Source organism: Variovorax flavidus, from assembly GCF_030317145.1.
GTDB classification, from domain to species: domain Bacteria; phylum Pseudomonadota; class Gammaproteobacteria; order Burkholderiales; family Burkholderiaceae_C; genus Variovorax; species Variovorax flavidus.
The window spans coordinates 1-113,017 of the sequence record NZ_JASZYE010000005.1 but is presented as its reverse complement, the minus strand read 5'-3'; the positions used below and the strand labels follow the sequence as shown (position 1 = coordinate 113,017).

Below are 113,017 nucleotides of genomic sequence, written 5' to 3'. Positions count from 1 at the left end.
TGGGCAGCATCCGCACGTCGAACACATAGTCGGCATCCAGCGGCACGCCGCGCTTGAACGCGAAGGATTCGAAGACCAGCGTGAGGGCGCTCTCCGGCGCCGAGATCAGCGCCTTGACGTAGCTCTGCAACTGCGCCGGCCGGATGATGCTGGTGTCGATGACATCGGCGCCATCGCGCAGGTCCGCGAGCAATTCGCGTTCGAGTTCGATGGCGTGCACCAGCACGCGCTGCTGTTCGGGCGCGTCGGTGCGGCCTTCCTGCCGCGACAGGGGGTGGCGGCGCCGCGTTTCCGAGTAGCGGCGAACGAGCGCATCCGTGGTCGAGTCGAGGAACAGCGATCGCAACGAAACGCCTTCGCGCCGCAGCCCTTCGAGCTGCTGGGGAACGAGGGGCAGGGAGACGCCGCTTCGCACGTCCATTGCGATCGCCACGCGCCTGGCTTGCTGCTGCTGTTGCAGCGCGACGAAGGGCGCCAGCAGTTCCGGGGGCAGGTTGTCCACGCAGTAGTAGCCAGCGTCTTCCAGCGCGTGGAGGGCCACGGATTTTCCGGAGCCCGACATGCCGGTGATCAGCACCAACTCCAGATTCATGACGAGGTCTCCGGCGTCTTGGTGCCCAGCATTTCGCGGGCATGCGCCAGCGAGGTGGCGGACACGCGTTCGCCGCCCAGCATGCGTGCAATCTCCTGTGCCCGGCCTTCGCCTTCCAGTACCGATACTCCGCTTTCCGTGCGAGGCCCGTCCTGGCCCTTGACGCTGGTCTGCCGCTTGGCGACCACGAGGTGGTGATCCGCGCAGGCGGCCACTTGCGGCAGGTGGGTGACGGCCAGAACCTGCCGGTCGCGCCCGAGTTGCTTCATGAGGCGCCCCACGGTCTCGGCCACTGCGCCGCCGACGCCTGCATCGACTTCGTCGAAGATCAGCGTCTGCGCCGCACCGAGTTCGCTGGTGGTGACGGCGATGGCAAGCGCGATGCGCGACAACTCGCCACCCGACGCCACCTTGCCGATCGAACGCGGCGTGCTCCCTGCATGTCCGGCGACCAAGAAGGCGATGTCTTCGAGACCGGAGCGGCTCGGCTGTGCCAGCGGCTGGAGTTCGACTTCGAAACGGCCGCCCTTCATGCCGAGTTCCTGCATGGCTTGCGTCACGGCCAGGGCGAGCCGCGGCGCGGCCTGCTTGCGCGCCTTGCCGAGTGCCTTGGCTTCCTTCAGGTAGGCCTGCTGTGTCGATTGTTCCGTGCGCTCCAGTGCGTCGAGATCGCTCTGGGCATCCAGCGCCTGCAACTCGGTCTGCCAGCCGGACAGCAGCGCCGGCAGTTCCGCGGGCGGGCGCCGGTAGCGGCGAGCCAGGGACATCCAGAGGCCCATGCGCTCGTCGAGTTCGGCGAGCTTTTCGGGGTCGGTGTCGGCCTGGCGGAGGTAGCTGTGCAATGAATGCGCGGCATCGGAGGCCTGGGCCACGCTGGAGGCCAGCACTTCGCCGAGCGCCTTGAACTCCGGCTCGATGTGCTCGCAGTTCTGCAGCAGCGTGACGGCGCGACTCAGCGCCGCCAGCGCGCCGCTGTCGTCATCTTCGAGCGCACTGCTGGCGCCCTCGGCCGCGTCGATGAGCGCCTGGGCGTTGGAGATGCGCGTATGGCTGGACGACAGTTCGTCCCACTCGTCGTCTCCGGGCGCCAGCTTGATGACCTCGGCCACTTGCCACTGCAGGCGTTCGCGCTCCCGTTGCAGCGAGTCCTGCGCGGAGCGGGCCGTTTCCAACGTCGAGATCGCTTGTCGCCAGGCCTGCCAGGTGCTGTCGAGCGCGGTGGTGCTGACGCCGGCGTAGGCGTCGAGCAGGCCGCGCACGGCTTCGGGCCGTGTCAGGCTCTGCCACGCATGCTGGCCATGGATGTCGAGCAGTCGGTCGCCGAGCTCGCGCAATTGCGTCGCCGTGGCGGGGCTGCCGTTGATCCAGCCGCGGCTGCGGCCCTGGAGGTCGACAGTGCGGCGCAGCAGCAGGACATCGCCCGCTTCGAAGCCGCCGTCGTCCAGCCACCCGGCCAACGCCGGATCGGCGTCGAATTCGGCACTGACGTCGAGCCGCTCCGCACCTTCGCGGACCGAGCCGGCGTCGGCGCGGTTGCCCAGCGCCAACTGGAGCGCGTCAATCAGGATGGATTTGCCCGCCCCGGTTTCGCCGGTGAGGACTGTGAAGCCCGTTGAGAGATCCAGCTCGAGTGAGCGCACGATCACGAAATCGCGCAAGGCGATGCGGCGCAATGCCATGTCAGGAACCTCCTTCGTTCCAGTGCAGTTTCTTGCGCAAGGTATCGAAATAGCTCCAGCCCTTGGGGTGCAGGAAGCGGACCCGGTACTCCGAGCGGCGCACCACGACCCGGTCGCCGATCGCCAGCGAGGCCAGGGACTGCATGTCGAAATTTGCGCTGGCGTCGCGCCCACCCACCAGCTCGATCGAGACTTCGTCTTCGTCGGGCAGCAGGATGGGGCGGTTGGAAAGCGTGTGCGGTGCGATTGGCACCAGCACCCAGCCCGGCACCGCGGGATGCAACAGCGGGCCGCCTGCCGACAGCGCGTACGCCGTCGAGCCGGTGGCTGACGCGATGATCATCCCGTCGGCGCGCTGGTTGGCCACGAAATGGCGGCCGACCGTGACTCGCAGCTCGACCATCCCCGAGGTGGCACCGCGGTTGACGACCACGTCGTTCATCGCGAGCGCGTCGAAGACCGACACGCCGTCGCGAATCACCTGTGCATGCATCAGGCTGCGGTGGTCTTCCTCGTACTCGCCGGCCAGCATCGGGATCAGCGTCGCCTGGTAGGTGTCCAGCGCAATATCGGTGATGAAGCCGAGCCGGCCGCGGTTGATGCCGATCAGCGGAACACCGTACGGCGCGAGCTGTCGCCCGATGCCGAGCATGGTGCCGTCGCCGCCGACCACGAGGCCGAGATCGCACTCCTCGCCGATTTCCTCGACCGTCAGGGACTTGTAGGGGCCCGCCTCGACGTCGGCGCCTTGCGATTGCTCGACAAACACCGTGCAGCCTTGCGCCTCCAGGAAGGCGCCGATGCCTTCCATGACGTTGTCCTGCGCACCACATTGCGCCCGCGCACCGGAAGCCTGGTATTTACCTATGAGGGCGACGTGCCGAAAGCGCAGGGTCATCTACAAATTACAACATTAAAATCGCTCGATGCTGGACGACCGCGCCAAGTTGCTGCTAAAGACCCTCGTCGAGCGCTATATCGCCGAAGGGCAACCTGTCGGCTCGCGAACCTTGTCTCGCGCATCGGGGTTGGATCTCTCCCCGGCAACCATCCGCAACGTGATGTCCGACCTCGAGGGGCTCGGTCTCATCGCGAGCCCGCACACGTCTGCCGGGCGCATTCCGACGGCGCGCGGCTACCGGCTTTTCGTCGACACCATGCTGACCGCGCAGCGCGAACAGTTCTCCACGGCGAGCCTCGCGCCCGATCAGCCGCAGAAGGTGATCGCGAATGCCGCGAACCTGCTGTCGAACCTGTCGCAGTTCGTCGGTGTCGTGATGGCGCCACGTCGCGCATCGGTGTTCCGGCAGATCGAATTCCTGCGACTGTCCGACCGCCGCCTGCTCGTGATCATCGTGTCGCCCGACGGCGATGTGCAGAACCGGGTGATCTTTCCCGAAGCCGACTACTCGCAGTCGCAGCTGGTCGAGGCTTCGAACTACATCAACACCCACTATGCCGGCCTCTCGATCGAGCAGGTGCGGGACCGCCTGCAGTCGGAGGTCGAGCAATTGCGCGGCGAGATCGCGGCGCTGATGCAGGCCGCGGTGCAGGTGAGTTCCGAAGTGCTCACCGAGGCGCAGGACGAAGTGGTGATCGCCGGCGAGCGCAACCTGCTGGCCGTGACCGATTTTTCCAGCGACATGAGCCATCTGCGACGCGCGTTCGAACTGTTCGAGCAGAAGGCGCAACTGATGCGCCTGCTGGACGTGTCGAGCCAGGCGGAAGGCGTGCGTATCTTCATCGGCGGCGAAAGCCAGGTGGTGCCCTTCGATGACTTGTCGATCGTGAGCGCAAACTACGAGGTCGACGGGCAGGTGGTCGGAACCCTCGGCGTCATCGGCCCCACGCGCATGCCGTACGAGCGGATGATCCAGATCGTCGACATCACGTCGAAGCTGGTCACCAACGCGTTGAGCCACCGCAAATAGGGCTCGCCGCCACTGGTCTTGCGCGCTATAGAATGCGTCCGCAGTGGGCCGTTAGCTCAGTTGGTTAGAGCAGAGGACTCATCGATATGGTGACCCCGTCGTGAAAGCGACGGTGGAAAAACCGGGTGAATTCAGGGAAACCGTCAGTCAGTTGTTGACCCGGCAATCCTGAGCCAAGCTCACTGAAGGCAGATCGCGAGATCGGTAGGTGAGAAGGTGCAGAGACTAGAGTGCGAGGAGCCAGTCCGATAAGCATTCCTCGAGCGCCCGGCACCCGAACGCACGGAGAAATCCGTGGCGAGGGTGGTGAGATAGTCCAGGGAATAGGGAAACCTATGCAAACCTGAATCCTTTGGTCGTTGGTTCAAGTCCAACACGGCCTACCACAGCGCTTTCGTCGTGAATCCGCGACGACGCCCTTGTTCTGAAGTCAGGATAGGGCGCGCAGCCCCTTGCGCCCCTCGACAGTATGCGCAACTTGAGCGAGGATGTAAGGAGAACTTCTTACTAACAAGCCCCTGCATGCACCATGCCGCTTCAATGCCGCCAATGCCAGCGCACTAATCGCGATGACGCGAGCTTCTGCGACTGCTGCGGACGCCGGCTTCGAGGCGGCGCCGCGGATGCGGCTTCAGAGTCCACGGTCGAGTTGCGCTACGGGACTTTCGTCTTCTGCGACCTGGTCCACTCGACCGCACTCGCCAACCGCATCGACCTCGAAGACCTGCGGCGCGTGTTCCGCTGGTTTCGCGAGCAGGTCGACCTGGTCACGCGCCAACACGACGGCCACCTGATCCGCTTTGTCGGCGACGGCGCCTTCCTGTCCTTCGGGCTGCCCGAGGCGAGCGAAGACGCCACCGAGTCGGCGGTGCGCGCGGGCCTCGCGCTGGTCAGCGCGATCAGTACCGGCGAGGCGCTGCCCGGCATCTCGCTCGCGTTGCGCGTGGGCATCGCATCGGGCACGGTGGTCTTCGGCGACCTGATCGACGAGGCGGTGGTCAAGGAACAGTCGGTGGTCGGCTCGGTGCCGCACCTGGCCGCGCGCCTCGCGGCGACGGCGCCGCAGAACGGCGTGGTCATCGCCGACAGCACGCGCCGCGCGGTCGGCCGCTTCTTCGAGTGCCGGGACCTCGGCCGGCTCGACCTCAAGGGCTTCGACGGTGGCGAGCGCGCGTGGCTCGCCGTGGCCGAGACGCAGATCGCATCCACCTTCGAGGCACGCCGCGGCGCGGGGTCCTCGCATGAACTGGTGGGACGCGAAGCGCCGCTGGCCCTGTTGACCGACGCGTGGAACCGTGCCCGCGAGCGCCAAGGCAGTGCCGTCGTCATCAGCGGCAACGCCGGCATCGGCAAGTCGCGGCTGGCCCGCACCGTGCGCCGCCTCGCTCAACGGGACAGCGCCACGCTGGTCGAGATCGACTGCACGCCGCGCACGCAGAACACGCCGCTCTATCCGGTCAGCGTGCTGATGCGCCGGCTCGCCGGCATCAGGCCGCAGGACGCCGACGCCGAACGGCTGCGCCGTGCCAGCGAACTGCTGCAACGCAAGGGGCTCGACGACAAGGGCATCCCGAACGCGTTGCGCTACCTGGGTCCGATCTTCGGGCTCGCCGCGGTCGACGAGGATGCCTCCGAGGAAAGCGCCGAACGCGTGCGCGAACGCACGATCACGCTGCTGGTCGAACTGCTGGCGTCGATGGCCCACGACGCCCCATTGTTCATGCTGTGCGAAGACGTCCACTGGGCCGACGCGTCCACGCTGCTGGTCGTCCAGCGCCTGTGCGAGCGCCTCGTCGAACTGCCGGCGCTGCTGGTCGCGACCTTGCGCGGCGCCATCGCGGTCGAACTGCCGAACTCGAACAGCGTCGCGCTCGGCGCGCTCGACGACGAAACCGCTGCCGCCATGATCCGCTCGCTGACGCGCATCGACGCGCTGCCCGCGCCGATGATCGAACGCATCATCGCGCGCGCGGAGGGCGTTCCGCTCTATCTCGAGGAGTTGTGCCAGGGCGAGTTCGACGCAGCCACGCGAACGGAGCGCGCGAGCGCCGGCGCGAACCGAGAACACACCGTGCCGCCGATCATCCAGGCGAGCATCGAGGCCCGCCTCGACCGCTGGAGCGACATCAAGTCGATCATCCAGGCTGCGTCCGTGATCGGGCGCGACTTCGCGCTGCCGTTGCTCATGGAACTGGTGCCCGAGCGCCGTGGCGAGCTGCCCGACGCGATCGCGCGGCTGGTCGATGCGGGCCTGCTGGTGCAGAACTTCGACGTGCGCAGCGGCCCGATGCGCTTCAGCCATGCGCTGATCCACGACGCGGTGTACCAGACGCTGCTGCGCACCGAACGCCAGCGGCTGCACGCGCACGTGGCGCAACTGCTGGTGCAGCATTTCGACGGCCTGCCCGAGTCGGCGCCCGACGTCGTTGCGCAGCATCTTTCCGCGGCGCTGCGTTTCGAGGAAGCGATCGGCTGCCTGATCACCGCCGGCGTGCAGGCATCGGAGCGTGCGGCCTACCTCGAATCCGCCAGCCACAGCCGCAGCGCGCTCGGGCTGCTCGACAAGCTCACCGACCCGCGCGTGCGCACGCAGTACGAACTCCAGCTGCGGGTGCAACTCGGCGTGGCGATCGCCGCGACGCAGGGCTACGCGTCGCCCGAGGTCGAGGCCACCTACCGCGCGGCGCGCGAGCTGTGCCGCGACGACACCGATCCCGCCATCACCTTTCCGGTCGTTCGCGGGTTGGCGACCTTCTACTTCGTGCGCAACGAGCAGAACATCGCGGACGAGATGTCCTCGCTTTGCGTCGAGACGGCCGACCGTTCGGCGCGCCCCGAATTCATGATCGAGGCGCTCACCGTGCGCGGCTACACCGACATGTACCGCGGCCAGCTCGAAGTGGCGCAGCAGGCGCTGGAGCAGTGCGCCTCGCTCTATCGCCTGCACGAGGGCGAACGCTTCCGCTACCCGTCGGTGCAGGACGCAGGCACCGCGGCGCTGTCGATCCTCGGCATGGTGTGCTGGCTGCGCGGCGACGGCGTTGGCGCCGACCGCAGCGTGGCGCTGGCGATTGAGCACGTCGAGCGCCTCGGCCGCCCCTTCGACAAGGCCTATGCGAACTGCTTCATCGCACAGCAGCTGAACGTGCAACGGCGCCACGCCGAGGCGATGCAGCACGCTGCCGTGAGCGTCGAGCTCGGGACGCGGCACGGCTTCGGCACCTGGCTGGTCTGCGGCCTGATGCAGCAGTCGATCGCCGCGGCGGCGCTCGGGCCGTCGCCCGAAGCCGTGGGCGGCCTGCGCCAGGCCATGGGCGCCTACCTCGCGGCTGGTGCCAAGGCGGCCGTGCCCTTCTTCCTGTGGGGCCTTGCGCTAGGGCTGCGCCAGATCGGTGACGCCGACGGCGCGAAGGCCGCGCTCACCGAAGGCCTGCGAAGCGTGCACACGACGGGCGAGGTCTACCTCGAAGCCGAGTTGCTGATACTGGCCGCCGAACTCGAAGGCTCGGACGAGCGCGCAGAACTGCTGCTCACCGAGGCCCGCCGCGTGGCCGAACGGCAAGGCGCGGCGACGCTCGCGCTGCGCGCGGTGCTCACGCTGCTGCGCCGCCGTGGCGTGAGTTCCGATGACCCGCACCGCGACCTCGCCGCATGGGATGTGCTCGAAGCGCGAGCGCCTTGCCCGACCGACGAAGGCTGGGCCAGCGCGGCGCTGCTCGGCGCGAGCCGCTGCCTCGATGCGATCGAATCGACGACTACCGCCCTCGAGCGCTGACGCTTCACCAGTCCAGGCCGTTCTCGATGCTCAGGTCCATGGAGCATTTGAGGCGGTACCAGTCGCCGGTCGGCAGGCTGATCTCGAGCATGTCCTCGCCTTCCAGGATCTGGCACAACCGGGACCAGCCGTCGTCCTCGTCCTTGCTGAGCTCGGTGAGCTTGAGGACTGCGACGCCGATGGGGAACTGCGCCTGGACGTCCTTCAGCGTGAAGCCGCCGTTGATCCATGTCTTGGGCAGGTTGCGGCTGTCGACCGGCGTGACCTGCACGCTGCGGTAGCGATGAAAGCCATCTTTCATGGCCTGGCGCGCGAACGATCGGCGGAAGTCGGTGTCATTGAAGTCGATTTGCCGCCAGCGTGAACTGGTGAATACCGAACTGTTGAGGATGGCATCGATGTCGACGCGGTCGAAGCGGTCGTCGTCGATTCCGCCCAGGGGGTATTGGATGTCGAGCAGCGGCGAGGCCGGCGCGTTGCCGACTTGTCCGAAACGCGGCGGCAGGCGCACCTGGACGATGCTCGTAAGCGCTTCGATCCTCTTTTCGCCGGGCAGTCTGCCGTCCCTGCCGACAGGCTGAATGGCAAGCTGGGAGTCGGGCCCCGACAGCCCCTCGATGCAGAACTCCGCGATCTCTTTCTTGAAGCCTTGCATCTCGCGGCCGACGAACTTCGACCACGGGTTGTCGACGAAGAGCGCAGGCACATACTGCGCCGCGTCGCGAGCCTGCGAGCCGTCGTCGTCGACCTTGCCGACCAGCAGCCGCACGATGAGCTCATGCTGCGACATGGAGTCCTCGCTCTGCAGCGGCGCCAGGGGTTCGAGCGACCGCATCTTGCCGTAGCGAAGCAGCTCGATCACGACGGTCGGTGTGGACACGCGATAGCTGAAGTCGGCGCAGCTGCCGCCGAGGTCGCGATGGAAGTTCAGTCCATTGGCCAACTCCTGCAGCGCAGGCAGGGTCCGCTCGGGCAGCTCCACGCGAAAGCCGACGATCTCGACATCCTCGAAGCGAAACCGTGGCCGGCCGAACACGCTGTCGGATGTCCGGCGCTGAGGGGCGGGTAACGGTGGGGGCGGCGGCGACGGCGGCCCGGGCATGCGGGATCTGCCGTCGACAAGAATGGACTGGGCCGAGTCGACCAGCCTGCCTGCCGTCAGTCCCGACAGCGCGGGCGCCGCGCCCTGCGCCTCAATGATCGCGGCGAGATCGGGATACGCGGCAGCCTGGACCTTGATGCCTGAGTCTCTCTTGGCCATCGACCGGAGGTCGTTGCGCTGCAGCTTCCAGGTCGTCGGCCGCGTCAGCACGTCGCGCGTCTGCTGCGCAACGTCGGGCGAGCTCAACAACTGCTCGTACCACGGCTGCAGCGAACTCTCCAGGTCGGATTCGCCACCGGGACCCGGATCGACACCATGAATCTCGATGACCGGTTGATCGGACAGGACCAAGGGGGCGAGGCCGAGGCGCGTCGGGTAGACGGCTGCATGCACTTTGAGGTAGTCGTCGATCAACTCGATCCTGGCCTCCAGCATCGGAATGCCGAAGGTGCAGAAGCGGTTGCACCAGCCCGGGTCGTTCGAGTAGGCGAGCCAGCAGGTGAACTGGGTCGGCGAGTCGATGTGGTCGGCGACGGACAGCAGGAGCGCCAGCCGCTCTGGCGCTTGATCGTCCCGGATGATCTCGACCGCCAGCGCGCCGGCCCTGCCGGCGTCGATGGCCTCGCGCAATGCGAAGTCCGCCGAGCGTGCATGGTCATGCAGCCTCGCGGAGTCCAATGGCATCGTGGCAATCCAGAACGAATGTGGCATGACGCGCTCGCGTGGCTAGGTTTGGGCGGCGCGCACCAGCGGGCGCACCGGTCGGCAGCCGATCAAGGGACTGTCCAGCCCCTGATTGAAGAGCGGGTGCCACAGGCCGAGCACGTCGGCGGGTGTCCGCCATCCGCCGGCCGATGCGGCCTCCGCGACCTTGCGCGCGACGGCGAGGACGAGCCGCGCCGTCAACTCGTAGGGGTCGCCGGTGACGATGCACCAGTCGACGACGAGTTCGCGGTAGCGGTCCTCGATCTGCAGCACGACACGGTGCGAATTGTCCGCGCGCTCGTTCGCATCGGGGCCTTCGGGCAGCATGTCGATCTGCCAGCGGCTGAGCTCTCGCAGGATCGGCAGCTGAAAGCCGACGGCCCCGATAGACGCCGCTTGGTAGGCGACGCGCATCGAGGTCGGCATCTCGATGTACGACTCGATGCGGCGGAGCCCGGCCTCGCGGCGTTCGGCCGTGTGGCGCGCCGCGAGCGTGTCGATGAGGTTCGCGGCCGAGGCGATGCGGATCCCGCTGCCGTGCTTCGGCTCGCCGCCGCCAAAGTCGAAGCTGCGCTCGAGCTTGCCGACAGGCACGTGCGACAGCACGAGCCCCTTCGTCTCGCTGTCGGGGTCGGTGCGCGCGACGGTGACCTGCTCGCGCACCATGCGCATCATGGTGCGGGCACTGCCGCGCGAGAGGTACTTCATGCGCGCCACCGCGATGCGCGCAATGCCGCCCGCAAGCTCATCCTTCGGGATATCGTGGAGCGCCGTGTCGAGCATCAGGTCCGACAAGGTCGCGGTATGGCCCGCGCCACACACCAGCGCCAGCCCGCGGTTCTGCGCGAAATAGTGCAGGTCGTCGAGGCGCTTGTACACGTCCACCTCGCCGTTGATGTCGACGTAGTGGCATCCGGCGTCGAGCGCCGACTTGGCGAGGCGCTCGGCCGTCTGGTCGAAGGGGCCGGCCGCGTTGATGAGCACGTCGAAGCCATGGAGCGCGCGCACCACCGGCTCGCGATAGTCGAGGCTGAAGGCGCGGTAGTCGAGCTTGAGGTCTTCGGCCAGTTCCGCCAGCGCGCGCCGGTCGCGGCTGGCAAGCACCAGCTCGCAGGAACGACCGGGGTTCGTGCGGTTGCCCCAGCGGCGTGCCGCCTCGGCCGCGATCAGTCGGCCCGAATAGCCGGTGGCCCCATAGAGCAGGAATCGTTTGGCCATCGGCTGTCCCTCCAAGACATCGTCGTCAATGCAGGCGCCGCAGCACCCACGTGATGAGCGCGCGAATGAACTGCAGGTCGCGGCCTTCCGGCCTGCCATGGAACGCGCCTTCGAACTCGTGCAGCGCGGCGCCCGCGAGGCCCCGCGCCATCTGCCGTGCATGCTCCATCGCGCCGGTCTTGTCGAAGAGCGCGCGCACCCACGCGACCTCCGCCGGCGTGCGTCGGGCACGCGGCCGCGCCAGGAAGCGCTGGAGCCGCGCGCGCTCCGGGGCCGTCGCCTTGCGCATCGCGTGGATCAGCATCAGCGTGCGCTTGCCTTCGAGCAGGTCGCCCGCCAGCTCCTTGCCGTAGTCGGCGCCCGGCTCGAGGTTGAGCAGGTCGTCCTGGATCTGGAACGCGGCGCCAAAGAAGAAGCCGAGGCGGATCAGCGGGTCGAGCGGTGCGCGCCCGCGCGTGCCGATCAGGCAGCCGATGCGCAGCGGGTGGATCGTCGTCAGCCAACAGGTCTTTTTGAGCACCATCGTGAGATAGCCCTCGTCGTCGACGTCGCTGCGGTTGTCGCGTCGCCAGCCGAGCTCCAGCGCCTGGCCCTCGGTGGTTTCCCACGCCATGCGCTCGGTTTCCTCGAAGATGCGCATCGAAAGCGTAAGGCCGAGGCGGCGCACGTTGTCCTTCAGCGGCCGCAGGCTCAGCAGGCCCAGCGCATCGCCCGCGTTGAGCGCCAGCGGCAGGCCGTGCAGGGCATGCAGCGTCGGCGTGCCGCGGCGCTCGTCGCTGTCGTCCTCGATGTCGTCGTGGATCAGCAGCGCGTTGTGCAGCAGCTCGATGGCGACCGCCGAAGCGACCGCGTCGTCGGCCGATGCGCCGAAGGCACAGGCCGATGCGATGCACAGGCTCGGACGCATCATCTTGCCGCCGCGCTGCGGATAGTCGGCGATCAGCTCGTGCAGGTAGGTGCCGGGCTCGGTCTCGGGCAGGTAGGCACGCAGGTGCTTGCGCGTGAGCTCGCCGTACTGGGCGAACATCTCGTTGACGAGGCGGTCGTCGGCCTCGGCGTCGGCAAACTTGCGCGTGTCGTTGAAGCCCATCGTCGTGTCCTCAGAGCTCGATTTCGACCACGCCGACCTGCTCGTCGTCGGGCTGACGGCAAACCGCGGCGCGCCATCGGCCGGGCGGATGCTCCTTGTCGGTGGCGATCCGCAGCCGCAGCTTGCCCGGGGCGACAGCGGAGAGCCGGCCCGTGAGCACCTTCGTCGATGCGTCCTTGAGGTGATAGAAGGCCAGTTCGGCGTCGCCGGCCAGTGCACCGTCGGCAAGGCTGATGCTGCACACGGTCACTGCACGCTTTGCGCTGCCGGGCTCGTGCAGCACCGATACCGCGTAGGGCACGGCAGCCGGCGGCTGGATGTCCTCCTTGGGCGGACGTGGGGCGTCCTTGCCGGCCCTGCCGCGCCTGCGCTCGCCGTCGTTCGCCTTCTCGTCGTCCTTGTTCAGGCCGAAGATGGAGCCGACCATGCGGTACTCGGCCGACAGCAGCCGCTTGACCGGGCTGCCCGGCTCGGCGGCCGAGTCCTCCAGCCATTGAAGGCCTGCGAGCAGCGCCTTGCTCGCCAGCCGCTCGGCCGAGTCGAGCATCTGGCCCGGATCGCCGCTGCCCTGGCGCTCGGCCGCGCCCCGCAGGCGACGCGCGACGCGCATGCCGCGGTCGATCTGCGAATCGACGACGCGATAGCCCATCTGCACAGCAGCGACGACGGCGTCCTCGGTGGTCTGCAATGGCACGCCGCGCAGGAGCTTGCCGCGGACCTGCCGGTCGGCGCTGCGGTAGTAGCCGCCGAATGCGCGGTTGGGCCCGAGTGCAGCAGGCTCTTCACGGACCCAGCGACCGTTGGCATCTTGCTTCATGGATGGTCGTACCCCACGATGTCCTCGAGAGCGGGAAAGCCGCAAATGGCGTGCGAGGCGAGCATTCCCGACATCACGGCCGCCTCGATGCAGCCTTCGTTGAAGCCGCACTCCGTCCAGTCGCCGGCGATGGTCATGTTGACCACCGAGGCGTCGAGCGGCGAGATGCGGTGTTCGAGCGACCCGGGCAGCGCCAGCGTGTAGCGGTCGGAGCCGCGGAAGTTGCCCTGCACGTGCTGCGCGGTGATGGCGTCGGCTCCGACGCCTTTGCCTTTCGCGTCGACGAGACGGTCGAGCGGCGTCTTGAGATTGCCCTTGTCATCCCTCTTGAAGGCGTCCGGCCACAGCGGCTCGACCCGCTTGGCGAGCAACTCCTGAAGGTCTTTGCGCACCTTCTCCTCGATCTTCGTGGCGTCTTCGCCCTGTGCCTTGATGTCGGCATCGCTCAGCAGGCCGACGAAATAGGAGACCGAGCGGGTGGCGTCGTCCTGGAGGTTCTTGGCGTTCGGCTTCTCGCCCATCTGCTCGCGCCACGCGCGCTCCGCGGCAAAGGTATGCGTCATGTCGGCCCACGACTCGAAGGGATGGTCGAGCGCGGACACCAGCGCCGAGCCGCGGCGCCAGCCGAGGTCTTCGACGCTCGTGTCGAGCCAGACCTGCGCCGCCTGTGTGCCCACGGTCTTGACGTGCTTCTGCATTTCGTTCCAGCGCGGCAGTTTCTTGAACAGGCCGTTCGGGTCTTGCTCGCAGATCGTGCGGAAGTCATCGATGCCCATGGCGAACACGACGACGTCGAACTCCTTGCCGTAGTTCAGCGTGACCGGTGACGGATTCGTCTTGGCGAACTTCGGCGGTCGCTCGTGGGACCAGCATCCGGCGGCGTCGAGGGGCGCGTAGCCATTGAGGTCCTTCGTGCTGCCGCGGGTTTCGAAACTCATGCTGGCAATGTGCACGGGCTCGTCCTTGTCGGGGTCGCCGACGAAGTCGATGTTCTTGAGTTCGTGCATGAACCTGAAATCCACCTTCCGGTCCTTGAGGACCTGGTACAGCGGCGCGAACACGGTGTCGCCCATGCCCGAACGCATGCGCCAGAACAGCGCGCCCCGGTACGTGAAGAACATGCGCAACGCGCCGCGCAGCGCCTGTCCCGCCGCGAGCGCCGGCTTGTTGCGGTCGCCGTCGCGGTAGCAGAACGCGAGGTCGTACAGGCCCGTGACGAATGGCGACTCGACAGAGCTGCGCATTGCGCCATGCTTGATGAGCCAGTCCTTGCAGTCGATGTGATTGATCGCGTCGAGGCCGCGCGAGTCGAACAGCACGCGGTCGCGGTACAGCCCGACGACGATCGTCATGATCAGGTCGATGATCTCGGTCTTGCGCCGAAGCTGCTCGTCGATGCCCACGAGGTCGGTGAGCTGTCGGCGCGTCTGCGCGGCCAGGGCCTCCATGAAGCTCATCACCGTCGACGTGAACTGCGGCGCCGGGTCGCGCTCACGCAACCAGTTCTCGAGAATGGTCGCGCCCTGGAGCACGCCTGCGGCCGTGGTCAACGCGCCGACGCGCAGCAGCCGTGCCATGCGGTCGATCACCACGCCGGGCGAGCGCACGGCATCGAAGCCGAAGTCGAGCTCGATCGACTCGTCGAGCGTTGAACGCGAGCCCTTGGGCGACACGCCGGAAGGCGGCGCGACCACGCTGTGTATCAGCGCCTTGCTCAGTCCGATGCAGCGCGCGAGGTAGCCGGCCAGCGTGAAGGGGTTGGTGCGGTCGTCCAGTTCGGTGCCCGGCAGGCCCTTCATCGGCGGCAGCATGCCCGACCACGCCTCCCATTGGCCGCTGCGGTTCTTGGTCGCCACGCCGATGTGCGGTTCGGGAAAGAAGGCTTCGTCGAAGGATTCATGCGGCAGTCGCTGGCGTTTCTGCTTGTCGCTGCCCTCCGGCCCCCATGGAGCCTTGCGCACCTCGTCGTAGCAGTGCCGCATCATCGCGAAGGCGTTCTCGTAGAAGCCGAGCCAGATGTGCAGGCCATGCTCGCGGATGCGACCCGAACTGTCGCGCCCCGATGCGCCCTTGCCGCCGAGACGCCAACTCTGTTCGTAGACCGTGATCTGGAAGTCGGTGAAGTCGCCCTTGCCCTTGCCGGCTTTGCGGTCGGTCTCGGCCTGCGCCTGGCTCAGGCGCACGAACTCGCTGATCTGCCACGCTGTCGCGATGCCGGCGCACCCGCCACCCACGATGGCCACGCGGATCGGCGGCGTCATGACGCGACTGCCGTGAGAGAGGCAAGAGATTCCACTTGGCGCACCTTTCGTAGACTCCGAATCGAAGTACCTTGGGTCTGCGCGCAGGATTGCGCCTTGAGGGGTCGAATCTGCGGGCGCTGCTTAATTCGGCGTCGCATTCTTGCACGCTGTTGCATTTTTTGGCAGGTTGGGAATCCACGAAATGTCGCGTGTCATCCACGCAGGGGAGAGCGCTCGTCATGAAGCGTCACGCGCGTGAGACGGTTGCAGCGCGGGCCTTCCAGAGGCGCAACGGGCCTGAGGCAAACATCATTTCGATCCGCGGAGCCGGTCCGTGCGATCGGCCCGAATGCATATCCAGCGTTACATGAAAGAAGGTCGACTGGAAGCAGGTCAAAAATGCATGCTATACTCGCAAGCTGTGCGGCTGTAGCTCAGTTGGATAGAGTACTTGGCTACGAACCAAGGGGTCGTGGGTTCAATTCCTGCCAGCCGCACCACTCTTCGAAATGGCCTAGAGATTTTTGATCTCTAGGCCATTTTCTTTTGGCGAACGCGTGGCTCACCCCATCAACAACGGATTGCGGCGTGCCTCGTCAATTCGGCGCTGGCGCACCGCTTCCCGACATTGTCCGAGGCGTGCAGCGCCCGGCTCCGCGCAACGGTTGTTGACGCAGACGGCACGTGCCAGGAAGCCACGCCCGTTGCATCCCGCCAGAAGGTCCGGGCGTTGACGGACCGATCCGGCCGCCATCTCCTTGCTGATGGTGCGGCTCGGAGCCAACCTCGGTGCATGGGCCGGAGCCGGATCCCCGACGTTCGAAGAGCGGCTCCTGTCTTCCGGTTCGGGTGCCAAGGCCTGGACTTCAGGGGGAGGGGCCAACAATGTGCCGCCCTCCACTTGCTCGTGGCCGCTGGAATTCTTCTTGCTGGCCAACAAGTCCGACACGATTTTTTGCTGCGGGGAGGCCGCCGCGGCCGGGTTCAACACTGCGTCTCTGGCGGGCGAGGAGATGGACTTGGCGAATGTAGCGGCTGGCTCATGGTTCTCGAATTGCAGTTGGTGCCATGCGGCGAAACCGACGAACAGGAGCAGCGGCGGTATCAGGACCATCGTCAGAACGCTGCGCAATGCTCGAGCGTCGGAGACCGAAGTCCTGGCGGGCTTCGGAAGTTCGGACGATGCCGGCTCGTCGGACGACGGAGTCAGCGATCCCCCACAGGTCGCGCAACGAACCGCATTGAGACTGTTCATCGTCCGGCAGAACTCACAGGCCGCGAAGTCCGACTCCTTGTGTTGGATCAGCATCTTGAAGAAGTCCCCCACTTGCGCATACGCAACGGCTTGCACAGTCGCGGGCCACTTGGCGGGCCATACCGAATTCGCGGTGGTCGCATACATGCTGGACTCCTTTGCAGATCGGTTGAGAAACCCCGCTCCAGGGGAACGGGCACGACGAGCCTGGAAGAAGAGGGCGGAATTCAGGAACCGCGCGGCCGGCCAAGCGAGAAACACGATGCCCCGGCCAGTTCGCAACAGGCAGATTGAACGCCGTTGTCCTACTCTCCGTGCACGCTCTTTGTAAGACGGCGCCTGAATCTGGGGGACAAGAAACTCCGAGGCTGACTGCTTCCTCGGCTCGGCGCAGCAACACTACTGAAGAAATGGCCGCGCCGGAGGGGCGCGCGGCGCCAGCGGGATAATGCGCAGCGGCGGCTACGCCAGGGGTCGCCTTGAAACCTGCATGCCCGGTCCGGTTCACGCTGGACCGCCTCATCTACAGCCTGGCGCTCATGGGGGCGACCACGATGAGTTCACTGCACATGTTCCTGCCGGCGTCCGAGCCCGCTCGCAGCGAAGCCTTGGCCCAGTTGAAGAAGACCCACCACCTGCCGCGTCACCTCGTGAGAGGCATTGCGCGCGCGGATCTGGGCAAGCGCGGGCTCGCCGCCGTATCGGACGAGGTCCCGCAAGCCCAGCAAGAGGCGCCTGTGCCGGAACAGCAGCCACCGGATCCATCGCCTGTCCAGGCGAGTTGAAGCGTTCGCCGAAGCCGCGCAGTGCGCAAACGCGACCTGCCGGTACCCGGCCGGGACGAGCCGCCACCGGAGCCGGTGCCGGGCCAGAACGAGCCGAACCCGCAAAAGCCTGACCACGAAGAGCCGAGTCTTCCGAGGCCAGTCGACCCCGCGAACCCCGATCTGCAGCCGACCGGGTGAATCGGCCGCGAAGCTGCGCCCGCTTGGCGTCTTGCAGTCACCAATGTGACAGCAAGGGTAAAGCCCGCTTCGAAATATTTCAAAGCTCGGTATCTTGATGTATCGGTCGGCATCGAGCCTGCAGTTCCTGCAAGGCGAGATCGTCCGGCACCGGCCGCTGCCCCACCGCGCAAGGAGTCGAACATCGTCTCGCCTGCCAACCGTGCTGATCTGCTCCGTGTCGATGGCGTGACCGTGCGCTTCGGCGGGATCACGGCCCTCGACAAGGTGTCGTTCTCGGTCGCGACCGGGCACATCGTCGGCCTGATCGGGCCCAACGGCGCGGGCAAGACGACGCTCTTCAACTGCCTCTCCCGGCTCTACGCATTCAGCGAGGGGCGCATTCTTTTCGAAGACCGGTCGCTAGTCGCCACGCCGGCCTACGGCATCGCCGCTCTCGGCATCGGGCGCACTTTTCAGAACCTGGCGCTGTTCCGGACCATGACGGTCCGGCAGAACATCCTGCTCGGCGGGCATTGCCGGACGCGCAGCGGATTCTTCGCGAACGCAGTTCGTCTGCCGTGGGTGCGGCGCGAAGAGGAAGCGCTGGAGGCACATGCCGATCAGCTGGTCGATCTGCTGGATCTGCACAGCGTCGCCGAGACCCCGGTGATGGACCTGCCGTTCGGGACGCAGAAGCGAGTCGAACTGGCCCGCGCCTTGGCCAGCCAGCCGAAGCTGCTACTGCTCGACGAGCCTGCAGGCGGCCTCAACCACGAGGAGGTCGGCAACCTCATGGAACTGCTGCGGCAGGTGCGCGACCGCCTCAAGCTCACGATGCTGCTGGTCGAACACCATATGAACCTGGTGATGCGCGTGTCGGACAAGGTGGTCGCGCTGGACTTCGGCCGCATCATTGCGGATGGCACGCCGGCCGAGGTGCAGGCCAACGCCGAGGTGATTCGCGCCTACCTGGGAGGCCAGACCTGATGGCCGCACTGCTCGACGTGCGCGGCCTGCACGCGCAATACGGTCCGAGCAAGGTCCTGCACGGCATGGATTTCGCCGTGGAGGAGGGCGGCATCACCACCATCCTCGGCGCCAACGGCGCGGGCAAGACCACGACCTTGCGCGCAGTCTGCGGCATGGTGAAGACGCAGGGCGAGATCGTCTTCGCCACGACGCGCATCGACGGCCGTGCGACCGAAGGCATCGTCCGCCTGGGCGTGGCCCACGTGCCGGACGGGCGTGGCACCTTCGTCCACCTGAGCGTCGAGGAGAACCTGCGTCTCGGGGCCTACACGCGGCGCGACAAGTCCGAGGTGGCCGCGGACTTCGAGCGCGTGTACGACTACTTTCCGCGCCTCAGGGAGCGCAGGCGCCAGCAGGCCGGCACCTTGTCGGGCGGCGAACAGCAGATGCTCGCCGTGTCGCGCGCGCTGATGCTGCGGCCGCGCCTGCTCCTGCTGGACGAACCCTCCTTCGGCCTCGCGCCGCGCATCGTGCAGGAGCTTTTCGAGATCTTCCGGGAGATCAACCGGCGCGACCGCGTGAGCATGCTGCTCGTAGAGCAGAACGCGGCACTGGCGCTGCGCCTGGCCGACCAGGCGTACCTGCTGGAAACCGGCCGCGTCGTGATCTCGGGCACCGCCGAGACTATCCGCAACGACGAGGCGGTACGGCGTTCGTACCTCGGCTATTAGCGCACTCCCAGATGAACGTCCTGCTCCATCAAGTGCTCTCCGGCCTCGCCACAGGCGGCATCTATGCGAGCATGGCCCTGGCTCTGGTGATGATCTACCAGGCCACGCATCTGGTGAACTTCGCGCAGGGCGAAATGGCGATGTTCTCCACCTATATTGCGTGGAGCCTCATACAGGCCGGCGTGCCGTACTGGGGAGCGTTCTTGATCACGGTGGCGGTCGCCTTCGTGCTGGGTGCGCTCATCGAAAGGGTCATCCTGCAACCGGTGGAGGATGCGCCGATCCTGTCGGTCGTGATCGTGTTCATCGGCCTGCTGGTGATCCTCAACAGCCTTGCGGGATGGATCTTCTCGTACACGATCAAGCCCTTCCCGAGCCCGTTTCCGGCCGAGCCGCTGTTCGGCAATTCGTACGTGTCCTCGCATGAGATGGGCTCCATCGGCATCACGCTGGCGGTGCTTGCGCTGGTGTTCGCGTTCTTCCGCTTCACTCCGTTGGGCCTGGCGATGCGAGCCGCAGCGCAGAACCCGGTATCGAGCCGGTTGGTGGGCATCCGCGTGGGCTGGATGCTGGCGCTGGGCTGGGGGCTGGCCGCGGCCATCGGATCGATCGCCGGCATCATGGTTGCGCCCACGGTGTTCCTCGAGCCGAACATGATGGCCGGCATCCTGCTGTATTCCTTTGCCGCGGCACTGCTCGGCGGCATCGACAGCCCGGGCGGGGCGGTGCTGGGCGGTTTCATCGTCGGCGTGCTGGAAAACCTGGTCGGGGCCATCCTCGGCACCGAACTGAAGCTGACGGTCGCGCTGGTGCTGATCGTCGGCGTGCTCGTGATCCGGCCTTCCGGACTGTTCGGCAAGGTCCACGTCACGCGGGTCTGAACCATGGCCAACCCCAACGACCCGACGCGCACGCCACCGAGCAAGGCACGGCTTGCCGGATTGCTGCTTCTGCTCGTCATTGCGTGCGCGCTGCCTTTCCTGGTCAGCAACTACCGGGTGTTCCAGTTCACGCTTGCCCTGGTGTACGCCATCGCATTGCTCGGCCTGAACATGCTGACCGGCTACAACGGCCAGATCTCGCTGGGCCATGGGGCCTTCTATGCCATCGGTGCCTACGTCGCGGCGATCCTCATGGACAGGTTCGGCGTGCCCTATTGGCTGACCGTGCCGGTCGCGGGCGCCGTGTGCCTGCTGGCAGGCTTCCTGTTCGGCCTGCCGGCGCTTCGACTGGAGGGCCTCTACCTTGCGCTCGCTACCTTCGCGCTCGGCGTGGCGATGCCGCAGATCCTCAAGTACAAGCACCTCGAACACTGGACCGGCGGCGCGCAGGGGATCGTGATCGTGAAGCCCGAGGCGCCGGAGTGGACGGGCCTGACGCAAGACCAATGGCTGTATTTCGTCGTGCTGGCCTTCCTGCTGGTGCTGTTCGTCATCGGCTGGAACCTGCTGCGCGGACGCATGGGACGGGCGATGGTTGCGATACGCGACCAGCCGATCGCGGCGCAGGCGATGGGCGTCAACACCGCCATGGTCAAGTCGTTGACTTTCGGCGTCTCCGCGATGTACACCGGCATCGCCGGAGCCTTGGGCGCGATCGTCATCCAGTTCGTCGCGCCGGATTCCTTCAACATCTTCCTGTCGATCTCGCTCGTGGTGGGGGTCGTCATCGGCGGGCTGGCGTCGATCCAGGGCGCGATCTTCGGAGCGCTGTTCATCCAGTTCATCCCGAACGTCGCCGACCAGATCTCGAAGGCCGCGCCCTGGGCGATCTACGGCGTGTTCCTCATCGTGTTCATGTATGTCATGCCCGGCGGGGTGGCCGGTTTGATCCGCATCCTCGTCGGTCGATTTCAAAGGCGCAGGCGCTGAGAAGTTCGTGTTCTCGTCCGGTTCCCGGCCTCGCAGGCCGGTCCGATTTGTGTTCGATGACATTGAAGGAGACACATCATGAAGTTCAGTCCAGACCGTCGTGCAAGCTTGCTCGCCGGCGCGGCGGCGGTCGCCTTGGCCGTCGTCGCCGCACCAGCCGCCGCGCAGAAGAAATACGGGCCCGGAGCCTCGGACACCGAGATCAAGCTCGGCCAGACCATGCCCTACAGCGGCCCGGCCTCGGCCTACGGCACGATCGGCAAGCTCCAGCAGGCCTACTTCAAGATGATCAACGACAGCGGCGGCATCAATGGCCGCAAGGTCACCCTGATTAGCCTGGACGACGGCTACAGCCCGCCGAAGACCGTCGAGCAGGTGCGCAAGCTGGTCGAGCAGGACGAAGTGCTCGCGCTGTTCCAGACGCTGGGCACACCGAGCAATTCGGCGATCCACAAGTACGTCAACGCCAAGAAGGTGCCGCACCTGCTGCTCGCGACCGGCGCGACGAAGTGGGCCGACCCCAAGAATTTCCCGTGGACGCTCGGCTTCAACCTGAGCTACCAGGCCGAAGGCGTGATCTACGCCAAGTACCTGCTGAAGGAGAAGCCCAACGCGAAGGTCGCGATCCTTTACCAGAACGACGACTACGGCAAGGATGTGCTCAAGGGCGTCAAGGATGGCCTGGGCGCGAAGGGCGCCAAGATGATCGTTGCCGAGGCGACCTACGAAGTGACGGATCCCACTGTCGATTCGCAGATCGTCACCCTTCAGGGGTCCGGTGCGGACACCTTCATCAACATCACCACACCCAAGTTCGCGGCCCAGGCCATCCGCAAGGCCTTCGACTCGGGCTGGAAGCCGCTGCACATCGTCAACAACGTTGGCGCCTCGGTGGGGTCGGTGCTCGCGCCGGCGGGGCTCGACAAGTCGACGGGCCTGCTCACCATGCAGTACTACAAGGATCCGAACGATCCGCAATGGAAGGACGACCCGGCGATGCTCGAATGGCGCGCCTTCATGGGCCGCTACTACCGGGAGGGTGATCCGAAGGACGCCTCCAACCTCTATGCCTATCTGGCGGCGCAGACCATGGTCCAGATCCTGAAGCAGGCCGGCAATGACCTGTCGCGCGAAAATGTGATGAAGCAGGCCGCCAACATCAAGAACCTGAAACTGCCCCTGCTGCTGACGGGCATGTCGCTCAACACGACGCCGACCGACTTCTTCCTCGTAAAGCAGGGGCAACTCGCCCGCTTCACCGGCACGCAGTGGCAAGGCTTCGGCGAGGTGATCAGCACCGTCGATTGAGCGCGCCCCTGTGATACAACCGCCGCCGAGCCCGCTACGGGCCGGTTGTGAGCAATGAGCAAGGCATTCACCAAAGAAAGCGACACGGACGACGAGGACGGCGGCGAGGGCGGCGCGCTGCCCCCGTTGCCCGCGGGCGGAAAGAACTACATGACGCCCGGGGGCTATTCGCGCCTGCGCGCCGAGTTGCTGAATCTCATGGACGAGGAGCGGCCCAAGGTGGTGGAGGCGGTTCACTGGGCTGCAAAGAACGGTGATCGTTCGGAGAACGGCGACTATCTCTACGGCAAGAAGCGGCTGCGCGAGATCGATCGCCGGATCCGCTTCCTGACGAAGCGGCTGGAGGTGGCAGAGGTCACCGATCCCTCGGTGCACCACGGCAGCGACCAGGTGTTCTTCGGCTCGACGGTGCGCTATGCGGACGAAACCGGCGAGGAGCGCGAAGTCACCATCCTGGGCATCGACGAGGCCGACAGCGCGCAGTCGCAAGTCAGCTGGATCTCACCGATCGCCCGCGCACTGCTGAAGGCGAGGGAAGGCGACGTGGTCAAGCTCGCCACGCCCGGTGGCTTGCACGATATCGAGGTGTTGTCGGTCAGCTACCCATCGCCTTCAGACGGCCCGGCCTGAGCGGCCGCCCGTTCAGGGCGCGGGGACGGTTCGTGCCGCCGCGAGCACGGAGGAGGTCCGCCGCACGGCGCGCAGCACGGCTTCGAGGTGCGTGCGGTCGCGCACGGCGATCACGAAACGAAGATCCGTTGAGTCCTGCGGCGTTTCGTCGGCCATTTCCACGTGCGTGATGTCGGCCTCGGCGTCGGCGAGCGTTGCGGCGACGCGCGCGAGCACGCCCTTGTCGTTGCGCACTGTGATGACGACGCCGGTCTCGAAGGTGCGGACGGGGTCGTCGGCCCATTCGACGGCGAAGAACCGCTCGCTGTCCTTGTAGCGCAGGCGTTGGCCGACGCCGCATTCGTCGGTGTGCACGACCAGGCCCTCACCGTGGCCGAGGTAGCCGACGATCGAATCGCCGGGGATCGGCCGGCAGCACAAGGCGAAACGCACCGAGGAGTTTTCGCTTCCGTCCAGCGTGACGGCGCCTTGCGAGACACCTTCATGCGCGGTGAAGCGCTCACGGCTCAGCATCAGCGCATCGGGCTTTTCGCCGCGCTCGGACAGCAGGGCCATGAGCCGCTTCGCGACGATGCTCGCGATGCGCTTGCCCAGTCCGATGTCGGTCAGCAGTTCGGAGCGCGTGCGGTTGCCGGTGAATCGCAGCAGCTTTTCCCAGAGTTGCTGGTGGTCTGCGTCGTCGTCCGGCAGGTTGCCGAGGCCCTCGGCACGCAGCGCCTGGGCGAGCAGCTTTTCGCCCAGCCCTTCGGATTCGGCGTGCGCGAGCGTCTTGAGGTAGTGGCGAATCTTCGAGCGCGCACGGCCGGTTCGAACGAAGCCGAGCCAAGCGGGATTCGGCGTCGACACGGGCGCCGTGATGATCTCGACCACGTCACCGTTCTTGAGTTCGGTGCGCAGCGGGACCTGGTCGCCGTTGATGCGCGCGGCGGACGTGTGATCGCCGATGTTGCTGTGGATTGCGTAGGCAAAGTCGACCACGGTCGCGCCACGCGGCAGCGCCATGATCTGGCTCTTGGGCGTGAACACATACACGGCGTCCGGGAACAGGTCGACCTTGACGTGGTCCCAGAACTCCGCGGCGTCGCGCGTTTCGTCCTGGATGTCGAGCAGCGACTGCAGCCATTTGGCGCCGAGTCGCTCGCTGGTGGTTGCCGCGGCAGGCTCAGCCGCCTTGTAGAGCCAATGCGCCGCGACGCCGGATTCGGCGACGACGTGCATGGCCTCGGTGCGCAGCTGGAACTCGACGTTGACGCCCGCAGGGCCCACCAGCGTGGTGTGCAGCGACTGGTAGCCGTTGAGCTTGGCGATCGCGATGTGGTCCTTGAACTTGCCGGGCAGCGGCTTGTACATCTGGTGCAGGATGCCCAGGCCGGTGTAGCAGGAGATCACCGTCGGCACGATCAGCCGGAAACCGTAGATGTCGGTCACCTGGGCGAAGCTCAGGTGCTTTTCGTCCATCTTGCGGTAGATGGAATAGAGCGTTTTCTCGCGCCCGGCGATTCGCACGCTCATGCCAGCGGCGGAGAAGGCCGTTTCGACCTCCTGCTGGACTTTCTGGATCAGGTCCCGTCGTCGCCCACGTGCCTTGGCCACCGCTTTCGCGAGGATGGCGTAGCGCCACGGTCGCAGGTGGCGGAACGACAGGTCCTGCAGTTCGCGATAAGTCTGGTTGAGGCCGAGCCGATGGGCGATGGGCGCGTAGATCTCGAGCGTCTCGCGAGAGATGCGCGCCCATTTCTCGCGTGGCGCATCGTCCAGCGTGCGCATGTTGTGCGTCCGGTCGGCCAGCTTGACCAGGATGACCCGCACATCGCGCGCCATCGCGAGAAGCATCTTGCGGAACGATTCCGCCTGGTTCTCTTCGCGGGTGTTGAAGCGAAGCTTGTCCAACTTCGTGAGGCCATCGACCAGTTCGGCGACCGGGGCGCCGAAGCGCTCGATCAGCTCCGACTTGGTCACGCCGCAATCCTCGATCGCGTCGTGCAGCAGGGCGGCCATCAAGGCCTGTGCGTCGAGCTTCCATTCCGCGCACTGCGCCGCCACGGCGATCGGATGGGTGATGTAGGGCTCGCCGCTGTTGCGCAACTGGCCCAGGTGAGCCTCGTCGGCAAAGCGGTAGGCGCGGCGGACCTGTTCGATGTCTTCCGCGCCCAGATAGTCCAGGCGATCGGTCAGCGCGGCGAAGCTGGCGGCGGCCGCGTTCAATGCCGCCGGGCTCGGCCGGGGGCTCGGGGAGGCCTCTAACTGGGGCTTGACGACCGCGCTCATGGCTCCCACTTTAGCGTGCCAGCCAATGCGACGCATTCAGGCACAAAAAAAGCACCGCGTACGGTGCTTCCTTGTTGCATGTGAGCATCAACTTAGCCGGGAACCTTCTTCAGCATTTCAAGGCCGATCTTGCCTTCGGCGATTTCGCGCAGGGCGGTCACGCCCGGCTTGTTCTTGCTCTCGATCTTGGGAGCGTGGCCCTGGCTCAGCATGCGCGCACGGTAGGTGGCGGCAAGCACGAGCTGGAAGCGGTTCGGAATGTGTTGCAGGCAATCTTCGACGGTGATGCGGGCCATGAGGATCTTTCGGCGGTGGGGTGGGCGGATCAGGGGATGTTCAGCGCGGCAAAGGTGCTTGCACGCGCACGGCGCTGTGCGGAGTAGCGGAGCCGCTGAGCGTGGACTATCGCCTTCAAGTCGAAAAGCGCGCGCTCAAATACCTCATTGATTATAACGAAGTCGAATTCGCTGGCGCGGGCCATCTCTTCGGCGGCGTTTCGCAGCCTCAATTCGATGATCGCGGCGCTGTCTTCCCCGCGGCGTTCGAGCCGGGAACGCAGCTCTTCCCAGCTGGGCGGCAGGATGAAGATCATCACTGCATTCGTAAAGGTCTTTCGGATCTGGAGTGCGCCTTGAAAGTCGATTTCAAGGATGACGTCCGCCCCTTGGGCGATGCGCTCCTCGATCGCCTTCTTGGACGTGCCGTAGCGCTGGCCGTGCACGTGCGCCCATTCGACGAAGGCGTCGGCCGCCACCATCGAGTCGAACTCTGAGTGGGACGCAAAAAAGTATTCGCGACCGTGCTTTTCCTGGCCGCGGGGCGGGCGGGTGGTGTGCGAAACCGAGGGTTGCACGGCGGAGTCGAGTTCCATCAGGGCCTTGACCAGGCTCGATTTGCCGGCGCCGCTGGGCGCCGCGACCACGAAGATATTGCCGGGGTAGTCCATTCGCTGCTTCTCTATTCGATGTTCTGGACTTGCTCGCGCATCTGCTCGATCAGCACCTTCATGTCGACGCCGATGCGCGTCAGTTCGAGCGTTGCCGATTTCGAGCCCAGGGTGTTGGCCTCGCGATGGAGCTCCTGAATCAGGAAATCCAGCCGCTTGCCGATCTCGCCGCCCTTTTTCACGAGACGCTCGATTTCGTCCAGATGCGAGTTCAGGCGCGTGAGTTCCTCGGCGACGTCGATGCGGATGGCGAAGGCCGTTGCCTCCGTGAGGGCGCGATCCTGCGCCGCTTCCGGCAGCGTGCCGCCGCTCAGGCCCATGGCTTCCTGCCAGCGCTCGAGAAAGCGCGTGCGCTGCTGTTCCACGAGCTGGGGGACCAGCGGCAACGCCTGGGTCGCGAGCGCCCGCAACTGCGTCAGGTGGTCCTGCAGCATCTTGGCGAGGCGCGCGCCTTCGCGTTCGCGCGCAGAAAGCAGGGCCTTGAGGGCCTTTTCGGTGACTTCGGTCAGATCGGGGCCCCAATCGCCCTTGGTCGCGGTGTCGCCGGCGGCGAGCCGTAGCACGTCAGCAACGCTGAGTTCGCGTGCGGTCGGAAGCCAGGCCTTGACGCTGTCCTGCAGGCCGTTGAGCCGTTGCAGCAGCTTGGCCGACGGCTCGCCGATGCCGGCGTTGGAGGTGTTCTCGATCGCCGCCCGCACCTCGACCTTGCCGCGCTTGAGCCGCCCCGTGAGCAATTCGCGCAGCGCCGGTTCGTGCTGGCGCAGTTCCTCGGGCAGCTTGAAAGTCAGGTCGAGAAATCGGCTGTTGACCGAGCGGATTTCGACCCCGAGCCGGGCTGCGGCGTGGGGCCGCGCTTCGGCTTCGGAGTGGCTGCCTGCGGGGCCGCTTTGGCCGCTGGCATAGCCGGTCATGCTGTAAACTGGCATTGCGCCTCACTGTGATTTGTTGTTCGCACCGTGGCGTCGGCACAGCGTTCGCTTGCCGCACCATCGCCTTCGGGCGAAACTCCCGGATTATGTCAAAGGTCAAACCTTCGCCCCTGCTGCCTGATACGGTCATTGGCGGCTATCGCGTCGTGCGGCGGCTTTCCGCCGGTGGTTTCGGCGTCGTCTACCTCGCCGTCGACCAGAGCGGCCAGCAGGTCGCCATCAAGGAATACCTTCCGTCGTCGCTGGCGACACGCGGCACCGGCGAACTGGCGCCGCAGGTGCCGCCCGAGAAACTTTCGCTCTACCGCCTGGGCCTGAAGAGCTTCTTCGAGGAAGGGCGATCGCTCGCGCAGATCTCGCATGCCTCCGTGGTGAGCGTGCTCAATTTCTTCCGCGAGAACGAGACCGTCTACATGGTCATGAACTACCTGGAAGGGGCCACCCTGCAGGATTTCATCGTCACCGCGCGCGACCTGAAGAAGCAGAAAGTATTCCGCGAGTCGACGATCCGCTCCCTGTTCGACGAGATCCTGCGCGGCTTGCGCATCGTGCACCAGCACAAGATGCTCCACCTGGACATCAAGCCGGCCAACATCTTCGTGACCGACGACGACCGCGCCGTCATGATCGACTTCGGTGCCGCGCGCGAAGTGCTCTCCAAGGAAGGCAACTTCATCCGCCCGATGTACACGCCCGGCTTTGCCGCGCCCGAGATGTACCGCCGCGATTCGTCGATGGGGCCGTGGACCGACATCTACGCCATCGGCGCCTGCATCTACGCCTGCATGCAGGGTTATCCCCCAAACGATGCACCGCAGCGCATCGAGAAGGACCGCCTCGGCCTGTCGCTCTCGCGCCTGCGCGGCATCTACTCGGACAACCTGATCGAAGTGGTCGAGTGGTGCATGTCGCTCGATCCGCTGTCGCGCCCGCAATCGGTGTTCGCCCTGCAGAAGGAACTCAGCCGCGAGGGCGAACGCCGCTACACCAAGCTCACCGTCGGCGAGAAAGTCCGACTTTCGATCGACAACATGCGCTCATTTGAAAAGAAGGGGCTGCCCAAGGCGGCAGCGCCGACCACACGCCCGGCATGAAGTTTTCTGTATTCCAAGTCAGCCGCAAGGGCGGCCGCCTCAAGAACGAAGATCGCATGGGTTATTGCTACACGCGTGAATCGGGGTTGTTCGTGCTGGCCGACGGCATGGGCGGGCATCCCGAAGGCGAAGTGGCGGCCCAACTGGCATTGCAGACCATTGCAGCGCTCTACCAGCGGGAAGCCCGCCCCATCGTCAAGGACGTCAAGGCCTTTCTGACGGCAGCGGTCATGTCGGCTCACCAGCAGATCATGCGGTACGCGGGCAACAAGGGCATGCTCGACACGCCGCGCACGACCGTGGTGGCGGCCGTCATCCAGGGTACGACGGCAACGTGGATCCACTGCGGCGATTCGCGCCTGTACGTGGTGCGCGATGGCGAACTGCTCACCCGCACCCGCGACCATTCGCACGCCGAGCGGCCGCGCGCTAATGCGGGGCCCGAGCCGGTCAATCGCAACCTGCTGCTGACGTGCCTGGGCTCGCCCACGCCGCCCTTGTTCGACGTGTCGGCGCCGCTTCAATTGCAGCGCGGCGACCGCATCATGCTGTGCTCGGACGGCGTCTGGGGCGTGCTGGACGACAGCGTGATCGTGCACATCCTCTCCTCCGGCAAACCCGTTTCCGACTCCGCTCCAGACCTCGCCGAGATGGCGCTGCGCAACGGCGGCACCCACAGCGACAACGTGACGCTGATCGCGCTGGAATGGGAAACGCCCGACGAGCCGGGGCAGAAGCGCGGTGTCTCCACCGACAGCATCAGTGACGGCGTGTTCGCCTCGACCATTCAGGCCGGCATGCCTTCGGACAGCGAACTCGACGACCTCGACGAAGACGCCATCGAGCGTTCGATCGCCGAGATCAACGAAGCCATCAAGCGCTCCGCTGCCCGCAAGGGCTAGTTTTTCTTCATTTTTTCCGTTTCCTCACCATGACAGTTTTCGTACGAAGCGGCGGCCGCGCCGCCGATCAGTTGCGCCCGGTGCGCATCACCCGGGGCTTCACCATCCATGCAGAGGGCTCGGTGCTGATCGAGTTCGGCCAGACGCGAGTGCTCTGCACCGCCTCGGTCGAGGAAAAGGTGCCACCGCACAAGCGCGGCAGCGGCGAAGGCTGGGTCACGGCCGAATACGGCATGCTCCCGCGCGCCACGCACACCCGCAGCGATCGCGAGGCGGCCCGCGGCAAGCAAAGCGGCCGCACGCAGGAAATCCAGCGTCTTATCGGGCGCTCGATGCGTGCGGTGTTCGATCTCGCGGCGCTGGGCGAGCGCACCATCCATCTCGACTGCGACGTGCTGCAGGCCGATGGCGGCACGCGCACGGCGGCCATCACGGGCGCCTTCGTCGCCGCGCAGGACGCAGTCAACAAGCTGCTCGCGCAAGGCAAGATTCCCGCGTCGCCCATCCGCGGTCACGTGGCAGCCATTTCGGTCGGTATCGTGCAGGGCACGCCGCTTCTTGATCTCGAATACACCGAAGACTCGGCCTGCGATACCGACATGAACGTGGTGATGACCGGTGCCGGCCATTTCGTCGAAGTTCAAGGCACGGCAGAAGGCGCGGCCTTCTCGCGCGAAGAAATGAATGCACTGCTGGCGCTGGCCGAGAAGGGCATCACCGAACTGACCGCCCTGCAAACGCGGGCGCTTTCGAGCTGAAGACTAGAGAAGACGCGCATCTGCGCAAGTTGACGATGAAACTGGTCCTGGCCTCCAACAACCAAGGGAAACTCGCCGAGCTTCAGGCCCTGCTCGCGCCGCTCGACGTGACGCTCGTGCGCCAATCCGAACTGGGCGTCGGCGAGGCCGAGGAGCCGCATCGCACCTTCGTCGAGAACGCCCTGGCCAAGGCGCGCCATGCTTCGGCCGCCACGGGGCTGCCCGCCATCGCGGACGATGCCGGGCTGTGCGTCGAAGCCTTTGGTGGGCTTCCCGGTGTCGACACGGCGTACTACGCCACGCAATTCGGCTACGAGAAGGGCGATGCGAACAACGTCCGTGCGCTGCTGGAGCAGTTGGCGTCGAAGACCGATCGTCGCGCGGCCTTGGTCAGCACCCTGGTGGCGCTGCGCAGCGCCGACGACCCGGAGCCGTTGATCGCAGTGGGCCGGGTGGCTGGCGAGATTGCACGCGAGCCCGTGGGAGACAACGGCTTCGGCTTCGACCCGGTGATGTTCCTGCCACAGTTCGGCAAGACCTTTGCCCAACTGCCCGCCGATGTGAAGAACGCCAACAGCCATCGCGGCCAGGCGGCGCGCGCGATGCTGGCCCTGATGCGCGAGCGCTGGTCGTGAGCGTCGTCATTCCGATCTCCGCCAACGCCGAGGAGCCTTCCGACGGCGCGGCCGGTGCGAACGATGCGCTTCACCTGATGCGACCCGGGCCCTTGCAGTTGTCGGCGCTGCCGCCGCTGTCGCTGTACGTCCATCTCCCATGGTGCCTGCGCAAGTGCCCGTACTGTGACTTCAATTCGCACGAATGGCGAAACAGCGACGACGCGTTGCCCGAGCAACGTTATCTCGACGCACTGGTGGCCGACCTCGACGCCGCGCTCCCCCTGGTCTGGGGCCGCACCGTGCACACGATCTTCATCGGCGGCGGTACGCCGAGCCTCTTTTCGCCGGCGTCCATCGACCGCCTCATCGGCGACCTCCGCGCGCGGCTCAAGCTGGCGCCCGATTGCGAGATCACGCTGGAGGCCAACCCCGGCACCTTCGAGCGCGACCGATTCCGTGCCTACAGGGCGGCTGGCGTCACGCGGCTGTCTGTAGGCGTCCAGAGCTTCAGCGATGAGCACCTGAAGGCCCTCGGCCGCGTGCACGATCGCGCGCAGGCCATCGCTGCAGTGGAGGAGGCGGCGGTCGCCTTCGACACCTTCAACCTCGACCTGATGTACGCGCTCCCCGGCCAGACGCTGGAAGGACTGGATACGGACCTGGACCAGGCCTTGGCGCTGGCGCCGCCGCATCTGTCGGTCTACCACCTCACGATCGAGCCCAACACCTATTTCGCCAAGTTCCCGCCGGTGGTGCCCGAGGACGACACGGCCTACGCCATGCTGGACCGCATCACGGAACGCACAGCCGGGCACGGCCTCGGACGCTACGAGATTTCGGCCTACGCCCGCGCCGGTCATCAATGCGCGCACAATCTGAACTACTGGGAGTTCGGCGACTACCTCGGCATCGGCGCCGGTGCGCACAGCAAGCTGAGCTTTGCGCACCGCATCGTGCGGCAGGTTCGCTTTCGGGAGCCGCGTCTCTATATGGACAACGCCATCGCCATGCGGGCTGTTGCGCAAAGCGACGATGTCGCTATGGCCGCGTTGCCCTTCGAGTTCATGCTCAATGCCCTGCGCTTGAAGGACGGCTTCACGCTGGCGCAGTTCGGCGAGCGGACCGGCCTTGCCATCACCTCCATCCAGCGCGGCCTCGAAGAGGCCGAGCGCAAGGGATTGATCGAACGGGATCTTTCGCGCGTCTGGCCGACGCCGCGGGGGTACGATTTCCTGAGCGACCTGCAGACCATCTTCCTACCGGACACCTGAGCAACTTCAACTGCCATGGAAAACCTCGAATCTGCAGAGACCAAACGCCGTTCGCGCGGCCGACCGAGCCCGGAGCAGGCCATTGCCCTGCGCGAGTCCTTTCTTGCCGCGGCGCTGGAGTCTTTCCTGGACAAGGGCTACGCCGCGACCAGCATCGAGGCCATCGCGCGCGAGGCGGGCGTTGCCAAGATCACCATCTACCGCCAGTTCGACAACAAGGAAGCGCTGTTCCGCGAGGTGGTGCACCGCGCAGTGAGCAGTGCCCGCGAGACGATGCAGGCGACCCTGGTGCAACAGGACGCTGACGAACGGCAGGTGCTGCTCGACCTGGTCGACCGCATGTACCAGAGCGCCACCGAGCCCAAGACGCTTGCGCTGCTGCGCCTCGTGATCGCCGAAGCCGTGCGCTTTCCGGAGCTGGCCAAGTCGCTGTATGCGGAAAACAGCTATGTGCTTGCGCCCGTCGTGGAGTACCTGGCGGAGGCGCACAAGGCGGGAACCTTGCATTTACCGTCGCCCGAACTGGCAGCGGTGCAGCTGTCGACTCTGGCGTTTGGCGGCGTGCGCTTCTTTATTTCGAAGCCGCTGGCCGGTCCGGAAGAGCGCCGCGCATGGGCGGAAGGCATCGTCGATCTGGTGATGCGAGGCTGGACGCCTGCGTCTGCCGGCGCGTCCGAAAAGCCGGCCCCGAGCAGCGACTAAAATCGCGACCCTGCCTCCACGCGCGTGGAGGCAGCCCAGGAGAGTTGGGTGAGTGGTTTAAACCAGCAGTCTTGAAAACTGCCGACGGGCAACCGTCCGTGAGTTCGAATCTCACACTCTCCGCCAGCTATCGATGTCTCTCATCGACGCTGCGTGAGACCCAGCCGCATGCCGGGCGACGACTTCTAGCCGCCAGTGCACGAAACCGGCGCGGCGCGCCCCACGGCCCACGACGTGCGGCCCTGATCGATGGTCATCGTTTGGCGTCCGTTCGAGAACGTGGTCCCCGACTTTCCGATCGCGGGAAGATCGATGGCGGCCGCTCCGTCAACGGAGACCGAGGCACTTTCTCCCATCAAGCGCACAGCCAGGCGTGTCCCATCGCAAACGTAGCTACTGACTGGATAGGGATTGCCGACACCGATCGACGGACTTGGCGTCGGATTCTGGCAGGCCACCAGTGTCCAGATGGCAAACGTGCCGACGATTGAACAAAGAACGCGTTGCGCCTTGCCCCTCACAACGTCCGCCACGTCGTTCGACGGAGTGATGCTCATTTGCTGCGTAGCTCGCACGAAGGGCTCCTCGATTTCGAAAGGGTGAACCCTACACTCCCAGGCTAGCAGCGTCCAGTCGCGCCAATTGACGCGGCGTTGGAGAGCGTCTCCCCGGTACGCCACTCTTGCCCAAGCAAGACTTCCCTAGCCGAACGCTTCGGGATTTAATGACCCTCCGTCAACAAGAGGGGGATCGCTCCATGCACATCCGATATTGCAGCGCCGCATTGGCTCTCAGCCTCGCGACCTTGGCAGCCCACGCCGAAGGCTTCCGCGTGACCAGCCCCGACCTGCACGACGGCCGCCCGATCGACAACAAGTTCGTCTTCAAAGGCTTCGGCTGCACCGGCGACAACGTCTCCCCAACCCTGCGCTGGAGCAATGCACCGCCCGGCACGAAGAGCTTCGCGCTCATGGTCCACGACCCCGACGCCCCCACCGGCGGCGCCGGGTTCTGGCACTGGATCGTCGTCGACCTCCCCGCCACGACGACCTCGCTCGACCAGGGCGCAGGCACCGCCGACGGTGCCAAGCTCCCCGCAGGCGCACGCCAGATCAACACCGACTTCGGCGCTCCCGGCTGGGGTGGCCCATGTCCGCCCGTCGGCGACAAGCCACACCGCTATCACGCGACGCTCTACGCCCTCAAGGTCGAGAAGCTGGAGTTGCCGCCGAATGCGACGGCCTCGTTGGCGGGCTTCGTGGTCAACGCCAATGCCATCGGCAAGTCCACCACCACCGGGACCTATGGACGAAAGAAGTAGAGCCGCTGTCCGCTGGGGGCGAACGGGGACAATGGCGAATCCAACTTGCTGCAAGCCATGTCCAGTCCGCTCCCTACGCTTTCCCTCCTTGAAACCCGCGTGCTCGGCGTCCTTGCCGAGAAGCAGCGCACTGTGCCTGACAGCTATCCGCTGACGCTCAACGCGGTCGTCGCGGGCTGCAACCAGAAGACGAGCCGCAATCCGATCCTCGAAGTGTCCGATGCCGAGGCACAGGCCGCGATCGACAGCCTCAAGGGCTACAGCCTGGTGACGGAGACGAGTGGTGGCCGGGCATTCCGGTACGCGCACAACATCGACGGCGTGCTGCGGATCCCCTCGCAGTCGATCATCCTGCTCACGGTGCTGATGCTGCGTGGTCCGCAGACGGCCGGCGAGTTGCGCATTGCTTCCGATCGCATGCACAACTTCGCCGACATCTCCTCGGTCGAGGCTTTCCTCGACGAGTTGGCGAATCGGCCGGCGGGCGCACTGGTGTTGAAGCTGCCCCGATTGCCCGGCTCGCGCGAAAGCCGTTGGGCCCACTTGCTGAGCGGAACGCCGGCCGAGGATGCGTCCGTGCCCACTCTGCAGGCCAACGGCGACGTGTCGCTGGGTGAACTCGCAGCACTCAAGGCCAATGTGGCGCGGCTCGAATCGGAGGTGGCGAGCCTGAAGGCGATGGTCCACCGAATGGCTTCAGAGTTGGGTATTGCGGGCGATCAATAGCGCAAGAAAGCGCTTCGGGGTGTTGTGTATTGCCTGCATTCGGATGCGAAAGCAGCGTGCTGGCGCCGGGCAGCATGCCGCCGCCCTATATACTCCGCGCCGCTTGCAGCTTGTATCCATCGCTGCGCCGCCATTGGCAACATGGCGAAACTATCCTAAGGAAATTCACTTGAACCGTATCGAACTGGTCGAAAAGATCGCCACCGCACACAACGTCAGCAAGGCAGAAGCCGCTCGCATCCTCGAAACCGTGACCGGCTCCATCGTCGCTGCCGTCAAGAAGGGCGACCCCGTCCAACTGATCGGCTTCGGAACCTTCAAGCAAGTGGCTCGCGCTGCTCGCACGGGCTTCAACCCCCAAGCCGGCGCCAAGATCAAGATCGCCGCACAAAAGGTGCCGAAGTTCGTGGCAGGCGCTGCGTTCAAGGCCGCCATCGACCCCAAGGCCGCCAAGCGCAAGGCCGAGAAGGCTGCGGCCAAGCCCGTCGCCAAGAAGGCTGCTGCACCTGCCAAGAAGGCCGCTGCACCCGCAAAGAAGGCAGCAGCCAAGAAGTAAGCTGCTGCAGCCTCAGGGCTGCTTCAATGAACAACGGCCCCTCGGGGCCGTTTTCTTTTTGGGGGTGAAGAAGGTCATCGATCGCTTCGGCGCAGCAGCCGCAAGCCGTTGCCGACGACCAGCAAGCTGGCCCCCATGTCCGCGAACACGGCCATCCACATCGTCGCGGTGCCAAACACGGCCAGCACGAAGAACACGGCCTTGATGGCGAGTGCCAGGCCGATGTTCTGCCAGAGCACCGCGTGCGTGCGGTGCGACAGGCGGATCGTCTCTACGATGCGGCCCAGGTTGTCGTTCATGATGACGACGTCCGCAGCTTCCATGGCCGTGTCCGTTCCCGCCGCGCCCATCGCGAAGCCGATGTCGGCCCGTGCCAGCGCAGGCGCATCGTTGATGCCGTCTCCGGCCATCGCGGTTGCGCCATAGCGTTGGCGCATTTCCTCGATCGCGGCGAGCTTGCCTTCCGGCAGCAGCCCTCCGCGTGCATCGCCGATGCCGGCCTCGTGCGCGACGGCCTGCGCAGTGGCATCGTTGTCTCCGGTCAGCATCACGGGCGCCACGCCGAGGCGCTTGAGTTCGGCAATGGCTTCGACGGAGTTGGCCTTGATCGTATCGGCCACCGCGAAGAGGCCCAGCACGCTGCTGGCGTTCGCGAGAAGGGTCACGGTGCGGCCCTGCGATTCATGCACAGCGAGTTCGGCTTCGAGCCGTGGCTCGGCCTGCTCGCGCTCCCGGATGAGGCGATGGTTCCCGAGCACGAGGCGCTGACCGCCAATCACGCCTTCGACGCCGCGCCCGAGCAGCGCCTTGAAATCATCGACGTCGATCGCTTCGCTCTCCAGGGCCGACGCGATCGCGTGCGACACCGGGTGATCGGACCGTGCTGCGAGACCCCTGGCGAGACGGCGAACCTCCGCCTCGTCGGCGTTGCCCCACGGTTGGAACGCGACCAGCCTGGGCTTGCCCTCGGTGATGGTGCCGGTCTTGTCCAGCGCGACCGCCTTGATCAGGCGCGCGTCTTCGAGATAGGTTCCGCCCTTGATCAGGATGCCGCGCCGCGCTGCCGAGGCGAGGCCGCTCACCACCGTTACCGGCGTCGAGATGACCAACGCGCAGGGGCACGCGATCACCAGGAGTACCAGCGCCTTGTAGATCGCCGCGAGCCACTGCCAGCCCAGGAAGAGCGGCGGGAATATCGCGACCGCAACGGCCACCGCAAACACCGCCGGCGTGTAGACGGCCGCAAAGCGGTCGACGAAGCGCTGCGTGGGCGCGCGCGTGCCTTGCGCTACCTCGACCGCGTGGATGATGCGCGCCAGCGTCGTGTCATCGGCGGCGGCGGTGACGCGAAACTCGATCTCGCCCGCCTCGTTGATCGTGCCCGCGAAGACCGTGTCGCCCGGCCCCTTGTCGACCGGAATGCTCTCCCCGGTGACCGGCGCCTGGTTGATGGTGCTGTTGCCCTTCGTGATGATGCCGTCCAGGGCCACGCGCTCGCCGGGCTTGATGCGCGCAATGGCGCCCAGGGCGATCTGCGTGGCCCGGACGCGGGCCCAGCTACCGTCGGCCTGCTGCACTTCCGCATCGGCCGGAGCGAGGTCGACAAGGCCCTTGATCGCGTTGCGCGCGCGATCCACCGCGCGAGCCTCGATCAGTTCTGCGATGGCATACAGCGCCATCACCATTGCCGCTTCCGGCCATTGGCCGATCAGGAAAGCGCCGGTGACGGCGACCGACATGAGCGCATTGATGTTGAGCCGGGCGTGTCGCAGGGCCTTCAAACCCTTCGTGTACGTCTCGAGGCCGGCGAGACCGATGGCCGCAGCGGCGACGGCCATGCCCGTGGCCTTCCACACCAGCGTATCCGGCGCGAAGAAGGAGATGCCTTCGGCCGCGACGGCCAGCCCCAGTGCGGCTGCGAAGCGAACGAAGCCGTTGCCAGGCCCGTGGTCGTGCCCGTGGCCGTCATCGGTGCCTGCGGCGCCTGTCGCCGGGATCGCTTCAGGCGCGAAGCCGGCCTTGCGAATGGCCTCCAAGGCGTGCGGGATGGCATCGGCGGTGCCGTCGATCCTCAGCGTTCGTTGTCCCAACTGGAAATGCAGCCCGCGGATGCCTGCGACCGGCTCGACCGCGCGCCGGATCTCCGATTCCTCGGCGCTGCAATCCATGGTCGAAATGCGAAAGGTGTTGGCCGCGACCGGCCCGATCGATAGGGGTTCGACGCACTGGTCGGCCGCGCAACACGCCGGATGGGCGTGGGCGCTCGCCTCGGAACCGTGCAATGCAACGATGGGTGTCTCGGGGGTGCTTCGTGCCATGGACCCATTGGAAACCCTGAAGTGACTACAAGGTCAAGGGCGGGCGGAAACACGCTTGATGCAAGCCACGCCGTGTGGCAATCTGCAGCGCCGTCGACCCACCCGTCCGCCTGGACGGGACTCGACACCAGGAGGCCCGAATGCCAACCATCACGGTGATCGTCAATGGCGCGTCGAGGAACATCGACGCCTGGGACCCCGACATGCCCTTGCTCTACGCGCTGCGCAATGAACTGGGCCTGCACGCGGCCAAGTTCGGCTGCGGCCTCGGGCAATGCGGTGCATGCACCGTGCTGATCGATGGCGCGCCGGTCCGCTCGTGCACCCTTCGCATCGGAGATGCGGGCGGGCGACGCATCGTCACGGCGGAAGGGCTCGGCACGCCCGACAAGCCCCATCCCGTGCAGGCAGCCTTCATCGCCGAGCAGGCCGCGCAATGCGGTTACTGCACCAATGGCATGGTGATGAGTTCGGTGGCGCTGCTGCAGCGCGTCTCCAAGCCCAGCCGTGAGGAAGCGCAAAAGGCGCTCGCCGGCAATCTGTGCCGATGCGGGTCGCACGACCGCGTGCTTCGCGCCGTGGAACGTGCCTCGGGCGTCAGGAGGGCCTGACCATGACGACGTCGCATCTCGAAGACGCCTCCACCGGCAAGCTGACCCGGCGTGCCTTGCTCGAAGCCGGTGCGCTGGTCGTCGGCTTCAGCCTGTTCCCGAGGGAGTCGGCGCTGGCGCAAGCCGCTGGACCCTCCGCAGCAGCCCAGCGCCCGTTGGCGCTCGACCAGGTCGACTCCTTTCTTGCCATCCGTGGTGACGGTTCGGTGATCGTCTATTCCGGCAAGGTCGATTTGGGCACCGGCCACCGTATTGCCATGCGCCAGATGGTGGGCGAGGAACTCGGCGTGCCGGTCGAGCGCATCGACCTGATCGAAGGCGACACGGCGCTGACGCCCAACCAGGGCCCGACAGCCGGCAGCAGCGGCGTGATGCGCGGCGGCGTCGAATTGAGGCAGGCCGCAGCGACAGCGCGTGAGGCGCTGGTCGCGATGGCCGCCCAGAAGCTGCAGGCGCCCGCCGACCAGCTCAGGTTGGCCGACGGCGCGGTACGCGCTCCGGATGGCCGCAGCGTCGCCGTCCCGGTTCTCGTGGGCGGTCGCAGTTTCGACGTCAAGATGAATCCCAAGGCGCCGCTGAAGCGCCCGGCGGACTACGTGCTGGTCGGCCGCCCCTTGCCGCGCCCCGACGTGCCCGCCAAGGTGACCGGACGCCATGTCTACGTGCACGACCATGTGGTGCCCGGCATGCTGCACGGCCGCGTGGTGCGGCCGCCCTCCGTTGGCGCGCGCGTGCTCGCGGTCGACGAGTCGTCCATCGCGCGCTTGCCCGCCGTGCGCGTGGTGCGCATTGCCGATTTCGTCGGCGTGGTGAGCCCCGACGAATGGGCTGCCGTGCGTGCGGCGCGCGAACTCAAGGTGCAGTGGAGCGACAGCGCGCAGTTGATAGGCCACGAAGCCCTCGTCGACTGGGCACGCAGCGGCCCCTTCGTCGCCGAGGAAGTCATCGCGACCAAGGGCGACGCGCAGCGCGTAGCCAGCCTGCGCGATGCGTCCGACGTGCTTCGGGCAACCTATTCGTGGCCCATCCAGTCGCACGGTTCCATCGGTCCGTCATGTGCCGTGGCCGACGTCCGGCCTGACGGCGGGACTGTGTGGACCGCATCGCAGGCGAGCCATCGCTTCCTCAACGTCTTTGCTGCGCTGGTCGACCTGCCGCGCGACAAGCTGCGCGTCATCTATCTCGACGGCGCTGGCTGCTACGGGATGAACGGCCACGACGACGCGGCCGCCGATGCGGTGCTGCTGTCCAAGGCGGTCGGCAAGCCGGTGCGCGTGCAGTGGAGCCGCCAGGACGAACTGGGCTGGGATCCCAAGGGTCCGCCGCAGTTGCTCGCGATCCAGGCCAGCCAGATGCCGGATGGCCGTATCGATGCGTGGGAAACCGACATGTGGGTGCCGCGCGCCACTGCCAACCTGGAGTGGATTCCGCTGCTGTCGCCGCTCGCGGCGGGCATGAAGCAGCCGGTCGGGCAGGCGACGGGGCTGGTCTCGCAGAACGGCGATCCGCCCTACGCCGCCAATGCGGTCAAAGTGTCGGCTCACTGGCTGGGCCCGGCGCCGCTGCGGCCATCGAACATTCGCGCGCCGGGCAAGGTCGCGAACTGCTTTGCAGTGGAAAGCTTCGTCGATGAACTCGCCTCGAAGGCGCACGTGGACCCGGTGGCCTTCCGGCTGCGCGACATGTCGAATCCTCGGGGTGTCGAAGTGATCCGGCGCATGGCGCAGATGGCCGGCTGGCAGGCGAGGCCCTCGCCGGCAGCGTCCGCTGCCAAGGGCAAGGTCGCGACGGGGCGCGGCATGGCCTACATCCACTACAAGAACAACGAGACCTTCGTCGCCGTGGCGATGGACGTGGAGGTCGACCGTTCGACCGGCGAGATCGCCGTGCGCCGCGTCTGCTGCGCCCATGACTGCGGGCTGATGATCAATCCCGACGCCGTGCGCGCACAGGTCGAAGGCAACATCCTGCAGACGCTCTCGCGCACCTTGTATGAGGAAACCACCTTCGACCGCTCGCGCGTCACGAGCGTCGACTGGGCCAGCTATCCGCTGCTGCGCTTCCCGGCGGTGCCGCGCCTGGAGATCGCATTGATCGATCGCCGCGACGAGCCGCCACTGGGTGCGGGCGAAGCCGCGGCGAGTCCGGTGCCGGCGGCGCTGGCGAACGCGGTTTTCGATGCCACGGGCGTGCGTCTGCGCAGCGTGCCCTTCACCAGCGACAAGCTGAAGGCATTGATGGCCTGAGTTCGCCTTTCAGGCGTTCTGGAAGTCGTTGCTGTGCAGGCAGATGGCGACGTTCGGGTTTTCCCGAAAGCGCATCGTGGCCATGGCGTCGATCGAATCGGCGTTCTGTGCGTAGGCTTGCACCAATTCGGAATCCCCACCTTCGGGCGCGTGGAAGCGGGTGTGGAGCGCTTCCTCGTCGATGCGGGCGATGATCCGGGCGCCGTCGAACCCGTCGGGATAGATGGCGAACTGGACGCTGCCAGTCGCGGCGTGGAAGATTGCTTCTGAGGCCATGGTCGTTGCGTGCTGTTCGGTGCGTTGCGGACAGTGTCCCGCTTCCTTGAAAACGAAAGCATCCGTCCGACGATGTATGCCCCACTGCAAGATGTGGACCATTTCACGGAAATGACGCTCGCCCCCAGGCTTGCTCACTTCGTGTAGCCGCCTTCCCCCTGCCGGGGGCAACACCGGCAGCCCGGCGGAGCCGGTTCTGCGGTGTTTTGCGAACTGGCTTGCGGCCTTTTTTTACGCGGTGGTGAGCATGCCGCGTTCTTCGATGAAGGAGACGACTTCGGCCAGGCCGGTGCGGGTCTTGAGGTTGGTCATCACGAAGGGGCGTTGCTTGCGCATGCGCTTGGTGTCCGCCTCCATCACGCTCAGGTCTGCACCGACGTAGGGCGCCAGGTCGGTCTTGTTGATGACGAACAGGTCGCTCTTGGTGATGCCGGGGCCACCCTTGCGGGGGATCTTCTCGCCGGCCGCGACGTCGATCACGTAGATCGTGAGGTCCGACAACTCGGGGCTGAAAGTGGCTGCGAGGTTGTCGCCGCCGGACTCGACGAACACGACGTCCGCATCCGGGAACTGGACCAGCATGCGGTCGATGGCTTCGAGGTTGATCGACGCGTCCTCGCGGATCGCAGTGTGCGGGCAGCCGCCCGTTTCCACGCCCATGATGCGTTCGGCCGGCAGGGCGCCGGCCACGGTCAGCAGGCGCTGGTCTTCCTTGGTGTAGATGTCGTTGGTGATGGCGACGAGGTCGTACTTGTCGCGCATCGTCTTGCAGAGCATCTCCAGCAGCGTGGTCTTGCCGGAGCCGACGGGGCCGCCGATGCCGACGCGCAGGGGCGGCAGTTTCTTGGTGCGGTGGGCGATGTGGTGGAGGGCGGAGGACATACGTGCTGACGTGCTTAGCTTCTGAAGAGACGCGAGTATTGGGTTTCGTGCCGGGAAGACAGGATGGCGAGCATCGGCGAGAAAGCTTGCCGCTCGTCATCCGTGAGTGTGATCGCAAGATCGACCGCCGTGGGGATTTCCGCGGCCAGCCGGCCGAGCATGCGCTGGCCCGCGCTCTGGCCTAGCGGCACGGCCTTGACCGCGGCGCCGATCATGTTTTCGGCCCATCCGAAGGCAAAGGCGAGGCAGGCATCGCGCACGGGCGCCGCGGTGCGGGCCGCCGCGAAGGCAAAGGCGATCGGGTAGCTCGCGGGGAGCGATTCGAATACCTTCGCCGCATCTTCGTGGTGCAGCTTGAGCCATTCGACGAAGGAGCGGCCCATCTGCTCGGTCTGGAGCAGGAACTCGGCGGATTCACGGGTCTGGAAGACCCAGGCGTTGAGCGCGTGGATGCGCGGCATGTCGCCGGTGCGCCAGGCGGGGATCGCCTGCGCCAGAACGGCGAGGTCGGCGCGCGCAAGGCTCAGCTGCAGCTGGTCGACGAGCCAGTCGGACGCGGCCTGCTCGGTGCCGAGCCCGGCCCATTCGATGCCGGCCTCCAGCCCTTCGGAATAGGAGAAGCCGCCCACGGGCAGCGCCGGCGACGCGAGCCAGATCAGTTGAAGAAGGCTCGCCGCGGGCAGGGCGGCCGGCGCGTCATCCATCAGTGCGAATGGCCGTGCGAGTGGTCATGGTCATGGTCATGGTCATGATCGTGCCCGTGATCGCCATGCGCAGGCGAACCGGCATAGGCGTCCGGATGCAGCACCGGCCCGACCGGCCCGGCGCCGTGCGAATGCCCGTGCCCGCCACCGTGTGCGCCGTAGGCGCCGCCTTCGGGTTCGAAGGCTTCCTCGGCTTCACGCACGATCAGGTGCATCGACCTCAGCATGCCGGCCAGCACGTGGTCGGGTTCGATCTTCAGGTGATCGGGCTTGAGCTCGATCGGCACGTGGCGGTTGCCGAGGTGATAGGCGGCACGCATCAGGTCGAAGGGCGTGCCGTGTTCGCTGCAATGCGTGATGACCAGCACCGGCTGGCGCGCGGCAATCACCTTGATCAGTGAACCGTCCTCGGCGACCAGCACGTCGCCGCCGCGCACGGCGGTGCCGCGCGGCAGGAACACGCCGATCTGGCGGCTCTGGGAATCGGTGGTGTCGAATCGGCTTTTCTGGCGGACGTCCCAGTCGAGTTCGACGGTGGCGGCGCGCTTGAGCAGGACGGGGGCGAGGCCGCCGCCCTGGGGCATGAGTTTGTTGGCGGTGAGCATGGGAGGCAGGTTGGTCGATGAATGCGGATTGTCGATCCGCGCGCAACATCGAACCTAGAACAGGAAATATCGCTGCGTCATCGGCAGCGAAATCGCCGGATCGCAGGTCAGCAGTTGCCCGTCGGCACGCACCGCGTAGGTCTGCGCATCGATTTCCATCGTCGGCGTGAACGCGTTGTGCACCATGTGCTGCTTGCGCACGCCGCGGATGTTCTTCACCGCGCTCAGGTTCTTGGCGAGCCCGTAGCGCCGGCCGATGTCCGCCGCGAGGCCCGCTTGCGAAACGAAAGTCAGCGAGCTTCTTGCCAGCGAGCCGCCGTAAGCGCCAAACATCGGCCGATAGTGCACCGGCTGCGGGGTCGGGATCGATGCGTTCGGGTCGCCCATGGCGGCCATCGCGATGCTGCCGCCCTTGATGATCGTGAACGGCTTGACGCCGAAAAAGGCCGGCTTCCACACCACCAAGTCGGCCCACTTGCCGACCTCGATGCTGCCCACTTCATGGGCGATGCCGTGCGCGATGGCCGGGTTGATCGTGTACTTGGCGACGTAACGCTTGGCGCGGAAGTTGTCGTTGCGCGACTCGTCTTCCGGCAGCTTGCCGCGTTGCGCCTTCATCTTGTGGGCGGTCTGCCAGCAGCGGATGATCACTTCGCCTACCCGGCCCATGGCCTGGCTGTCGGAACTGAACATGCTGATGGCGCCCATGTCGTGCAGGATGTCTTCGGCCGCGATCGTCTCCTTGCGGATGCGGCTTTCGGCAAAGGCCAGATCCTCGGGAATGCCGGCGTCCAGGTGGTGGCACACCATCAGCATGTCGACGTGCTCGTCGAGCGTGTTCACCGTGTAGGGCATCGTCGGATTGGTGGAGGAGGGCAGGAAGTTCGCCTCGCCCACCACGCGCAGGATGTCCGGCGCGTGGCCGCCACCGGCGCCTTCGGTGTGGAAGGCGCAGATCGCGCGGCCCTTCACGGCCGCGATGGTGTTCTCGACAAAGCCTGATTCGTTGAGCGTGTCGCTGTGGATCGCCACCTGCGTGTCGGTCGCCTCGGCCACGTCCAGGCAATTGCTGATGGCGGCCGGCGTGGTGCCCCAGTCCTCGTGCAGCTTGAGGCCGATCACGCCTGCGTCGATCTGCTCGTGCAGCGCGGCCGGCAGGCTCGCATTGCCCTTGCCCAGAAAGCCGAGGTTCATGGGGAAGGCATCGGCGGCCTGCAGCATGCGTTCGATGTGCCATGGGCCCGGGGTCGCCGTGGTGGCGAAGGTGCCGGTGGCCGGGCCGGTGCCGCCGCCGAGCATGGTGGTCACGCCCGAGGCCAGCGCCTCCTCGATCTGCTGCGGGCAGATGAAGTGGATGTGGCTGTCGATGCCGCCCGCGGTGACGATGTTGCCTTCGCAGCTGATCACCTCGGTCCCCGCGCCGATGACGATGTCAACGCCCGGTTGCACGTCCGGGTTGCCGGCCTTGCCGATCGCGACGATGCGGCCGTCCTTCAGGCCGATGTCGGCCTTCACGATGCCCCAGTGGTCGAGGATCAGCGCGTTGGTCATCACCGTGTCCACGGTGCCCTCGGCGCGCGTGCGCTGTCCCTGCGCCATGCCGTCGCGGATGGTCTTGCCGCCGCCGAACTTGACTTCCTCGCCGTAGCCGCCGGCATGCAGCGTGTAGTCCTCCTCGACTTCGATCACCAGGTCGGTGTCGGCCAGGCGGATGCGGTCGCCCACCGTGGGGCCGAAGATTTCTGCGTAGGCGCGGCGGCCGATCGTTGCCATTCAGAGTTTTCCTTGTACGAGGCCGCGGAAGCCGTAGACCACGCGGTCACCGGCGAAGTCCACCAGTTCGACCGTCCGTTGCTGGCCGGGCTCGAAACGCACGGCGGTGCCCGATGCGATGTTCAGGCGCATGCCGCGCGCCGCCTCGCGGTCGAAGCCCAGCGCGCCGTTGGTTTCGGCGAAGTGGTAGTGCGAGCCGACCTGGATCGGACGGTCGGCTGTGTTCTGGACCACCAGGGTCAGCGTGCGGCGGCCGGGGTTGAGGACGTGCTCGCCCTCGTCGGTGATGAGTTCGCCGGGGATCATCGGCGCTGCCTCAGGCGAGGCCGCCGAGGAGGGCGACGCCGAACAGCGCCACCGCAGCGCCGGCCAGGCGGGGCAGCCAGCGATGGCTGTGGCGCAACGACCAGCCGATGGCAATGCCGGCGCCATGCAGGACGACGGTGGCGGCGAGCATGCCGGCGAGGGTCATTGCGGCGGCGGATTCGCCGGCCAGTTCCTGACCGTGCGCGATGCCGTGGAACACGGCGAACACGCCGACCAGCGCTGCGGCGGCGAACGCCGGCAGGCGCCGTTGCGTGAGCACCAGCAGTCCGAGCACCAGCAGCGATGCGGCAATCATCGGCTCGACCGCCGGCAGTTGCACACCGCCCAGGCCTGCCATGGCGCCGGCCAGCAACATGACGGCGAAGCCCAGTGGCGCCCACAGCAGGTCGGGCCACGCGCGGCGCGCAGTGAGCGCGCTCCAAAGGCCCACGGCCACCATCGCGGCCAGGTGGTCCACGCCGGTCAGCGGATGAAGAAAGCCGGTGATGAAGCCGTGATGGTGCGCCCCGTCGACGCCGGTGTGAGCGTTGGCGACCAGCGGCAGCGCGGCCAGCAGCAGGGCGAGGATGGGTGTGGTGCGAGTCAGGCGCATGGATGTCGGTCCTTGTTGTTGTGCCAAAGGAATGGGTTCAGACGATCGGCTGATGAACAGTAACCAGCTTGGTGCCATCCGGGAAGGTGGCTTCGACCTGAATGTCCGGGATCATCTCCGGAACGCCGTCCATCACGTCGGCGCGCGTCAGCACGGCGCGGCCTTCGCTCATGAGGGCCGCCACGCTCTTGCCGTCGCGCGCGCCTTCCATCACGGCCGCCGAGATCAGCGCAATGGCTTCCGGGTAGTTGAGCTTCAGGCCGCGGGCGCGGCGCCGTTCGGCCAGCAGCGCCGCCGTGAAGATCAGCAGCTTGTCTTTTTCTCGTGGTGTCAGTTCCATGCAAATACCTTTGCAACACTCATGCCTCCTGTTGCCTGCCCGCTGCCGGGCACGACTGTTGCACGCATCCCTCCGTGCACTCCACCGCCGTTCCCCCCGCTCCGAGCGACGAAGCGCCGCAGCGCATCGTCAAGGTCCGGCGCGACTACAACAGCTGGGTCGCCAGCGAAACGCTGGAGGACTACGCGCTGCGCTACACGCCGCAGCGCTTCCGGCGCATGTCGGAATGGCGGGTGGCGAACACGGCCTTCGGCGGCGCAGCCTCGTTCCTGATCCTGGAGGCGGTCGGTGCCACCCTTCTGGTGCAGTACGGCTTCGTCAATGCCTTCTGGGCCATCCTGGTCACCGGGCTCATCATCTTCCTGGCGGGCCTGCCGATCAGCGTCTACGCCGCGCGCTATGGCGTCGACATGGATCTGCTCACTCGCGGCGCCGGCTTCGGCTACATCGGCTCGACGCTGACCTCGCTGATCTACGCGTCCTTCACCTTCATCTTCTTCGCGCTCGAAGCGGCGGTGATGGCCTATGCGCTGGAACTGGCGCTGGGCGTGCCCCCGGTCTGGGGCTACCTCGTGTGTGCGCTGGTCGTGATCCCGCTCGTCACGCACGGCATCTCGGCGATCAGCCGGCTGCAGGTCTGGACGCAACCGATATGGCTGCTGATGCTGGTCGTGCCGTTCGGCTACGTGCTTGCGCGCGATCCTGGTGCGTTCTCGGGCATCGCGCACTATGTCGGTGTCAAGTCGGCATCCATCGGCTTCGATCTGCACCTTTTCGGTGCTGCGCTCACGGTCGGCATCGCGCTGATCACGCAGATGGGCGAACAGGCCGACTACCTGCGTTTCATGCCGGCGCGCACGGCCGCCAACCGCGGGCGCTGGTGGGCCGCAGTGCTCGCCGGCGGGCCGGGCTGGGTGGTGCTCGGCGTGCTCAAGATGCTGGGTGGCGCGTTGCTGGCCTACCTGGCGATCAGCCACATGGTGCCGCCCGAGCGCGCCGTCGATCCGAACCAGATGTACCTGGCGGCATACGAGTACGTCTTCCCCAACTACGGCTGGGCCGTCGTGGCGACGGCGGTGTTCGTCGTGATCTCGCAGCTCAAGATCAATGTCACCAACGCCTATGCGGGCTCGCTTGCGTGGAGCAACTTCTTCTCGCGCGTGACGCACAGCCACCCGGGCCGCGTGGTGTGGGTGGTGTTCAATGCGCTCATCGCCTTCATGCTGATGGAGATGAACGTGTTCGAGGCCCTGGGCGACGTGCTCGGCCTCTACGCCAACATCGCCATCGCCTGGATGATGGCGGTGGTGGCCGACCTGGTCATCAACAAGCCGCTGGGCCTGTCGCCGCCGGGCATCGAGTTCAAGCGGGCGCACCTGTGGGACATCAACCCGGTCGGGGTCGGTGCGATGGCACTGGCGTCTGTGCTGTCGATCACCGCGCACCTCGGCGTGTTCGGGCCGTTGGCACAGGCCTTCTCGGCGCTGATCGCGCTGGGCACGGCCTTCGTTGCCGCGCCGCTGATCGCCTGGGCCACGCGCGGCAAGTACTACATCGCGCGCGTCTCCGATGAACGCGGTGCGGCCCCGTTCGCGCCGGCCGCCCGTCGCTCGGCGGTGCGCTGGGCTCGCGTCGAATCCGATGCCGGCAGCTACCGGCGGCTCAGCACCCAGCGCTGCGCCATCTGCGAGCGCGAGTACGAGGGGCCGGACATGGCGCACTGCCCCGCCTACCAGGGGCCGATCTGCTCGCTGTGCTGCACGCTCGACGCGCGCTGCGGCGACCTGTGCAAACCGCAGGCGAGCCTCTCGGCGCAATGGTCGGGCGCCTTGCGCTGGCTGCTGCCGCGCCGCGTGTGGCCGTACCTCGACACCGGACTCGGCCATTTCCTGCTGCTGATGCTGATCGTCGTGCCGCTGCTCGCCGCCGTCTTCGGCGTGCTCTACCAGCAGGAACTGCGCGCGCTCGGCGAAACCGCCCTGACCGAGAGCGCGCTGCTCGATCTGCAGCCCGCATCGCTGCGCTCGGGCTTCCTCAAGGCCTACATGGCGCTGCTGGTGATTGCCGGGATCGTCGCGTGGTGGCTGGTGCTCGCCCACCAGAGCCGCAAGGTCGCGCAGGAAGAATCGAACCGCCAGACCCATCTGCTGGTGCGCGAGATCGAGCTGCACCGCGAGACCGACCGCGCGTTGCAGGCCGCCAAGCAGACAGCCGACCAGGCGCGCGAACAGGCGGACCAGGCCAACCAGGCGAAGAGCCGCTACATCAGCGCCATCAGCCACGAACTGCGCACGCCCCTCAACAGCATCCTGGGCTATGCGCAGCTCATGGGCGAGGACGCCGCCGTGCCGCCGCACCGCCGGCAGGCGGTCGCGGTCATCCGGCGCGGTGGCGAGCATCTGCTGTCGTTGATCGAGGGCACGCTCGACATCGCCCACATCGAAGCCGGCAAGCTCACGCTCAATGCCAGGCCGATGCAGTTTGCCGAAGTGATGAGCGAACTGGCCGACATGTTCGAACTGCAGGCCGAGGACAAAGGCCTGGCCTTCCGTTTCGAGCCCAGCGGCACCTTGCCGGAACTGGTACGCGCTGACGAGAAGCGGGTGCGGCAGATCCTCATCAACCTGCTCGGCAACGCGATCAAGTTCACTGCGGCAGGGCAGGTCACGTTGCGCCTGCGCTATGCGCGCGAATTCGCGGCCATCGAGATCGAGGACACCGGGCCGGGCATGTCGGCCGAGGAACTGGGCCGCATCTTCGAGCCCTTCGCGCGCGGCGCGACCGCCGGCCCTGCAGCGCCTGGCGCGGGCCTCGGACTCACGATCGCGAAGATGCTGATCGACCTGATGGGCGGCGAGATGACCGTCCAGAGCACGCCAGGCGTCGGCTCGGTGTTTCGCCTGCGCCTCTTCCTGCCGCACGTGCACGAGGTGCAGGCCGCGAGTGTGCGGAGAGTCACGGCACCCGTGGTGCGCGTGCGGCGCGGCTACGAAGGCCCGCGCCGGAGGCTGCTGGTGGTGGACAACGAGGAAGTCGATCGCGACCTGCTCTCGCACCTGCTGTCGCCCCTCGGCTTCGAGTTGCGGACGGCGGCAAGCGGCCACGATGCGCTCGACCTGATCGCTGCCGGCTGGCGGCCCGACGCGATGTTCGTCGACCTCGCCATGCCGGGCATCGACGGCTGGGAAACCATTCGGCGTTCGCACGCGCTCGGGCTCGCGAACGCTGCGGTCGCGATCGTGTCGGCCAATGCCTTCGACAAGCGCCTGGACAACGACGTCGGCATCACGCCGGAGGATTTCTTCGTCAAGCCGGTGCGTCACAGCGAACTGCTCGATTGGCTGGAGCGGCGGCTCGAACTGCGATGGAATGACCAGCCCGCGGTGCCGCCGGTTTCCGCGCCATCAGGCGTGGTGCTGCCTTCGACCGAGCGCCTGCGCGCGCTCGAAGAGGCGGTGAGCCTCGGTTACTTTCGGGGAATCATGAACCAGCTCGACGCGATCGACGCAGCGCAGCCCGAATGCGCGATATGGACTTCAACGCAGCGTGCATTGGCGCGGCAATTCCAGTTCGACGCGATGAGCCGCACCCTGACTGCGGCAGTGGGGACCCCATGAGCACGGCCACGCCACTCGTCAACACCCTGCGCGGCAGCGGGGGCAACAGCGACCTCGTGCTGATCGTGGACGACGTGCCCGACAACCTCGCCGTCCTGCACGATGCGCTCGACGAATCCGGCTACACCGTGCTCGTCGCGACCAGCGGCGAGCAGGCGCTGCAACGCGCCGCGCAGGCCCGGCCCGACATCGTGCTGCTCGACGCGATGATGCCCGGCATCGACGGCTTCGAAGTCGCGCGGCGGCTCAAGGGCGATACCGCGACCGCGCACATCCCGATCGTCTTCATGACCGGCCTCACCGAGACCGAGCATCTTGTTGCCGCGCTCGAAGCCGGTGGCGTGGACTACGTCACGAAGCCGATCAAGCCCAAGGAAGTGCTGGCGCGCATGAATGTGCACCTGCAAGGCGCCCGCCGCGCGCGCCAGGAGGCGCAGCAGGCCGGCCAGGCGCGCAATGCGCTCGATGCCTTCGGCTACGCGAGCTTCACCGTGCGCATGCCCGAGGGCAAGCTGATCTGGCAGACGGTGCTTGCGCGCGACCTGCTGCTGCGCTACTGCGGCACCAGCGCACCGGTGACGCCGCCCGCAGTGCTCGACTGGCTGCGTCGTCACCTGCCCGATGCGCAACAGCGCCAGATCGAGCCGCCCGTGCTGGCGATCGAGCAGGGCGCGACCAGCCTGAACGTGCGCCTGCACCAGCAGACCGGCCACGACGACGGCGGCGACGACTGGCTGATCATCATGCGCGAGGTGTCCGACACGGCGGTCATCGAAGCCATGAGCCTGAGCCTGAAGCTCACGGCGCGCGAAGCCGAGGTGCTCTACTGGGTTGTCAAGGGCAAGACCAACAAGGACATCGGCGAGATCCTGGGCAGCAGCCCCGCGACCGCGAAGAAGCACCTGGAGCGTGTGTACGTGAAGCTCGGCGTCGAGACGCGCACCGCCGCGGCCGGCGTGGCGATGAAGCGCATCCGCGAATTGCAGCCCCAGTTCGAGATCTGAGGGACTCGCCTGCCGGGCGTGGCGGGCGCATGATGGCCGCGAAGCCGACATGCACGGCTTCTAGAATCCGCCGCCATGCGCCGATACGACCTCCTCATCCCGCTGTGGCTGATGGCCGCGACCGTGCAAGCCGGCGGCCATTTCGATGTCGACGACGCCTTCACGCTCGACCCGGGGCAGTGCCAGTACGAACTCTGGGGCGGGCGCTTCGGGGACGAGCCGGTCACGGACATTCATCTCGGGCCTGCGTGCCGGGTCGGTCCGGTCGAACTGGGCTTCAACTTCGATCGCTATTCCGTGCCGGGGTTGCATGGCGTCGTGCTCGGGCCGCAGGTGAAGTGGACCTATTGGGGCCAGGGCGCGGATTCAAGGTTTGCCGCGGCGATGTCCGCTGGCGTGAATGTCGATGTCACGCATGGCGGCTACACGGGCGGCCAGGTCCTGCTGCCGGTGAGCTGGCGTGCGCTCGACAGCCTGTGGATTCACGCCAATGTCGGGGCCGACTGGTCGACCGTGACGGGCGAGCGCACCGGGCGAGGCGGCCTCCAGGGCGAATGGGCGTTGAACGACAAATGGAGCCTGATGTTCGAGCGGTTCCGCGCCTTCGGGTTCTGGACGTCACGCGTGGGTGCGCGATTCAACGTCACGCCGTTGATCAGTGTCGACGTGACCGCCGCGCGGACCAGCGTCGCAGGCAGCCCGAGGGTGTACGTGATCGGGCTCAATCACGAGTTCAAGGCGCCTTGACGGGACAAGGCGGGCACGCCCCTAGAGCAGATCGATGCCGGGCAGGCTCTTGAAGCAGGTCTCGCGCGTGATCTGGACAAAATCCGCCAGCCAGGCCTGACGCGATGTCGCCGCGGAACAGGCCATGTGCAATTCGCCGGTGAGACCGTTCTTGCCTACGCGCCGCGCAGTGATATAGCCCCGGTCGAGATAGCCCTGAACGGCCCAGAGCGGAAGCGTGGCAATGCCGCGCCCGCTGGCCACCAGTTGCAGCATGGCCACGGTGAGGTCTGTCGTGCGGCGTTGGGCGGGTGCGACGCCGGCCGGTTCCAGCACCTGGCGCACGATGTCGAGCATGTCGTCTGGCACCGGGTAGGTGATGAGCGTCTGGTCGGCGAAGTGGCGTGCCGTCAGATGCGGTTTCGAGATCAGCGGGTGATCGTTCGCCACCAGCGCCACGATCTCGAAACGGAAGAGCGGGTGATAGTCGACCGTTTCGTCCGCGTCCTGTTCCGACACGATGGCGACGTCGGCCCGGTCTTGCAGGACGAGTGCGATGGGGTCCGGATGGAAGCCCGAGACGATGTCCAGTTCGATCTCGGGCCAGCGCTGGCGAAACGCGTCCATGGCCGGCATCAGCCAGTCAAAGCAGGTGTGGCACTCCACCACGATGCGAAGCTGGCCCGCCCGGCCCAGCGACAGGCGCGCCAGGTCACGCTCGGCCTCGCCGATCATCGGCATCGTGCGGTCCGCGAGTTCGAGCAGGCGCAGGCCTGCCGCGCTGAACTGCGGCGGCACGGACTTTCGCTCGTACAGCGCAAGGCCAAAGTGGTCTTCCAGCAGCTTGATCTGGTGCGAGAGCGCCGATTGCGTGAGATTGAGCAACTGGGCGGCCCGAACCAGACTTCCCGTGTCGCGCAATGCGGCGAGGGTGCGGAAATGGCGAATTTCGAGGACAGATTTGGCCATGAATCAAATTCACGTTGATGCGCAAAATGTTTCGTTTGAATCATAGCCTCGTCCTTGGGATCATCGGGTGATGACCCGTACCCACACCCTCGGATTCCCGCGCATGGGCGCCCATCGCGAACTGAAGTTCGCCCTCGAAAAGCATTGGCATGGCGAGATCGACACCGCCGCGCTCGAAGCCGTCGGCGCCGACCTGCGCGCCCGTCACTGGCAAGCCCAGAGCGATGCCGGGCTGGACTTCGTCACCGTCGGCGACTTCGCGTTCTACGACCATGTGGCCAACCACATCCAGCTTCTTGGCTGCGAGCCGCCACGCTTCGACTTTGCCGCCGAGCCGGAACTGGCCCGCTATTTCACGATGGCGCGCGGCGTGGCCGACGAAACCGGCCATGAAGGGTGCGCCCACGGCGCGCATGGCACCTTCGCGCTCGAGATGACGAAGTGGTTCGACACCAACTACCACTATCTCGTGCCCGAGTTCACGGCGAACACGCGCTTCGGGCTGGCCTCGGTCCGCCTCTTCGACGAGGTTGCGCAGGCACAGAAGCTGGGGCACAAGGCCAAGGCCGTCCTGCTTGGCCCGCTGAGCTTTCTCTGGCTCGGCAAGGAGAAGCAGGCGGGTTTCGACAGGTTCACCTTGCTGGACTCGCTCCTGCCGGTCTACGAGCAGGTGCTGGCGCGGCTGAAATCGCTCGGCGTCGAATGGGTCCAGATCGACGAGCCGATCCTCGGCCTCGATCTGCCGGATACCTGGCGCAATGCCTTCGAACGCAGCTACTGGCAACTGGCGCGCAGTGCACCGAAGCTGCTGCTCGCAACCTACTTCTCGCCGTTGGCGGAGAACCTCCGTCTCGCCTGCCAGTTGCCCGTGGCCGGCCTGCACGTCGATGCGGTGCGTGCGCCCGAGGAACTCACCGGCGTGGCCGACTGGCTGCCGGCACACAAGGTGCTGTCGGTCGGCATCGTCGACGGCCGCAACATCTGGCGCACCGATCCGGACGCGGCGCTGAAGCGCCTGCAGCCCGTTGCCGACAAGCACAAGGGCGAACTCTGGATTGCGCCGTCCTGTTCGCTGCTGCACGTGCCCTTCAGCCTGGCGTCGGAGACGAAGCTCGATCCGGAAATCAGGAGTTGGCTCGCCTTCGCCGTCGAGAAACTCGACGAACTGCGCGTGTTGCGGGCTGCACTGGACGGCGAAGAGTCATCGGTCGAAGCCGAGCTGGCCGCGGCACGCCAGGCCGCTGCAGCGCGTCGCAGCAGCCCGCGCGTGCACCGCGCCGCGGTGGCATTGCGGCTCGCCAGGACCGTGTCGGCCGACGACAAGCGGGCCTCGGCCTTTGCGCAGCGCCAGGCGGAGCAACGTGAGCGCTTTGTGCTGCCGCCATTGCCGACGACGACCATCGGATCCTTCCCCCAGACCGCCGCGATCCGTGCCGCGCGCGCCGCCTTCAGGCGCGGCGAACTCGATGCCGCCGGCTACCGCGAGAAGATGCAGGCCGAGATCAGGCTGGCCGTGCACAAGCAGGAAGAACTCGGCCTCGACGTCCTGGTGCACGGTGAGGCCGAGCGCAACGACATGGTCGAGTACTTCGGCGAACAGCTCGATGGCTTTGTCTTCACGGCCAACGGGTGGGTGCAATCGTATGGATCGCGTTGCGTGAAGCCGCCGGTGATCTTCGGCGACGTGGCGCGGCCGAAACCGATGACCGTCGAATGGACTGCGTATGCGCAGAGCCTCACGAAGCTGCCGATGAAGGGCATGCTGACCGGACCGATCACGATCCTGCAGTGGTCCTTCGTGCGCGATGACCAGCCGCGCAGCGTCACGACGGAGCAGATCGCCTGGGCGATACGCGACGAGGTGGTCGACCTGGAGAAAGCCGGCATCGGCATCATCCAGATCGACGAGCCGGCCATCCGCGAAGGGCTTCCGCTCCGGCGTTCGCGCTGGAAGAGCTACCTGGAGGGCGCGACGCGGTCGTTCCGCATCAGCGCCTCGGGTGTGGCCGACCGGACCCAGATCCACACCCACATGTGCTATTCCGAATTCAACGACATCCTGCCGGAGATCGCGGCGATGGACGCCGACGTCATCACGATCGAGACCAGCCGCTCGGACATGGAACTGCTGCGCGGGTTCGGCGACTTCCAGTACCCGAACGAGATCGGCCCTGGCGTCTACGACATCCACTCGCCCCGCGTGCCGACGGCCGACGAGATGGTGAGGCTCATGCGCAAGGCCGCGGCCGTGGTGCCGCCGGCGAATCTGTGGGTCAACCCCGATTGCGGTCTCAAGACCCGCGGCTGGCCCGAGACCGAGGCCGCATTGGCCAACATGGTGGCCGCTGCCAAGGTCCTGCGCAGCGAACTGGCGCTCAGATCTCCGCGCCTTCCACGAGAAACCTGACGCGCCGCACGCCCTGCCATTCGTCGGCATCGAGCCGGTAGGCGATCACCACCTTGGGCGGCAGCGGCTCGGTGTGGCCGAACCAGATGCCGTCGACCGGCTTGCCGCGGTGCTTGAGCTTCAGCGCGAGGTGCTTCTCGCCGACGAGGCGCTGCGACACGACCTCCACTTCCTCGCTGAAGGTCGGCGGCGCAAAGCCCTGGCCCCAGACTTCACGGTGCAGCGTATCGACCAGGTCCACGCGAAGGTATTCGGGTGCGAGTGGTCCGTCGGTGTCCAGCCGGCGCGTCAGGGTGGCGGCGTCGAGCCACTCCTGCGCCACTTCGGCGAGCGCCTGTTCGAAGGCCGGGAAATGCTCCCGCGCCACGGTGCAACCGGCCGCCATCGCGTGGCCGCCGAAGCGCAGCAGCACGCCGGGATGCCGCTTGGCAACCAGGTCGAGCGCATCGCGCAGATGAAAGCCGGGAATCGACCGGCCCGAGCCCTTGAGTTCGTGCGACTTGCCGTCGGCGCCGCTGGCCGCGAAGACGAAGGTGGGCCGATGGAAGCGTTCCTTGATGCGCGAGGCGACGATGCCGACCACGCCTTCGTGGAAGTCCACGCCGAACACGCTGATGGCCGCGGGCGGTGCCTGGGTGTCGTCGAACAGCGATTCGGCCAGCATCAGCGCCTTGTCGCGCATGCCGCCTTCGATGTCGCGCCGCTCGCGGTTGATGCCGTCGAGCGTGCGTGCGAGTTCGTCCGCGCGGCCGGCATCGTCGGTCAGCAGGCATTCGATGCCCAGCGTCATGTCGGCAAGACGACCCGCGGCGTTGATGCGCGGGCCGAGCGCAAAGCCGAAGTCGAAGGTGGTCGCCGACGCCGCGTTGCGGCCCGCGGCCTTGAAGAGCGCCGCGATGCCTGCGGGCATGGCGCCCGCGCGGATGCGGCGCAGTCCCTGTGCGACCAGCCGGCGGTTGTTGGCGTCGAGCCGGACCACGTCGGCGACCGTGCCGAGCGCGACCAGGGGCAGCAGGGCATCGAGCTTGGGTTGGTTCGCCACGTCGAAAACGCCGCGCGTGCGCAGTTCGGAGCGCAGGGCAAGCAGCACGTAGAACATCACGCCGACGCCTGCGATGCTCTTGCTTTCGAAGTCGCAGCCGGGCTGGTTCGGATTCACGAGCACGTCGGCTTCGGGCAGCGACGGGCCCGGCAGGTGGTGATCGGTCACCAGCACCGACAGGTGGCGTGCCTTGGCGGCGGCCACGCCTTCGACGCTCGCGATGCCGTTGTCGACCGTGATGAGCATGTCGGCGCCGCTGTCCGCGACGCGCTCGGCGATCGGCGGCGTGAGACCGTAGCCGTCCGTCACACGGTCGGGCACGAGGTAGCTGGCGTTCCTGGCGCCGAGCAGGCGCAGGCCGCGCACGGCGACGGCGCAGGCGGTTGCGCCGTCGCAGTCGTAGTCGGCGACGACGCACAGGCGCTTGTCATCGCGGATCGCATCGGCCAGCAGCACGGCCGCCTCGCGCGTGCCGCGCAATGTGTTCGGCGGGAGAAGACGCGCGAGGCCGTCGTCGAGTTCTTCCTTGCCCAGCACGCCACGCGCGGCGTAGAGCCGCGCCAGCAATGGATGGATGCCGGCCTGTTCGAGCGCCCAGGCGCTGCGGGGCGGGATGTCGCGGGCGACGATCTTCATGATCACAGCGCCTCCAGTGCGACGGCCGCGCCCGGCCGGTTGAACAGGCTCCTGGCCCACTGCACCATGCCGCGCGACTGCACGCCGAAGCGGCGGGCGCCGCGATCCCCGCACAGTGTGAGCGTGACCTCGGCGCCGCGCGTGTAGTCGTCAAGCAGCTCTGCGACCGGGCCTGCATCGATCGCCTGCCATGCGGAAGCCCACCCGGCGCCGTCATCGCGCAAGGCCGGCGTGCGCAGCGCGTCGGCAACGATGGGTGCAGGGTTGGTTGGCGTGAACGCGTCTGGCAGGCGGCCCGTGCCGCTGAGCCAGAAAGAATTGATGGGAGGCACGCCGCGTGCGGTACGCGCGTCGTTCACCCTTTCTGTATAGAGCAGCATCTGCATCTCGTTCTGGAGCCTGCGCAGGGGCCGTGCCGCGTCGGACAAGGGCGACCACTGCGAAATGGGGAAGCCGACCGCTCTGTCGATCGATGCCGAAGGCAAGCTGTCGAATATCTTGCCGCTGGCCAGCCAGCGGCCGGGTGTGGCCGATGCATGCAGCGCGATGCCGTCTTCCTCGAAAAAGGGGTGCGCGGCCGCCAGCAGCGCCGCGGATTCGGCGGCGTCGATCTGGATCGCGGCCGGGTCGCCCAGCACCACGTCGTCGATGCCCACCTGCCAGTGGCACAGCGTCGCCATGGCCCAGCTGGCGGCGTCCCCGGGCGATGCCAGGCCGGACTGCCTCGCTTCAAGAGCCGCCCAGGGGATGCAGCCGTCTGCCGCCGCAATGCCGAGGGCTTCGGCCAACGCGCGCTCATGCGGCGGCGAAAGGGTGCTGTCGTCCTGCATGTCCTCATGGACCAGCGTCAGCCGGGAGAGGAGCGCTTCCAGCTTCGGCAGGCGCAGTCCCGCCAGCGCTTGCCGGCAGGCGGGCGAGCCGCGGCCGGCGAAGGGAATGAGGAGATGGCGGGAAGAGGGCAAGGCTGACATGGGCCTATTGTCCGGGATGCCACAATCGTTGCGATGAACTGCCCCCACGCTCATCACTTCGTGTATTCGCTGCCCCCCGAGGGGGCGCAGGCCGCCCTTGGGGCGGCCCGGCGGGAGGCCTGATGCGACTCCCCTACGAACTGCAACTCGGCTGGCGTTACACGCGCGCAGGCCGGGCGACGCGGCGCAACGGCTTCATCTCCTTCATCTCCGGCGTGTCGATGTTCGGCATCGCGCTGGGCGTGGCGGCGCTGATCATCGTGCTGAGCGTGATGAACGGCTTCCAGAAGGAAGTGACCGACCGCATGCTCGGCGTGATCTCGCACATCGAGATCTTCTCGCGTGACGGTCAGGCGCTGGGCGATCTCGACGCGATCATGGCCGGCGCACGCAAGAACCCCCAGGTGGTCGGCGTGGCGCCCTTCATCGCGGCGCAGGCGCTGATCGCGCGCGGCGAAGACATGAAGGGCGCACTCGTGCGTGGCATCGAGCCGACGCTGGAGCCGCAGGTGACCGACATCTCGACCACCGCGCAGCAGGGCGCGCTGGACAAGCTGGTGCCGGGCGAGTTCGGCATCGTGCTGGGCGTCGAGCTGGCTCGCTCGCTCTTCGTGCGCGTAGGCGACCAGGTCACGCTGGTGGCGCCCGGCGGACAGGTGACGCCGGCCGGCGTGCTGCCGCGCTTCAAGCCGTTCACCGTCGTGGGCACCTTCGATTCGGGCCACTACGAATACGACTCGGCGCTCGCCATGGTCCACGAGCAGGACGCCGCACGCGTGTTCCGGCTCGAAGGCCCGACCGGCGTGCGCCTCAAGCTCAAGAACCTGCACCAGGCGCGCGAGGTGGCCGACGAACTCGCCGCCACGCTGCCGGGCTCCTTCCTGATCCGCGACTGGACGCGTGCCAACAAGACCTGGTTCGCGGCCGTGCAGGTCGAGAAACGCATGATGTTCATCATCCTGACGCTGATCGTCGCCGTGGCGGCCTTCAACCTCGTCTCGACGCTGGTGATGACCGTCACCGACAAGCGCGCCGACATCGCGATCCTGCGCACGCTGGGGTCGAGCCCGAAAAGCATCATGAGCATCTTCGTGGTGCAGGGCGCGATGGTGGGCGTCATCGGCACGCTCGGCGGCCTGCTGCTGGGCCTGGGCATCGCCTACAACATCGACGTGATCGTGCCCGCGCTGGAGCGGCTGTTCCACGCCAGCTTCCTGCCGAAGGACATCTACCTCATCAGCAAGATGCCGAGCGACCCGCAGCGGGGCGACATCGTGCCGATCACGGTGATCTCGCTGATCCTCGCCTTTGTGGCAACCCTCTACCCGAGCTGGCGCGCGAGCCGCGTCAATCCCGCGGAGGCGTTGCGCTATGAGTGATGTGGTTCTGAAAGTCCGCGGACTGACCAAGCGCTTCCATGAAGGCCGCATCGATCTGACAGTGCTGCACGGCGTCGACCTCGACGTGCACGCGGGCGAGACCCTCGCGATCGTGGGCGCCTCCGGCTCTGGCAAGAGCACGCTGCTGCACCTGATGGGTGGGCTCGACGCACCCACGGCCGGCAGCGTGGAACTGCACGGCGAGAACATCGCGCACGTGGACGCTGCGGAGCAGGGCCGACTGCGCAACATGCATCTGGGCTTCGTCTACCAGTTCCATCACCTGTTGCCGGAATTCAGCGCGCTGGACAACGTGGCGATGCCGCTCAAGATCCGTCGCATGCCGCCTGCCCAGGCGACCGATGCTGCCGTCTCGATGCTGAAAGCCGTGGGCCTTGGCGAACGCGTGCAGCATCGCCCCGCCGAACTCTCGGGCGGCGAGCGCCAGCGCGTGGCCATCGCGCGCGCGCTGGTCACGCAGCCGGATTGCGTGCTCGCCGACGAGCCGACCGGCAACCTCGATCGTGCGACTGCGGACGGCGTCTTCGCGCTGATGCTGAAACTGGCGCGCGATCGCGGCACCGCCTTCGTGATGGTCACGCACGACGAGAGCCTGGCCTCGCGCTGCGACCGGGTGTTGCGACTCACCGCCGGGCGGTTGGCGGGATAGAACTCGCCCCCAGGCTTCGCGCACTTCGTGTCGCTTCGCCTACCCCCTGCCGGGGGCAACCCCTGCGGACCGGCGGAGCCGGATCCGTGGGGTTTCCGGCACTAGCGGCAGATCGTCGTTGTGCCTACCGGTCGGCAGGTCTTGCCATCGATGCTCTGGTAGCGGTCGAGCTGGCCGGAGCGGTCGTAGTGGTTGCCTTGCTTGTCCTGGCAGCCTTGCGCGTCGCAACTGCGGATTCGCGGGCGCATGTCGCGTGGGCGTTGCGGCTGGCGGTAGGCACCGGGGTAGCCGTAGCCGTTGTCGATCACCACAGGATCGTCGCCGCGATCGCTCCAGCGTGAGTCGGCGGGCCGCTCGTTGCTGTTCGCTGCACCGCGGGAGTCGATGACGGCAGGGCCTGAGGGTTCCGGCATCGGGCGGACGGCTTCCATGGGTGCGCGCTGGGGCGGTGCTGCACGAGGAATGTCCGCGCCGTCGCGCGCCGGCCTCGCCGGTTCCGGAATCGACACGCGACCCACCGGTTTGGAGCCCGCCGAACATGCTCCGTCGGTGTAGCTCACGTTGCCTGCGGCGTCCGCGCAGCGGATGACCTCTGCGCTGGCCGTGAGGCAGAGCGTGGTGGTGATCGCGAGGACGAGCAACTGGCGCATGGTGCGGCCATTGTCTCTCCACCGAAGTGCGACGGGTGGAGCGCCGACTGCGGACATTCCCGACAAAGATTGCTTGCGCCTGCCCGCGCCTTGCCCCATCCTTCTCCCGGATCACCACGATCCCTCTTCAGGAGCATGCCGTGAAGAATCGATATGTACTCGCTGCGACCGCAGCATTGGGATTCCTGGCGCTGGCGCCTTCGACCGCCTCCGCGGTGGCGTGCGCCAAAGGCGTCTACCGCGCCGGTTGTGCCGGCCCCAACGGTGCGGTCGCGGTCAGGAAACCGCCGCCGCCGCCGGTCACCTGCGCCAGGGGTGTCTATCGCGCCGGGTGCGTCGGCCCCAATGGCGCAGCGGTCGTGCGCAGGCCCTGACAGCGATCAGCCCGCAGGGCGGGAGTGCGACCAACGCCGGTCGTTGATGATCGGCACGCGGCCGCGAACGGAGTGCTGCAAATACCTGGAATCGACCCATCCGCGGTGACGCCTCGAGTCGATGCGGCACCAGCGCCAGTTGCTGATGCAGCCGTTCACCCGAACGGAAGTCCGCGCAGGAAGAACGGCCACCACCTCGAACGACCGGTCAGGCCCGCCGCGCACGTTGAGCGCGCGTGTCGTCGATGTGCTGAGGGCAAGTGCCGAGAGCGGCACGGAAAGCAGGACGGCGAGCAGGCAGGACTTCGATTTCGAAAGCGGCATTGGCAACTCCGGCACTGCCAGCCTCAAGCCGGCGCCGCTCCCTGGGTCGCCGTGTAGACGGCGTACAGCGATTGGCTGGCCGCCATGAAGAGGCGGTTGCGCTTGGGCCCGCCGAAGCAGACATTGCCGCAGACCTCGGGCAGGCGGATGCGACCGAGGAGCTTGGCTTGCGGCGTCCACACCGTCACGCCGCTGTAGCCCACGTTGCGGCCGGCGTTGCTGGAGCACCAGAGGTTGCCGTCCACGTCGGCCCGAACGCCGTCGGGACCGCATTTCACGCCGTCGATCATGAAGTTGTGGAACAGCTTGCCGCCGCTGAGCTTGTTGTCCGCCCCGACGTCGAACACATACATGTCGCCCTTGCCACCGGGAATGGTGTCGCCGGGCCCCTGGCCGGTGCTGACGATGTAGAGCTTCTTGAAATCGGGCGAGAAGCACAGGCCGTTGGGGTCAGGCACGAGGTCCTCGCCGGCCACCTGCGTGAGCGTGCCGCTCTTGTCCAGCCGATAGACCGCGGTCGGCAACTCGCGCTTGTAGGAGCCGAGCTCCGGCGGCTGCCCCAGCCGGGGGTTCAGGCGCCCCTCCTTGTTGCCTGGCCCACCGGCGGCGTCGACCGTGCCCTCATAGAGTTGGGCGCCATAGGGCGGATCGGTAAACCAGTAGCTTCCGTCGGGGTGGGAAACGATGTCGTTGGGCGAGTTGAGCCGCTTGCCGTTGAAGCTCGAGGCGAGGATCGTCACCGAGCCATCCAGTTCGTAGCGCACGACTCGTCGCGTGACGTGCTCGCACGAGAGCTGCCGCCCCTGGAAGTCGAACGAGTTGCCATTGCTGTTGTTGGAGGGCGAGCGGAACACGCTGACGTGCCCGTCGTCCTCGCTCCAGCGAAGCTGGCGGTTGTTCGGGATGTCGCTCCACACGAGGAACCGGCCCACGGAGTTCCATGCCGGCCCTTCGGACCACAAGGCGCCAGTCCAGAGCCTCTGGATCGGGGCATTGGGCTGACGCAGGCCGTCGAAGGCCGGGTCGACCGTCAACACATCCGGGTCCGTGAAGTAGGTGGTTGGCGCCCCACGGTGGCTGAAGTCGCGTGGCGGCTGCGTGATCGTGCTGGGAGGGCCGACCGGCGTGGCCTTGGCAGCCTGTGCCTGCACGCCCCGCGGGACCAGCATGGCGGCCCCCAAGGTCGCGCCGACGCCGCAGATCAGCTTGCGGCGTTGCATTGCGGCATTCGGATTCAGATCGAATTCTTCTTGCGCCATGTCTCACCCCCGATCGAGAAGGGTTCGCATCCTATGCCCTTCTCGCCGGTTGCGCCAGCGGTCCGGGTTGCGCCAGACTGACCTCGCAGCGTCAGACGAATTTGATTATTCTGTTGAGCGTCCGCGTGCGAAGAATCCCGTTTTCAAGGAATCCCGATTGCCGCATCGATCAGCCAGACGCCCTGCACTGATTGCCGTCCAGTTGCTTGCGCTCGCATGCGCAGCCTGCGGCAACAACGATCAATCCGCGCCGATGGCGGCCGCACCGCCGACGACCGTTCTGGTGGTCAAGGTCGAGGCGGCCCCTGTTTCCAATACCGTCGAGCTCCCCGGCCGGATCGAGCCCGTCCGGACAGCAGAAGTGCGGGCCCGCGTCGACGGCATCGTCGAGCGCCGGCTGTACCAGGAGGGCACTGACGTGCAGGCGGGAGCACCCCTGTTCCTGATCGACCCGCGCGACTACAGCGCCCTGCTGCAGCAGGCCAAGGCTTCGTTGAGCCGGGCGGAGGCGGCCCGCTCCAATGCGGCGTCCATCGTCTCGCGCTTCAGGCCGCTGGTCAGCCGGCAAGCCGTGAGTGCGCAGGAGTTCGAAGCGGCGGAGACCGCACTGCGGCAGGCGGAGGCCAACGTGAGCGATGCGCGCGCCGAAGTGACCCGCGCCCAATTGCGCTTCGAGCGCAGCACCGTGCGTGCGCCCATCGCCGGTCGCGTGGGCCGCGCCCAGGTCACCGAAGGCGCACTGGTCAGCGCCAGCGCGGCGACGCTGATGACGCAGGTCAACCAGCTGCAGCCGATCAGTGCCGTCTTCACGCAGTCCAACACCGCCATCCTCGACTTCGAGCAGCAGGTGCGTGCCGGCACGCTCAAGGTGCCCGACATGGCGCATGTCGAGGTGCGGCTGATCCTGGCGAACGGACAGGAGTTCGGCGAGCCGGGCTATCTCGATTTCGCGGATCTCGCGGTCGATCCCTCCACCGGTACGCAGACCATCCGCGCACAGTTCCCGAATGCATCGCGCACCCTGCTGCCGGGCCAGTTCGTGCGGGGGCGCATCGTCGCTGGCGTGCACAAGACGGGCATGCGCGTGCCCGAGCGCGCTGTGCAGATCGACGCCAGTTCCGCCAGCGTGGCGCTCGTCGCGCCCGACGGCACGGTCGTCCGTCGCAACATCACGGTGGGCGGGCAGGAGGCTGGCGAGTGGGTTGTCCTCGACGGCCTCCAGCCGGGCGAGCAGGTCATCGTCGATGGCTGGCACAAGGTCCGCCCGGGGCAGAAGGTGACCGCGCAGCCCGCGCCGGCATCCCTTCCAACGGCACGCTGAGCGAACGCCAATCCATGGATCGCTTCTTCGTCTATCGCCCGGTGTTCGCCTGGGTGATCGCGTTGTTCATGGTGCTGTTCGGGGTCATCGCGGTGCTGCTCCTTCCCGTCGAGCAGTACCCGGACGTCGCGCCGCCTTCGCTCAACGTGCAGGCCGTCTACAGCGGCGCGGACGCCCAGACGCTCGACCGCACCGTCACCTCGATCATCGAAGACGAGATGAACGGGATCGAGAACTTCCTCTACATGTCCGCGATCAGCCGCTCGAACGGCACCGCGCAGATCACCGTCACGCTCAAGCCCGGAACCAACCTCGACATCGCGCGAACGCAGGTGCAGGACCGCCTGAGCCGCGTCGAGCCGCGGCTGCCGCTGCAGGTGCGCCAGCTGGGCATCACCGTCACCAAGGCCTCGTCGGGCTTTCTCATGCTGATCGCGCTGCAGTCCACGGGCGGCGCGTCGGATGTGACGGCGATCGGCAACTTTGCGTCGAACAACATCGTCAACGAGCTGCGGCGCATCGCAGGCGTGGGCGACGTGCAGCTCTTCGGCTCGTCCTTCGCGATGCGGATCTGGCTCGACCGCGACAAGCTCGGTGGCTTCGGCCTGTCCGCGAGCGAAGTGCTCGCCGCGGTGCAGGAGCAGAACAGCCAGACCGCAAGCGGCGGGCTGGGTGACCAGCCCGTCGCGGGCGGGACGGAGTTCAACGCCCAGATCGTGACGCAGAGCCGCTTCTCCACGCCCGAGCAGTTCCGCGAGATCATCGTGCGCGCCAACCCGGACGGCTCCACGGTCCGGCTCGGTGACGTCGCAAGGGTCGAGCTGGGCAATGACAGCTACGGCTTCGGCTTCACCGTCAACGGCAGGGAAGCCGCCGGCATGACCATCCAGCTCGCCAGCGGCGCCAATGCGCTGGCCGTGGCTTCCGAAGTGCGCCGGCGCATGACCGAGCTGCAGCCGACCTTCCCGCAGGGCATGACCTGGAGCGTGCCCTTCGACACCACGCCCTTCATCAACACCTCGGTCAATAGCGTGGTGCGCACCATGGTCGAGGCGCTGCTGCTGGTCACCGTGGTGGTGTTCCTCTTCCTGCAAAGCTGGCGTGCCACGCTGATTCCCACCTTGATCGTTCCGGTGGCACTGATCGGCACCTGCGTGGGCCTGCAACTGTTCGGCATGTCGATCAACCTGCTGTCGCTGTTCGGCATGGTGGTCGCGATCGGCATCCTGAACGACGACGCCATCGTGGTCGTGGAGAACGTGGAGCGGGTCATGCGCGAGGAGGGTCTCAACGCCAGGCAGGCGACGGTCAAGGCCATGGGGCAGATCTCGGGCGCCGTCATCGCCAGCACGCTGGTGCTGGTCGCGGTGTTCATCCCGATGGCGTTCTTTCCGGGCTCCACGGGCGGCATCTACCGGCAGTTCTCGGTGACCTTGACGGTGTCGATCTTCCTGTCGACGGTGCTCGCGCTGACGCTCGGTGCGGCCTTGTGCGCGGCGCTGCTCAAGGACGATTCCACGCTTGCGCGCGAGGCCGAGAGCCGCAAGCCGGGTGCCGCCGCGCGCATGCTGAGTCGCGTCTTCGGCGGCTTCAACGCGGGACTGGATGCGGGCACGTCGAAGTACATCCGTGGCGTCGACGGGATGATCGCCAAGCCCTTTCGCTGGCTGCTGGTCTTCGTCGTGGCCTGCGTGGTGACGGCCTGGCTCTTCGCGCGGCTGCCCGGCGGCTTTCTGCCGACCGAGGACCAGGGCCACATCTTCGTGACTTACACCGGCGCACCGGGCTCGACGACGGCTCGCACGCAGCATGCGGTCAACCAGGTCGAGGCCTTCCTGGAGCAGCAGCCGCAGGTGCGCAACGTCGCGACGGTGACGGGATTCAGCTTCTTCGGCCAAGGGCAGTCGGCCGCGCTGTCTTTCGTCGACCTGAAGCCGTGGGGGGAACGGAGCGGCAGCGAGAACAGCGCGAGCGCATTGGTCCAGCGCAGCAACGCGGCATTCCGGAATATCCCCGAGGCGCTGATCTTTGCGCTCGACCCACCCGCGATTCCGTCGCTGGGCAATGCCACCGGCTTCACGATGAAGATCCAGGATCGCAGCGGCATCGGCGGTGCGGCCCTGCAGCAGGCGACCCAGCAGATGATGGCGGAGGCGGCTGCCAGTCCCATCCTGGCCGGCGTGCGCGCGGAAGGGCTGCCACCCGCACCGCAGCTCTATGTCGACATCGATCGCATCAAGGCGCGCGCGCTGGGCCTGCAGATCGGGCAGGTGAATCAGGCGCTGTCGTTGAGCTTCGGGTCCAACTACGTGAACGACTTCGTCTTTGAAGGCAATGTGCTGCGCGTGTTCATCCAGGCCGACGCCGCGCAGCGCATGCGCCCGGAGGACGTACTCGCACTGAGGCTGCGCAACAACCAGAACGAGTCCGTGCCCTTCTCGGCCTTCACGCGCGTGCGCTGGATCTCCGGGCCGCAGCAGCTCGAACGCTACAACGGCTTCCCGTCGGCCACCCTGTCGGGACAGGCCGCTGCCGGACAGTCGAGTGGCGCAGCCCTCGTGGAGATGGAGCGCATCGCCAAGCGCGTGCTGACAGGAAGCCTCGCCTACGAATGGACCGGCACGGCCTTCGAGGAGCGGCAGGCCGGTGGGCAGATCCCGCTGCTGCTGGGGCTTTCGCTGGTCGTGGTCTTCCTGCTGCTGTCGGCGCTCTACGAGAGCTGGGCCATCCCGGTGGCGGTGCTGCTCATCATCCCCTTCGGCGTGGCCGGCGCAGTGCTGCTGACGATGGCGCGCGGGCTATCGGCCGACGTGTACTTCAACATCGGCCTGATCACCATCATCGGCCTCGCCGCCAAGAACGCGATCCTGATCGTCGAGTTCGCGATCAAGGAAGAGAGCGAGGGCAAGGATGCGGCGACGGCTGCGAAGCATGGTGCGCAGCAACGGCTTCGCCCGATCCTGATGACCAGCGTCACCTTCGTGCTGGGGATGATGCCGCTGGTCCTCGCCACCGGTGCAGGCGCGGCGAGCCGGCAGGCGGTGGGCACCGGCGTCATGGGGAGCATGCTGACGGCGACCTTCTTCGGCATCTTCTTCACGCCCCTGTTCTACGTGGCCGCGCGCAAGTGGCTGAGCCGCGAGAAGAAGCACAGTGAAGAGGCGGATGAACTGGCGCTGCGGGCGACGAGCGGTGAACCGCGAGGAGGCTCGGGTGAGGCGTGAGTCGATCGCACTGTGCGTCGCCGCCTGCTGCGCGCTGGCGGCATGCAACCACGCGCCGACCTATCGCCAGCCTGATGTGCCGGTTGCCGAAGTCTTCGACGCGGCCGATCCGGGCGGCAGCCGGCTCGCGACCGAGATCGGTTGGCAGAGTTTCTTCGGCGACCCGCAGCTTCGCTTCCTGATCGCAGAGGCGCTTGCCAACAACCGCGACCTCGTCGCGTCGGTGGCCCGCATCGAGCAGGCGCGTGCGCAATACCGCATCCAGGACGCGGCGCGGCTGCCGCAGGTGAACGCCAATGCCGGCGCATCGCGCACGCAGGCGCCGCTGAGCACGATCGATCCGGAACTGGCTAACACCAGCGCCTCGGTCATCTTCAACCAGTACAACGTGCAGGCCGCGATGGCGTCGTACGAACTGGACTTCTGGGGCCGCGTGAGCAACCTCAGCGAAGCCGCGCGCCGGCGCTATCTGGCGACGGTGGAGGGTGAGCGCGCCTTCCGCCTCTCGCTGATCGGCAATGTGGCCGCGAACTACTACAGCATTCGCGCGGGGGAGGAGGGCGTCGACCTGGCCCTGCACACCGTCGCCGCGCGCCGCTATGCGCTGGAGATCGCGAAGCTGCGCCTCGATGCTGGCGTGACTTCCACCGTCGACTACGACCAGGCGGCGATCCTCGTGACGCAGGCGCAGACGCAACTGGCGGAGCTTCAACGGACGACCGAGCAGCGGCGGAGCCAACTGCTGGTGCTGGTCGGCAAGCCGGTGGAAGGGCCATTGCCGCCAACGCGTGCCATCGAGGATCCGGGGCAGTTCGGGGAACTGGATGCGGGGCTGCCGTCGGCCTTGCTGGTCAATCGGCCGGATGTGCTGCAGGCTGAGCAGCAACTGCGTGCTGCCAATGCGGATATCGGCGCGGCGCGGGCGGCGTTCTTTCCGCGCATCGCGTTGACTGGTAATTTGGGGTTCGCGTCGGCGGAACTGGGGGATCTGTTCAAGAGCAGCAACCAAGCGTGGTCGGTTGGCGGATTGGTCAGCCTGCCGATCTTTGATGGAGGGCAGCGTCAGGCGCAGCTCGAGGTGGCGCAGGCTCGGCGCGATGAACTTGTGGCGCTCTACCAGCGCACCGTGCAGACTGCATTCAGTGAAGTGTCTGAAGCCTTGATCGGGCGGCGGCGGTATCAGGAACAGATCGCGGCGCAGGAGGTGGCGGTGCTGGCGCAGCGGCGGCTCGCCGAGGTGGCGGAGTTGCGCTATGAGAACGGGATCTCGATCTATCTGGAAGTGGTGGATGCGCGGCGGAATCTCTTTTCTGCAGAGCAGCAGTTGATTCAGCTGCGCGCGACTGCGTTGCAGAACGGGGTGTCGCTGTATGTGGCGCTGGGGGGCGGGTTCGCCGGGCCCTAGTCAAATGTCGAACAACGACCGACGCCTGATGGTGCAGGCGTCGGTGTTGGCTTTAACGTGTTGACGCTTGCAGCAATGCGGAAGACGCCAGAGCGATCTCCATCCGACGTTCGGTTTCCGTGCAGAGCAGCGTTGCCAGTACGTGCAGGCCGGACGAGTTAGCGAGGAATTCGTCGTGGTGCGACGTCTTCACGAGACTCACAAGGTTGTTGACGCATGCGACGGCGCGATTCGCGTCGCTTAAGGCTCTGAGGTCTGCCTCGGCCTGCTTGCAAAGGGCGGCGAAATCGCCTGGTGTTGATTGAGGTGCGCTTTTGCCGTTAGACGGAGAAGTCGGGGAAGGCGCGGGTGTGGAAGTAGAGTGAGCCATGAAGGGTCTCCAAAGCGGTTTGACAAAACCGCCGCAGACCCACTGCGTGATGACTGCGGCTTGTATCGCAGAACTGCTTTCGGGCTTCCAACCCCGGTCACGCCTTCTTGCGTGACGGTGCGGAGTATAGCGATGCAGCGCAAAAACCGGGTCGAAGTGTTTCGGCAAAAACAAGGCAACCCCAGGGGAGCAACTGAATGTTCGTTAGGGTAGCGATGCAGCAGTTGCTGCCCTTGGCGCGGCGTCCGCCAACGACTGAGATCGCTAGAAGGGGCCGTTCAACAATGTCCGCTTTGCGGCGTCCTTCTATGCGAACGGTGGTTGGGATAGTGAGATAAGGAAAGTTAGGGCTCGTGATGCCCAGTCATCCGAACTGATGATGCAGTGCTGTGAGAACCAACTACGATTGATCCTTCAAGGAGAAGAATCAACATGGTTAAGCACACACTTTTCGTCGCCGTCTCGGTGGCTTTGGCAGGTTGCGCGAGCCGCATAGAGACTGTGCGTATTGATCCAACCACGTTGAAAGTCGCGGGGCCTGGGGTCGAGGGTGTCGTCTACTACGAACCTATGCTCGTCAAAGTTCGCTATGAGTTCACGCAACTACTTGACAAGGACAAAGGCCTGATTGGTTCGTCTGACGAAGGCACGTGCCGTCGAGTTGTGCAGAAGGAAGAAGTTGTCACTTTGCCGGACTACCAGAACGCAAGAGCGATCCTTCACAAGCCCTCTTGGTTCTCGGCGACAGAGTTCGGGGCGACGTTGAACAACGGGATGCTGGTATCAGTCACATCCAAGTCAACTCCCCAAACCGCGCCAATACTTGAACAACTCGTTGCAGCAAAGACCGCAGGCATTTTGGTCGCACCGTCGGTAGCCGGCTGCAACGCCGGGCCGATTGTTGCAAGCAAGGAACGCGTAACGTTTTAAAGCCCCATATTGCCGCGTGCTTGTAAAGGTGAGGCCCAACACGTCATTCTGGCGGATCGCCTACGGCGGCCGCTGCGCACACGCCGAATGGATAGGCGAGAACCTCAACAAGCTCCCCGCTTTCTTTGGCCCGGCTGCAGGGCTCGTCACCGCTGAGACGCTCGCGCTTCCACCTGACTCCCATCGTTAAAGCCTCTCCCCCGCATCAAAATCCAACTCCACTTTCGCCCCATTCGGATCCAGGCAAAACAACTGCCAAGTCCCAGCCCCCGCCTGCTGCCGCAAGTCGTACTTCACCCCGCTCTCATCAAACCGCTTCTTCACCGCCCGCAAGTCCTGCGCGGTAAAAGCCATGTGATCGATGACCCCCGTGCGCTGCTCAGGCACCGGCCGCCCAAAGTACAGATGCAGCACCGCCTGCGGCCCACTCCCATAAAGCCACGCCCCGGGAAACCCGAGGTCCGGCCGATGCCCCACCTTCAGGCCCAGCAGTCCGGTATAGAAATCCAGCGTCTTCTTCTCATCTTCCGCAGTCACGGTGAAGTGGTTCATGCCAACGATCATGGTGAATCTCCTGTTCGGTTCCGGATCTTGAATGAGGTCAGGGCAGCAGTACCAGCGCACCGGCGCTGCCGCGCGATTCGAGCCGCGCATGCGCCTGCGCAGCGGATTCAAGTGAAAAGCGTTCGATCGGCGGCAGCCTGATTGCGCCGTCCGACAGCGCGTTCCACACACGCTGCGCACGCTCGGCGAGTTGGGCCTGCGTCGACACATAGTCGAACACCACGGGCCGCGAAAAGCTCAACGACTTCGCCACCAGTGCATCGGGCGCAAGCGGCGTCAACGGCCCACTGGCCTGTCCGAGGCTGATCCAGTGCCCGCGGCGGGCGAGGGCGGCGAGGTTCTCCTCGCGGGCCGCATCGCCCAGGCCGTCGATCACCACGTCGGCCCCACCGCAAGCGCGTTGCACGGCGTCTGCAAAGCGATAGTCACGCGTCACGATCACGTGCTCGCAGCCGTACTCACGCGCGATGCGTGCCTTCTCTTCGCTGGAGACGGTGCCGATCACCACCGCGCCGAGCCGTCGCGCCCAGGCGCACACCAGCAGTCCCACACCACCGGCCGCCGCATGCACCAGCAGCCGCGTGCCGCGCTGTACGCGTCCCAGGTCGTGCAGCAGGTAGTCGGCGGTGATGCCCTTCAGCAGCAGCGCGGCGGCCACGTCGTCCTCGACGGCAGCGGGCAGTCGAACAACCCATTCAGCCGGCACGGTGCGCACGCTGCAGTACGCGCCCGGCACCGGCCCCAGGTAGGCGACGCGGTCGCCCGGCAGAAAGCCCGACACGTCCGCGCCGACGTCAACCACAGTGCCCGCGGCCTCCATGCCCGGCACGCCCGGGGCCGCACCGGAGACCGGCAGCATCTGCGGCACCCAGCCGCGGCGCAGGTACACGTCAAGAAAATTGACGCCGACGGCCCGCTGGCGGATACGCACCTCGCCTTCGCGCGGCGCGGCGGCCTCGCCGTCTTGCGGTCGAAGTTCTTCCGGCCCGCCGTAGCGTTCGACACCGATGCGGCGCGTGGCCATCGGCATGGCGGTCGGCATCGCAGCGGCGCCTGGCGCCCGCTGGTCGCTCCCCTGACGAAGGTGCCGCCTCAGGTTCTCGAAACCCGCCTCGTAAACGCCCTGCGCCACCGTATCGCGCAACTCACGCTCCATTCCGGGCGGCGTCGCAAAGGTCGATTCCCAATGCCAGAAAGTGCGATTGCCATCGGTCACCGGCTTCAGCGTCACCGTCGCCACGTAGCGCTGCAGCGGCAAGGTCGCCTCGACGATGCAATAGGTGCTCTTGTGTTCGGTGTCCGACAACGTCAGCAACTGCTCGCGGATGCGGTTGCCGTCCCGCAGCGTGAAGCTGCGCACGCAGCCGACCTGGTCGCTGCGCTCGCTGCCTTCGATGCGACTCTGCTCGACCACTTCGTGCCACTGGTCATGGCTGTTGAAGTCGCGCAGCACAGCCCACACGCGCTCGATCGGCGCGTCGATGACGGTCGATCGCACGACGCGTTGCAAGCCGGCCATCAGCGCCCGCCGAAGTGCTGCTTCAGCGCGTTGAAGCCGCCCTGGAACACGCCCTGGCCGATGGACTGGGTGAGTTCCCCTTCGCGGCCCGCATCGCATTCGAACTCCGCACTCCACTCGGCGAAGCAGCGCGTGCCGTCGGTCACCGGCGTGAGCTTCAGCGTGGCGACGTAGTTCGTCACGCCCATCGGGCTTTCGAGGATCTCGTAGGTGCAGCTGTACTCGTAGTCCGACAGGGCCAGCAGCTTCTCGCGGATCATCCCGCCGTCGCGCGTGTGGAAGTGGCGGATGCATCCGACCCTGTCGGCCGGCTGGCTGTTCTCGATGCGGCTGTCGGCAATCATCGGATGCCACTGCGGCAGGCCGTTGAAGTCGCGCACACGCGACCACACGTTGTCGGCGCTCGCGTCGATGACGCTGGAGACGTAGACATTGACCATGCGCTATTCCTGCCGCTCTTTCTTCGTGCCCGCAGGCAGCGCGGCATGCGCACCGCTGGCGTCGCCGACCAGCCGCTGGATGTCGCCACCCTCGATGCCGATCTCGCGCAGGAGCTGGTCGACCAGCGGCGCCTGCGCCCGAAAGCGCAGGGCGGAGTTGACGAGCCCGTCGGCGAAGGTGCCGCCTTCGCCATTGCGGACGCCATCACCCGACGATCCGCCGAGCCCGTCGACGTGCAGGATCTTGATGCCCTCGATGTTCTCCAGCGGCCGCACCGATTCGCGGATGATCGCCTCGGCCTTCTCGACCAGCTTCATGCGCAGCGCGGACATGCGCGCCTCGGGCGAGAGCATGTTGTGCGACTCGTTCATCATGCGGGCCGCATCGGCCTCGATCTCGGCGCGCACTTTCATGGCCATCGAGCGGATCTTGTCGGCGTCCGCATCGGCCTCGGCCTGCGCGCGAACGGCCGCGCCTCGGGCGGTGCTGGCATCGCTCTCGGCCTGGGCTGCCGACGTGAGGCGGAGTGCATCACGCTCGGCCACCTGCGCGGCGGCGATGAGTTCGATGGCTTTCTTGCGCTCGGCCATCTCGACTTCGCGCGCGGTGAAGACCTTCTCTTCCGCGGACACGGCTGAGGCACGCGCCAATTCAGCTTCAGCCTGAGCCTCGCTCTGTGCCTTGCTCTCGCGGGCGATCGAGATGGCGCGTTGCTGCTCCGCGAGTTCGAGCGACATGCGGCGTTCGATCTCGGCGCTCTGGATCGCGCGTTCCTTGCTGATGCGGCCTTCCTCGATGGTCTGCTCGGAACGGATGCGCGCAGTGTCGATGCTCTGCTTCGCAGCGATCTGCGCGCCCTCCGCTTCCTGCTCCCGTTGTGCGCGTTCGGTCGACACCTCGGCCCGCTGGCGAGCGCGTGCCATCTCCAGCTCACGTTGTTGCGCGAGGCGCGCGTGCTCGCTCTCGCGATCGATGTCGAGCGAGAGCTTCTCGGCTTCGAGGTTCTTGTTGCGGATGGCGATCAGCGTGTCCTGCTCGACGTCGTTGCGCTGCTTCTTGCGGTGCTCGATCTGCTCGGTGAGTCGGGTCAGACCCTCGGCGTCGAAGGCGTTGCTGGGGTTGAAGAACTCCATGCCGGTCTGGTCGAGCTGCGTCAGCGAGGCGGCTTCGAGTTCGAGCCCGTTCTTGGTCAGGTCCTCCGCCACGGCGTCACGCACGCGCCGCACGTAGGCGCCGCGCTTCTCGTGCAGTTCCTCCATCGTCATCTCGGCTGCGGCGGTGCGCAAGGCATCGACGAATTTGCCTTCGACGAGTTCCTTGAGCTGCTCCGGCTCCATGGTGCGCAGGCCCAGTGTCTGTGCCGCGGCTGCGACGGCGTCTTCATTGGTCGCGACGCGCACGTAGAACTCGGCGATCACGTCGACCCGCATGCGGTCCTTGGTGATGAGCGCCTTGTCGCGGCCGCGGCTCACTTCGAGCCGCAGCGTGTTCATGTTGACGGGAATCACGTCGTGCACGATGGGCAGCACGAAGGCGCCGCCGCCGAGCACCACCTTCTGCCCCCCGAGGCCGGTGCGCACGAAGGCGCGTTCCTTCGAGCTGCGCAGGTAGAACCAGTGCAGCAGCCACACTGCGATCGCCACGACGATCGCGACGACGATCAGCCCGAGGATGAAACTTCCGAATTGAGCGCCTGACATGGATGTCGTCTCCTGTTATCTATCGCGTGATCTGGACAAAGCGTCGCGTGGTCTCGGTGAGCGCCGTCTCGGTCGGCAGGCGCTCCATCGAACTCGCGCCATAGAAGCCGGCGCAGGACGGGCAGTGCGCCAGCACGTACTGGGCGTCCTCCGGCGTGGCGATCGGGCCGCCGTGGCACAGCACGATGGCATCGGGCTTCACCGCGTGCGCGGCGGCGGCCCACTGGTTGATGCGGGGCACGCAATCGGCCAGCGTGAGCGCCGTTTCCGCGCCGATGGCGCCCCCCGTGGTCAGGCCGAGGTGGCACACCACGATGTCGGCGCCCGCGCCGGCCATGGCGCGCGCATCGGCTTCGCTGAAGACGTAGGGCGTGGTCAGCAGATCCATCGCGCGGGCGCGGGCGATCAGTTCGACCTCCAGCGCGTAGCTCATGCCCGTCTCTTCGAGGTTGGCGCGAAAGACGCCGTCGATCAACCCGACCGTCGGGAAGTTCTGCACCCCCGAGAAGCCGAGCGAGATCAGCCGGTTCAGGAACTCGTCGGGAATCACGAACGGATCGGTGCCGTTCACGCCTGCAAGCACGGGCGTGTGCCTGACCACCGGCAGGACCTCGTGCGCCATCTCGCAGACGATCTCGTTGGCATTGCCGTAGGCCATCAGGCCGGCGAGCGACCCGCGTCCGGCCATGCGGTAGCGGCCCGAGTTGTAGATGACGATGAGGTCGATGCCGCCGGCTTCCTCGCACTTGGCGGACAGGCCGGTGCCGGCGCCGCCGCCGATGATCGGCCGGCCGGCATCGATCTTCTCGCGGAAGCGCTGGAGCAGTGTCGATCGGGCGATGCGGGGCATGGTCGTCGGGTCTCCTCGCGTGTCGTTGTTCAGGCGCGCCGCGCGCCCGGCGCCGTGCGCGCCACCTCGTGCCAGGCGCCGACCAGCGCGTCGGCGAAGGCTTCGTCATTGATGTGCAACGGCAAGCGTTGCAGCTTGCGGTCCGGGCCGGCGCGGAAGGCGCTTTCGATTGCAGTAAAGAGCGCCCGGTCGGCCTCGGGGTCATGGAAGGGCTGGCCGGGTCGGTCGATGGCGGATACGCCGCCCTCGGGGATGAGAAAGCGAACCGGGCCTCGCATCGCATTGAGCTTGGCGGCGATGAATTCACCGATGGCGCGGCACTCGTCGGCCGTGGTGCGCATCAGGGTCACCGTCGGGTTGTGGCGGTAGAGCCTGCGCCCCTTGAAGCGCTCGGGCACCGTGTCCCACGCGCCGAAGTTCACCATGTCCAGCGCGCCGCAGGAGCCCACGTAGGGCAGGGCATGCCGTGCGAACACATCCAGCCGGGTCGGGCCGGCCGAGAGCGTGCCGCCGACGATCTCGTCCGCGATCTCCGTGGTCGAAACATCGATCGCGCCCGCCACCAGGCCCGAATCGGCCAGCTTCTCCATCGACTGGCCGCCGACGCCCGTGGCGTGGAATACGAGGCAGTCGTAGCTGTCTTCGAGTTGCCTGGTGATCGCTTGCACGCACGGTGTCGTCACGCCGAACATCGTGAGGCCGATCGCCGGCTTGGTGACCGTCGAGGCGACGGGCGGGTGCGCGATCATGCCGGCCAGTGCGTTCGCCGCATTCGCCAGCACGAGTTCGCTGATGCGGTGGATGCCCTGCACATCGGTGACCGAATACATCATGCAGATGTCGCTCGGCCCCACGTAGGGGCGCGTATCGCCGCTGGCCATGGTCGACACCATCAGCTTGGGCACGCCGACGGGCAACGCACGCATGCCCTGCGTTGCCATCGACGTGCCGCCTGAGCCGCCGGCGGAAATGATGCCGCCGAGGTCGCGCCGTGTCGTGAGGAAGGCTTCGAAGGCAAGCGCCATCGCGGCCATCGCACTGCCGCGGTCGTTGCTGAAGACGGCAGATTCGCCCTGCGGGTGGTGGCGCGCCACTTCGCGCGGATGCACGCTGGCGGGAGATGGCTTGCCGGAGGTCGAGAGGTCGACCGTGACCACGCGCATGCCCAGCTTTTCGAGGCATTGGCGCAGGAAGGCGAGTTCACGGCCCTTGGTGTCGAAGGTGCCTGCGACGTAGGCAGAGCGCACGCTGCTGGCGGCGACGGGAAACTCGAAGACCCGCGGCGACGAGGAGGCGGGCGCGGCTGACGCTGCGACGGGCGTCGGGGCGGGTGCGGCGCGCGCAATGTCCGCGACCGGCGCAGCCGTGCCGCCCGCATTCCATCGCGTGAAGCCGCGCACGGTAGCGGGGGGAAGGTCGTCGAGCGACGGCGCGCCATCGCCATGCGCGCGCCGGACAGTGAAGACCTGCGTGGATGCTGGCGGCTCGGCGGCTGTTGCATCCGGAATATCGATCTCGTCGTCGGGACCGCCCGAGCGCACGCCCAGCAGTCGCTCCTGCAGTTCGCGATCCGCCGCCAACTGCGACGCCGGCATCTCCTGCGAGATCCGGCCATTGACCATCAGCCCGATCCGATCCGCCACCGACACTGCGACGCCGAGGTTCTGCTCGATCAGCAGCACGGCGATGCTGCCCTCGGCGGCGAGGTCGCGCAGCGCCTGCGCCACCTGATCGACGATCACCGGTGCCAGCCCTTCGGTGGGCTCGTCCATCACCAGCAGCTTGGGATTGAGCAGCAAGGCGCGGCCGATGGCGAGCATCTGCTGCTCGCCGCCCGACAACTGCGCGCCGCCGTGGCCGCGCCGCTCCGCCAGGCGCGGGAACATCGCATAGACGCGATCGACTTCGCGCCTGCGGCTGGCGACGAGCCGCAGGGTCTCGTCGACCGACAGCGAAGGCCACACGCGGCGACCCTGCGGCACGTAGGCGATGCCGCGCTTCGTGATCTCGTTCGGCGCCAGCCCCAGGATCTCCTCACCCGCAAGGCGGATGCTTCCACGCGCAGGCACCAGCCCCGTGATGGCGTTGCACAGCGTGGTCTTGCCCATGCCGTTGCGCCCGACGATGCCGAGCACGCCGCGTTCCAGCGTGAGACTGACGCCTTGCAGCGCATGGGCGCGGCCATAGAACACATCCAGCGCCTCGATGACGAGCACCGGCGCGCCGGTGGCGGCCGCTTTCCGATCGGTGCCGAACCATGCCATCAGTGCCTGCTCCCCATGTAGATCGCCTGCACCTGCGCGTCGTTCTCGATCTCGTCCGGCGTGCCGGTGCGCAGCGTGCGCCCGTTGTGCATGACCGTGACCCGGTCGACCACGCGCAGCGCGATGTCCAGGTCGTGCTCGATCAGGACGAAGCTCATGTGTGCCGGCAGCGAGCCCAGCAGCGCGACCAGTTCGCGCCGCTCCACGGGAGACAGCCCCGCGGCCGGCTCGTCGAACAGGATCAGCCGCGGTGCCCCTGCGAGCGCCATGCCGATCTCCAGCTGCCGCTGCTGCCCATGGGCGAGATTGGCAACGCGCTCGTCGGCGATGTGACTCAGGCGCGAGCGTTCGAGCAAGTCGTTGGTGGCGCGCGTGGATGCGTTCCCCGCGCGCGCCCTCAGGAAGCTGAAGCGGCCGCTGGCCACGCCGCGCACCGCGAGAAACAGGTTGTCGCGCACCGTGAGGTCGCGAAACAGCAGCGAAGACTGGTATGTGCGCCGCAGCCCCTTGCGGATGCGATCGTGCGGCGGCAATTCGGTGATGTCTTCGCCGAAGAAATGGATGCGCCCGGCCGTGGGCGGAAAGTCGCCGGTGATGGCGTTGAACAGCGTGGTCTTGCCCGCGCCGTTGGAGCCGAGGATGGCGTACTTCTGCCCGGCCGTGACCGTGAGCGACACGTCGTCGACCGCACGCAGCGCACCGAAGGCGCGCGTCACCCCGTCCAGCCGCAGCGCGTCGCCCGAGAGCAGCTGCGCGCCAGCGCCCGAACCGACGTGCGGACCGGCGCCCGCGCCGCTGCGCGACGTCCTGGGCCTGAGCGGGGTGATCGAGGCCATCGCGGCGCTTACTTGCGGCAGTCGGGAACGTCGCGTGTTCCCAGGCCCATCTTCTGGAATTCGGCCTCGGGCAGACCCAGCGTCTGCGTGATGTTCGGCACCGACTTCACCACCTTGTTGTAGAACGAGCCATCCGGCGCCTTCGTCACTTCGGTGATGTAGGTGGTGCCGACGCCGTTGCGGTTGCCGTCGATCTTCACCACGCCGGCCGGACCGTTGAAGTTGGTCTTCTGCAGCGCATCGCGGTACGCCTTCTGCCCATTCGACAGATCGCCCTTGGCCGCGTCGAGCCCGTCGAGCGCCGCCTTGGTGTTGATGTAGTAGAGATAGGCGAAGAGGGACGGGCTCGGGAAGCCGTCCTTGAAGTTGGCCTTGTAGTCGGCGACGAACTTCTTCCACTCCGGCGTGTCGATCGAATCGGCCATCGGCCCGGCAGACGCCGTGCCCAGCAGAGATTCGCGGCGCTTGCCCTTGAAGTTGAGCACCGTCTGGTCGACCGTGATCGAGCCGCCCACCATCGGCTTGTCGCCACCGGCCTGCTCGTACTGCGTGAGGAAGTTCACCGCATCGGAACCGCCGAGCACGACGACCAGTGCGTCCACATCCTTCGGGATCTTGGCGATCACCGAGGCGTAGTCCTTGGTGCCCAGCGGCACCCAGGCCTTGTCGACCACCTTGCCGCCCTTGGCGCAGTAACTTGCCATGAAGCCCTGCACCTGCGAGTACGGGAAGCCGTAGTCCTCAGCGATCAGGAAGGTCTTCTTGTAGCCCTTGGACAGCGCATGCTCGCCCAGGCCCACCATCCACTGCGCGCCTTCGGTATTGAAGCGGTAGAAGTTGGGGGCCGGGTCGCCCCAGGTCGCGGCCTGCGCGCCCGACGATCCGTTGATGAAGGTGATGTTCGGCTGCGTCTTCGCGTAGTTCTTGACCGCGATGCCTTCGTCGCCCGACAGCGGGCCGATCATGATCTGCACCTTGTCCTGCTCGACGGCCTTGCGCGTGGAGTTCACGGCCTTGTCGGGCGTCGCGTCGGACGAGACCTTGACGAACTCGATCTTCTTGCCGCCGGCCATGCCGTTCTTTTCCTTCAGCGCCAGGTCCGCACCACGCATGCCGTCCTGGCCGGGTGCCGCGAACGGCCCCTCCAGGGAGGCCAGCAGCCCGATCTTCAAGGTCTCCTGGGCGTACGCGGCGCCGCCCAGGGTGACCAATGCCGCCGCAGCCACGATGCTGCGCCCGAACGATTTCTTGCCTTTGCTCATGTCTCGCTCCTTCTTGTCATCGATGAATGCGGCCATGGCCGCGGTGGGGGAAAGCGGAGTCCAGGCGGTTGCGAAGGCTTTGCCACAAGCCGAGCAACCCGTCGGGTGAAAACAGCACGATCGCGAGGAAGACCCCGCCGATCACGAGATTGAAGCGTTCGCGGTCGACCAGGTCGATCGCGAAGTTCTGCAGCAGCACGAAGACGATCGCGCCGATGAAGGCACCGATGGGGTGCTTCATGCCGCCGAGCACGGCGATGATGAGGATGTTGATCATCGCGCCGACACCCACGGTGCCGGGCGAGATGCGGCCGTTGTACCAGACCATCAGCACACCGCCCACCGCTGCAAGAAGGCCCGCCACCGCATAGGCGCCGACGCGATGCGCCGTCACGTTGTAGCCCAGCGCCTGCATGCGACGCGGGTTGTCGCGGATGCCTTGCAGCGCGATGCCGAAGGGCGTGCGGATCAGGTGCTTGACGAAGAAGTAGCCGGCCAGCGAGCAGGCCAGCACCAGGAAGTAGAAAGCCATCGGCTGGCCCAGGTCCAGCTCGAAGACGGTGGGCGCCGCGATGCGGCTGAAGCCCTGGAAGCCGTTGAACACCGTGTAGTTCTGCTGCGCCAGGTAGAAGAAGGCCACGCCCACCGCGAGCGTGATCATGATGGTGTAGATGCCTTCGGTGCGCACCGAGAGCCAGCCGATGCCGGCAGCGACCAGCGTTGCCAGCGAGACCGCGACGACGAGCGCCAGCCACCACGGCCAGCCCAGGCTGATGGCGACGTTGCTGCTGGTGCCGAAGATCGCCAGCATGTAGGCCGCGAAGCCCGCGACGGTCATCTGCGCCAGCGACACCATGCCGCCGTAGCCGCCCAGGAAGATCAGCGACAGCGCGATGAGGCCGAGCGCCAGAGACTGCGCGCCGATCTGGAAGGTGAAGAAGGGCGTGGCAAAGAAGGGGTAGGCGAAGACGAAGACCGCGACCAGGATGTGCCGCCACTTCACGGCGCTGACGACGGAGCGCCACCAGTTCGAGAGGCGCGCCTCGGTCGCGACGCCGCGCGCAGGCACGGGCGGAGCCGTCGAATGCACGACGGAAGGCCTGCCAGCGTCGCGCGAGCCGCGCGCAGCTTCCGCCGCGGCTGCGGACGAAGAGTTCATGGCCCGCCGCCACTTTGCCGCGCTCATGTGTTCTTCCCCATCAGCCCGCGAGGCTTGAACGCCAGCGCAACCACCATGATCACGAAGGTGAACACCACGCTGTAAGTCGGCGCGTAGGCGAGCCCGAACTGCTCGGCCAGCCCGATCAGCAGGGCACCGATGGCCGCGCCCACGACGCTGCCCATGCCGCCGACGATCACGACGACCAGCGATGCGAGCAGGTAGCGCGTGTCCTCGCCGGGTGAAATCGAGAGCGCCGTGCCACCCACGACACCGGCGAGACCGGCCAGCCCGGCGCCGATCGCGAAGGTCAGCGCGAAGACCCGCTGCACGTTGACGCCCGATGCGGCCAGCATGCCCCGGTCGTCCACGCCGGCGCGGATCATCATGCCGATGCGGGTGCGCGCCAGCAGCAGCCACAGCCCGACGCCGATCACGATGGAGGCGATCAGCACGAAGATCCGGTAGGTCGGGAACTTGTTGACCAGCGGCAGCGTGGTCGAGCCATAGATCCACGACGGCGGATCGAAGGTGTAGATCTCGGCGCCCCAGATCCAGAGCATGAGGTCGGCGAGCACGATCGACAGGCCGATGGTCACCAGCGTCTGGCGCAGGTCCTGCCCCTGCATGTGGCGGAACACCAGCACCTGCATCAGAAGCCCCATCACCGCGGCCGCAAGAAAGCCTGCGATCACCGCCAGAACCCATGAGCCGGTGTGCTCGCCCACGTACCAGCCGACGTAAGCCCCGAAGAGGTAGAGCGAACCATGCGCGAGGTTGACGTTGCGCATCAGCCCGAACACCAGCGTGAACCCGCTCGCAACCAGGAAGTACAGCGACGCCAGCGTGAGCCCGTTCAGCAGCGTCTTGAAGAAGAGCGAGGCGTTGTCGACGATCGCCCAGACGGCGAACACCGCGACCGGAACGCCGAACAGCAGCAGGAGCGCCCAGTTCTTCCGGCTCACGCGGCGCGCTCCCAGCCCCGTTGCGAGGCGATCTCCGGCGCCTTGGCGAATTCGCCGTCCTTCATCACCGCGAGGATGCGCTTCGGGTCGCGCAGGATCGACAGGTTGGCGAGCGGGTCGCCGTCCACCAGCAGCATGTCGGCCAAGTAGCCGTCCTTGATGACGCCGAGTTCATCCGGCTTCATCATGATCTGGCCGCCGTAGAGCGTGGTCGAGCGGATCGCCTCCATCGGCGTGAAGCCGAGGTACTTGACGAAGAACTCCAGGTCCCGCGCGTTCTGGCAATGCGGCGTGAAGGCGAAGCCGTAGTCGCCACCCGGCAGTACGCGGATGCCGCGCTTGTGCATCTTCGAGAGCGACACGCACGCCGCTTCCCATTCGGTCTCGTAGCCCATGTCGACGGCCATGGCGTGCGTGATGCCGTAGGGCTCGGCCTCGTGCAGCATCGCGTAGAGGATGGCGATGCCGGGCGCGACGAAGACGCGGTCCTTGGCGGCTTCGAGCATGTCGATCGCCTCGTCATCGACGAAGCTCGCGTGGTAGATCAGGTCGATGCCGTGGCGCAGCGCCTGCTTCACGCTGTCCGACGAGCGCGCGTGCGCAATGCCGCGCTTGCCGCGGATGTGGACCTCGCGCATGGCGGCCTCGACCTCCTCGTCCATCATCCATGTCGTCTCGGAGGGAGACTGCGGCGTGAAGTTGTCGCCGGAGAGATTGAGCTTGACCGAGTCCACCCCGTACTTGAGGAACATGCGCACGGCCTTGCGCATCTCCTCGGGGCCGGAGATGTTCACGCCGAAGCTGAATTCGGGGAAGGGCAGGTGCGGCAAGGTCTCGTCGCCCAGGCCGCCGAGCACCGTGATTTCCTGGCTGGCCGCGAGGTAGCGCGGCCCGGGGATCTGCCCGGCGTTGATCGCGTTGCGGATCACCACGTCGAGCCGCGGCTTGGCACAAGCGGCGCCGACGCAGGAGGTGAAGCCGGCCTGCAGATAGCGCCGCGCCACCTTGGCGCACCACAGCACGTGCTCTTCGAGCGGCATGGTCTGGATGGCCGAGAGCGTGGCCGCGTCGTTCCACGAGAAGTGCGTGTGGGCCTCGCACATGCCGGGCATCAGCGTGGCGCCCGCGCCGTCGATCACGGTGGCGCCGCCGGGCGCGATCGGCGCCGAGCTTCGTCCGACCTGGCGGATGCGGTTGCCTCGCACGAGCACGCTGCCGGTGTAGGGGTTCTGCCCCGTGCCGTCGAGGATGCGGACGTTGGTGAAGACGACGTCAGCCATGATCTTCTCCTTTCGAGGGGATCTCCGTGCCAAGGCCAGAAACACCGCGGAGCCGGCTTTGCCGGGCCGCCGGTGTTGCCCCCGGCGAGGGGGTTGGCGCAGCGACACGAAGTGCGCGAAGACTGGGGGAGTGCTTCATGCTGCGGCCCAGCGCGTGGTGCGCGCCGAACGCACGGGGGGCGCGCGATGGAATTCGCCGTCCTTCATGACGGCCATGATTCGCGACTTGTCCTGCAGCACCGTGATGTCGGCGAGCGGATCGCCATCGATCAGCAGGATGTCGGCGAGGTAACCCTCGCGGATGTAGCCCAGCACCTTGCCCATGCGCATCATCGGTCCGCCCCAGGCGGTGGCCGAGAGCAGCGCTTCCATCGTGCTCATGCCGACGTACTTGACGAAGTACTCCAGGTCCTTGGCGTTGGTGCCGTGCGGCGTCCACGCAAATCCGTAGTCTCCGCCCGGCAGGATGCGGATGCCGCGCTTGCGCATGGCGCGCATGCTCTCGACCGCGGCTTCGAGCTCGCGGTGGTAGCCCATCTTGCGCGTCACCTCGGGCGTCAGGCCCCACTGGCTGGCGTGATAGCTGGTGTTGATGAGCCAGGCCAGGCCGGGTGCGATGAAGTGCTCGGTCTTCTTCGCTTCGAGCATGTCGAGCGCTTCCTCGTCGGTGAAGCTGGCGTGGTAGATCACCTCGATGCCCTGCTTCACGCATTGCTTGATCGACCAGGTGGAGCGCGCATGCGCCGCCACGCGCTTGCCCCATGCCTTGGCTTCCTGCACGCAGACGGCGATCTCCTCCTCGGTGAACTGGCTCATCTCGCTCGGCATGCCGGTGATCGATTCGCCGGAGAGATTGATCTTGAGCGAGTCGACGCCGTATTTGGCGAACATGCGCACGCAGCGGCGCATTTCCTCCGCGCCGCTGACGATCGCGCCGAAGGCGAACTCCGGCTGCGGCAGGTGCGGCTGCGTGGTGTCGCCCAACCCGCCGGGCACGGTGATCTCCTGGCTCGCAGCCAGGTAGCGCGGGCCGATGATGGTGCCGTCGTTGATCGCGTTGCGGATGACCACGTCGAGCCGGGGCTTGGCGGTCGCGGCGCCGACGCAACTCGTCCAGCCCATGTCGAGATAGCGCTTCGCGACTTCGGCGCACCACAGGATGTGCTCCTCCGGCGGCATGCGCTGAATTGCGTCCAGGCTGGGCTGGTCGTTCCACGAGAAGTGCGTGTGCGCCTCGACCATCCCCGGCATCAGGAAGGCGCCTGCGCCGTCGATCACCTGCGCGCCGCTGATGAGTGCGGGACGCGCGCCGTAAGCGGTCTTGACCACGCGCGCGATGCGATTGCCCTGCACCAGCACGTCACCGGTGAACGGGGCCTCGCCGCCTCCGTCGAAGACCCGCACATTCGTGAACAGCACGTCGGCCATGTTCAACTCCTCATGGTGGACAGGAAGTCGCGCAACTCGCGCTGGCATTCCTCGGGGCGCTCCACCGGCGTCCAGTGCCCGCAGCGCGGCAGCACGACCACGCGTTTGCTGGCGGCGCGATGCAGGCGGTCGGCCATGGCGCGCACGGCCTGCGGCGGCGCTACGCCGTCCTCGTCGCCGGTGACCAGCAGCACCGGCGCCTCGATGTTCTCGACCGCCGCGGGCTGTGCGCCCGCCAGCGCCTCGCAACTGCGGGCGTAGCCGTCCGCGTCCTGCCGCATCAGGCTCTCTCGCACGAAGGCGACGGCCACCGGCAGGCGCTCGCGCGTATCGCGCGAAATGGCGGCCTGGAGCAACCCCTGCGTGATCTCGTGCATGCCCGCTGCGCCTTCCCGGGCCTTGGCGGCCCGCGCCTTCATGGCCGTGCGCGCCGCATCCGGCGGCGCGATGAGCGGGCCGAACAGCGCAACGCTCGCCACCCGCTTCGGATGCGCCGCCGCGATGTGCTGGCAGACGATCGTGCCCATCGAATGGCCGAGCCAGTGCGCGCGCGGGATGTTCAGCCGCTCGCAGATGTTCAGCAGCGTTTCGACATAGCGCTCGATCGTGAGTTCGCCTTCGGCCCGCTGCGAGCGCCCGCTGCCCGGCAGGTCCACGCGAATCACGCGATGCCGCGCCAGCGCGGGCATCAGCGGCGTCCAGGTGTTGGAACTGCCGCCCAGCCCGTGCACGCAGACGACGGCCGGGCCTTCGCCTTCCTCTTCCACCGCGATGCGGTCGATCAACTGGAAGCTCATGATGGTTCGAACCTGTTCTCGATGACGCCGACGCCGTCGATCTCGATGCGCACCACGTCGCCCGACCTCAGCCATTGCGGCGGGTTCAGGCCCATGCCCACACCCGACGGCGTGCCGGTGGCGATCACGTCGCCGGGATGGAGCGTGATGCCGCGCGAGCAGGTTTCGATCAGCGTGGGGATGTCGAAGATCATGTCGCGCGTCTGGCCGTCCTGCCGCAGTGCGCCGTTGACCCAGCCGCGGACCCGGGTGGCGCGGCCGTCCAGTTCCTCGCCCGTCACGATCCACGGGCCCATCGGGCAGAAGGTGTCGAAGCTCTTGCCCAGGTCCCACTGCTGGTGGCGCATCTGCACGTCGCGCGCCGTCACGTCGTTGACGATCGTGTAGCCGAACACGTGGTCCATCGCGCGCGAGGCCGGGATGTCGCGGCCGCCGCGGCCGATGACCACGGCGAGCTCTGATTCGTAGTCGATCTGCACCGAGGCGGCGGGCGAGGGGAGGCGCACCGCGTCGTGCGGCCCGACCACGCATTCGCCGAGCTTGCCGAACACGATGGGCCAGGGGTCGCTTTCCGGCATGGCCGAGCGGAACACCGAGCCGGCCAGCTCGGCCGCATGCGCGCGGTAGTTGCGTCCCACGCAGAACAGGCTGCGCAGCGGGCGCGGCAAGGGCGCGCGAAGGGTGACGAGTTCGACAGGCAGGCGCACGCCCGAAGGCTGCGGCAGCGGCTCGCCGCGGGCCAGCGCCTGGATCAGCGGCAGGACGCCGAGCGATGCGTCGCGCACGCCCAGCGGCGTGGCTTCACGCCCGTCCGGCGAGATCGTGCCCACGCAGTCGCGACCACCCCAATTCCAGCTGGCCAAACGCATCGACTTTGTCTCCATGGGGTCCCGTGGTCTTGCTGGTGTGCACCAGTTGCCTCGGGATCTCGGAAGTCTCGGATGTCAGGTTTGAGACTTGCGTCTCAAATCGGGATCGCTGCATCATACGGTCCGGCCGCAGCTGTTCACAATAGATTCCAGGCCCTTCCGAGCCCCGTACAAACCCCATGGCCCGACTGAAGCACAAGCTGAGCGAACCCCCGACACCACCCGAACGCGGCGTCCGGGCCGCGACCTTCCGCCTGCTGCTCGACACTGCCATGACCATCATCCAGGAGAGCGGCCACATCCCCTCGGTGGCCGAATGCGCGGCGCGGTCGAAAGTGTCGCGCGCCACCGCGTACCGCTACTTCCCGAGCCGCAGCGCGCTGGTCACGGCGGTGATCGACAGCTCGCTCGGCCCGGTGCGAAGGCTCGCTTCGGACAACCCGAATGGCCGCGAGCGGGTGCACGAGCTGTTCCTGCAGACCTTTCCGCGCTTCAAGGAATTCGAGGCGCAATTGCGCGCCGCCGCGCAGCTGTCCCTGGAGCAGTGGGGCCTGGAGCGTGCGGGGCTGCTGGAAGAGGAGCCCTACCGGCGTGGCCATCGCGTGCGCATCCTCCAGCACGCGATCGAGCCGCTCGCGCCGCTCTTGCGACCCGCGGTGCGGGACCGGCTGCATCACGCGCTGTCCGTCGTCTACGGCATCGAGCCCTACGTGATCCTCAAGGACATCTGGGGCCTGCGGGATCGCGAAGTCGAACGCACCGCGCTGTGGATGGCCGATGCACTGATCGACGCGGCGCTGCGCGATTCCGAGCAGAAGCCGCCGCCCAGGCGCAAGACAAGCTAAGGAGTTCCATGCCCGATCGATCGCCCGAGTGGTTCGACTCGCAATACAACAGCCGCGCTCGCATTCCCGAGCATCCGGCGATCCTCCAGCACTGGGCCGACGCATCGGCGCGTGCGTTGGCCCGACCGGGGTGGGTGTTCGACGTGGCCTACGGAGACGACCCGACTGAACGCCTGGACGTGCTTCCCGCAGGCACCGGCGTGCCGGTGCTCGTCTACATCCACGGCGGCTACTGGCGTGCGCTCGACAAGCGCGACCATGCCTTCGTCGCGCCGCCGCTGGCGGACGCGGGCGCGATGGTCGTCAACCTCAACTACGCACTGTGTCCGGCGGTGAGCATCGAGCACATCGCGCTGCAGCTCGTGAAGGCGCTGGCCTGGGTCTGGCGGCATGCAGCGGAGCATGACGGCGACCCGGAGCGCATCGTCATCGCGGGCCACTCCGCGGGCGGGCATCTGGCGACGATGCTGCTGGCCTGCGACTGGCAGGCCGTGGCGTCGGACCTGCCGGCGGACCTGGTGAAGTCGGCCCTGTCGATCTCGGGCCTTTACGAGCTGGAGCCGCTTCGGCACGCGCCCTTCCTCGCCGCCGACATCGGCCTGACCGCAGCGTCGGCGCTACGCCTCAGTCCGGCTGCGATGCCCGCACCTTCTCGCGGTTCACTGGTGACAGTGGTGGGCGGGGCCGAAAGCGAGGAGTTCCATCGGCAGGCCGCCCTGATCGCCAATGCGTGGGGCCCGCGCGTGGTGATGGCGTCGGAGAGCGAGGCAGGACGCAACCACATGGACGTGCTCAACCAGCTTGCCGACCCGCAGTCGACAACGCATCGACGGGCCCTGCAACTGCTGGGCCTCTGAGTTGTCGAGCGGTCGCAAGGCCCTGCACCAAAGTGCTATTCAAATCCGCCGGCGAAGACGCTAGGCTGCTCCGGTCAATGCCTCTGGTGGGCGTCGGAGAGATGCAGTGTGACCAGGCGATGGTGGTTGCGAGCAGCGCTGGGCGCCATCCTGGCCCGCGGTGGGCTGGCGGTGAGGACGGCCACGGCCCAGCAGGACCGGCCCGCTCGCTCACCGCTGCTGGAACCGGCCGTGGCCTACGTGCTGGATCAGCCCTCCGAGCATCCTTTTTGCGCTGTGCTGGACTATTCGGTGCATTCGAGCCAGCCGCGCTTTCATGTGATTGACCGCGCGAACCGGACCATCGTCCGCAGCTTCGTGGTGGCGCATGGCATCGGGTCGGAGCCGGAAGACAACGACGGCATTCCGCAGGTCTTCCTGGATGTGGTGGACAGCTTCGCCAGCAGCATCGGCCTTTTCAGGACCGACGAGATCTACATGAGCCCGACGGAGGGCAACGGCCTGTCCATGCGCCTGCGTGGCCTGTCGCCCACGAACGGCAATGCCTACAGGCGCCTGATCGTCATTCACGCGCAGTGGTACGTCGAGCCGGAATTTGTCGCCTTGTACGGCAAGGCGGGGCGCAGCGACGGATGCATGGTCTTCTCGTCAGCCGATCGCGACACGGTGATCGAGCTGCTGAGCGGAGGGGCGTTGATCTACGCGGTGGCCGGGACGGCATGACGGCCATCGCTGGCTGCAGAAGATGTGCCAAAGCGCACATCCAAAGCAGGCCGCGGCAGCAAGAATGGGCCCCGAACCTCGGGAGAACGCGATGCAGTGGCCCTCCGCCGTCGATCTCGCCCTGCGTGCTCCATTGCCGCCGGGCTACCACTACGAATTGCTCGACCGGCGCCAGATCCCCGCGCTGATCTCGGCGCTCGAAGCCTGGTACCCGGGAATCGCCGTCGGCAACGCGAGCTGCCATCTGCGCGAAGACTTCTATCTGCAAAGGGTGTGCCTGGAGGACGAACCCGAGAGGGATTTCATCGTTGTCCTCATCAAGCAGGGCGATGAGTTGGCGGGCATGTTCTCGGGCGAGCGGGATCCGGACAGCGAAGTCTTGTACGGGCGCATCGGTGCCATTTCGCCGAGGCATCGGGGCGCTCACCTGAGCAGGAGCGTTCCGCTGCTCGAGGAGGCGCTGGGTCGCGCGACGGGCATGGGGATGGCCTACGGCCTCGCCACGATGCATTACCCCCACATGCAGGCGACCTTCGAGCGCATGGGATGGCGGCTGGTCGGCATCACGCCTGGGTTCGACCGGGAACTCGTGGCGCCGGGTGTCGTCAAGCGGGTATACGAAGCCGTCTACGCGAAGGTACTGGTGGCTGAGGAAGGATTGCTGCGGCCGCAGGCCCGGAGCATGACGCCGGCGGTCAGGGCTCTGTTCGGGTTGCTCTTTCCGGGGCAGTGCGACAACGCCTGATGCACCGCAAAGTGCTGAAATAGCATCACCGCCGGAGCCGGGGGGCCGGAGCGGCGATAGAGGTCTTGGGAACTTGCGTCGGGTTGCGCCCAGGTGCTACCGTCGCCCACCTTCCGTCCGGCGGGAGCTGAACTCCAGGAGACCCATCGTGCAGATCGGCGTACAAAGCTTCGCATCCCGGGTTCCACCGCACTTCGAGAGCAAGGCAGCAGAAAGAACCTACCTGCTGCAACGCCTCGCCGCCGCGTGCCGCATCTTCGGCAGGCGCGGATTCTCCGAGGGGCTCCTGGGCCACATCACGATGCGCGACCCCGAGTTGCCCGATCACTTCTGGGTCAACCCGGTCGGTGTCGCGATGAACCGGGTCAAGGTGTCGGACCTGGTCCAGGTCAACCATCAGGGAAAGGTGGTGCGCGGCAGCGGCATGGTCAATCCCGTCGGGCTCCTGTTGCACACCGCCATCCATCAGGCGCGCCCGGAGGTGGCGGCCGTTTGCCACGCGCACGCCTTGCATGCGTCGACGTGGTCGTCATTCGAGCGCTTGCTCGACCCCATCACCCAGGATGCCTGCATCTTTTTCGAGAACCAGGCGCTCATTCTGGAACCGCGGGTGGTGCGCGATCCGGAGGCCGCGGCCCGGTTCGCAGCCGGATTCGGCGACAAGCGCGTCGCGGTCCATGCCGGGCACGGCATCTTCACGACGGGGCAGAGCATCGACGAGGCAGCCTGGTGGTTCGTGCTGATGAATCGATGCTGCGAATCGCAACTCATGGCCGAGGCGGCAGGAAAGCCGACCCATTGGCCGGTGGAGGACGCTCGTTGGCTTGCGTCGGTTCTGGGCGCACCCACCTTTGGCTGGCTTTCGTTTCAGACCCTGTGGGATGACATCATTGCGAGCGACCCCGACCTCGTGGGTTGAAGCCGCAGTCCTTTCGATGAGCCACCCGCCTGAACTTCTTTCCTATTTCTGGAGCAACGACGCCATCCGCAGCCGAAGCGTGAGCGATGTCGTGCTGTCAGGCACGCTCGACGTGCCTGTGCCCCCCGCAAGGCTGACGGCCGACTGGGAGCGGGAGATTTCGTCGCGCCTGGGTCTGGAGGCCGGGGATGTCGAGCCCTTGCCCCTGCCGCGTGCGCGTGTGCGCTGGCCGGACTACGGGCGCTGCGTGCAGGTGGTGTCGGACTGGACGCGCACGCTCGGCCTGCACGACGTGCTGGCCTCCAGCGATGTCGCCCTGATGGCCTGCCGCGGCGCGAGGTATCACCATGACGGCGCCCGATATGGCGGGGCCGCCTTCTGCAATCTCTTCCTTAGCGAGGACAAGGGGCTCGACGTGCACTTCCCCGTTGCGGGCCGTCGAATCCCGCTCGTCAGGGGGACGGCCTTGCTGTTCGACACTGGCCAGCCTCACGCCGTCATCCGGCGCGGCAGCAGCGGCTTCGACGAGGCCGACTTCGCGCCCGAGCAGGACTGCACCCAGGTCTTCCTGACCTGGGAACTTCCCATCGAGAACGCCGACGTCGCGCGCGCACTTCGCATCGCCTTCGACATCGACCCTTCGACCGCGTCGCAGCTGGACGAAGAGCAGCTCCGGCGCAACGGCGCGGTTGCCGATGTGTGCCCGGACTCGGGCGCCTACCGGTAGAAGGCCTCTACCTTGCCCTTGAGCTTGATCAGCAGGGGCTTGCCCTTGCGATCCAGCGTCCGGCCGGCGGGCACCTTGATCCAGCCTTCGCTGACGCAGTACTCCTCGACGTCGCCGCGCTCCTTGTCGTTGAAGCGGATGCCGATGTCGTGTTCGAACACGGCGGGGACGTGGTGCGGGCTGCGCGGGTCGATCGACAGGTGGTCGGGGAGGGGTGGCTTTGGGATGGCTTCGGTCATGAAATAAGGATTCCTCAAGGGTCGCTATTTTGAAGGACCTACCAGCCGGTAGAAGAAGGTGTCCCACACGTGACCCGGCCTCAGGTGAAACCTTGAGGTCGCGCGAGCCGCGGCACTTCCACAATGGGCCCTCGCCTCGATGCCGCACCGGCGTCGTTCCCCCCGAGTCATTCCGAGGAACACGTGGAGCTCTTTTTCCAGCAACTTCTGAACGGCCTCACCATCGGCGGCGTCTACAGCCTGGTGGCACTGGGCCTGACATTGGTGTACGGCATCCTGCACGTGCCCAACTTCGCGCATGGCGCGTTCTACATGACCGGCGCTTTCGCAGGTTATTACCTGATGGCGAAGCTGGGCGTGAACTACTGGCTCTCCATGGCCGGCGCCGCAGCCATCGTCGCGGTGATCGCGATGCTGGCGCAGCGGCTGGTGTTCCATCCCCTGCGCAACGCGCCCGAGCTGCACGACATGATCGCGGCCATCGGCATCCTGCTGTTCCTCGAAGCGGGTGCGCAGGCGCTCTTCGGCGCCGACTTTCACCGCATGCCGACGCCCTACGGGCAAGTGGTCGAGATCTTCGGTCTCACCGCGCCGCTGCAGCGCCTGCTGATCATCGCGGGTGCCTTCGGCCTGATGGTGCTGCTGCACCTGTTCCTGAACCACACGGTGCTCGGCTCGACCATCATCGCGATGGCGCAGAACCGTGACGGCGCCGCACTGGTCGGTATCGACGCGACGCGCGTGACGCTGCTGGTGTTCGCCATCTCGGGCGCACTGGCCGCGATCGCGGCGGTGCTCTACGCGCCCATCAATCTCGTCTACCCGGCCATGGGCAACCTGGTGATCACCAAGGCCTTCGTGATCATCATCCTGGGCGGCATGGGCAGCTTTCCCGGCGCGATCGTCGGCGGGCTGATCATCGGCATGGCCGAGAGCTTCGGCGGCTTCTACTTCTCGACGGACTACAAGGACATCATCGCCTTCGTGCTGCTGGTCGTGATCCTGTCCTTCCGGCCGCAGGGCCTCTTCACCGCGAAAGGGGCGCGTTGATGAACTGGCTTCAAGGCAAGACGGGCTGGGTGCTGCTCGCCGTCGTGGCGCTGGTATTTCCGTTCTTCGCACAGAACAACTACCTGATCTCGGTGGCGACGCAGGCCTTCATCATGGCGATTGCCGCGCTGGGGCTGAACCTGATCACCGGCTACACGGGCCAGTTCAACCTGGCGCACGGCGCCTTCATGGCGGTCGGCGCATACACGGTGGGCATCCTGACGGTCGATCACCATGTCCCGTTCTGGGTGGCTTTCGTGCTGGCTGGCGTCGTGACCGGTGTGCTCGGCTTCTTCATCGGCCTGCTGTCGCTGCGGCTCAAGGGCCACTACTTCTCGATCTTCACGCTGTGCGTGAGCTACATCATGTTCCTGCTGATCGAGAAGTGGGAAAGCCTGACGCACGGGCCGGTCGGCATCATGGGCATCCCGGCGCCGACGGGCATCGGGCCGCTGCAGTTCGGCACGCCGCTCTCGCAGTACTACCTGGTGCTGGCCTTCCTGGCATTGGGGATCTGGATCATGTCGCGCATCGTCAATTCGCTGCTCGGCCGCAGCTTCATGGCGGTGCGCAACAGCGACGACCTGGCCGAAGCGCTCGGCATCGATCTGATGCGGACCAAGACGCTGTCCTTCGTGCTGTCCGTGGTGTATGCCGGGTTCGCCGGGGCGCTCTATGCGGGGCAGGTCCGCTTTCTCGGGCCGGATCTCGCGAGCGAGGTGGTGACCTTCGACCTCGTCATGTTCACGCTGGTCGGCGGCATCGGCACGCTGCTCGGGCCGCTGGTCGGCACCTTCCTGGTCACCTGGCTCACGCAGAGCCTGCAGTTCCTGCAGGACTACCGCATGGTCGTGTTCGGCCCCGTGCTGATCGCGCTGATCATCTTCCTGCCCGACGGCATCGTCGGCACCTGGCTCAAACGGCGCGCACAGCGCGCGGATGCGGCCAAGGCGGCGAAAGCGCGCCCATCGGAACCGGCCGTCGCCGACGCAGGCGCGAGGGAGGCACAAGGCAATGCTTGAGATCAACGACCTGACGAAGCAGTTCTTCGGCCTCACCGCGGTCGACCAGGTGTCGACGCGCTTCGAGCGTGGACAGGTCAGCGCCATCATCGGACCGAACGGCGCGGGCAAGACCACCTTCTTCAACCTGGTGGCGGGCACGCACAAGCCGACCTCCGGGCGCATCAGCTTCAATGGCCGCGACGTCACGGGCATGCGGCCGGACCACGTCGCCAAGCTGGGCATCGCGCGCACCTTCCAGACCACGCACCTGTTCGACAACGCGACGGTGCTGGACAACCTGATCGTCGGCCACCGGCTGCGCACGAAGTCGGGGCTGTGGGACGTGCTCGCGAACACGAGCCGGCTGAAGGAAGAGGAGCGCCTGTGCCGCGACAAGGCGCAGGAAGCGCTCGACTTCGTCGGCCTCTCGCACGTCGCCAACCGGATCGCAGCCGACATCACGCAGGAGGAGCGCAAGCGCGTGGCCTTCGCGCTGGCGCTCGCCACCGACCCGGAACTGCTGCTGCTCGACGAGCCGGCCGGTGGCGTCAACCCCGAGGAGACGGTGGGCCTTGCGGCCCTGATCCGCAAGCTGGTGGACCACGGCAAGACCGTGTGCCTGATCGAGCACAAGATGGACATGATCATGCGACTGGCCGACAAGATCGTCGTGCTGAACAACGGCGCCAAGATCGCCGAGGGCACGCCCGCGGAGATCCGGCGCGATCCGCACGTGATCGAGGCCTACCTGGGAGCCGACCATGCTGCGGTTTGAAGGCGTCGACCTGCACTACGGCAGCTTCCGCGCGCTGAGCGGCGTCAACCTGCACGCGGCACCCGGCGAGCTGGTGGTGCTGCTGGGGGCCAACGGCGCGGGCAAGACGTCGATCTTCATGGCGGCGAGCGGCATCCAGAAACCGAGCGCAGGCAGCATCCGCTTCGGCGATCGCGAACTGGTCGGCCAGCGGCCCGCGCAGATCGTCAGCGCAGGCCTGGTGCATTGCCCCGAGGGGCGCAAGCTGTTCCCCATGATGTCGGTCAAGAAGAACCTCACGCTCGGCGCCTATGTGCACCGGCGCGACAAGGCCGGCATCCAGCGTTCGCTCGACGAGGTGTTCGAGCTGTTCCCGATCCTCGAGAAAAAGCAGAACGATCCGGCCGGCTCGCTGTCGGGCGGCCAGCAGCAGATGGTCGCCATCGGCCGCGCCATGCTCGGCCGGCCCAAGCTGCTGCTGCTCGACGAGCCGTCGCTCGGGCTGGCGCCGCTGATCGTCAAGCAGGTGTTCGAAGTCATCCAGCGCATCAACCAGTCGGGCACCACGGTGCTGCTGGCCGAGCAGAACGCGTATTCGGCATTGGCCATCGCGCACCGCGCCTACGTGATCGAGCGCGGCCACATCACGCTGGAAGGCGACCGCGATTCGCTGCTCCACAACGAGGCCGTGCGCGCCGCCTACATCGGCGCCTGAGCCGACGCCTTTTCTTCTTTCCATCAACCGGAGACATTGCCTCATGAACAGAACCGCCCTATCCCGTCGTCGCCTGAACCTTCTGCCCGTTGCCGTGGCCCTCGTGGCTGCGTTCGGCGCCGGCAGCGTGCTCGCGCAGGACACCGTCAAGATCGGCTTCACCGGCCCGCTGAGCGGCGGTGCAGCCCTCTACGGCAAGAACGTGGTGAACGGCATGGAAATGGCCATCAAGGAAATCAACGCCGCGGGCCTGGAGGTGGCCGGCAAGAAGGTCAAGCTCGAACTGGTGGCGCTGGACGACAAGTACTCGCCGGCCGATGCGGCCATCAACGCGCGCCGCCTGGTGCAGCAGTACCAGAGCCCGGCGGTGTTCGTGCCGCACTCGGGCGGCATCTATGCCATGCAGGCCTTCAACGAGCAGGAGAAATTCATCGTGATGGCGTACTCCAGCACGCCGAAGATCACCGAGACCGGCAACAAGCTCACCATCCGCATTCCGCCGACCTTCAATTCGTACATCGAGCCCTTCACCAACTACGAGATGAAGAAGTTCGGCAAGAAAGTCGGCATGCTGCCGGGCGACCATGAGTACGCGAAGAATTGGACCCAGCTCTTCGGCCCGGCCTGGGAGAAGGCGGGCGGCACCATCGCATCCAACAACCCGATGTCCTACAACCGCTCGGCCGACTTCTACAGCGGCGTGAGCCGCGTGCTGGCCGAGAAGCCGGACGTGCTCTTCGTCGGCGGCCCGTCGGAGCCGACCGCGCTGGTCGCCAAGCAGGCGCGCGAACTGGGCTTCAAGGGCGGCTTCCTGATCATGGACCAGGCCAAGCTCGACGAGATGGCGAAGGTCACGGGCGGCCTCGCGCCGCTCGAAGGATCGATCGGCGTGCTGCCGGTGTCGTATGACGATCGCGTGGGCCCCAAGACCTTCGCAGCCAACTACCGCAAGGCCTATGGCGCGGACAAGGACCCGACCACCGAGTCCTCGTACAACTACGCGCTGACGCATGCGGTGGCGCTGGCCATGAAGCTGGCCGGCTCCACGACCGACGCTACCGCCATCCGCGCCAAGATCGGCGAGGCGCTGACCAAGCTGCCGAAGGAGACGAATGCCGGCAACTTCAACGGCGTGGACGCGGTCGGCGGCACGATCGTCGACCCGTTGGTGGCCACGGTCGAGGGTGGCAAGATCAAGCCGGTGAACCTGAGCGACCTGATGAAGTAACGGTGGACCGCGCCAGGTCCGCTCGAAGGAAGAGAGGCATGCCATGTCCTATGTTTCATTCGAAGCCGACCAGGCGGTCTGCACCATCACCCTGAACCGGCCGGAGAAGCGCAACGCCGTCAATGGCGTGGTCGCGACCGAACTGCGCGTTGCGTTCGAGCGCTTCGAGGCCGATGACGGGTTGCGCGTCGCCGTGCTGACGGGCGCGGGCGGCCACTTCTGCGGTGGTGCCGACCTGGGTGCCGTCGGCAATCCGGCCGAGCGGAATGAACTCGACGCCGAAGGCGGTGGCAGCGGGCCGATGGGGCCTACACGCATGGCGCTGTCGAAGCCGCTGATCGCTGCGGTCAACGGCTATGCGGTGGCTGGCGGACTCGAACTCGCGCTGCTGGCGGACCTTCGCGTTGCGGACGAAGACGCCACCTTCGGCGTCTTCTGCCGCCGCTGGGGCGTGCCGCTGATCGACGGCGGCACCGTGCGCTTGCCGCGCATCGTCGGCATGGCGCGCGCGCTCGATCTCATTCTCACGGGACGTGCCGTGCCGGCGCCCGAGGCTCTGGCGATGGGGCTCGTCAACCGGCTCACGCCGCCGGGCGGTGCATTGGCCGCCGCACAGGAGCTGGCCCGGCAGATCGCGGCGTTTCCGCAGCAGTGCATGCTGGCCGACCGTCGCTCGGCCTACGAGCAATGGGATCTTCCGCTCGACATGGCCTTGCGCCGCGAAGGCGCGCAGGGCGTTCCGGTGGTACTTGCGGAAGGCGAGGCGGGGGCAGCGCGCTTCGTGGCCGGCGCCGGACGGCACGGCCAGTAGGGCAAAAGCCGGTCCTGTACACTGCTGCCTCCATGTCGCGCCACCCACTCCACACCGCGTTCGATGCAGCCCGCCCGGGCCGCGCGATGCTGCTCGCCCTCGTGCGGGCAAAGGGTGCGCGAATGATTACCACGATTACCACCGCGGCTACCTGAGCACGCGCAGGTGGCCGTTCCGGCAGCCACCTGGTGATCGCTCTTCTCCCCGAATGAATGAAACCCAGCTCTGGCAGCTGGGTTTTGTCTTTTTGTCCGGAGAAGTCCATGTACCTTGATCCAGTCCAGTCATTCGAGCCATTGCGCAGCCGCTGCGCACCCATCCGCCCTCTGCGCGTGGGCATGATCGGCATCGGAACGGTCGGCGCAGGCACGTTCCGCGTGCTGGCGCGCAACCAGGCCGATATTGCCGGCCGGGCAGGCCGGGCGATCGAGATGGTGATCGTCGCGGCCCGCAATCTGGCACGCGCCGCGGGCATCGTGGGCGAAGGCATCGAACTGACCGACGACCCGCTGCGCGTGGCAATGCATCCCGATGTGGATGTGGTGGTGGAAGTGGCGGGCGGCACGGGCCCGGCGCGCGACTGGGTGCTGGCGGCCATCGCGCACGGCAAGCACGTGGTCACGGCCAACAAGGCGCTGCTGGCCGTGCACGGCACGGAGATCTTTGCCGCCGCGCGCCAACACGGCGTCGCCGTGGCGTACGAAGCGGCGGTGGCAGTGAGCATTCCCATCATCAAGGCGCTGCGCGAAGGCCTGGCGGCCAACCGCATCGAATGGGTGGCGGGCATCATCAACGGCACCACGAATTTCATCCTGAGCAAGATGCGCGACGAGGGCCTGGACTTCGCCGCCGCCCTTGCGCAGGCGCAGGCGCTCGGCTATGCGGAGAGCGATCCGAGCTTCGACATCGAAGGCATCGACGCGGCCCACAAGCTGACGCTGTTGGCAGCCAATGCATTCGGCATGCCGCTGCACTTTGCGGATGTGCAGATCGAGGGCATCGCCGCACTGCAAGGGCTCGACGTCGCTTGCGCGGAGCAACTGGGCTTTCGCATCAAGCTGCTGGGCGTGGCCCGCCGCCGCGAGGATGGCGTCGAATTGCGCGTGCAGCCCGCGCTGGTGCCCGCCACGCACCTGATGGCGCATGTGAACGGGTCGATGAACGGCATCATGGTCAAGGCCGACGCGGCCGGCGTGACGATGTACTACGGCGCCGGGGCGGGGTCCGAGCAGACGGGATCGGCCGTGATTGCCGACCTCGTGGATGTCGCGCGGCTCGATGGCACTCGCGCGGCGCAGCGCGTGCCGCACCTGGGCTTTCATGCGGATGCGATGAACGGGCTGCCGGTGCTGCCCCGCGCCGCGGTGTGCACGCCGCACTACCTGCGGGTGCCCGTGCATGGCGCGGGCCAGGTCGAAGCGGTCGCGGCCTGGCTGGCAAGTGAGAAGCTGCCCGTGCGACAGGTGGCGCTGGCAGCCGACAGGCCGGCGATGGGCGCACAGGTGCTGGTGCTGACAGGCCCGGTGGTGCAGAGCGCGCTGGATCGGGCCGTGCGCATGCTGCAGGCGCACCCGATGGTCGCCGGGGCAGTGACGACGCTGCGGGTGGAGGAACTGGCGGGGTGAAAGCTCGCCCCGCCGTCCGCCCGTCAGGCCACGCGGTGCTTGCCGTACTCCATGCGCGCGATCGCGCGGTTGTGCACTTCGTCCGGGCCATCGGCCAGCCGCATCGTGCGCATGCTGGCGTACTGCTTGGCCAGCCCGAAGTCCGTCGTGACGCCGCCCGCGCCGTGCGCCTGGATGGCGTCGTCGATGATCTTCAGCGCCATGCGCGGCGCGGCGACCTTGATCATCGCGATCTCGAGTTGCGCGACCTTGTTGCCCACCCGGTCCACATGTCGGCCGCCTTCAGGCACAGCAGGCGCGTCATCTCGATGTCGATGCGGGCCTCCGCGACGCGCTGCTCCCAGACGGATTGTTCGGAGATGCGCTTGCCGAAGGCCACGCGCGACTGCAGGCGCTTGACCATCTTCTCCAGGGCGACCTCGGCGCTGCCGATGGTGCGCATGCAGTGGTGGATGCGTCCGGGGCCGAGGCGCCCCTGCGCGATCTCGAAGCCGCGGCCTTCGCCCAGCAGCAGGTTGGACGCCGGCACGCGCACGTCGCGGAACACCACCTCGGCGTGGCCATGCGGCGCATCGTCGAAGCCGAACACCGGCAGCATGCGGACGATCTCGATGCCGGGCGTGTCCAGCGGCACGAGGACCTGCGACTGTTGCGAATGACGCGGTGCCTCGGGGTCCGTCTTGCCCATCACGATCGCGATCTGGCAGCGCGGATCACCCACGCCTGACGACCACCACTTGCGGCCGTTGATGACGTAGTGGTCACCGTCGCGGCGGATCTCGGTCTGGATGTTGGTTGCGTCGGACGACGCCACGTCGGGCTCGGTCATCAGGAAGGCCGAGCGGATCTCGCCGGCCAGCAGCGGTTGCAGCCAGCGATCCTTGTGCGCGTCGCTGCCATAGCGGATCAGCACTTCCATGTTGCCGGTGTCGGGCGCCGAGCAGTTGAAGACCTCGGACGCGAAGCCGACCTTGCCCATCTCTTCGGCGCACACCGCGTATTCGAGATTGGTCAGGCCCGCGCCGCGGTAGGGGCTGCCTTCCGGCACCGAATCGCGCGGCAGGAAGAGGTTCCACAACCCCTCGGCCTTGGCCTTGGCCTTGAGTTCCTCGACGATGGGAACGACCTGCCAGCGGTTCTCGCCGAAGTCCTTCATCTGCTGCATGTACACCGGCACGGCGGGATAGACGTGCTGGTTCATGAAGGCAACAACGCGGTCGCGCCAGTGCACCTGCTTATCGGAAAGAGTGAAGTCCATGTGGGGCTTTCTTGAATGAAATCAGCAGGTCACGCCGCCGTCGATGACGAGGCTTTGACCGGTCATGAAGGCACCGGCCTGCGATGCGAGAAAGACCGCGGCGCCGGCGATCTCGTCGGGCTCGCCGATGCGCCGCAGCGGTGTGTTGGACGTGCGGTGCTTCAGGTTCTCGGCGTCCTCCCACAGCGCGCGGGCGAAGTCGGTCTTGATGAGGCCGGGCGCGATGCAGTTCACGCGCACGTTGTGCGGCCCGTACTCGACGGCCAGGTTGCGCGCGAGCTGGAAGTCCGCGGCCTTCGACACGTTGTAGGCGCCGATGACCGGCGACCCGCGCAGCCCGCCGATCGACGAGACGATGATGATCGAACCCTCCTTGCGCTCGATCATCTGCGGCACCGCGAAGTTGATGAGCCAGTGGTTGGCGATCACGTTGTTCTCGAGGATCTTGCGGAACTGGTCGTCCTCGATGCCGCCGAGCGGACCGTAGTAGGGGTTGGATGCCGCATTGCAGACCACGATGTCGACCCGGCCGAGCTGTCGCGTCGTCTCTTCCACCAGATGCTGGAGATCCTGCTTGGAAGAGATGTTGGCGGGTATCGAGATGGCGGCGCCTTCGCCGTGGGCCCGGTTGATGGCGTCGCGCACCTCGGCGCAGGGCTCGGGTTTGCGCGACGAGATGACGACCTTGGCGCCGTGCTCGGCCATGCGCTCGGCGATGGCGCGGCCGATGCCGCGCGAGGAACCCGTGATGATGGCCACCTTGCCGGCCAGCGAAAACAAGGACATGGATGTCTCCTGACTGCCTCAAATGCAAAGACCGGATCTTCGAAGAACGAGGCGAAAAGGACGGTCCTCTAAGTGACTCGGCCGCGTGTTTCCGGCGTACTGGAATTTCCACACCTTGCGGATCGGCGGCGCAGCCGTCTGCATAATCGCGCGCCCCACCATCGATTGCCACCCATGCCCGTCGAGACCTCGAGAGACACGCAGACTGCGCGCTTCAACGAAAAGCGCGATGCCATTCTGGGCGCCGCGGCACTGAGATTCAACGAGCAGGGCGTGAAGGGCGCCACCCTTGCCGACATCGCGGCCAGCGTGGGCCTGGTGACCAACAGCGTCACCTACTACTACCGAAAGAAGGAAGACCTTGCGACGGCCTGTTTCCTGCGTGCGATTGCCTTGTTCGACGACATGGCGAAGGCCTCGGCGCGGGAGCCGAAGGTGGCCGATCGGGTGCGGTCGTATCTGCGCAGGCATGCAGCGCTGCAGGCCGCCGTGCGCCTCGGGCGGCATCCGCCGGTGGTGGTCTTCAGCGACGTTCGGGCGCTGCCGAGTCCGCAACTCGAAGAGGTCCATCGCGCCTACACGGACATGTTTCGCCGCGTGCGCTCGCTCTTCAGGGGCGAGGAGAGCGCGGCGTGGTCGAAAGACACGCGCAATGCCCGCACCCACATGCTCCTGTCGCTCGCGCACTGGCTGCCGGTCTGGTTCGGGCGCTACGAGGAGTCGGAATACGTCCGGATGGCCGACCGCGTGGCCGACATCGCGCTCCATGGCATGGGATCCGCCACGGCCGAATGGCCGATGGAGGCGGGAGATGCACCGTGGCTCGCGCCTGCGGGCGCCGGCCCGATGGACGCCTTCCTGCGCGCCGCCACCGCACTGGTGAACGAGCAGGGCTACCGCGGCGCATCGGTCGACAAGATCTCGGCTCGGCTCCATGTGACGAAGGGCTCCTTCTATCACCACAACGACAACAAGCCCGACCTGATCGCGGCCTGCTTCGACCGCACCTTCAAGGTCGTCCGGCATGCGCTGGAGGCTGCCCAGTCGGGCAGTGGCAGCGGTTGGAGCCGGGCGGTCTCGGCGACGCGGGCGCTGGTGCGGTTCCAGCTTTCCGAAGAAGGCCCGCTGCTGCGGCTGTCGTCCACCAGCGCGCTGCCCGATCAGGCGGATCGCGCGCGCGTTCACAAGACGCTGCAGCAACTGACCGAACGCATGGCGAACGTGCTGGTCGACGGCTTGATGGATGGCTCGGTGCGTGCGCTGGACACGTCGGTCGCCGCGCAGATGGCCATGGGGCTCGTCAACGGTGCCGCGGAAGTGCACCGCTGGGTGCCGGCGGTCACGGAAGAGTCGGTGGTCGCGCTGTACGTACGGCCGATCTTCTGCGGGCTGTTGAGCGCCGAAAGCGGGAAGTTCAGCGTGGAGGACGGCGCCGCGGGCGCTTGAGATAGGCCTCCCGCACCACGAGCGCCATCGTCTCGATCGGCGTGAAGACCAGCGACGCCGCTGCGAGCACGGCGCAACAGAAATCCCCCAGCTGGAAGACCGCAGGCGGATAGGGCTGGGCGAGGAAGCGGCTGATGACCACGGCGTGGGCCACGAAGAGGACCAGGTTGGCAACGACCACGGCGACCAGCAGGCGGCTGCGGAACATGGCGGAGCAGATCAGCGCCTGCAGCGTGGCTGCGGCAAGCAGGGACATGCCCATGGGGTAGCCCGCGGCGTAGGCCTCCAGGCCGAGCGCGGCGAGCACCAGGGAAACGGCCGCCAGCAGCGCCGACTTCCGGCGCACGGCTGCCATGGCGGCCACCGGCCGCACAGGCTCCATCAGTTCAGCGGCGCGCCGCGGATCGTGTCGGCGGATTTCTGGAGCTGGCGCTCCATTTCCTCTGAAAGGTGCGATCCGCCCCACCAGCCGAGATGATCGAGCAGCCATCCGCCGACAAGCACCATCGCCAGCGCGCCAAGGGTGTAAAGGTCTGAATCCATGATCCGCTTCCCTTCGATTCGATGGCTCCAGTCTGTACGGACGCCGCCCTCGTGTGAATCTGCCAATCGACAGGTGTTGTTAAACGACGGCGTACAGCTTTTGACATTGCACCGGGGACGTGTCCACGGCTAGCCCTTGCCCGACTTGCGCTGCGATCCCAGCGCCTTGGCCCGTTCCTTTTGCAGTTCCTTGAGGCGCGTCACCTGATCGGGGCAGTCCGCCTGGGTGCCGATCAGCACCACCGGATTGCGCCGCAGGGCAGTGACCGATTTCTCGACCTGGACCGGATCGCGATGCTTGACCACCAGCCCGGCGGCCACGGCAGCCTTGGACTGCTTGTAGAAGGCTTTCTCGAATCCCGGCGTGCCGCAGCGGGCGGCGATCACGCGATAGTCCGCCTCTTGCTGCTCGCCAGACAGGTCGGCCGGCTGGGCGCTTGCGGCCCAGGGAAGGCAGATCGCAGAGACCCAGAGCAAAGCCCGGACGTTGAATCGCGCTTTCATGTCACCCTCGCTTCCGCACCTGGCGGATGGAAGTTGAGAGTGATTTTCCGCCGATCAGTTGCAGCGCCGGAACAAAGTTTGCAGCAACCCACGCTCAGCTGATCAGCTGGTTCTTCAGGGCGTAGTACGTCAGGTCGCTGTTGGAGGCGAGGTTCATCTTCTCCATCAAGCGGCTGCGGTAGGTGCTCACCGTCTTCACCGAAAGCGATAGGTGTTCCGCGATGCTGCCGGCCGTTTCACCGGTGGCCAGCTTCAGGAACACCTGAAATTCACGCTCCGACAGCTGTTCGTGCGGCGCCGCGTCGTTCTTGCGGTCCAGCTGGCGGGCCAGCAGTTCGGCCACCGCGGGTGTGATGTAGCGCCGGCCCAACGAGATGGTGCGGATGGCCTCCACGATCTCCTTGGGGTCGCATTCCTTGTTGAGGTAGCCGCTCGCACCCTGGCGGATCAGGTTCATCGCGTAGTGCTCTTCCGGGTAGCCGCTGAGGATCAGGATGCCGGTGTCGGGCGCCTTGGCGCGGACCATCGCGATCGCGTCGATGCCGCTTTGGCCCGGCATGGACAGGTCCATGACCAGAACATCGATCTCGTTGGATCGCACCAGGTCGATCGCTTCGCGTCCACTGGCAGCCTCGCCGACGACGCGGAGGTCGACGTGTTGCGAGAAAAAGTCCCGCAGGCCCGAACGCACGATCGCGTGGTCGTCCACGATTCCGATCTTGATCATCGCTTACTCCTCAAGTTTATTGGCCGGGTAAGCATGCGGCCGACGCCCGCCTTCGCCTGTCTGCGGGCGACCCGAGCGCGCGTAGGACAAGCCGCGAATCAGCGTGCAGGAAAAGGAGAGGTCAAGGCGAGATGGCCGCGTCGACGATGGTCTGGGCCTCGTCAAGGATGCGGCGCAGGTGGTCGGCGCCGCGGAAGCTCTCGCCGTAGATCTTGTAGATGTCCTCGGTGCCCGAGGGGCGCGCGGCGAACCACCCGCCTTGGGCGATCACCTTGATGCCGCCGATCGCGGCGCCGTTGCCCGGCGCATGGCTCAGCACGCTTTCGATCTTCTCGCCGGCGAGTTCGCTGGCGCCGAGCTGCTGCGGCGAGAGCGCCGAGAGCTGCTTCTTCTGCCGGGGCGTGGCCGGTGCGTCGATCCGGCTGGCGACCGGATTGCCGAACTCGTTCGCGAGGTCGGCATAGAGCGCGCCGGGGTCGCGGCCCATGCGCGCGGTGATTTCCGCCGAGAGGAGAGCGGCGGTGATGCCGTCCTTGTCGGTGGTCCATGCCGAGCCGTCACGCCGCAGGAAGGTGGCGCCCGCGCTTTCCTCGCCGACGAAGCCGAGGGAGGCGTCGAGCAATCCATCCGCGAACCACTTGAAGCCGACCGGCACTTCGTAGAGACGTCGACCCAGCCGTGCGGTGAGCCGGTCGATCAGCTGTGTCGAAACGACCGTCTTGCCTACTGCCACCTGCGCACCCCATTGCGGGCGATGCTGGAACAGGTAGTCGACGACGACCGAAAGGTAGTGGTTGGGCGCGAGCAGCCCCGCCCCGCCGGTGACGATGCCATGCCGGTCGTGATCGGTGTCGCAGGCAAAGCCGACGTCGAACCGGTCCTTGATGTCGAGCAGGCGCTGCATTGCATAGCCCGAGGAAGGGTCCATGCGGATCTGGCCGTCCCAGTCCAGCGTCATGAAGCCGAAGCGCGGGTCGACCGTCTCGCTGACGACGGTAAGGTCCAGCTTGTAGCGGTCGGCAATCGCCGCCCAGTAGTGGACGCCGGCGCCTCCCAGCGGGTCGACGCCCATGCGGACCCTGGCATCGCGGATCGCGTCCATGTCGATCACGTGGCCGAGGTCGCCGACGTAGGCGTCGAGGAAGTCGTGGCGGTGCGTCGTCGCGGCTTTCAGGGCTGCTGCGTGCGGCATGCGCTTGACGCCGTCGAGCTTCCGTTCGAGGTAGCGGTTGGCCGCGGCCTCGACCCCGCCGGTGACGTCCTGGCCGGCTGGGCCGCCATTGGGCGGGTTGTACTTGAAGCCGCCGTCGCGCGGCGGGTTGTGCGAAGGCGTGACGACGATGCCGTCGGCCAGGCCGCTCTGCCGCCCGCGGTTGTAGCCGAGGATCGCGTGCGACAGGGCAGGGGTCGGCGTGTATTCGTCATTCGTCGCCAGCATCACGTCGACGCCATTGGCGGCCAGCACCTCGAGTGCGCTCGCGCAGGCGGGTTGCGACAGGGCGTGGGTGTCGATGCCGAGGAACAGCGGCCCGTCGATGCCCTGGGTCTTTCGGTAGTCGCAGATCGCCTGCGTGACCGCCAGCACGTGCCACTCGTTGAAGGATCGCTCGAAGGCCGATCCCCGGTGGCCGGAGGTGCCGAACGCGACACGCTGCGCCGCGACGCCGGGGTCGGGAGCATCCGCGTAGTACGCCGCAACGAGCGCATCCACGTCGATAAGGGATTCGGGCGGTGCCGGCTTGCCGGCGAGGGGACTGATGCGTTCGGCCATGATGGACCCTAGGCTGGGCGCGCATGCCTTGCCAACTGCTCCTTGGCGGCAGCGACGACATGCGCGGCGTCGAAACCGAAATGCGCCTCGGCAACCTTGCCCGGCGCGGAGAGCCCGAACGAGCGCATGCCGAGGATGGCGCCCCGGCGCCCGACATAGCGTTCCCAACCCAACGGCGAAGCCTCTTCCACGGAAACGCGCGCCGCGATCGCAGGCGGCAGCACGCTGTCTCGGTATTCGTCGCTCTGGCTCTCGAAGAGATCCCACGACGGCATGCTGACGACGCGCGCCGCGATGCCTTCGCGCTGCAGCTGCTCATGGGCGGCGATGCAGAGCGCGACTTCACTGCCGCTGGCCAGAAGCAGCACATCGGGCTTGCCGTCCGGCGCGTCGGCGAGCACATAGGCGCCACGGGCGACACCGCTGGCGCTGGCATAGCGGCTGCGGTCGAGCGTGGGCAGCGCTTGTCGCGACAGCACCAGGCTCGCGGGGCGGTCCGTCAGTTGCATCACGACCCGCCAGGCCTCGACGACCTCGTTGGCGTCGGCCGGGCGCAGCAACGTCATGCCGGGCATCGCGCGGAACGATGCGAGTTGCTCGACCGGCTGGTGCGTGGGGCCGTCCTCGCCCATGCTGATGGAGTCGTGGGTCCAGATGTAGATGACGGGAATCCCCATCATCGCTCCGAGCCGCACGGCGCCACGGCAGTAGTCGGTGAAGATGAAGAAGGTCGCGGCATACGCGCGCAGCCTCGACAGCGTCATGCCGCTGGCGATGGCGCACATCGCGTGCTCCCGGATGCCGAAGTGGAAGTTGCGTCCGCCGTAGTTGCCGCTCTTGAACTCGCCGGCCTGTTCGAAGCCGAGCGCCGTCTTGGTGGATGGCGACAGGTCGGCTGCGCCGCCGAGGAGCCATGGCACGCGTTTCGCGATGGCATTCAGCACCTTGCCCGAGGATTCGCGCGTGGCCATGCCCTTGGCGTCGGCGGGAAACGCCGGCAGTTCGCTGTCCCAGCCTTCGGGCAGTTCGTGGCGCTGCATGCGGTCGATCTCTGCGGCGAGTTCGGGGTGTTGCGCCCGGTAGGCCGCGTACCCTTCATTCCAGGCGTCGCGGGCGCTCTTGCCGCGCTGGCCGAACTGCGCTTCGAAGTGGGACCGCACGCCATCGGGCACGGTGAACTGCGCGTCCGGATCGAAGCCGAAGAACTTCTTGGCGAGCCGGACTTCCTCCGCGCCGAGTGGCTCGCCGTGTGCTTCCTTGGTGTCCTGCTTGTTCGGTGCGCCGTAGCCGATGTGGCTTCGCACGATGATGAGCGTCGGCCTGTCCAGCGTGGCGTTGAAGTCGCGGAGGCTCTGCGTGAGTGCTTCGAGGTCGTTCGCATCGGCGACGCGGACGACTTTCCAGCCGTAGGCTTCGAAGCGCGCGCCGACGTCCTCGTCCGAGGTGATCGAGGTCGAGCCTTCGATGCTGATCTGGTTGTCGTCGTAGATCCAGCACAGATTGGCGAGCTTCAGATGGCCGGCCAACGATGCGGCTTCGGCGCTCACGCCTTCCATCATGTCGCCGTCACCGCACAGGGCGTAGACCTTGTAGTCGAAGAGTTCGTGGCCGGGCCGGTTGTGGTTGTAGGTGGCGGCGAGCCAGCGCTGCGCGATGGCCATGCCGACGCTGGTGGCGACGCCCTGGCCCAGCGGGCCGGTGGTGGTCTCGACGCCCGAGGTCCATGCATATTCGGGGTGGCCGGTGCAGCGGCTTCCTTCCTGGCGAAAGCTCTGCAGGTCGGCCATCGTGACGGCGAGGCCGTCTTGCGTGGCGTAATGCGGCCCCTTCGCCTTCACGCCGCACAGGTGCAGAAGGCTGTAGAGCAGTGCCGACGCGTGGCCGACCGACAGCACGAAGCGGTCGCGGTTCGGCCAGTCCGGGTCGTTGGGGTCATAGCGCAGGAAGCGCTGCCACAGGCAGTAGGCGACGGGCGCTGCGCCCATCGGCGTGCCGGGATGGCCCGAATTGGCCTTTTGCACCGCGTCGATGGACAGCGTGCGCAGCGTGTTGATGCACAACAGGTCGAGTGGCGGTGCGTCGCTGCTCATGATTTCTTTTCCGCGTGGCCGCCGAACTGGTGCCGCAAGGCCGACAGCACGCGATTGGAAAAGTCCGCCTCGCCGCGCGAACTGAAACGGGCATACACCGCGGAGCTCAACACCGGCGCCGGCACACCCTCGTCGATGGCGGCCTGGAGGGTCCAACGGCCCTCGCCGGAATCGGAGACGCGGCCCTGGAAGTTCGACAGCTCCGGGTCGGCGGCGAGCGCGGCGGCGGTGAGGTCGAGCAGCCAGGAGCCGATCACGCTGCCGCGCCGCCACACTTCGGCGATCTCGGGCAGGTTCATGTCGTACTGGTAGAGCGCGGGGTCGCGCAGCGGCGTCGTCTCGGCGTCGATGTCGTGCGAGCGCTTGCCGATGTTGGCGCCGCGCAGGATATTGAAGCCCTCGGCGTAGGCGGCCATGATCCCGTACTCGATGCCGTTGTGCACCATCTTGACGAAGTGGCCCGCGCCATGCGGGCCGCAATGCAGATAGCCCTGGTCGGCCGTGCCGCCGCCGGGGGCGCGGCCCGGTGTCGGTGCGTGTTCGCCGACGCCGGGCGCCAGCGTGGCGAACAGCGGCGAGAGATGCTGCACGGTCTCGGCTTCGCCGCCGATCATCAGGCAGTAGCCGCGATCGAAGCCGGCGATGCCGCCGCTGGTGCCCACGTCGACGTAGTGCAGGCCCATGGCGCGCAGTTCGGTGGCGCGGCGGATGTCGTCGCGGTAGTAGGAGTTGCCGCCGTCAATGACGATGTCGCCTGGCGCCAGCAGCGGGGTGAGCGAGGCGAGCGCGGAGTCCACGACTGCGGCGGGCACCATGAGCCAGATTGCCCGCGGCTGCGCGAGCTTTGCAACGAAGTCCTGCAGCGTGGCCGCGCCGGTTGCGCCTTGGGCGGCCAATCGCTCGATGGAGGCGGGGGCGTTGTCGTGCACGACGCAGTCGTGGCCTCCACGCATCAGGCGGTTCGTCATGTTGGCGCCCATGCGTCCGAGTCCGATCATGCCGATTTGCATCGCGAATGCTCCTGTGAGTCCGGTTGGGTGATGTGTGAACGCGTCCTGGTCGTCGAGTTCCATAGACGGCAGGGGCGGCGGGGCATCATCTTCCCGGCCACGGAAAAAGTCGAGCGAGGCTCGGATCGGGCGCTTGGGTGTGGACGGTGCGTCTAGAGCAGGTCGGTCGGAACGAACCAGGAGAAAAGCAGCAGCTTCAGCCGCACCAGCGCATTCGCATCCGGCTCCTCGTCCAGCACGATGTTCTCGCCGTCGGTCGTCACCCACTGGATGTGGTCGGTGCCGGGTTTCAGCCGGACTTCGTAGACGCTCTCGACGTTGTCGACCTGGAACGCGTCGACCAGCCGGTGCGTCACTTCGTAGCCTTCGAAGCGCACGCCGAGCTCGGTGTTGATGTAGGCCGAGCGCGGGTCGAAGTTCAGCGAGCCGACGAGCGCCCATTCGCGGTCGATCAGCGCCAGCTTGGCGTGCAGGCGTCCGCGCGACTGTCGGAACACCTTGCGCAGGTTGAGGCTGCGCTTGATCTGCTCCGAACTCACCTCGTACAGCGTCACGCCCATGCGGAGCATCTCGGCGCGGAAGCTGTTGTAGTTGATGTTGACGAGCGGCTCGTCCGAATCGGCCAGCGAATTGGTGGCGATGGTGATCCGAACGCCCCGTGCGCGCAGCCGCGCGATGTGGTCCATGACCGCGTCGCTCGGGAGGAAGTAGGGTGTGATGATGTTGATGTCGGACTTCGCCAGGTCGAAGAGGGCGCGCATGCGCTCTGCCACGGTGGGCGGGCGATGCTCTGGCATGTCACCGCCCTCGACGCGCAGCGCCTTGGTGGGGGAGTCGGCCACCGCATTGGCGCGCGTCGGGATCAGCTCCAGCTTGCCTTGGGCGAGGGCCGCGCTGACAGGCGGATCGCCGAACATGTCCGATTCCGGCGGGGGCTCGAGCGGCGGGGCTTCTGCCTCGGAGGTGAGGATGTCGAATCTTGCCCGCAGCGCTTCGGGCGCTTCGCTGGTCGGGACGATGTCGTGCAGCGGGTAGACGACCTCGGCGTTCCAGTAGTTGTCGAAGATCGTCTCGAGCTCGGTCACGACGGGGCCGGCCGTGAGCATGTCCAGGTCGATGAAGTTGGCGCCCGCGCTGCGCAGGAAGTATTCGTCCGCGAGGTTGCGCCCGCCCACGATCGCCACGGCCCCGTCGGCGACGAAGAGCTTGTTGTGCATCCGGTGGTTGAGCCGGCTGAAATCGCCGGCAAAGCTGAGCCAGCGGGTCGCGGTGTGGTCCCTGCCTGTGACGAAGGGGTTGAACAGGCGGATTTCGACATTCGGATGGGCAGCCAGTCCGAGCAGCACGGGATCGAGCTTGACCGTGTAGAAGTCGTCGAGAAGCAGCCGCACGTGCACGCCGCGGCGCGCCGCGTCGCGCAGTTCGCGGAGGATCAGCTTGCCGGTCTTGTCGTTGCCGAGCAGGTAGTACTGCAAGTCGAGCGCGGTCTGGGCGTGGCGGATCAGCGCAATTCGCGCATCGAGCGCCAGGGCGGCCTGCGGCATCACCCGTGCGCCGGATACGCCGTCGCGCTGTTCGTAGAAGGCGGCGGTGAGCTTTCCCAGTTCCGTTGCCGGCGAGGCCGTGACGGCGGGGCTGTACGGCGTGACCGTCCGCGACGGCAAGCTGGCGCAGGCTGAAATCAGGCAGACGAACGCGATCGCCAGGCAACGAAGCATCGACGCAGGCATCGCGGAGAGTCTGGGCATGTAGCTTGGATTGTTGCGGCCAGCGGATCGTAGCCGGCCCGCCCATGTCCGGGTTCCCCGTCAGGGTGTCGACTGAATTGACGTTGCGTTCACATTCTGTTCATGAATAGAATGCGAATTATTATCAATTGCAATCAAATATCACTCGATGCCTTCGATGCGGATCAACTTCGGGCGGCGCCAGGCGGCCGCAATGCTTGCGGGCTGCCTTGCCATTTACGTCCAACAACAGGCCCTGGCGCAGACCGGCGGCACGACGACCTTGCCCGAGGTCCGGGTCGATGCGAACGCCGAGGTCGAAAGCGCCACGTCGCCGGTGGTCGGCTACCGGGCCAGGAATGCCATGTCCGCGACCAAGACGGACACGCCGCTGTCCGAGACCCCGCAATCGGTCACCATCGTGACCCGCGACCAGATGATCGACCAGGGCGCGAACAACGTTCAGGATGCCCTGGGCTATGCCGCCGGCGTGCGCTCGGACGCCTACGGCGTCGATTCGCGCACTGACAGCGTGCTGGTGCGCGGCGGCAACCCCGACGAATACCTCGACGGCTTGCGCAAGAACTTCGACTACTACACCAGCAACGCACGCACCGAAACGTACACGCTCGAGCGCATCGAAGTCCTGCGCGGCCCATCGGCCATGCTCTTCGGGCAGGGGAGCACGGCGGGCGTCGTCAACATGGTGAGCAAGCGGCCGCTGGCCGAGACCCAGCGCGAGGTCGGCGTGCAGTTCGGAAGCTGGAACCGCACGCAGCTTCAGACCGACCTCACCGGCCCCCTGACCGAAGACGGCCAGTGGCTCTACCGCCTGATTGCCGTGGGCCGCAATGCGGACACGCAGGTGGACTACGTGCGCGACGATCGCCAGCTCATCGCCCCGTCCCTGACGTGGCGGCCGAACGCAGCCACCTCATTGACGCTCCAGGCGCTCTACCAGAAAGACAAGACGGGCTCGACCTCCCAATTCTTCCCCTGGGAAGGCATGCTGCTCCCCAACCCGAACGGCATCCTGCCCACCCGCCGTTTCATCGGCGAGCCGGGCTATGACCGCTACGACACCGAGCGCTCGACGGCGGGCTGGCTCTTCGAGCACCGGTTCAACGACCAATGGGCCGTGCGCCAGAACCTGCGCTACACGCACAACAATGTCGACTACACCGGCTTCTATGGTGACTCGTTCACGGTGCCGGGCGGCTGGGCCGGGGATCCGGTCAACAAGCGCCTGTTCGGTCGTTTCTGGGATTCGAGCATCACCAAGGTCAACATGCTGCAGGCCGACCAGAATGTCGAAGGCCGCTTCCAGACCGGCGCCGTCGAGCATCAGGTGCTCACCGGCCTGGACTTCGCCCGCTACTCGATGAACAAGCGCTCGGGCGTTGACTATCCGATCTACCTCGGCGGCACCCAGCCGCTCATCGACGCCTACGCGCCGTTGTACGGCCAGCCTTTCCCGACCTACGAACTGGTCGACAGCCCGAAGTCGACGCAGCGCCAGTACGGCGTCTACGTGCAGGACCAGATGAAGTTCGCCAAGAACTGGATCGTCCTTGCCGGACTGCGCCATGACGAAGTGACCAACGGCCTGGTCGGCAGCGACGACGAGAAGAGCGACGCCACGACCAAGCGCTTTTCCCTCATGTATGCGGCCGACAACGGCGTTTCGCCCTATATGAGCTATGGCGAATCCTTCACGCCGGTGGCTGGCCTGAATGCGAACAACGAGCGCTTCACGCCGCAGCGCGGCAAGCAATGGGAGGTGGGCGTCAAGTACCTGCCGAACGACCGGCCCATCCAGTTCACCGCTGCGGTCTACGACCTGCGCGAGGACAACCGCCTGATCCTGGATCCCAATGGCGGCATCGACTATGTGCAGGCCGGCAGCACCAAGACCACCGGCGCCGAGTTCGAGGTCAAGGCCACGCTGGCCAGGGACTGGGACGTGCTCGGGTTCTACAACTACACCGACGTCGATCCGCAGCTGACCCAGGTGCCCCGCCACCAGGCGGGTGCGTGGGCCAAATACCGCTTTACCGTCAACGGAATGCCGGGCTTCTCCGCCGGCGCCGGTGTGCGCTGGATGGGCAAGTTCCAGGATGGCGTGGCCCCCGAGACGCCTTCCGTGACCTTGCTCGATCTCATGGTGGCCTACGAAACGGCCAAGTGGCGCCTGGCGCTGAACATCAACAACCTGACCGACAAGGTCTACAACTCCATCTGCCTGTCGCGTGGCGATTGCTGGTGGGGCGCCCGCCGCAATGCGGTGGCCAGCGCGACCTACCGCTTCTGACGCTCCGGCAAAATCGCACCGATGAAGAGCCAACGAATCAAGACCTGGGCCTGGGTCCACAAATGGAGCAGTCTGGTCTGTACGGTGTTCATGCTGCTCCTGTGCATCACGGGGCTGCCGCTCATCTTCCACCATGAGATCGGGCATCTGCTGGGCACGGAGGTGGAAGCGCCGAAGATGCCGGCCAGCACGCCGCGCGAGAGCCTGGACCGTGTGCTCGAGACGGCCAAGGCGCTGCATCCGGACCGCGTGGTGCAGTACGCCTCGCAGCCGGAGGACGACGACGCGATCTGGTTCGTGACGCTCACCCCGACGCCGGCGCCGACGGATGACTTCAAGCAGGTCGCCGTCGATGCCCGCACCGGCAAGGTGCTGGCGCAGCCCAAGACCGACGAAGGCTTCATGTACGTGATGCTCAAGCTGCACGTCGACCTGTTCGCGGGGCTTCCCGGCATGCTGTTCCTCGGCTTCATGGGTTTTCTGCTGCTGGTGGCGATCGTCTCCGGCGTGGTGCTGTATTCGCCCTTCATGCGCAAACTCGAATTCGGCACCGTACGGCGCGAACGCCGGCCACGCCTCAAGTGGCTGGACCTGCACAACCTGCTCGGCATCGTGACGCTGGTGTGGGCCTTCACGGTGGGTGCCACCGGCATGATCAACACCTGGGCCGACCTGATCGTGAAGTACTGGCAGCACGACCAGTTGAGCGCGCTGCTCAAGCCGTATCAGGGGCAGCCGACGGTCCCGATGGCGGAGCGCGGCTCCGTGCAGCAGTCGATGGACGTGGCGCTGCAAAGCGCGCCGGGCATGAAGCTTTCCTTCATCGCCTTTCCGGGCACGGCGTTCTCGAGCCCGCACCACAACACCTTCTTCTTGCGCGGCAACGAGCCCTTCACTTCGCGGCTGCTGCAGCCGGTGCTCGTCGATGCCCAGACCGGCGTGATCACCGCGAGCCCCAGGCTGCCGTGGTACCTCACGGCGCTGCTGGTGTCGCAGCCGCTGCATTTCGGCGACTACGGTGGCATGCCGATGCAGATCCTGTGGGCGCTGCTCGACATCGCGACCATCATCGTGCTGGGCAGCGGGCTCTACCTGTGGTTGAAGCGCGGCAACACGGTACCGGCTTCGGCGAAGGCAGGTGCGGACCCGCACGCGGCGCACGCACCCGTTGCGCAGCCCGCGTCGACGGCGGCGGCAAAGGTGGGCACATGAAGCCGCATCACGGTCACTTCTGGCGCGTTTGGGGCTGGCCGATCGTGCTGGGCCTGCTCACCTGCATCGGACTGGTGTCGGCGCTTTTCAGCGACGGCGGGCTGGGCGATGCGCTGGCGTGGGTCACGCTCGGCATCCCGGTCGCGGTGGGCATCTGGTTCGGCTGGTTCCGGTCTTCGCGGCATCCGTAGGCCGGGCTCGAGGCGCGGCGCCATAGGGTCTTGCCCTCCAAGCGGGCGGTGGCGGCTCGACGCAGAATCGCCGCCATGAAGTTTCCTGTTACCGTCGCCTGTCTGCTGGTCGCCACTTCGTCCTCCATCCACGCACAGGACGTCGGGACCGCACCGACCCTGGGCGAAGTCACGGTCACGACGCCGCGTGGTGTGGAGCCGGTGTTCGACGTGGCGGGCTCGGTGGACCGGGTGGAAGGCTCGGACATCCGCGACATGCGGCTGCAGGCGCAGCTCTCCGAAGGCCTGAGCGCGGTGCCGGGCCTGCAGATCCAGAACCGCCAGAACCTCGCGCAGGACCTGCAGATCTCGATCCGCGGC

At 66.7% G+C, this 113,017-nt stretch carries 101 protein-coding genes, 2 tRNA genes and 3 pseudogenes (1 of these 106 cut by a window edge); 51 read left to right on the top strand and 55 right to left on the bottom strand.

Annotated features, from left to right (window positions below; translation table 11 throughout):
• The 3 genes in view from rapZ to QTH90_RS22210 are tightly spaced (at most 1 nt apart) and all read right to left on the bottom strand, a layout consistent with a single transcriptional unit that may run on beyond the window.
• Positions 1–592, bottom strand: the 5' portion of a protein-coding gene (rapZ, locus tag QTH90_RS22220) for an RNase adapter RapZ (protein WP_286666746.1). It extends 284 nt beyond the left edge of the window; only the first 592 of its 876 coding nucleotides appear in the window; the start codon lies at positions 590–592; its stop codon lies off the left edge, out of view.
• The gene (gene recN / locus QTH90_RS22215; RefSeq protein WP_286666745.1) at positions 589–2,271 is read right to left on the bottom strand and encodes a DNA repair protein RecN; all 1,683 of its coding nucleotides are present in this window, start codon (positions 2,269–2,271) and stop codon (positions 589–591) included. The genes rapZ and recN overlap by 4 nt, the downstream gene beginning before the upstream one ends.
• Before the next feature lies 1 nt (position 2,272).
• Positions 2,273–3,169 carry an NAD kinase gene (locus QTH90_RS22210; RefSeq protein ID WP_286666744.1) on the bottom strand — a complete coding sequence of 299 codons (897 nt, stop codon included), beginning with the start codon at positions 3,167–3,169 and terminating at the stop codon, positions 2,273–2,275.
• Positions 3,170–3,197: 28 nt separating this feature from the next.
• On the opposite strand from QTH90_RS22210, the gene hrcA reads away from it, so the two are divergent.
• Positions 3,198–4,202 carry a heat-inducible transcriptional repressor HrcA gene (gene hrcA, locus QTH90_RS22205; RefSeq protein WP_286666743.1) on the top strand — a complete coding sequence of 335 codons (1,005 nt, stop codon included), beginning with the start codon at positions 3,198–3,200 and terminating at the stop codon, positions 4,200–4,202.
• A 529-nt stretch (positions 4,203–4,731) separates the two neighbouring features.
• Positions 4,732–7,977: an ATP-binding protein gene (locus tag QTH90_RS22200; protein WP_286666741.1), complete on the top strand. Its 3,246-nt coding sequence runs from the start codon at positions 4,732–4,734 to the stop codon at positions 7,975–7,977.
• Positions 7,978–7,981: 4 nt separating this feature from the next.
• Here the strand turns inward: QTH90_RS22200 and QTH90_RS22195 are convergent, their stop codons facing one another.
• From QTH90_RS22195 to QTH90_RS22175, 5 genes are read right to left on the bottom strand one after another with little or no spacing between them, the layout of a single operon-like run.
• Complete coding sequence (locus QTH90_RS22195; RefSeq protein WP_286666740.1) at positions 7,982–9,763, bottom strand: hypothetical protein; 1,782 nt, start codon at positions 9,761–9,763, stop codon at positions 7,982–7,984.
• Between the two features lie 42 nt (positions 9,764–9,805).
• On the bottom strand, positions 9,806–11,002 hold the full coding sequence (locus QTH90_RS22190) for a saccharopine dehydrogenase NADP-binding domain-containing protein (protein ID WP_286666739.1): 1,197 nt from the start codon (positions 11,000–11,002) through the stop codon (positions 9,806–9,808).
• Between the two features lie 25 nt (positions 11,003–11,027).
• Positions 11,028–12,092 (bottom strand): polyprenyl synthetase family protein, encoded by a 1,065-nt coding sequence (locus tag QTH90_RS22185; RefSeq protein ID WP_286666738.1) that lies wholly within the window; start codon positions 12,090–12,092, stop codon positions 11,028–11,030.
• Between the two features lie 10 nt (positions 12,093–12,102).
• Positions 12,103–12,909 (bottom strand): hypothetical protein, encoded by an 807-nt coding sequence (locus QTH90_RS22180; RefSeq protein WP_286666737.1) that lies wholly within the window; start codon positions 12,907–12,909, stop codon positions 12,103–12,105.
• The gene (locus QTH90_RS22175) at positions 12,906–15,170 is read right to left on the bottom strand and encodes an NAD(P)-binding protein (protein WP_286666736.1); all 2,265 of its coding nucleotides are present in this window, start codon (positions 15,168–15,170) and stop codon (positions 12,906–12,908) included. The genes QTH90_RS22180 and QTH90_RS22175 overlap by 4 nt, the downstream gene beginning before the upstream one ends.
• A gap of 405 nt (positions 15,171–15,575) precedes the next feature.
• Here QTH90_RS22175 and QTH90_RS22170 point away from each other — a divergent pair.
• A tRNA-Arg gene (locus tag QTH90_RS22170) sits at positions 15,576–15,652 on the top strand.
• A gap of 62 nt (positions 15,653–15,714) precedes the next feature.
• Here the strand turns inward: QTH90_RS22170 and QTH90_RS22165 are convergent.
• Positions 15,715–16,554, bottom strand: coding sequence for a hypothetical protein (locus QTH90_RS22165; RefSeq protein ID WP_286666735.1), 840 nt, complete (start codon positions 16,552–16,554; stop codon positions 15,715–15,717).
• Positions 16,555–16,886: 332 nt separating this feature from the next.
• Between QTH90_RS22165 and QTH90_RS22160 the strand changes: the two genes are divergently transcribed.
• The 7 genes from QTH90_RS22160 to greB all read left to right on the top strand — a co-directional run bounded on the left by QTH90_RS22160 (position 16,887) and on the right by greB (position 22,863).
• Positions 16,887–17,192 (top strand): hypothetical protein, encoded by a 306-nt coding sequence (locus QTH90_RS22160; RefSeq protein ID WP_286666734.1) that lies wholly within the window; start codon positions 16,887–16,889, stop codon positions 17,190–17,192.
• 408 nt (positions 17,193–17,600) lie between these two features.
• A complete protein-coding gene (locus tag QTH90_RS22155) occupies positions 17,601–18,341 on the top strand; it encodes an ABC transporter ATP-binding protein (RefSeq protein ID WP_286666733.1) in 741 nt (246 codons plus the stop codon).
• A complete protein-coding gene (locus QTH90_RS22150) occupies positions 18,341–19,054 on the top strand; it encodes an ABC transporter ATP-binding protein (protein WP_286666732.1) in 714 nt (237 codons plus the stop codon). Before QTH90_RS22155 ends, QTH90_RS22150 begins: the two co-directional genes overlap by 1 nt.
• Positions 19,055–19,065: 11 nt before the next feature.
• Entirely contained in the window at positions 19,066–19,935 is an 870-nt protein-coding gene (locus tag QTH90_RS22145) for a branched-chain amino acid ABC transporter permease (RefSeq protein WP_286666731.1), read from the top strand.
• 3 nt (positions 19,936–19,938) lie between these two features.
• Positions 19,939–20,925: a branched-chain amino acid ABC transporter permease gene (locus QTH90_RS22140; protein WP_286666730.1), complete on the top strand. Its 987-nt coding sequence runs from the start codon at positions 19,939–19,941 to the stop codon at positions 20,923–20,925.
• 78 nt (positions 20,926–21,003) lie between these two features.
• Positions 21,004–22,233, top strand: a complete 1,230-nt coding sequence (locus QTH90_RS22135; RefSeq protein WP_286666729.1) for an ABC transporter substrate-binding protein — start codon at positions 21,004–21,006, stop codon at positions 22,231–22,233.
• A gap of 54 nt (positions 22,234–22,287) precedes the next feature.
• A complete protein-coding gene (greB, locus tag QTH90_RS22130; protein ID WP_286666728.1) occupies positions 22,288–22,863 on the top strand; it encodes a transcription elongation factor GreB in 576 nt (191 codons plus the stop codon).
• Between the two features lie 12 nt (positions 22,864–22,875).
• Here the strand turns inward: greB and QTH90_RS22125 are convergent, their stop codons facing one another.
• From QTH90_RS22125 to QTH90_RS22110, 4 genes are all read right to left on the bottom strand, one after another.
• Positions 22,876–25,131, bottom strand: coding sequence for a RelA/SpoT family protein (locus QTH90_RS22125; RefSeq protein WP_286666727.1), 2,256 nt, complete (start codon positions 25,129–25,131; stop codon positions 22,876–22,878).
• Positions 25,132–25,223: 92 nt separating this feature from the next.
• Entirely contained in the window at positions 25,224–25,427 is a 204-nt protein-coding gene (rpoZ, locus tag QTH90_RS22120; protein WP_028249368.1) for a DNA-directed RNA polymerase subunit omega, read from the bottom strand.
• Between the two features lie 29 nt (positions 25,428–25,456).
• Positions 25,457–26,077 (bottom strand): guanylate kinase, encoded by a 621-nt coding sequence (gene gmk / locus QTH90_RS22115; protein WP_286666726.1) that lies wholly within the window; start codon positions 26,075–26,077, stop codon positions 25,457–25,459.
• Between the two features lie 11 nt (positions 26,078–26,088).
• The gene (locus tag QTH90_RS22110) at positions 26,089–27,003 is read right to left on the bottom strand and encodes a YicC/YloC family endoribonuclease (RefSeq protein ID WP_286666725.1); all 915 of its coding nucleotides are present in this window, start codon (positions 27,001–27,003) and stop codon (positions 26,089–26,091) included.
• Positions 27,004–27,092: 89 nt separating this feature from the next.
• Here QTH90_RS22110 and QTH90_RS22105 point away from each other — a divergent pair, with 89 nt between their 5' ends.
• From QTH90_RS22105 to QTH90_RS22075, 7 genes are all read left to right on the top strand, one after another.
• Positions 27,093–28,100: a serine/threonine protein kinase gene (locus QTH90_RS22105; RefSeq protein ID WP_286666724.1), complete on the top strand. Its 1,008-nt coding sequence runs from the start codon at positions 27,093–27,095 to the stop codon at positions 28,098–28,100.
• Positions 28,097–29,002: a PP2C family protein-serine/threonine phosphatase gene (locus QTH90_RS22100; protein ID WP_286601365.1), complete on the top strand. Its 906-nt coding sequence runs from the start codon at positions 28,097–28,099 to the stop codon at positions 29,000–29,002. Before QTH90_RS22105 ends, QTH90_RS22100 begins: the two co-directional genes overlap by 4 nt.
• A gap of 29 nt (positions 29,003–29,031) precedes the next feature.
• Positions 29,032–29,760 carry a ribonuclease PH gene (rph, locus tag QTH90_RS22095; protein ID WP_286666723.1) on the top strand — a complete coding sequence of 243 codons (729 nt, stop codon included), beginning with the start codon at positions 29,032–29,034 and terminating at the stop codon, positions 29,758–29,760.
• 35 nt (positions 29,761–29,795) lie between these two features.
• Positions 29,796–30,395, top strand: coding sequence for an RdgB/HAM1 family non-canonical purine NTP pyrophosphatase (rdgB, locus tag QTH90_RS22090; RefSeq protein WP_286666722.1), 600 nt, complete (start codon positions 29,796–29,798; stop codon positions 30,393–30,395).
• Entirely contained in the window at positions 30,392–31,648 is a 1,257-nt protein-coding gene (hemW, locus tag QTH90_RS22085) for a radical SAM family heme chaperone HemW (RefSeq protein WP_286666721.1), read from the top strand. The genes rdgB and hemW overlap by 4 nt, the downstream gene beginning before the upstream one ends.
• Before the next feature lie 15 nt (positions 31,649–31,663).
• A complete protein-coding gene (locus QTH90_RS22080) occupies positions 31,664–32,350 on the top strand; it encodes a TetR/AcrR family transcriptional regulator (RefSeq protein ID WP_286666720.1) in 687 nt (228 codons plus the stop codon).
• Positions 32,351–32,388: 38 nt separating this feature from the next.
• Positions 32,389–32,476: transfer RNA gene (locus QTH90_RS22075), tRNA-Ser, on the top strand.
• Positions 32,477–32,535: 59 nt separating this feature from the next.
• On the opposite strand, the gene QTH90_RS22070 is transcribed toward QTH90_RS22075, so the two are convergent.
• On the bottom strand, positions 32,536–32,907 hold the full coding sequence (locus tag QTH90_RS22070; protein WP_286666719.1) for a hypothetical protein: 372 nt from the start codon (positions 32,905–32,907) through the stop codon (positions 32,536–32,538).
• Between the two features lie 200 nt (positions 32,908–33,107).
• Here QTH90_RS22070 and QTH90_RS22065 point away from each other — a divergent pair, with 200 nt between their 5' ends.
• From QTH90_RS22065 to QTH90_RS22055, 3 genes are all read left to right on the top strand, one after another.
• Positions 33,108–33,671 carry a YbhB/YbcL family Raf kinase inhibitor-like protein gene (locus tag QTH90_RS22065; RefSeq protein WP_286666718.1) on the top strand — a complete coding sequence of 188 codons (564 nt, stop codon included), beginning with the start codon at positions 33,108–33,110 and terminating at the stop codon, positions 33,669–33,671.
• Between the two features lie 57 nt (positions 33,672–33,728).
• Complete coding sequence (locus QTH90_RS22060) at positions 33,729–34,397, top strand: YceH family protein (protein WP_286666717.1); 669 nt, start codon at positions 33,729–33,731, stop codon at positions 34,395–34,397.
• A gap of 169 nt (positions 34,398–34,566) precedes the next feature.
• Positions 34,567–34,953, top strand: coding sequence for an HU family DNA-binding protein (locus QTH90_RS22055; protein WP_286666716.1), 387 nt, complete (start codon positions 34,567–34,569; stop codon positions 34,951–34,953).
• Positions 34,954–35,027: 74 nt separating this feature from the next.
• On the opposite strand, the gene QTH90_RS22050 is transcribed toward QTH90_RS22055, so the two are convergent.
• Positions 35,028–37,271, bottom strand: coding sequence for a heavy metal translocating P-type ATPase (locus QTH90_RS22050; protein ID WP_286666715.1), 2,244 nt, complete (start codon positions 37,269–37,271; stop codon positions 35,028–35,030).
• Between the two features lie 140 nt (positions 37,272–37,411).
• On the opposite strand from QTH90_RS22050, the gene QTH90_RS22045 reads away from it, so the two are divergent.
• Both QTH90_RS22045 and QTH90_RS22040 read left to right on the top strand, forming a co-directional pair.
• Positions 37,412–37,882: a (2Fe-2S)-binding protein gene (locus QTH90_RS22045; RefSeq protein WP_286666714.1), complete on the top strand. Its 471-nt coding sequence runs from the start codon at positions 37,412–37,414 to the stop codon at positions 37,880–37,882.
• A 2-nt stretch (positions 37,883–37,884) separates the two neighbouring features.
• On the top strand, positions 37,885–40,128 hold the full coding sequence (locus QTH90_RS22040) for a xanthine dehydrogenase family protein molybdopterin-binding subunit (protein ID WP_286666713.1): 2,244 nt from the start codon (positions 37,885–37,887) through the stop codon (positions 40,126–40,128).
• Positions 40,129–40,137: 9 nt separating this feature from the next.
• On the opposite strand, the gene QTH90_RS22035 is transcribed toward QTH90_RS22040, so the two are convergent.
• The 8 genes from QTH90_RS22035 to QTH90_RS22000 form a co-directional block, all read right to left on the bottom strand.
• Positions 40,138–40,404, bottom strand: coding sequence for a hypothetical protein (locus QTH90_RS22035; protein WP_286666712.1), 267 nt, complete (start codon positions 40,402–40,404; stop codon positions 40,138–40,140).
• 231 nt (positions 40,405–40,635) lie between these two features.
• Positions 40,636–41,286, bottom strand: coding sequence for an urease accessory protein UreG (ureG, locus tag QTH90_RS22030; protein WP_286666711.1), 651 nt, complete (start codon positions 41,284–41,286; stop codon positions 40,636–40,638).
• Between the two features lie 14 nt (positions 41,287–41,300).
• Entirely contained in the window at positions 41,301–41,990 is a 690-nt protein-coding gene (locus tag QTH90_RS22025) for an urease accessory protein UreF (RefSeq protein WP_286666710.1), read from the bottom strand.
• On the bottom strand, positions 41,990–42,595 hold the full coding sequence (gene ureE / locus QTH90_RS22020) for an urease accessory protein UreE (protein WP_286666709.1): 606 nt from the start codon (positions 42,593–42,595) through the stop codon (positions 41,990–41,992). The genes QTH90_RS22025 and ureE overlap by 1 nt, the downstream gene beginning before the upstream one ends.
• A gap of 54 nt (positions 42,596–42,649) precedes the next feature.
• A complete protein-coding gene (gene ureC / locus QTH90_RS22015; RefSeq protein ID WP_286666708.1) occupies positions 42,650–44,368 on the bottom strand; it encodes an urease subunit alpha in 1,719 nt (572 codons plus the stop codon).
• Positions 44,369–44,674, bottom strand: coding sequence for an urease subunit beta (locus QTH90_RS22010; RefSeq protein WP_286567719.1), 306 nt, complete (start codon positions 44,672–44,674; stop codon positions 44,369–44,371).
• Between the two features lie 10 nt (positions 44,675–44,684).
• Positions 44,685–45,287, bottom strand: a complete 603-nt coding sequence (locus QTH90_RS22005; RefSeq protein WP_286666707.1) for a HupE/UreJ family protein — start codon at positions 45,285–45,287, stop codon at positions 44,685–44,687.
• 37 nt (positions 45,288–45,324) lie between these two features.
• The gene (locus QTH90_RS22000; protein ID WP_286666706.1) at positions 45,325–45,627 is read right to left on the bottom strand and encodes an urease subunit gamma; all 303 of its coding nucleotides are present in this window, start codon (positions 45,625–45,627) and stop codon (positions 45,325–45,327) included.
• A gap of 74 nt (positions 45,628–45,701) precedes the next feature.
• Between QTH90_RS22000 and QTH90_RS21995 the strand changes: the two genes are divergently transcribed.
• The 3 genes from QTH90_RS21995 (at position 45,702) to QTH90_RS21985 (ending at position 50,995) form a co-directional block, all read left to right on the top strand.
• A complete protein-coding gene (locus QTH90_RS21995; RefSeq protein ID WP_286666705.1) occupies positions 45,702–49,244 on the top strand; it encodes an ATP-binding protein in 3,543 nt (1,180 codons plus the stop codon).
• Complete coding sequence (locus tag QTH90_RS21990; RefSeq protein WP_286666704.1) at positions 49,241–50,248, top strand: response regulator transcription factor; 1,008 nt, start codon at positions 49,241–49,243, stop codon at positions 50,246–50,248. The genes QTH90_RS21995 and QTH90_RS21990 overlap by 4 nt, the downstream gene beginning before the upstream one ends.
• 75 nt (positions 50,249–50,323) lie before the next feature.
• Positions 50,324–50,995: a PA4824 family protein gene (locus tag QTH90_RS21985; protein ID WP_286666703.1), complete on the top strand. Its 672-nt coding sequence runs from the start codon at positions 50,324–50,326 to the stop codon at positions 50,993–50,995.
• A 21-nt stretch (positions 50,996–51,016) separates the two neighbouring features.
• On the opposite strand, the gene QTH90_RS21980 is transcribed toward QTH90_RS21985, so the two are convergent.
• Positions 51,017–51,943: a LysR family transcriptional regulator gene (locus tag QTH90_RS21980; protein WP_286666702.1), complete on the bottom strand. Its 927-nt coding sequence runs from the start codon at positions 51,941–51,943 to the stop codon at positions 51,017–51,019.
• Positions 51,944–52,013: 70 nt separating this feature from the next.
• On the opposite strand from QTH90_RS21980, the gene metE reads away from it, so the two are divergent.
• The gene (gene metE, locus QTH90_RS21975; RefSeq protein WP_286666701.1) at positions 52,014–54,350 is read left to right on the top strand and encodes a 5-methyltetrahydropteroyltriglutamate--homocysteine S-methyltransferase; all 2,337 of its coding nucleotides are present in this window, start codon (positions 52,014–52,016) and stop codon (positions 54,348–54,350) included.
• On the opposite strand, the gene recJ is transcribed toward metE, so the two are convergent.
• On the bottom strand, positions 54,319–56,028 hold the full coding sequence (gene recJ, locus QTH90_RS21970) for a single-stranded-DNA-specific exonuclease RecJ (protein WP_286666700.1): 1,710 nt from the start codon (positions 56,026–56,028) through the stop codon (positions 54,319–54,321). The genes metE and recJ overlap by 32 nt on opposite strands.
• A 2-nt stretch (positions 56,029–56,030) precedes the next feature.
• Positions 56,031–56,999 carry a hypothetical protein gene (locus QTH90_RS21965; protein WP_286666699.1) on the bottom strand — a complete coding sequence of 323 codons (969 nt, stop codon included), beginning with the start codon at positions 56,997–56,999 and terminating at the stop codon, positions 56,031–56,033.
• Positions 57,000–57,121: 122 nt separating this feature from the next.
• Here QTH90_RS21965 and QTH90_RS21960 point away from each other — a divergent pair, with 122 nt between their 5' ends.
• Both QTH90_RS21960 and lolD read left to right on the top strand, forming a co-directional pair.
• The gene (locus QTH90_RS21960) at positions 57,122–58,378 is read left to right on the top strand and encodes a lipoprotein-releasing ABC transporter permease subunit (protein ID WP_286666698.1); all 1,257 of its coding nucleotides are present in this window, start codon (positions 57,122–57,124) and stop codon (positions 58,376–58,378) included.
• Positions 58,371–59,048: a lipoprotein-releasing ABC transporter ATP-binding protein LolD gene (gene lolD / locus QTH90_RS21955; RefSeq protein ID WP_286666697.1), complete on the top strand. Its 678-nt coding sequence runs from the start codon at positions 58,371–58,373 to the stop codon at positions 59,046–59,048. The genes QTH90_RS21960 and lolD overlap by 8 nt, the downstream gene beginning before the upstream one ends.
• A 101-nt stretch (positions 59,049–59,149) precedes the next feature.
• On the opposite strand, the gene QTH90_RS21950 is transcribed toward lolD, so the two are convergent.
• On the bottom strand, positions 59,150–59,698 hold the full coding sequence (locus tag QTH90_RS21950) for a hypothetical protein (protein WP_286666696.1): 549 nt from the start codon (positions 59,696–59,698) through the stop codon (positions 59,150–59,152).
• A 140-nt stretch (positions 59,699–59,838) separates the two neighbouring features.
• On the opposite strand from QTH90_RS21950, the gene QTH90_RS21945 reads away from it, so the two are divergent.
• A complete protein-coding gene (locus tag QTH90_RS21945) occupies positions 59,839–60,072 on the top strand; it encodes a hypothetical protein (protein WP_286666695.1) in 234 nt (77 codons plus the stop codon).
• A 6-nt stretch (positions 60,073–60,078) separates the two neighbouring features.
• Here QTH90_RS21945 and QTH90_RS21940 read toward each other — a convergent pair whose 3' ends face one another.
• The gene (locus tag QTH90_RS21940) at positions 60,079–60,396 is read right to left on the bottom strand and encodes an SH3 domain-containing protein (RefSeq protein ID WP_286666694.1); all 318 of its coding nucleotides are present in this window, start codon (positions 60,394–60,396) and stop codon (positions 60,079–60,081) included.
• A 23-nt stretch (positions 60,397–60,419) separates the two neighbouring features.
• The gene (locus tag QTH90_RS21935; RefSeq protein ID WP_286666693.1) at positions 60,420–61,616 is read right to left on the bottom strand and encodes an SMP-30/gluconolactonase/LRE family protein; all 1,197 of its coding nucleotides are present in this window, start codon (positions 61,614–61,616) and stop codon (positions 60,420–60,422) included.
• A gap of 196 nt (positions 61,617–61,812) precedes the next feature.
• Between QTH90_RS21935 and QTH90_RS21930 the strand changes: the two genes are divergently transcribed.
• From QTH90_RS21930 to QTH90_RS21915, 4 genes are all read left to right on the top strand, one after another.
• Positions 61,813–62,976 carry an efflux RND transporter periplasmic adaptor subunit gene (locus QTH90_RS21930; RefSeq protein ID WP_286666692.1) on the top strand — a complete coding sequence of 388 codons (1,164 nt, stop codon included), beginning with the start codon at positions 61,813–61,815 and terminating at the stop codon, positions 62,974–62,976.
• 14 nt (positions 62,977–62,990) lie between these two features.
• Complete coding sequence (locus QTH90_RS21925; protein WP_286666691.1) at positions 62,991–66,200, top strand: multidrug efflux RND transporter permease subunit; 3,210 nt, start codon at positions 62,991–62,993, stop codon at positions 66,198–66,200.
• Complete coding sequence (locus QTH90_RS21920; RefSeq protein ID WP_286666690.1) at positions 66,142–67,605, top strand: efflux transporter outer membrane subunit; 1,464 nt, start codon at positions 66,142–66,144, stop codon at positions 67,603–67,605. Before QTH90_RS21925 ends, QTH90_RS21920 begins: the two co-directional genes overlap by 59 nt.
• Before the next feature lie 802 nt (positions 67,606–68,407).
• On the top strand, positions 68,408–68,905 hold the full coding sequence (locus QTH90_RS21915; RefSeq protein ID WP_286666689.1) for a hypothetical protein: 498 nt from the start codon (positions 68,408–68,410) through the stop codon (positions 68,903–68,905).
• Positions 68,906–69,091: 186 nt separating this feature from the next.
• Here QTH90_RS21915 and QTH90_RS21910 read toward each other — a convergent pair whose 3' ends face one another.
• From QTH90_RS21910 to QTH90_RS21840, 15 genes and pseudogenes are all read right to left on the bottom strand, one after another.
• The gene (locus QTH90_RS21910) at positions 69,092–69,457 is read right to left on the bottom strand and encodes a VOC family protein (RefSeq protein WP_286666688.1); all 366 of its coding nucleotides are present in this window, start codon (positions 69,455–69,457) and stop codon (positions 69,092–69,094) included.
• A 49-nt stretch (positions 69,458–69,506) separates the two neighbouring features.
• Positions 69,507–70,988, bottom strand: coding sequence for an SRPBCC family protein (locus tag QTH90_RS21905; RefSeq protein ID WP_286666687.1), 1,482 nt, complete (start codon positions 70,986–70,988; stop codon positions 69,507–69,509).
• Positions 70,988–71,428 (bottom strand): SRPBCC family protein, encoded by a 441-nt coding sequence (locus QTH90_RS21900; RefSeq protein ID WP_286666686.1) that lies wholly within the window; start codon positions 71,426–71,428, stop codon positions 70,988–70,990. Before QTH90_RS21900 ends, QTH90_RS21905 begins: the two co-directional genes overlap by 1 nt.
• Before the next feature lie 3 nt (positions 71,429–71,431).
• Positions 71,432–73,129 carry a flotillin family protein gene (locus tag QTH90_RS21895; RefSeq protein ID WP_286666685.1) on the bottom strand — a complete coding sequence of 566 codons (1,698 nt, stop codon included), beginning with the start codon at positions 73,127–73,129 and terminating at the stop codon, positions 71,432–71,434.
• A gap of 19 nt (positions 73,130–73,148) precedes the next feature.
• A complete protein-coding gene (locus QTH90_RS21890) occupies positions 73,149–73,979 on the bottom strand; it encodes a phosphoenolpyruvate hydrolase family protein (RefSeq protein ID WP_286666684.1) in 831 nt (276 codons plus the stop codon).
• Between the two features lie 29 nt (positions 73,980–74,008).
• Entirely contained in the window at positions 74,009–75,226 is a 1,218-nt protein-coding gene (locus QTH90_RS21885) for a Tm-1-like ATP-binding domain-containing protein (RefSeq protein WP_286667004.1), read from the bottom strand.
• A 522-nt stretch (positions 75,227–75,748) separates the two neighbouring features.
• Positions 75,749–76,243: pseudogene (locus QTH90_RS21880) on the bottom strand (ABC transporter ATP-binding protein); the annotation flags it as partial.
• Positions 76,243–77,079 (bottom strand): ABC transporter ATP-binding protein, encoded by an 837-nt coding sequence (locus QTH90_RS21875; RefSeq protein WP_286666683.1) that lies wholly within the window; start codon positions 77,077–77,079, stop codon positions 76,243–76,245. The gene QTH90_RS21875 and the pseudogene QTH90_RS21880, both read right to left, overlap by 1 nt.
• Before the next feature lie 8 nt (positions 77,080–77,087).
• Positions 77,088–78,341 (bottom strand): ABC transporter substrate-binding protein, encoded by a 1,254-nt coding sequence (locus tag QTH90_RS21870; RefSeq protein WP_286666682.1) that lies wholly within the window; start codon positions 78,339–78,341, stop codon positions 77,088–77,090.
• Between the two features lie 16 nt (positions 78,342–78,357).
• Positions 78,358–79,500: a branched-chain amino acid ABC transporter permease gene (locus QTH90_RS21865; protein WP_286666681.1), complete on the bottom strand. Its 1,143-nt coding sequence runs from the start codon at positions 79,498–79,500 to the stop codon at positions 78,358–78,360.
• Between the two features lie 23 nt (positions 79,501–79,523).
• Positions 79,524–80,465, bottom strand: coding sequence for a branched-chain amino acid ABC transporter permease (locus QTH90_RS21860; protein WP_286567693.1), 942 nt, complete (start codon positions 80,463–80,465; stop codon positions 79,524–79,526).
• Positions 80,462–81,745, bottom strand: a complete 1,284-nt coding sequence (locus tag QTH90_RS21855) for a metal-dependent hydrolase family protein (protein WP_286666680.1) — start codon at positions 81,743–81,745, stop codon at positions 80,462–80,464. Before QTH90_RS21855 ends, QTH90_RS21860 begins: the two co-directional genes overlap by 4 nt.
• 135 nt (positions 81,746–81,880) lie before the next feature.
• Positions 81,881–83,173, bottom strand: coding sequence for a metal-dependent hydrolase family protein (locus tag QTH90_RS21850; RefSeq protein ID WP_286666679.1), 1,293 nt, complete (start codon positions 83,171–83,173; stop codon positions 81,881–81,883).
• A gap of 2 nt (positions 83,174–83,175) precedes the next feature.
• Complete coding sequence (locus QTH90_RS21845) at positions 83,176–83,970, bottom strand: alpha/beta fold hydrolase (protein WP_286666678.1); 795 nt, start codon at positions 83,968–83,970, stop codon at positions 83,176–83,178.
• Positions 83,967–84,839 carry a fumarylacetoacetate hydrolase family protein gene (locus QTH90_RS21840; RefSeq protein WP_286666677.1) on the bottom strand — a complete coding sequence of 291 codons (873 nt, stop codon included), beginning with the start codon at positions 84,837–84,839 and terminating at the stop codon, positions 83,967–83,969. The genes QTH90_RS21845 and QTH90_RS21840 overlap by 4 nt, the downstream gene beginning before the upstream one ends.
• Before the next feature lie 179 nt (positions 84,840–85,018).
• Between QTH90_RS21840 and QTH90_RS21835 the strand changes: the two genes are divergently transcribed.
• The 6 genes from QTH90_RS21835 (at position 85,019) to QTH90_RS21810 (ending at position 89,655) form a co-directional block, all read left to right on the top strand.
• Complete coding sequence (locus tag QTH90_RS21835; protein WP_286666676.1) at positions 85,019–85,684, top strand: TetR/AcrR family transcriptional regulator; 666 nt, start codon at positions 85,019–85,021, stop codon at positions 85,682–85,684.
• Between the two features lie 8 nt (positions 85,685–85,692).
• Positions 85,693–86,541: an alpha/beta hydrolase gene (locus QTH90_RS21830; RefSeq protein WP_286666675.1), complete on the top strand. Its 849-nt coding sequence runs from the start codon at positions 85,693–85,695 to the stop codon at positions 86,539–86,541.
• Positions 86,542–86,649: 108 nt separating this feature from the next.
• Positions 86,650–87,264: a murein L,D-transpeptidase catalytic domain-containing protein gene (locus tag QTH90_RS21825; RefSeq protein ID WP_286666674.1), complete on the top strand. Its 615-nt coding sequence runs from the start codon at positions 86,650–86,652 to the stop codon at positions 87,262–87,264.
• A 91-nt stretch (positions 87,265–87,355) separates the two neighbouring features.
• Positions 87,356–88,009, top strand: coding sequence for a hypothetical protein (locus tag QTH90_RS21820; RefSeq protein ID WP_286666673.1), 654 nt, complete (start codon positions 87,356–87,358; stop codon positions 88,007–88,009).
• Positions 88,010–88,157: 148 nt separating this feature from the next.
• On the top strand, positions 88,158–88,928 hold the full coding sequence (locus tag QTH90_RS21815) for a class II aldolase/adducin family protein (protein WP_286666672.1): 771 nt from the start codon (positions 88,158–88,160) through the stop codon (positions 88,926–88,928).
• A 16-nt stretch (positions 88,929–88,944) separates the two neighbouring features.
• Positions 88,945–89,655, top strand: coding sequence for a hypothetical protein (locus QTH90_RS21810; protein ID WP_286666671.1), 711 nt, complete (start codon positions 88,945–88,947; stop codon positions 89,653–89,655).
• Here QTH90_RS21810 and QTH90_RS21805 read toward each other — a convergent pair.
• On the bottom strand, positions 89,646–89,894 hold the full coding sequence (locus tag QTH90_RS21805; RefSeq protein WP_286666670.1) for a DUF3297 family protein: 249 nt from the start codon (positions 89,892–89,894) through the stop codon (positions 89,646–89,648). The genes QTH90_RS21810 and QTH90_RS21805 overlap by 10 nt on opposite strands.
• Before the next feature lie 183 nt (positions 89,895–90,077).
• Between QTH90_RS21805 and QTH90_RS21800 the strand changes: the two genes are divergently transcribed.
• The 7 genes from QTH90_RS21800 to QTH90_RS21770 all read left to right on the top strand — a co-directional run bounded on the left by QTH90_RS21800 (position 90,078) and on the right by QTH90_RS21770 (position 97,081).
• Positions 90,078–90,944 carry a branched-chain amino acid ABC transporter permease gene (locus QTH90_RS21800; protein WP_286602257.1) on the top strand — a complete coding sequence of 289 codons (867 nt, stop codon included), beginning with the start codon at positions 90,078–90,080 and terminating at the stop codon, positions 90,942–90,944.
• The gene (locus tag QTH90_RS21795; RefSeq protein ID WP_286666669.1) at positions 90,944–91,966 is read left to right on the top strand and encodes a branched-chain amino acid ABC transporter permease; all 1,023 of its coding nucleotides are present in this window, start codon (positions 90,944–90,946) and stop codon (positions 91,964–91,966) included. The genes QTH90_RS21800 and QTH90_RS21795 overlap by 1 nt, the downstream gene beginning before the upstream one ends.
• The gene (locus tag QTH90_RS21790) at positions 91,959–92,723 is read left to right on the top strand and encodes an ABC transporter ATP-binding protein (protein WP_286666668.1); all 765 of its coding nucleotides are present in this window, start codon (positions 91,959–91,961) and stop codon (positions 92,721–92,723) included. Before QTH90_RS21795 ends, QTH90_RS21790 begins: the two co-directional genes overlap by 8 nt.
• A complete protein-coding gene (locus tag QTH90_RS21785) occupies positions 92,710–93,417 on the top strand; it encodes an ABC transporter ATP-binding protein (RefSeq protein ID WP_286666667.1) in 708 nt (235 codons plus the stop codon). The genes QTH90_RS21790 and QTH90_RS21785 overlap by 14 nt, the downstream gene beginning before the upstream one ends.
• Positions 93,418–93,460: 43 nt before the next feature.
• Positions 93,461–94,645, top strand: coding sequence for an ABC transporter substrate-binding protein (locus QTH90_RS21780; protein WP_286666666.1), 1,185 nt, complete (start codon positions 93,461–93,463; stop codon positions 94,643–94,645).
• Positions 94,646–94,688: 43 nt separating this feature from the next.
• A complete protein-coding gene (locus QTH90_RS21775) occupies positions 94,689–95,456 on the top strand; it encodes a crotonase/enoyl-CoA hydratase family protein (RefSeq protein ID WP_286666665.1) in 768 nt (255 codons plus the stop codon).
• A 263-nt stretch (positions 95,457–95,719) separates the two neighbouring features.
• Positions 95,720–97,081 carry a homoserine dehydrogenase gene (locus tag QTH90_RS21770; protein WP_286666664.1) on the top strand — a complete coding sequence of 454 codons (1,362 nt, stop codon included), beginning with the start codon at positions 95,720–95,722 and terminating at the stop codon, positions 97,079–97,081.
• 23 nt (positions 97,082–97,104) lie between these two features.
• On the opposite strand, the pseudogene QTH90_RS21765 reads toward QTH90_RS21770, so the two are convergent.
• Positions 97,105–98,339: pseudogene (locus QTH90_RS21765) on the bottom strand (acyl-CoA dehydrogenase family protein).
• 21 nt (positions 98,340–98,360) lie between these two features.
• Positions 98,361–99,125 (bottom strand): SDR family NAD(P)-dependent oxidoreductase, encoded by a 765-nt coding sequence (locus QTH90_RS21760; protein ID WP_286666663.1) that lies wholly within the window; start codon positions 99,123–99,125, stop codon positions 98,361–98,363.
• Positions 99,126–99,299: 174 nt separating this feature from the next.
• On the opposite strand from QTH90_RS21760, the gene QTH90_RS21755 reads away from it, so the two are divergent.
• Complete coding sequence (locus QTH90_RS21755; RefSeq protein WP_286666662.1) at positions 99,300–100,571, top strand: TetR/AcrR family transcriptional regulator; 1,272 nt, start codon at positions 99,300–99,302, stop codon at positions 100,569–100,571.
• On the opposite strand, the gene QTH90_RS21750 is transcribed toward QTH90_RS21755, so the two are convergent.
• The 8 genes from QTH90_RS21750 to QTH90_RS21715 all read right to left on the bottom strand — a co-directional run bounded on the left by QTH90_RS21750 (position 100,540) and on the right by QTH90_RS21715 (position 108,964).
• Positions 100,540–100,926: a hypothetical protein gene (locus QTH90_RS21750; RefSeq protein WP_286666661.1), complete on the bottom strand. Its 387-nt coding sequence runs from the start codon at positions 100,924–100,926 to the stop codon at positions 100,540–100,542. The two genes, QTH90_RS21755 and QTH90_RS21750, sit on opposite strands and share 32 nt — an antisense overlap.
• Before the next feature lie 26 nt (positions 100,927–100,952).
• Complete coding sequence (locus tag QTH90_RS21745; RefSeq protein ID WP_286666660.1) at positions 100,953–101,114, bottom strand: hypothetical protein; 162 nt, start codon at positions 101,112–101,114, stop codon at positions 100,953–100,955.
• Positions 101,115–101,243: 129 nt separating this feature from the next.
• Complete coding sequence (locus QTH90_RS21740; protein ID WP_286666659.1) at positions 101,244–101,618, bottom strand: P-loop NTPase family protein; 375 nt, start codon at positions 101,616–101,618, stop codon at positions 101,244–101,246.
• Between the two features lie 94 nt (positions 101,619–101,712).
• Entirely contained in the window at positions 101,713–102,345 is a 633-nt protein-coding gene (locus tag QTH90_RS21735) for a response regulator (RefSeq protein WP_028249307.1), read from the bottom strand.
• Positions 102,346–102,466: 121 nt separating this feature from the next.
• Positions 102,467–104,116 (bottom strand): phosphoglucomutase (alpha-D-glucose-1,6-bisphosphate-dependent), encoded by a 1,650-nt coding sequence (pgm, locus tag QTH90_RS21730; RefSeq protein WP_286666658.1) that lies wholly within the window; start codon positions 104,114–104,116, stop codon positions 102,467–102,469.
• Between the two features lie 8 nt (positions 104,117–104,124).
• A complete protein-coding gene (gene tkt, locus QTH90_RS21725) occupies positions 104,125–106,206 on the bottom strand; it encodes a transketolase (RefSeq protein WP_286666657.1) in 2,082 nt (693 codons plus the stop codon).
• The gene (gnd, locus tag QTH90_RS21720; protein WP_286666656.1) at positions 106,203–107,216 is read right to left on the bottom strand and encodes a phosphogluconate dehydrogenase (NAD(+)-dependent, decarboxylating); all 1,014 of its coding nucleotides are present in this window, start codon (positions 107,214–107,216) and stop codon (positions 106,203–106,205) included. Before gnd ends, tkt begins: the two co-directional genes overlap by 4 nt.
• 152 nt (positions 107,217–107,368) lie before the next feature.
• Positions 107,369–108,964 (bottom strand): phospholipase D family protein, encoded by a 1,596-nt coding sequence (locus tag QTH90_RS21715; protein ID WP_286666655.1) that lies wholly within the window; start codon positions 108,962–108,964, stop codon positions 107,369–107,371.
• Between the two features lie 157 nt (positions 108,965–109,121).
• Between QTH90_RS21715 and QTH90_RS21710 the strand changes: the two genes are divergently transcribed.
• From QTH90_RS21710 to QTH90_RS21695, 4 genes and pseudogenes are all read left to right on the top strand, one after another.
• Positions 109,122–111,254 (top strand): TonB-dependent siderophore receptor, encoded by a 2,133-nt coding sequence (locus QTH90_RS21710; protein WP_286666654.1) that lies wholly within the window; start codon positions 109,122–109,124, stop codon positions 111,252–111,254.
• Between the two features lie 21 nt (positions 111,255–111,275).
• Positions 111,276–112,466, top strand: coding sequence for a PepSY-associated TM helix domain-containing protein (locus QTH90_RS21705; RefSeq protein ID WP_286666653.1), 1,191 nt, complete (start codon positions 111,276–111,278; stop codon positions 112,464–112,466).
• Entirely contained in the window at positions 112,463–112,657 is a 195-nt protein-coding gene (locus QTH90_RS21700; protein ID WP_286666652.1) for a hypothetical protein, read from the top strand. Before QTH90_RS21705 ends, QTH90_RS21700 begins: the two co-directional genes overlap by 4 nt.
• A gap of 75 nt (positions 112,658–112,732) precedes the next feature.
• Positions 112,733–113,017 (top strand): annotated as a pseudogene (locus QTH90_RS21695) (TonB-dependent siderophore receptor); the annotation flags it as partial.

Bases quoted from the DNA above. Each gene is read 5' to 3' on its own strand.
- recN (WP_286666745.1), bottom strand. From the start codon at position 2,271: ATGGCATTGCGCCGCATCGCCTTGCGCGATTTCGTGATCGTGCGCTCA.
- QTH90_RS22210 (WP_286666744.1), bottom strand. From the start codon at position 3,169: ATGACCCTGCGCTTTCGGCACGTCGCCCTCATAGGTAAATACCAGGCT.
- hrcA (WP_286666743.1), top strand. From the start codon at position 3,198: ATGCTGGACGACCGCGCCAAGTTGCTGCTAAAGACCCTCGTCGAGCGC.
- QTH90_RS22200 (WP_286666741.1), top strand. From the start codon at position 4,732: ATGCCGCTTCAATGCCGCCAATGCCAGCGCACTAATCGCGATGACGCG.
- QTH90_RS22195 (WP_286666740.1), bottom strand. From the start codon at position 9,763: ATGCCATTGGACTCCGCGAGGCTGCATGACCATGCACGCTCGGCGGAC.
- QTH90_RS22190 (WP_286666739.1), bottom strand. From the start codon at position 11,002: ATGGCCAAACGATTCCTGCTCTATGGGGCCACCGGCTATTCGGGCCGA.
- QTH90_RS22185 (WP_286666738.1), bottom strand. From the start codon at position 12,092: ATGGGCTTCAACGACACGCGCAAGTTTGCCGACGCCGAGGCCGACGAC.
- QTH90_RS22180 (WP_286666737.1), bottom strand. From the start codon at position 12,909: ATGAAGCAAGATGCCAACGGTCGCTGGGTCCGTGAAGAGCCTGCTGCA.
- QTH90_RS22175 (WP_286666736.1), bottom strand. From the start codon at position 15,170: ATGACGCCGCCGATCCGCGTGGCCATCGTGGGTGGCGGGTGCGCCGGC.
- QTH90_RS22165 (WP_286666735.1), bottom strand. From the start codon at position 16,554: ATGTATGCGACCACCGCGAATTCGGTATGGCCCGCCAAGTGGCCCGCG.
- QTH90_RS22150 (WP_286666732.1), top strand. From the start codon at position 18,341: ATGGCCGCACTGCTCGACGTGCGCGGCCTGCACGCGCAATACGGTCCG.
- QTH90_RS22145 (WP_286666731.1), top strand. From the start codon at position 19,066: ATGAACGTCCTGCTCCATCAAGTGCTCTCCGGCCTCGCCACAGGCGGC.
- QTH90_RS22140 (WP_286666730.1), top strand. From the start codon at position 19,939: ATGGCCAACCCCAACGACCCGACGCGCACGCCACCGAGCAAGGCACGG.
- QTH90_RS22135 (WP_286666729.1), top strand. From the start codon at position 21,004: ATGAAGTTCAGTCCAGACCGTCGTGCAAGCTTGCTCGCCGGCGCGGCG.
- greB (WP_286666728.1), top strand. From the start codon at position 22,288: ATGAGCAAGGCATTCACCAAAGAAAGCGACACGGACGACGAGGACGGC.
- QTH90_RS22125 (WP_286666727.1), bottom strand. From the start codon at position 25,131: ATGAGCGCGGTCGTCAAGCCCCAGTTAGAGGCCTCCCCGAGCCCCCGG.
- rpoZ (WP_028249368.1), bottom strand. From the start codon at position 25,427: ATGGCCCGCATCACCGTCGAAGATTGCCTGCAACACATTCCGAACCGC.
- gmk (WP_286666726.1), bottom strand. From the start codon at position 26,077: ATGGACTACCCCGGCAATATCTTCGTGGTCGCGGCGCCCAGCGGCGCC.
- QTH90_RS22110 (WP_286666725.1), bottom strand. From the start codon at position 27,003: ATGCCAGTTTACAGCATGACCGGCTATGCCAGCGGCCAAAGCGGCCCC.
- QTH90_RS22105 (WP_286666724.1), top strand. From the start codon at position 27,093: ATGTCAAAGGTCAAACCTTCGCCCCTGCTGCCTGATACGGTCATTGGC.
- QTH90_RS22100 (WP_286601365.1), top strand. From the start codon at position 28,097: ATGAAGTTTTCTGTATTCCAAGTCAGCCGCAAGGGCGGCCGCCTCAAG.
- rph (WP_286666723.1), top strand. From the start codon at position 29,032: ATGACAGTTTTCGTACGAAGCGGCGGCCGCGCCGCCGATCAGTTGCGC.
- rdgB (WP_286666722.1), top strand. From the start codon at position 29,796: ATGAAACTGGTCCTGGCCTCCAACAACCAAGGGAAACTCGCCGAGCTT.
- QTH90_RS22080 (WP_286666720.1), top strand. From the start codon at position 31,664: ATGGAAAACCTCGAATCTGCAGAGACCAAACGCCGTTCGCGCGGCCGA.
- QTH90_RS22070 (WP_286666719.1), bottom strand. From the start codon at position 32,907: ATGAGCATCACTCCGTCGAACGACGTGGCGGACGTTGTGAGGGGCAAG.
- QTH90_RS22065 (WP_286666718.1), top strand. From the start codon at position 33,108: ATGCACATCCGATATTGCAGCGCCGCATTGGCTCTCAGCCTCGCGACC.
- QTH90_RS22060 (WP_286666717.1), top strand. From the start codon at position 33,729: ATGTCCAGTCCGCTCCCTACGCTTTCCCTCCTTGAAACCCGCGTGCTC.
- QTH90_RS22050 (WP_286666715.1), bottom strand. From the start codon at position 37,271: ATGGCACGAAGCACCCCCGAGACACCCATCGTTGCATTGCACGGTTCC.
- QTH90_RS22045 (WP_286666714.1), top strand. From the start codon at position 37,412: ATGCCAACCATCACGGTGATCGTCAATGGCGCGTCGAGGAACATCGAC.
- QTH90_RS22040 (WP_286666713.1), top strand. From the start codon at position 37,885: ATGACGACGTCGCATCTCGAAGACGCCTCCACCGGCAAGCTGACCCGG.
- QTH90_RS22035 (WP_286666712.1), bottom strand. From the start codon at position 40,404: ATGGCCTCAGAAGCAATCTTCCACGCCGCGACTGGCAGCGTCCAGTTC.
- ureG (WP_286666711.1), bottom strand. From the start codon at position 41,286: ATGTCCTCCGCCCTCCACCACATCGCCCACCGCACCAAGAAACTGCCG.
- QTH90_RS22025 (WP_286666710.1), bottom strand. From the start codon at position 41,990: ATGGATGACGCGCCGGCCGCCCTGCCCGCGGCGAGCCTTCTTCAACTG.
- ureE (WP_286666709.1), bottom strand. From the start codon at position 42,595: ATGCTCACCGCCAACAAACTCATGCCCCAGGGCGGCGGCCTCGCCCCC.
- ureC (WP_286666708.1), bottom strand. From the start codon at position 44,368: ATGGCAACGATCGGCCGCCGCGCCTACGCAGAAATCTTCGGCCCCACG.
- QTH90_RS22010 (WP_286567719.1), bottom strand. From the start codon at position 44,674: ATGATCCCCGGCGAACTCATCACCGACGAGGGCGAGCACGTCCTCAAC.
- QTH90_RS22005 (WP_286666707.1), bottom strand. From the start codon at position 45,287: ATGCGCCTGACTCGCACCACACCCATCCTCGCCCTGCTGCTGGCCGCG.
- QTH90_RS22000 (WP_286666706.1), bottom strand. From the start codon at position 45,627: ATGGAACTGACACCACGAGAAAAAGACAAGCTGCTGATCTTCACGGCG.
- QTH90_RS21990 (WP_286666704.1), top strand. From the start codon at position 49,241: ATGAGCACGGCCACGCCACTCGTCAACACCCTGCGCGGCAGCGGGGGC.
- QTH90_RS21985 (WP_286666703.1), top strand. From the start codon at position 50,324: ATGCGCCGATACGACCTCCTCATCCCGCTGTGGCTGATGGCCGCGACC.
- QTH90_RS21980 (WP_286666702.1), bottom strand. From the start codon at position 51,943: ATGGCCAAATCTGTCCTCGAAATTCGCCATTTCCGCACCCTCGCCGCA.
- metE (WP_286666701.1), top strand. From the start codon at position 52,014: ATGACCCGTACCCACACCCTCGGATTCCCGCGCATGGGCGCCCATCGC.
- recJ (WP_286666700.1), bottom strand. From the start codon at position 56,028: ATGAAGATCGTCGCCCGCGACATCCCGCCCCGCAGCGCCTGGGCGCTC.
- QTH90_RS21965 (WP_286666699.1), bottom strand. From the start codon at position 56,999: ATGTCAGCCTTGCCCTCTTCCCGCCATCTCCTCATTCCCTTCGCCGGC.
- QTH90_RS21960 (WP_286666698.1), top strand. From the start codon at position 57,122: ATGCGACTCCCCTACGAACTGCAACTCGGCTGGCGTTACACGCGCGCA.
- lolD (WP_286666697.1), top strand. From the start codon at position 58,371: ATGAGTGATGTGGTTCTGAAAGTCCGCGGACTGACCAAGCGCTTCCAT.
- QTH90_RS21950 (WP_286666696.1), bottom strand. From the start codon at position 59,698: ATGCGCCAGTTGCTCGTCCTCGCGATCACCACCACGCTCTGCCTCACG.
- QTH90_RS21940 (WP_286666694.1), bottom strand. From the start codon at position 60,396: ATGCCGCTTTCGAAATCGAAGTCCTGCCTGCTCGCCGTCCTGCTTTCC.
- QTH90_RS21935 (WP_286666693.1), bottom strand. From the start codon at position 61,616: ATGCAACGCCGCAAGCTGATCTGCGGCGTCGGCGCGACCTTGGGGGCC.
- QTH90_RS21925 (WP_286666691.1), top strand. From the start codon at position 62,991: ATGGATCGCTTCTTCGTCTATCGCCCGGTGTTCGCCTGGGTGATCGCG.
- QTH90_RS21920 (WP_286666690.1), top strand. From the start codon at position 66,142: ATGAACTGGCGCTGCGGGCGACGAGCGGTGAACCGCGAGGAGGCTCGG.
- QTH90_RS21915 (WP_286666689.1), top strand. From the start codon at position 68,408: ATGGTTAAGCACACACTTTTCGTCGCCGTCTCGGTGGCTTTGGCAGGT.
- QTH90_RS21910 (WP_286666688.1), bottom strand. From the start codon at position 69,457: ATGAACCACTTCACCGTGACTGCGGAAGATGAGAAGAAGACGCTGGAT.
- QTH90_RS21905 (WP_286666687.1), bottom strand. From the start codon at position 70,988: ATGGCCGGCTTGCAACGCGTCGTGCGATCGACCGTCATCGACGCGCCG.
- QTH90_RS21900 (WP_286666686.1), bottom strand. From the start codon at position 71,428: ATGGTCAATGTCTACGTCTCCAGCGTCATCGACGCGAGCGCCGACAAC.
- QTH90_RS21895 (WP_286666685.1), bottom strand. From the start codon at position 73,129: ATGTCAGGCGCTCAATTCGGAAGTTTCATCCTCGGGCTGATCGTCGTC.
- QTH90_RS21890 (WP_286666684.1), bottom strand. From the start codon at position 73,979: ATGCCCCGCATCGCCCGATCGACACTGCTCCAGCGCTTCCGCGAGAAG.
- QTH90_RS21875 (WP_286666683.1), bottom strand. From the start codon at position 77,079: ATGGCCTCGATCACCCCGCTCAGGCCCAGGACGTCGCGCAGCGGCGCG.
- QTH90_RS21870 (WP_286666682.1), bottom strand. From the start codon at position 78,341: ATGAGCAAAGGCAAGAAATCGTTCGGGCGCAGCATCGTGGCTGCGGCG.
- QTH90_RS21865 (WP_286666681.1), bottom strand. From the start codon at position 79,500: ATGAACTCTTCGTCCGCAGCCGCGGCGGAAGCTGCGCGCGGCTCGCGC.
- QTH90_RS21855 (WP_286666680.1), bottom strand. From the start codon at position 81,745: ATGGCTGACGTCGTCTTCACCAACGTCCGCATCCTCGACGGCACGGGG.
- QTH90_RS21850 (WP_286666679.1), bottom strand. From the start codon at position 83,173: ATGGCCGACGTGCTGTTCACGAATGTGCGGGTCTTCGACGGAGGCGGC.
- QTH90_RS21845 (WP_286666678.1), bottom strand. From the start codon at position 83,970: ATGAGCTTCCAGTTGATCGACCGCATCGCGGTGGAAGAGGAAGGCGAA.
- QTH90_RS21840 (WP_286666677.1), bottom strand. From the start codon at position 84,839: ATGCGTTTGGCCAGCTGGAATTGGGGTGGTCGCGACTGCGTGGGCACG.
- QTH90_RS21835 (WP_286666676.1), top strand. From the start codon at position 85,019: ATGGCCCGACTGAAGCACAAGCTGAGCGAACCCCCGACACCACCCGAA.
- QTH90_RS21830 (WP_286666675.1), top strand. From the start codon at position 85,693: ATGCCCGATCGATCGCCCGAGTGGTTCGACTCGCAATACAACAGCCGC.
- QTH90_RS21820 (WP_286666673.1), top strand. From the start codon at position 87,356: ATGCAGTGGCCCTCCGCCGTCGATCTCGCCCTGCGTGCTCCATTGCCG.
- QTH90_RS21810 (WP_286666671.1), top strand. From the start codon at position 88,945: ATGAGCCACCCGCCTGAACTTCTTTCCTATTTCTGGAGCAACGACGCC.
- QTH90_RS21805 (WP_286666670.1), bottom strand. From the start codon at position 89,894: ATGACCGAAGCCATCCCAAAGCCACCCCTCCCCGACCACCTGTCGATC.
- QTH90_RS21795 (WP_286666669.1), top strand. From the start codon at position 90,944: ATGAACTGGCTTCAAGGCAAGACGGGCTGGGTGCTGCTCGCCGTCGTG.
- QTH90_RS21790 (WP_286666668.1), top strand. From the start codon at position 91,959: ATGCTTGAGATCAACGACCTGACGAAGCAGTTCTTCGGCCTCACCGCG.
- QTH90_RS21785 (WP_286666667.1), top strand. From the start codon at position 92,710: ATGCTGCGGTTTGAAGGCGTCGACCTGCACTACGGCAGCTTCCGCGCG.
- QTH90_RS21780 (WP_286666666.1), top strand. From the start codon at position 93,461: ATGAACAGAACCGCCCTATCCCGTCGTCGCCTGAACCTTCTGCCCGTT.
- QTH90_RS21775 (WP_286666665.1), top strand. From the start codon at position 94,689: ATGTCCTATGTTTCATTCGAAGCCGACCAGGCGGTCTGCACCATCACC.
- QTH90_RS21770 (WP_286666664.1), top strand. From the start codon at position 95,720: ATGTACCTTGATCCAGTCCAGTCATTCGAGCCATTGCGCAGCCGCTGC.
- QTH90_RS21760 (WP_286666663.1), bottom strand. From the start codon at position 99,125: ATGTCCTTGTTTTCGCTGGCCGGCAAGGTGGCCATCATCACGGGTTCC.
- QTH90_RS21755 (WP_286666662.1), top strand. From the start codon at position 99,300: ATGCCCGTCGAGACCTCGAGAGACACGCAGACTGCGCGCTTCAACGAA.
- QTH90_RS21750 (WP_286666661.1), bottom strand. From the start codon at position 100,926: ATGGCAGCCGTGCGCCGGAAGTCGGCGCTGCTGGCGGCCGTTTCCCTG.
- QTH90_RS21745 (WP_286666660.1), bottom strand. From the start codon at position 101,114: ATGGATTCAGACCTTTACACCCTTGGCGCGCTGGCGATGGTGCTTGTC.
- QTH90_RS21740 (WP_286666659.1), bottom strand. From the start codon at position 101,618: ATGAAAGCGCGATTCAACGTCCGGGCTTTGCTCTGGGTCTCTGCGATC.
- QTH90_RS21735 (WP_028249307.1), bottom strand. From the start codon at position 102,345: ATGATCAAGATCGGAATCGTGGACGACCACGCGATCGTGCGTTCGGGC.
- pgm (WP_286666658.1), bottom strand. From the start codon at position 104,116: ATGGCCGAACGCATCAGTCCCCTCGCCGGCAAGCCGGCACCGCCCGAA.
- tkt (WP_286666657.1), bottom strand. From the start codon at position 106,206: ATGAGCAGCGACGCACCGCCACTCGACCTGTTGTGCATCAACACGCTG.
- gnd (WP_286666656.1), bottom strand. From the start codon at position 107,216: ATGCAAATCGGCATGATCGGACTCGGACGCATGGGCGCCAACATGACG.
- QTH90_RS21715 (WP_286666655.1), bottom strand. From the start codon at position 108,964: ATGCCCAGACTCTCCGCGATGCCTGCGTCGATGCTTCGTTGCCTGGCG.
- QTH90_RS21710 (WP_286666654.1), top strand. From the start codon at position 109,122: ATGCGGATCAACTTCGGGCGGCGCCAGGCGGCCGCAATGCTTGCGGGC.
- QTH90_RS21705 (WP_286666653.1), top strand. From the start codon at position 111,276: ATGAAGAGCCAACGAATCAAGACCTGGGCCTGGGTCCACAAATGGAGC.
- QTH90_RS21700 (WP_286666652.1), top strand. From the start codon at position 112,463: ATGAAGCCGCATCACGGTCACTTCTGGCGCGTTTGGGGCTGGCCGATC.